The 115,343-nt window shown below is 61.0% G+C and carries 104 protein-coding genes, 1 tRNA gene, 1 pseudogene and 1 riboswitch (1 of these 107 running past the window's edge); of the genes and pseudogenes, 46 read left to right on the top strand and 60 right to left on the bottom strand.

Features of this window, described 5'->3' with window-relative positions:
- Positions 1–136: 136 nt before the first annotated feature.
- From HCK86_RS19320 to HCK86_RS19330, 3 genes are read right to left on the bottom strand one after another with little or no spacing between them, the layout of a single operon-like run.
- Positions 137–1,081 (bottom strand): NAD-dependent epimerase/dehydratase family protein, encoded by a 945-nt coding sequence (locus tag HCK86_RS19320; protein ID WP_176086127.1) that lies wholly within the window; start codon positions 1,079–1,081, stop codon positions 137–139.
- 2 nt (positions 1,082–1,083) lie between these two features.
- A complete protein-coding gene (locus HCK86_RS19325) occupies positions 1,084–1,890 on the bottom strand; it encodes an amidohydrolase family protein (RefSeq protein WP_176086128.1) in 807 nt (268 codons plus the stop codon).
- Between the two features lie 5 nt (positions 1,891–1,895).
- Entirely contained in the window at positions 1,896–3,602 is a 1,707-nt protein-coding gene (locus tag HCK86_RS19330; RefSeq protein WP_176086129.1) for an acetolactate synthase catalytic subunit, read from the bottom strand.
- Between the two features lie 187 nt (positions 3,603–3,789).
- On the opposite strand from HCK86_RS19330, the gene HCK86_RS19335 reads away from it, so the two are divergent.
- The 5 genes from HCK86_RS19335 to HCK86_RS19355 are packed head-to-tail and all read left to right on the top strand — an operon-like array spanning position 3,790 to position 9,024.
- The gene (locus HCK86_RS19335) at positions 3,790–5,334 is read left to right on the top strand and encodes a 4-hydroxyphenylacetate 3-hydroxylase N-terminal domain-containing protein (protein WP_210259972.1); all 1,545 of its coding nucleotides are present in this window, start codon (positions 3,790–3,792) and stop codon (positions 5,332–5,334) included.
- 4 nt (positions 5,335–5,338) lie between these two features.
- Positions 5,339–6,139, top strand: a complete 801-nt coding sequence (locus HCK86_RS19340; RefSeq protein WP_176086130.1) for a cupin domain-containing protein — start codon at positions 5,339–5,341, stop codon at positions 6,137–6,139.
- On the top strand, positions 6,136–7,407 hold the full coding sequence (locus HCK86_RS19345; RefSeq protein ID WP_176086131.1) for a DUF3500 domain-containing protein: 1,272 nt from the start codon (positions 6,136–6,138) through the stop codon (positions 7,405–7,407). Before HCK86_RS19340 ends, HCK86_RS19345 begins: the two co-directional genes overlap by 4 nt.
- Positions 7,408–7,417: 10 nt before the next feature.
- Positions 7,418–8,257: a fumarylacetoacetate hydrolase family protein gene (locus HCK86_RS19350; protein WP_176086132.1), complete on the top strand. Its 840-nt coding sequence runs from the start codon at positions 7,418–7,420 to the stop codon at positions 8,255–8,257.
- Positions 8,254–9,024 carry an alpha/beta hydrolase gene (locus tag HCK86_RS19355; protein ID WP_176086133.1) on the top strand — a complete coding sequence of 257 codons (771 nt, stop codon included), beginning with the start codon at positions 8,254–8,256 and terminating at the stop codon, positions 9,022–9,024. The genes HCK86_RS19350 and HCK86_RS19355 overlap by 4 nt, the downstream gene beginning before the upstream one ends.
- On the opposite strand, the gene HCK86_RS19360 is transcribed toward HCK86_RS19355, so the two are convergent.
- Complete coding sequence (locus tag HCK86_RS19360) at positions 9,021–9,635, bottom strand: glutathione S-transferase family protein (RefSeq protein ID WP_176086134.1); 615 nt, start codon at positions 9,633–9,635, stop codon at positions 9,021–9,023. The genes HCK86_RS19355 and HCK86_RS19360 overlap by 4 nt on opposite strands.
- A gap of 169 nt (positions 9,636–9,804) precedes the next feature.
- Here HCK86_RS19360 and HCK86_RS19365 point away from each other — a divergent pair, with 169 nt between their 5' ends.
- Positions 9,805–10,686, top strand: coding sequence for an MBL fold metallo-hydrolase (locus tag HCK86_RS19365; protein ID WP_176086135.1), 882 nt, complete (start codon positions 9,805–9,807; stop codon positions 10,684–10,686).
- On the top strand, positions 10,661–11,455 hold the full coding sequence (locus HCK86_RS19370; RefSeq protein WP_176086136.1) for an alpha/beta hydrolase: 795 nt from the start codon (positions 10,661–10,663) through the stop codon (positions 11,453–11,455). The genes HCK86_RS19365 and HCK86_RS19370 overlap by 26 nt, the downstream gene beginning before the upstream one ends.
- Here the strand turns inward: HCK86_RS19370 and HCK86_RS19375 are convergent.
- Positions 11,397–11,954, bottom strand: coding sequence for a carboxymuconolactone decarboxylase family protein (locus tag HCK86_RS19375; RefSeq protein ID WP_176086137.1), 558 nt, complete (start codon positions 11,952–11,954; stop codon positions 11,397–11,399). The two genes, HCK86_RS19370 and HCK86_RS19375, sit on opposite strands and share 59 nt — an antisense overlap.
- A 63-nt stretch (positions 11,955–12,017) precedes the next feature.
- Entirely contained in the window at positions 12,018–13,013 is a 996-nt protein-coding gene (dctP, locus tag HCK86_RS19380) for a TRAP transporter substrate-binding protein DctP (RefSeq protein WP_176086138.1), read from the bottom strand.
- A gap of 229 nt (positions 13,014–13,242) precedes the next feature.
- Between dctP and HCK86_RS19385 the strand changes: the two genes are divergently transcribed.
- A complete protein-coding gene (locus HCK86_RS19385) occupies positions 13,243–13,998 on the top strand; it encodes a carboxymuconolactone decarboxylase family protein (RefSeq protein ID WP_176086139.1) in 756 nt (251 codons plus the stop codon).
- A 10-nt stretch (positions 13,999–14,008) separates the two neighbouring features.
- Here the strand turns inward: HCK86_RS19385 and HCK86_RS19390 are convergent, their stop codons facing one another.
- On the bottom strand, positions 14,009–14,962 hold the full coding sequence (locus HCK86_RS19390; protein ID WP_176086140.1) for a D-2-hydroxyacid dehydrogenase family protein: 954 nt from the start codon (positions 14,960–14,962) through the stop codon (positions 14,009–14,011).
- 160 nt (positions 14,963–15,122) lie between these two features.
- On the opposite strand from HCK86_RS19390, the gene HCK86_RS19395 reads away from it, so the two are divergent.
- From HCK86_RS19395 to HCK86_RS19410, 4 genes are all read left to right on the top strand, one after another.
- The gene (locus tag HCK86_RS19395) at positions 15,123–15,875 is read left to right on the top strand and encodes an SDR family NAD(P)-dependent oxidoreductase (RefSeq protein ID WP_176086141.1); all 753 of its coding nucleotides are present in this window, start codon (positions 15,123–15,125) and stop codon (positions 15,873–15,875) included.
- A complete protein-coding gene (locus tag HCK86_RS19400; RefSeq protein ID WP_176086142.1) occupies positions 15,875–16,387 on the top strand; it encodes a nuclear transport factor 2 family protein in 513 nt (170 codons plus the stop codon). Before HCK86_RS19395 ends, HCK86_RS19400 begins: the two co-directional genes overlap by 1 nt.
- Before the next feature lie 11 nt (positions 16,388–16,398).
- Positions 16,399–17,163, top strand: coding sequence for an enoyl-CoA hydratase-related protein (locus tag HCK86_RS19405; protein WP_176086143.1), 765 nt, complete (start codon positions 16,399–16,401; stop codon positions 17,161–17,163).
- 63 nt (positions 17,164–17,226) lie between these two features.
- Complete coding sequence (locus tag HCK86_RS19410; RefSeq protein WP_176086144.1) at positions 17,227–17,784, top strand: flavin reductase family protein; 558 nt, start codon at positions 17,227–17,229, stop codon at positions 17,782–17,784.
- 76 nt (positions 17,785–17,860) lie between these two features.
- Here the strand turns inward: HCK86_RS19410 and HCK86_RS19415 are convergent, their stop codons facing one another.
- Entirely contained in the window at positions 17,861–19,801 is a 1,941-nt protein-coding gene (locus HCK86_RS19415) for a TRAP transporter large permease subunit (RefSeq protein WP_176086145.1), read from the bottom strand.
- 179 nt (positions 19,802–19,980) lie between these two features.
- On the opposite strand from HCK86_RS19415, the gene HCK86_RS19420 reads away from it, so the two are divergent.
- Both HCK86_RS19420 and HCK86_RS19425 read left to right on the top strand, forming a co-directional pair.
- Positions 19,981–21,018, top strand: a complete 1,038-nt coding sequence (locus HCK86_RS19420; protein WP_176086146.1) for a helix-turn-helix domain-containing protein — start codon at positions 19,981–19,983, stop codon at positions 21,016–21,018.
- Between the two features lie 98 nt (positions 21,019–21,116).
- Positions 21,117–22,571, top strand: coding sequence for an NAD-dependent succinate-semialdehyde dehydrogenase (locus HCK86_RS19425; RefSeq protein ID WP_176086147.1), 1,455 nt, complete (start codon positions 21,117–21,119; stop codon positions 22,569–22,571).
- A gap of 12 nt (positions 22,572–22,583) precedes the next feature.
- Here HCK86_RS19425 and HCK86_RS19430 read toward each other — a convergent pair whose 3' ends face one another.
- The 10 genes from HCK86_RS19430 to HCK86_RS19475 form a co-directional block, all read right to left on the bottom strand.
- Complete coding sequence (locus HCK86_RS19430) at positions 22,584–23,780, bottom strand: MFS transporter (protein ID WP_176086148.1); 1,197 nt, start codon at positions 23,778–23,780, stop codon at positions 22,584–22,586.
- A 181-nt stretch (positions 23,781–23,961) separates the two neighbouring features.
- Positions 23,962–25,194 carry an amidohydrolase family protein gene (locus HCK86_RS19435; RefSeq protein ID WP_176086149.1) on the bottom strand — a complete coding sequence of 411 codons (1,233 nt, stop codon included), beginning with the start codon at positions 25,192–25,194 and terminating at the stop codon, positions 23,962–23,964.
- Positions 25,195–25,212: 18 nt separating this feature from the next.
- A complete protein-coding gene (locus HCK86_RS19440; RefSeq protein ID WP_176086150.1) occupies positions 25,213–26,190 on the bottom strand; it encodes a dipeptide ABC transporter ATP-binding protein in 978 nt (325 codons plus the stop codon).
- On the bottom strand, positions 26,180–27,181 hold the full coding sequence (locus tag HCK86_RS19445; RefSeq protein ID WP_246739682.1) for an ABC transporter ATP-binding protein: 1,002 nt from the start codon (positions 27,179–27,181) through the stop codon (positions 26,180–26,182). The genes HCK86_RS19440 and HCK86_RS19445 overlap by 11 nt, the downstream gene beginning before the upstream one ends.
- A gap of 119 nt (positions 27,182–27,300) precedes the next feature.
- Positions 27,301–28,245, bottom strand: coding sequence for a succinylglutamate desuccinylase/aspartoacylase family protein (locus tag HCK86_RS19450; protein WP_176086151.1), 945 nt, complete (start codon positions 28,243–28,245; stop codon positions 27,301–27,303).
- A 26-nt stretch (positions 28,246–28,271) separates the two neighbouring features.
- Entirely contained in the window at positions 28,272–29,117 is an 846-nt protein-coding gene (locus HCK86_RS19455; RefSeq protein WP_176086152.1) for an ABC transporter permease, read from the bottom strand.
- A 5-nt stretch (positions 29,118–29,122) separates the two neighbouring features.
- Positions 29,123–30,103, bottom strand: coding sequence for an ABC transporter permease (locus tag HCK86_RS19460; protein ID WP_176086153.1), 981 nt, complete (start codon positions 30,101–30,103; stop codon positions 29,123–29,125).
- Positions 30,104–30,139: 36 nt separating this feature from the next.
- Positions 30,140–31,315: a Xaa-Pro peptidase family protein gene (locus HCK86_RS19465; protein WP_176086154.1), complete on the bottom strand. Its 1,176-nt coding sequence runs from the start codon at positions 31,313–31,315 to the stop codon at positions 30,140–30,142.
- A gap of 67 nt (positions 31,316–31,382) precedes the next feature.
- Positions 31,383–32,921: an ABC transporter substrate-binding protein gene (locus tag HCK86_RS19470; RefSeq protein ID WP_176086155.1), complete on the bottom strand. Its 1,539-nt coding sequence runs from the start codon at positions 32,919–32,921 to the stop codon at positions 31,383–31,385.
- 14 nt (positions 32,922–32,935) lie between these two features.
- Complete coding sequence (locus HCK86_RS19475) at positions 32,936–33,976, bottom strand: GntR family transcriptional regulator (RefSeq protein ID WP_176086156.1); 1,041 nt, start codon at positions 33,974–33,976, stop codon at positions 32,936–32,938.
- A gap of 214 nt (positions 33,977–34,190) precedes the next feature.
- Here HCK86_RS19475 and HCK86_RS19480 point away from each other — a divergent pair, with 214 nt between their 5' ends.
- Positions 34,191–35,156, top strand: coding sequence for an aldo/keto reductase (locus HCK86_RS19480; protein WP_176086157.1), 966 nt, complete (start codon positions 34,191–34,193; stop codon positions 35,154–35,156).
- Positions 35,149–36,345 (top strand): hypothetical protein, encoded by a 1,197-nt coding sequence (locus HCK86_RS19485; protein WP_246739683.1) that lies wholly within the window; start codon positions 35,149–35,151, stop codon positions 36,343–36,345. The genes HCK86_RS19480 and HCK86_RS19485 overlap by 8 nt, the downstream gene beginning before the upstream one ends.
- Positions 36,346–36,552: 207 nt before the next feature.
- Here HCK86_RS19485 and HCK86_RS19490 read toward each other — a convergent pair whose 3' ends face one another.
- The 7 genes from HCK86_RS19490 to HCK86_RS19520 form a co-directional block, all read right to left on the bottom strand.
- Positions 36,553–37,209, bottom strand: coding sequence for a GntR family transcriptional regulator (locus tag HCK86_RS19490; RefSeq protein WP_176086158.1), 657 nt, complete (start codon positions 37,207–37,209; stop codon positions 36,553–36,555).
- 474 nt (positions 37,210–37,683) lie between these two features.
- Positions 37,684–37,759 (bottom strand) — tRNA-Phe (locus HCK86_RS19495).
- 167 nt (positions 37,760–37,926) lie between these two features.
- Positions 37,927–38,259 carry a metalloregulator ArsR/SmtB family transcription factor gene (locus tag HCK86_RS19500; protein WP_176086159.1) on the bottom strand — a complete coding sequence of 111 codons (333 nt, stop codon included), beginning with the start codon at positions 38,257–38,259 and terminating at the stop codon, positions 37,927–37,929.
- 142 nt (positions 38,260–38,401) lie between these two features.
- On the bottom strand, positions 38,402–38,884 hold the full coding sequence (locus HCK86_RS19505; protein ID WP_246739684.1) for a glyoxalase superfamily protein: 483 nt from the start codon (positions 38,882–38,884) through the stop codon (positions 38,402–38,404).
- Positions 38,885–39,090: 206 nt separating this feature from the next.
- Entirely contained in the window at positions 39,091–39,264 is a 174-nt protein-coding gene (locus tag HCK86_RS19510) for a hypothetical protein (RefSeq protein ID WP_176086160.1), read from the bottom strand.
- Between the two features lie 22 nt (positions 39,265–39,286).
- Positions 39,287–39,949 carry an acyl-homoserine-lactone synthase gene (locus HCK86_RS19515; RefSeq protein WP_176086161.1) on the bottom strand — a complete coding sequence of 221 codons (663 nt, stop codon included), beginning with the start codon at positions 39,947–39,949 and terminating at the stop codon, positions 39,287–39,289.
- A 258-nt stretch (positions 39,950–40,207) separates the two neighbouring features.
- Positions 40,208–40,945, bottom strand: a complete 738-nt coding sequence (locus HCK86_RS19520) for an autoinducer binding domain-containing protein (protein ID WP_246739685.1) — start codon at positions 40,943–40,945, stop codon at positions 40,208–40,210.
- A gap of 469 nt (positions 40,946–41,414) precedes the next feature.
- Between HCK86_RS19520 and HCK86_RS19525 the strand changes: the two genes are divergently transcribed.
- From HCK86_RS19525 to HCK86_RS19535, 3 genes are all read left to right on the top strand, one after another.
- Positions 41,415–43,187: a sugar phosphorylase gene (locus HCK86_RS19525; protein ID WP_176086162.1), complete on the top strand. Its 1,773-nt coding sequence runs from the start codon at positions 41,415–41,417 to the stop codon at positions 43,185–43,187.
- A 229-nt stretch (positions 43,188–43,416) separates the two neighbouring features.
- Positions 43,417–44,301 carry an MBL fold metallo-hydrolase gene (locus tag HCK86_RS19530; protein ID WP_176086256.1) on the top strand — a complete coding sequence of 295 codons (885 nt, stop codon included), beginning with the start codon at positions 43,417–43,419 and terminating at the stop codon, positions 44,299–44,301.
- Positions 44,302–44,344: 43 nt separating this feature from the next.
- Complete coding sequence (locus HCK86_RS19535; RefSeq protein WP_176086163.1) at positions 44,345–44,680, top strand: TIGR01244 family sulfur transferase; 336 nt, start codon at positions 44,345–44,347, stop codon at positions 44,678–44,680.
- Here HCK86_RS19535 and HCK86_RS19540 read toward each other — a convergent pair whose 3' ends face one another.
- Positions 44,681–45,496: a molybdopterin-synthase adenylyltransferase MoeB gene (locus HCK86_RS19540; RefSeq protein ID WP_176086164.1), complete on the bottom strand. Its 816-nt coding sequence runs from the start codon at positions 45,494–45,496 to the stop codon at positions 44,681–44,683.
- 75 nt (positions 45,497–45,571) lie between these two features.
- Here HCK86_RS19540 and HCK86_RS19545 point away from each other — a divergent pair, with 75 nt between their 5' ends.
- Positions 45,572–45,781 carry a SlyX family protein gene (locus tag HCK86_RS19545; protein ID WP_176086257.1) on the top strand — a complete coding sequence of 70 codons (210 nt, stop codon included), beginning with the start codon at positions 45,572–45,574 and terminating at the stop codon, positions 45,779–45,781.
- A gap of 3 nt (positions 45,782–45,784) precedes the next feature.
- Here HCK86_RS19545 and recF read toward each other — a convergent pair whose 3' ends face one another.
- The 7 genes and pseudogenes from recF to HCK86_RS19580 form a co-directional block, all read right to left on the bottom strand.
- Complete coding sequence (gene recF / locus HCK86_RS19550) at positions 45,785–46,903, bottom strand: DNA replication/repair protein RecF (protein ID WP_176086165.1); 1,119 nt, start codon at positions 46,901–46,903, stop codon at positions 45,785–45,787.
- Positions 46,904–47,441: 538 nt separating this feature from the next.
- Complete coding sequence (locus HCK86_RS19555) at positions 47,442–48,305, bottom strand: hypothetical protein (protein ID WP_176086166.1); 864 nt, start codon at positions 48,303–48,305, stop codon at positions 47,442–47,444.
- A gap of 329 nt (positions 48,306–48,634) precedes the next feature.
- Positions 48,635–49,225 carry a hypothetical protein gene (locus HCK86_RS19560; RefSeq protein ID WP_176086167.1) on the bottom strand — a complete coding sequence of 197 codons (591 nt, stop codon included), beginning with the start codon at positions 49,223–49,225 and terminating at the stop codon, positions 48,635–48,637.
- 453 nt (positions 49,226–49,678) lie between these two features.
- A complete protein-coding gene (gene dnaJ / locus HCK86_RS19565; protein WP_176086168.1) occupies positions 49,679–50,818 on the bottom strand; it encodes a molecular chaperone DnaJ in 1,140 nt (379 codons plus the stop codon).
- Positions 50,819–50,908: 90 nt separating this feature from the next.
- Positions 50,909–52,837: pseudogene (gene dnaK, locus HCK86_RS19570) on the bottom strand (molecular chaperone DnaK); the annotation flags it as partial.
- Positions 52,838–53,030: 193 nt separating this feature from the next.
- Positions 53,031–55,199 (bottom strand): transglycosylase domain-containing protein, encoded by a 2,169-nt coding sequence (locus HCK86_RS19575; protein WP_176086170.1) that lies wholly within the window; start codon positions 55,197–55,199, stop codon positions 53,031–53,033.
- Between the two features lie 191 nt (positions 55,200–55,390).
- A complete protein-coding gene (locus HCK86_RS19580) occupies positions 55,391–56,776 on the bottom strand; it encodes a M20/M25/M40 family metallo-hydrolase (protein WP_176086171.1) in 1,386 nt (461 codons plus the stop codon).
- A 481-nt stretch (positions 56,777–57,257) separates the two neighbouring features.
- On the opposite strand from HCK86_RS19580, the gene polA reads away from it, so the two are divergent.
- Together polA and HCK86_RS19590 are read left to right on the top strand one after the other, a co-directional pair.
- Positions 57,258–60,236 (top strand): DNA polymerase I, encoded by a 2,979-nt coding sequence (gene polA, locus HCK86_RS19585; RefSeq protein ID WP_176086172.1) that lies wholly within the window; start codon positions 57,258–57,260, stop codon positions 60,234–60,236.
- A gap of 31 nt (positions 60,237–60,267) precedes the next feature.
- Positions 60,268–60,612 (top strand): multidrug efflux SMR transporter, encoded by a 345-nt coding sequence (locus HCK86_RS19590; protein WP_176086258.1) that lies wholly within the window; start codon positions 60,268–60,270, stop codon positions 60,610–60,612.
- 35 nt (positions 60,613–60,647) lie between these two features.
- On the opposite strand, the gene phnN is transcribed toward HCK86_RS19590, so the two are convergent.
- The 14 genes from phnN to phnG all read right to left on the bottom strand — a co-directional run bounded on the left by phnN (position 60,648) and on the right by phnG (position 72,939).
- Entirely contained in the window at positions 60,648–61,226 is a 579-nt protein-coding gene (gene phnN, locus HCK86_RS19595; protein ID WP_176086173.1) for a phosphonate metabolism protein/1,5-bisphosphokinase (PRPP-forming) PhnN, read from the bottom strand.
- On the bottom strand, positions 61,226–62,365 hold the full coding sequence (locus HCK86_RS19600) for an alpha-D-ribose 1-methylphosphonate 5-triphosphate diphosphatase (RefSeq protein WP_176086174.1): 1,140 nt from the start codon (positions 62,363–62,365) through the stop codon (positions 61,226–61,228). Before HCK86_RS19600 ends, phnN begins: the two co-directional genes overlap by 1 nt.
- 22 nt (positions 62,366–62,387) lie before the next feature.
- Positions 62,388–63,074 carry a DUF1045 domain-containing protein gene (locus HCK86_RS19605; protein WP_176086175.1) on the bottom strand — a complete coding sequence of 229 codons (687 nt, stop codon included), beginning with the start codon at positions 63,072–63,074 and terminating at the stop codon, positions 62,388–62,390.
- 113 nt (positions 63,075–63,187) lie between these two features.
- On the bottom strand, positions 63,188–64,705 hold the full coding sequence (phnE, locus tag HCK86_RS19610; RefSeq protein ID WP_176086176.1) for a phosphonate ABC transporter, permease protein PhnE: 1,518 nt from the start codon (positions 64,703–64,705) through the stop codon (positions 63,188–63,190).
- A gap of 14 nt (positions 64,706–64,719) precedes the next feature.
- Complete coding sequence (gene phnE / locus HCK86_RS19615) at positions 64,720–65,685, bottom strand: phosphonate ABC transporter, permease protein PhnE (protein WP_176086177.1); 966 nt, start codon at positions 65,683–65,685, stop codon at positions 64,720–64,722.
- Positions 65,686–65,766: 81 nt separating this feature from the next.
- Positions 65,767–66,672, bottom strand: coding sequence for a phosphonate ABC transporter substrate-binding protein (gene phnD / locus HCK86_RS19620; protein WP_176086178.1), 906 nt, complete (start codon positions 66,670–66,672; stop codon positions 65,767–65,769).
- A gap of 88 nt (positions 66,673–66,760) precedes the next feature.
- Positions 66,761–67,630 carry a phosphonate ABC transporter ATP-binding protein gene (gene phnC / locus HCK86_RS19625; RefSeq protein ID WP_176086179.1) on the bottom strand — a complete coding sequence of 290 codons (870 nt, stop codon included), beginning with the start codon at positions 67,628–67,630 and terminating at the stop codon, positions 66,761–66,763.
- Between the two features lie 150 nt (positions 67,631–67,780).
- Entirely contained in the window at positions 67,781–68,392 is a 612-nt protein-coding gene (locus HCK86_RS19630; protein WP_176086180.1) for a DapH/DapD/GlmU-related protein, read from the bottom strand.
- On the bottom strand, positions 68,389–69,096 hold the full coding sequence (gene phnL, locus HCK86_RS19635; RefSeq protein ID WP_176086181.1) for a phosphonate C-P lyase system protein PhnL: 708 nt from the start codon (positions 69,094–69,096) through the stop codon (positions 68,389–68,391). The genes HCK86_RS19630 and phnL overlap by 4 nt, the downstream gene beginning before the upstream one ends.
- A 3-nt stretch (positions 69,097–69,099) precedes the next feature.
- On the bottom strand, positions 69,100–69,885 hold the full coding sequence (gene phnK / locus HCK86_RS19640) for a phosphonate C-P lyase system protein PhnK (RefSeq protein ID WP_176086182.1): 786 nt from the start codon (positions 69,883–69,885) through the stop codon (positions 69,100–69,102).
- Positions 69,882–70,757, bottom strand: coding sequence for an alpha-D-ribose 1-methylphosphonate 5-phosphate C-P-lyase PhnJ (locus HCK86_RS19645; RefSeq protein WP_176086183.1), 876 nt, complete (start codon positions 70,755–70,757; stop codon positions 69,882–69,884). The genes phnK and HCK86_RS19645 overlap by 4 nt, the downstream gene beginning before the upstream one ends.
- On the bottom strand, positions 70,754–71,854 hold the full coding sequence (locus HCK86_RS19650) for a carbon-phosphorus lyase complex subunit PhnI (RefSeq protein ID WP_176086184.1): 1,101 nt from the start codon (positions 71,852–71,854) through the stop codon (positions 70,754–70,756). The genes HCK86_RS19645 and HCK86_RS19650 overlap by 4 nt, the downstream gene beginning before the upstream one ends.
- 3 nt (positions 71,855–71,857) lie before the next feature.
- Entirely contained in the window at positions 71,858–72,466 is a 609-nt protein-coding gene (phnH, locus tag HCK86_RS19655; protein WP_176086185.1) for a phosphonate C-P lyase system protein PhnH, read from the bottom strand.
- Complete coding sequence (gene phnG / locus HCK86_RS19660; RefSeq protein WP_176086186.1) at positions 72,466–72,939, bottom strand: phosphonate C-P lyase system protein PhnG; 474 nt, start codon at positions 72,937–72,939, stop codon at positions 72,466–72,468. The genes phnH and phnG overlap by 1 nt, the downstream gene beginning before the upstream one ends.
- A gap of 132 nt (positions 72,940–73,071) precedes the next feature.
- On the opposite strand from phnG, the gene phnF reads away from it, so the two are divergent.
- Positions 73,072–73,821, top strand: a complete 750-nt coding sequence (gene phnF, locus HCK86_RS19665; protein ID WP_176086259.1) for a phosphonate metabolism transcriptional regulator PhnF — start codon at positions 73,072–73,074, stop codon at positions 73,819–73,821.
- Positions 73,822–74,101: 280 nt separating this feature from the next.
- On the opposite strand, the gene HCK86_RS19670 is transcribed toward phnF, so the two are convergent.
- From HCK86_RS19670 to mepA, 7 genes are all read right to left on the bottom strand, one after another.
- A complete protein-coding gene (locus HCK86_RS19670; RefSeq protein WP_176086187.1) occupies positions 74,102–74,737 on the bottom strand; it encodes a 2,3-bisphosphoglycerate-dependent phosphoglycerate mutase in 636 nt (211 codons plus the stop codon).
- Between the two features lie 34 nt (positions 74,738–74,771).
- On the bottom strand, positions 74,772–75,596 hold the full coding sequence (gene dapB, locus HCK86_RS19675) for a 4-hydroxy-tetrahydrodipicolinate reductase (protein WP_176086188.1): 825 nt from the start codon (positions 75,594–75,596) through the stop codon (positions 74,772–74,774).
- A gap of 133 nt (positions 75,597–75,729) precedes the next feature.
- Positions 75,730–77,472: an ABC transporter ATP-binding protein gene (locus HCK86_RS19680; protein ID WP_176086260.1), complete on the bottom strand. Its 1,743-nt coding sequence runs from the start codon at positions 77,470–77,472 to the stop codon at positions 75,730–75,732.
- A 231-nt stretch (positions 77,473–77,703) separates the two neighbouring features.
- Complete coding sequence (locus HCK86_RS19685) at positions 77,704–78,579, bottom strand: SDR family NAD(P)-dependent oxidoreductase (RefSeq protein ID WP_176086189.1); 876 nt, start codon at positions 78,577–78,579, stop codon at positions 77,704–77,706.
- A 94-nt stretch (positions 78,580–78,673) separates the two neighbouring features.
- The gene (locus HCK86_RS19690) at positions 78,674–79,267 is read right to left on the bottom strand and encodes a TetR/AcrR family transcriptional regulator (protein ID WP_176086190.1); all 594 of its coding nucleotides are present in this window, start codon (positions 79,265–79,267) and stop codon (positions 78,674–78,676) included.
- Positions 79,268–79,416: 149 nt separating this feature from the next.
- Positions 79,417–80,442, bottom strand: coding sequence for a glucokinase (locus HCK86_RS19695; RefSeq protein ID WP_176086191.1), 1,026 nt, complete (start codon positions 80,440–80,442; stop codon positions 79,417–79,419).
- Positions 80,443–80,775: 333 nt separating this feature from the next.
- A complete protein-coding gene (gene mepA, locus HCK86_RS19700) occupies positions 80,776–81,786 on the bottom strand; it encodes a penicillin-insensitive murein endopeptidase (protein ID WP_176086192.1) in 1,011 nt (336 codons plus the stop codon).
- A 155-nt stretch (positions 81,787–81,941) separates the two neighbouring features.
- On the opposite strand from mepA, the gene HCK86_RS19705 reads away from it, so the two are divergent.
- Genes HCK86_RS19705 through HCK86_RS19725 form a run of 5 tightly spaced genes read left to right on the top strand, consistent with a single transcriptional unit; the run spans position 81,942 to position 88,663 of the window.
- Positions 81,942–83,774: an extracellular solute-binding protein gene (locus tag HCK86_RS19705; RefSeq protein WP_176086193.1), complete on the top strand. Its 1,833-nt coding sequence runs from the start codon at positions 81,942–81,944 to the stop codon at positions 83,772–83,774.
- 52 nt (positions 83,775–83,826) lie between these two features.
- The gene (locus HCK86_RS19710) at positions 83,827–84,924 is read left to right on the top strand and encodes a microcin C ABC transporter permease YejB (RefSeq protein WP_176086194.1); all 1,098 of its coding nucleotides are present in this window, start codon (positions 83,827–83,829) and stop codon (positions 84,922–84,924) included.
- A complete protein-coding gene (locus HCK86_RS19715) occupies positions 84,917–86,068 on the top strand; it encodes an ABC transporter permease (RefSeq protein WP_176086195.1) in 1,152 nt (383 codons plus the stop codon). Before HCK86_RS19710 ends, HCK86_RS19715 begins: the two co-directional genes overlap by 8 nt.
- On the top strand, positions 86,065–87,672 hold the full coding sequence (locus HCK86_RS19720) for an ABC transporter ATP-binding protein (protein WP_176086196.1): 1,608 nt from the start codon (positions 86,065–86,067) through the stop codon (positions 87,670–87,672). Before HCK86_RS19715 ends, HCK86_RS19720 begins: the two co-directional genes overlap by 4 nt.
- A gap of 25 nt (positions 87,673–87,697) precedes the next feature.
- Positions 87,698–88,663 carry a glyoxylate/hydroxypyruvate reductase A gene (locus tag HCK86_RS19725; protein ID WP_176086197.1) on the top strand — a complete coding sequence of 322 codons (966 nt, stop codon included), beginning with the start codon at positions 87,698–87,700 and terminating at the stop codon, positions 88,661–88,663.
- Here the strand turns inward: HCK86_RS19725 and HCK86_RS19730 are convergent.
- The gene (locus tag HCK86_RS19730; RefSeq protein WP_246739686.1) at positions 88,657–89,181 is read right to left on the bottom strand and encodes a DUF2867 domain-containing protein; all 525 of its coding nucleotides are present in this window, start codon (positions 89,179–89,181) and stop codon (positions 88,657–88,659) included. The two genes, HCK86_RS19725 and HCK86_RS19730, sit on opposite strands and share 7 nt — an antisense overlap.
- Before the next feature lie 354 nt (positions 89,182–89,535).
- On the opposite strand from HCK86_RS19730, the gene pncB reads away from it, so the two are divergent.
- The 14 genes from pncB to HCK86_RS19800 all read left to right on the top strand — a co-directional run bounded on the left by pncB (position 89,536) and on the right by HCK86_RS19800 (position 107,865).
- On the top strand, positions 89,536–90,840 hold the full coding sequence (pncB, locus tag HCK86_RS19735) for a nicotinate phosphoribosyltransferase (protein ID WP_176086198.1): 1,305 nt from the start codon (positions 89,536–89,538) through the stop codon (positions 90,838–90,840).
- 106 nt (positions 90,841–90,946) lie between these two features.
- Positions 90,947–91,149, top strand: a riboswitch (cobalamin riboswitch).
- A gap of 149 nt (positions 91,150–91,298) precedes the next feature.
- Positions 91,299–93,215, top strand: a complete 1,917-nt coding sequence (locus HCK86_RS19740) for a TonB-dependent receptor (RefSeq protein WP_176086199.1) — start codon at positions 91,299–91,301, stop codon at positions 93,213–93,215.
- The gene (locus HCK86_RS19745) at positions 93,216–94,097 is read left to right on the top strand and encodes an ABC transporter substrate-binding protein (RefSeq protein ID WP_246739687.1); all 882 of its coding nucleotides are present in this window, start codon (positions 93,216–93,218) and stop codon (positions 94,095–94,097) included.
- On the top strand, positions 94,090–95,091 hold the full coding sequence (locus tag HCK86_RS19750; RefSeq protein ID WP_176086200.1) for an iron ABC transporter permease: 1,002 nt from the start codon (positions 94,090–94,092) through the stop codon (positions 95,089–95,091). The genes HCK86_RS19745 and HCK86_RS19750 overlap by 8 nt, the downstream gene beginning before the upstream one ends.
- Positions 95,088–95,858, top strand: a complete 771-nt coding sequence (locus HCK86_RS19755; RefSeq protein WP_176086201.1) for an ABC transporter ATP-binding protein — start codon at positions 95,088–95,090, stop codon at positions 95,856–95,858. Before HCK86_RS19750 ends, HCK86_RS19755 begins: the two co-directional genes overlap by 4 nt.
- Positions 95,859–96,041: 183 nt before the next feature.
- A complete protein-coding gene (locus HCK86_RS19760) occupies positions 96,042–97,295 on the top strand; it encodes an aspartate kinase (protein ID WP_176086202.1) in 1,254 nt (417 codons plus the stop codon).
- 83 nt (positions 97,296–97,378) lie between these two features.
- Positions 97,379–99,646 (top strand): phosphoenolpyruvate--protein phosphotransferase, encoded by a 2,268-nt coding sequence (ptsP, locus tag HCK86_RS19765; RefSeq protein WP_176086203.1) that lies wholly within the window; start codon positions 97,379–97,381, stop codon positions 99,644–99,646.
- A 94-nt stretch (positions 99,647–99,740) separates the two neighbouring features.
- Entirely contained in the window at positions 99,741–100,823 is a 1,083-nt protein-coding gene (gene prfA / locus HCK86_RS19770; protein ID WP_176086204.1) for a peptide chain release factor 1, read from the top strand.
- A 4-nt stretch (positions 100,824–100,827) separates the two neighbouring features.
- On the top strand, positions 100,828–101,688 hold the full coding sequence (gene prmC, locus HCK86_RS19775) for a peptide chain release factor N(5)-glutamine methyltransferase (RefSeq protein ID WP_176086205.1): 861 nt from the start codon (positions 100,828–100,830) through the stop codon (positions 101,686–101,688).
- A 316-nt stretch (positions 101,689–102,004) separates the two neighbouring features.
- Positions 102,005–102,739 (top strand): DUF4167 domain-containing protein, encoded by a 735-nt coding sequence (locus tag HCK86_RS19780; protein ID WP_176086206.1) that lies wholly within the window; start codon positions 102,005–102,007, stop codon positions 102,737–102,739.
- A gap of 292 nt (positions 102,740–103,031) precedes the next feature.
- Positions 103,032–103,670, top strand: a complete 639-nt coding sequence (gene cmk / locus HCK86_RS19785) for a (d)CMP kinase (RefSeq protein WP_176086207.1) — start codon at positions 103,032–103,034, stop codon at positions 103,668–103,670.
- A 183-nt stretch (positions 103,671–103,853) separates the two neighbouring features.
- Positions 103,854–105,563, top strand: a complete 1,710-nt coding sequence (gene rpsA, locus HCK86_RS19790; RefSeq protein ID WP_176086208.1) for a 30S ribosomal protein S1 — start codon at positions 103,854–103,856, stop codon at positions 105,561–105,563.
- Between the two features lie 142 nt (positions 105,564–105,705).
- Positions 105,706–107,433 carry a serine protease gene (locus HCK86_RS19795; RefSeq protein ID WP_176086209.1) on the top strand — a complete coding sequence of 576 codons (1,728 nt, stop codon included), beginning with the start codon at positions 105,706–105,708 and terminating at the stop codon, positions 107,431–107,433.
- Positions 107,434–107,514: 81 nt separating this feature from the next.
- Complete coding sequence (locus HCK86_RS19800; RefSeq protein WP_210259974.1) at positions 107,515–107,865, top strand: DUF6665 family protein; 351 nt, start codon at positions 107,515–107,517, stop codon at positions 107,863–107,865.
- Between the two features lie 106 nt (positions 107,866–107,971).
- Here the strand turns inward: HCK86_RS19800 and HCK86_RS19805 are convergent, their stop codons facing one another.
- A complete protein-coding gene (locus tag HCK86_RS19805) occupies positions 107,972–108,145 on the bottom strand; it encodes a DUF465 domain-containing protein (RefSeq protein WP_176086264.1) in 174 nt (57 codons plus the stop codon).
- Between the two features lie 260 nt (positions 108,146–108,405).
- On the opposite strand from HCK86_RS19805, the gene purE reads away from it, so the two are divergent.
- The 4 genes from purE to HCK86_RS19825 all read left to right on the top strand — a co-directional run bounded on the left by purE (position 108,406) and on the right by HCK86_RS19825 (position 110,880).
- Complete coding sequence (gene purE, locus HCK86_RS19810) at positions 108,406–108,909, top strand: 5-(carboxyamino)imidazole ribonucleotide mutase (RefSeq protein ID WP_176086210.1); 504 nt, start codon at positions 108,406–108,408, stop codon at positions 108,907–108,909.
- A gap of 3 nt (positions 108,910–108,912) precedes the next feature.
- On the top strand, positions 108,913–109,977 hold the full coding sequence (locus HCK86_RS19815; protein ID WP_176086211.1) for a 5-(carboxyamino)imidazole ribonucleotide synthase: 1,065 nt from the start codon (positions 108,913–108,915) through the stop codon (positions 109,975–109,977).
- Positions 109,978–110,100: 123 nt separating this feature from the next.
- Positions 110,101–110,226: a type B 50S ribosomal protein L36 gene (gene ykgO / locus HCK86_RS19820; protein ID WP_165217824.1), complete on the top strand. Its 126-nt coding sequence runs from the start codon at positions 110,101–110,103 to the stop codon at positions 110,224–110,226.
- A gap of 57 nt (positions 110,227–110,283) precedes the next feature.
- Complete coding sequence (locus HCK86_RS19825) at positions 110,284–110,880, top strand: hypothetical protein (protein WP_176086212.1); 597 nt, start codon at positions 110,284–110,286, stop codon at positions 110,878–110,880.
- An 83-nt stretch (positions 110,881–110,963) separates the two neighbouring features.
- Here HCK86_RS19825 and cydX read toward each other — a convergent pair whose 3' ends face one another.
- From cydX to cydC, 4 genes are all read right to left on the bottom strand, one after another.
- Positions 110,964–111,074: a cytochrome bd-I oxidase subunit CydX gene (gene cydX / locus HCK86_RS19830; RefSeq protein WP_176086213.1), complete on the bottom strand. Its 111-nt coding sequence runs from the start codon at positions 111,072–111,074 to the stop codon at positions 110,964–110,966.
- Between the two features lie 60 nt (positions 111,075–111,134).
- Complete coding sequence (gene cydB, locus HCK86_RS19835; RefSeq protein ID WP_176086214.1) at positions 111,135–112,289, bottom strand: cytochrome d ubiquinol oxidase subunit II; 1,155 nt, start codon at positions 112,287–112,289, stop codon at positions 111,135–111,137.
- Between the two features lie 6 nt (positions 112,290–112,295).
- Positions 112,296–113,888 (bottom strand): cytochrome ubiquinol oxidase subunit I, encoded by a 1,593-nt coding sequence (locus tag HCK86_RS19840; RefSeq protein WP_176086215.1) that lies wholly within the window; start codon positions 113,886–113,888, stop codon positions 112,296–112,298.
- An 89-nt stretch (positions 113,889–113,977) separates the two neighbouring features.
- A protein-coding gene (cydC, locus tag HCK86_RS19845; protein WP_176086216.1) for a thiol reductant ABC exporter subunit CydC crosses the window boundary here: on the bottom strand, positions 113,978–115,343 show its 3' portion. 335 nt of this gene lie beyond the right edge of the window; 1,366 of the gene's 1,701 nt are visible here — the last part of the coding sequence; its start codon lies off the right edge, out of view — the gene reads right to left on this strand; its stop codon occupies positions 113,978–113,980.

Consider the following 115,343-nt stretch of genomic DNA (forward strand, 5'->3'; position numbering starts at 1 on the left):
GCCCAGCTGCAGGGGTTTTGGCGTTTCTCCGCCAATGACGAGCCGATCACCAGCGAGCTCAGACCCAGCTTCCGCCCGCGCGCTGAGATGCCTGCCCTCTCTCAGCAGGGTGATTCAGGGCCTGGCTGGTATTCGTTTATGATGCGGGTCTTACTGTTCGCCAAATTGCGGACTGCGCTACGAAGCGCTCAAGGATGGCCCCGAGCGTATCATAATCCGGTTTCCAGCCCCATTCGGCCCGGGCACGGCTGTCATCGATCCATCTGGTGGTCACCCGTGGCTCCGTGGTTTCCCGCCAGGTGACCGTGAAGAGCGGATAGTGCTGCTGCAGGAACGCGGCCAGGGCGTCGGCACGGGTCATCATGTTCATGCCGGCAATATTGTAATTGACCTCGTGGATCCCCTCCGCAGGGGCATTCATCAGTTCGACGGCTGCGCGTGCGGCATCGGAAATCTCGATAAACACGCCGTTGTCTTCTCTGGCGGCAAATTCTGCATGGTGAGGCATTCCACTGATCGCATCCTCGATCATTGCCGATGCCCAGTGTCCCTTTGTGCGCACGCCCGGTGCCAGGATGGTCGGATAGCGCAGTGAGCGCACGTCAACAGCGCGGTTGTTGCGGTACCAGCGGCCGATATTTTCGACATAAAGCTTGCCGCAGCCATAAAATGTATCCGGGCGCTGCAGCGTGCGGTCGTCAACCGTATCGCCGATGTGCAGACCATAGACACCGCGGGAGGAGGCAAAGAAGACACGCGGGACATCATGGGTTCTGGCTGCTTCGAACACATTCAGGCTGCCCTTGACATTGACGTCGAAACTGCGCGCCGGGCTCGCCTCTGAAACCCGGTTCAGCAATCCGCCGAGATGGTAGATGGTCTCCGGACGGGACGCCTTCACCACGTCGAGTACCTCCGGCATCATCGAGACATCGCAGGCACGGACAGGAACACGGCCCGCAAGGGCGCCGGGAGAGGCACCGGCAAGGTCGGCAATGATGACCTCGTCACCACGTGCAAGAAGGTGTTCGCAAATGGCCCGGCCGATATGGCCGCAGCCGCCGATCACGAGATTTATCATCTTCATCGCTCCTGAAAATAGAGCCTGTCCGGCGTATCGACGAGGATCAACTGCCGTGCCTCCGCCGGATAGGTTGCCAGCATGTCCACCAGGGCAAGGTCGTCGACCCTGCGAACATTGATATGCGGCCAGTCATTGCCCCAGACGAGGCGGTCGGCAGCATGATCGATCAGCCGGATGACACTGCGCGCGCCAATGGTCAGATCGTCTTCGTCAACCCGTTCAATGCCGGAAATCTTGCAATAGACCCGCGGCAGGTCGAGTGCGCGCAGGACTGAACCTGAAAGCTCCGGCGCCGGATAGGCCATATGATCGATCACCGCCGGGCAATCGAGCCGGGCAATGACGGGCAGCAGTGCCTCGAGCTCGGCCCCGTGCAGATGCAATTCGATATGCCACCCGGCATCCGCGCAAAGCCTGGACAGTCCGAGAAGCTGCTCAGGTCCGGCGGCATTCGGGATATGCCCGGCGATATGGGCCCGGATGCCGACGAAGCCTCTCCTTGCAAGAGTTGCTATTTCATATTGGTCCGTGTCGGCCGTGACGAGAGCAATACCGCGGGCATTTTGTCCGAAGGAGGCGATGGCGTCCGCAGTCACGGTGTTGTCACAGCCATGCGCCAGCGACTGGACGATCACGACGCGATCAAGCCCCAGTCGTTTTTGAAGTGCTGCCAGCGCCTCTGCCGGAGCATCGGGCGGAACTGCCGGGTGAGCAGGATCAACGGGGTATCGCGCCCGGGGACCGACCACATGGCAATGGCAGTTGCAGGCACCGGGAGGCGGTCTGAATGCGGGCGTCTGCGTCATGCCGGTCACCGGTCGAGCGTGCCGGCGAAGATCGAGAGGGCCGGGTGGGCGTCGGGGGCGGTGATGATCTCGATCAGGTGCGGCTTGCGCGCGGCAATCGCCGCCTTCAGAACCGGGGCGATGTCGCCGACGGCATCGATCCGGCTCGAGGCCATGCCGACGGCGCGGGCGATCTCGGCGTGGTTGACCGCGTGGAAATGGCAGGCCGATGTGTACTGTCCGAATTTCACCGTCTCGGCATCCTTCTGGAAACCGAGCACGCCATTGTTGAGCACGATGGTGACCAGCGGCACGGCGTGACGGACCGCGGTTTCGAGTTCGGCCCAGCTATGCGCAAAGCCGCCATCGCCGACAAGGGCGATCACCGGCGCATCGGGGCGGGCAATCGCGGCGCCGAGCCCCATCGGCATGCCCCAGCCGAGCCCGGCAAGGCCCCGGGGGGTAAGGAAGCGTGCGCCCGCCGTGCGCGTCAGCAACTGCCCGACGATCCACATCGATGAATAGGATGCATCGGCTGTCACGATGGTGTCAGGCGTCAGAAGCGGCTGCAGTTCGGCCATCACCCGCTCCGGCCGGATCGGGCTTTCGTTCGATCCGGCATATTTGGCGCGCGCCGCCTCGAAGGCGAGCCAGGCCTGTTTCAGGGTGGCTTCGAGAGCGGGGCGGGCGCGAAGGCGTTTGCCGAGATCAAGGCCCTTCAGCGCCGATACCAGCGCCTCGATGGTTTCGCGGGCATCGCCCTGCAACCGCAGCGCCTCATAGGTGCGACCAATCTCTAGCGGATCGATGTCGATATGGATGAAGCGGGCGGATTTCGGATAGATCTTCCAGTTGTCGGTGCCATTCTGGTTGGTGCGCGTGCCGATCAGCAGCACGACATCGGCGGCATCGAGCAGGCCCTGCGTCTGCCTTGCGATCGAGGCGGGGCCGTTGAGCGCGCCCTGAACGCCGCCTGCAAGCGGATGCGCCTCGCTGACCGCGCCCTTGCCCATATTGGTGGTAAACGCCGGAATATGCGCTGTGTCGATCAGCTGCATCAGGGCCTCGCAGGCGCCGGAGCTGTGAACGCCGCCGCCGGCAATGATGACCGGCGCTTTCGCCTCGCTCAGAAGCCGCGCCGCCTCGGCGATGGCGGCCTTTGCTGCTGCGGTGCGGTCAAGCGGGCAATGACCGAGCGAAAGGGTGCGGGGGAAGGGGGCTTCTGCGGCCGGATCGCGCAGCACATCGGCGGGCAGGAGAAGCGCCACCGGGCCGGGCTTGCCGGTGGTCGCCGCGGTGATCGCCATGTCGATATAATCGTCGATGCGCGACGGGTCATCGAGCTTGCGGCAGAACTTCGTCACGCCGGCAAAGAGGGCGAAATGATCGAGTTCCTGGAAGGCGTTGCGGTCGATCGTCGGCGTTTCCACCTCCTGCAGGAAGGCGATCATCGGAATGCCCGCCTGCTTTGCTTCCGCCATCGGCGCGACGAGAAGGGTTGCCGCAGGCCCGTTCTGGCCGACCACCATGGCGATGCGGCCGGTGATCCGCGCATAGGCATCGGCCATGGCGCCGCCGGTATTTTCCTGACGATAGGATATCTGGCGGATGCCGGCGGCCTCGCAGGCAAGCACCAGCTTGGAAGGAAGGCTCTGGCCGAAGAAGCATTCAATGCGGTGGCGCTTCAGCGCGCTCACGATGCGATCGGCGACGGTGTCAGTGGCTGCAGGCATGTTCGGCAACTCCATGGAACGGTTTTTTCCTGATTGCCACGGCTTGGCCGGCGGGGATTGCCTGAGAGTCGCCGATTTGAGGCTGAGACCTTCGTGAGCCACCCAAAAGCTGGCGACTCCTGATCAAGACCCGTTCGTCATTCTGTCAGAGGCTTGGAGGCAGACACATTCAAGGACGAGGAAACCCATGACCGTGACAATGCCTCAGAGCCCCGGGCACGCCCTTGCCGGCGGCACCCGCCCGCAGACAGGCGCGGAATATATCCAGTCGATTGCCGGTGACGGCCGCGAGATCTGGATGAATGGCGAGCGCATCCACGACGTGACCACCCATCCGGCCTTCCGCAATTCGGTGCGGATGATCGCCAGGCTCTATGACGCCATGCATGACGAGGCCAATGCAAGCGTGCTGCGCGCGCCGCTGCATGAGGGAACCGGCTGGACCCACCCGGCCTTCCAGGCGCCGCGCACGCTTGAGGAAAGCCTGCAGCAGAAGGATGCCTATGCCGCCTGGGCGCGGATCGGCTATGGCTGGCTCGGCCGCTCGCCCGATTTCATCGGCGCCGCCTTCGGTCCGAGCTTCGCCGTCGAATCCGATTATTTCGGCGCGTATCAGCAAAACGCCGCCGCCTTCGCGAAATATCTGCGCGAGACCGTCTCCTATATCGGTCATGCGATCGTCAACCCGCCGATCGACCGCTCGACACCGGGCACCGCCAAGGACATCATGATCCGCGTCGAGAAGGAGACGGATGCGGGGCTTTATGTTTCCGGCGCCAAGGTGGTTGCCACCGGCATGGCGATTGCCCAGCAGGTGCTGATCGCCCACCACTTCATTCCGGTGTCCGACAAGAAATACGCCCCCGTCTTCGTCATCGACATCAACACGCCGGGGGTGAAGATGTATTGCCGCCGTTCCTACGAGCAGGACGCGACGCTGACGGCGACGCCCTTCGATGCGCCGATCTCCTCGCGGCTGGACGAGAACGATTCCATCCTCGTGCTCGACAATGCCTTCGTGCCCTGGGATCGGGTGCTGATGTATGATGCCCAGAAGGCCAACACCTTCATGGCGGTGCCCGGTCAGGCCGGTCGCGGCCTGCTGCAGGCCGGCGTCCGGCTGGCGGTCAAGCTCGATTTCATCTGCGGCCTGTTCATGAAGGCGGTCGAGGTCGGTGGCACCAAGGATTTTCGCGGCGTTCAGGCCGGCGTCGGCGAGTGCATCGCCTTCCGTCATGCGATCTGGGCGATCATGGAGGCAATGACGCGCGACGGCAGGCCCTGGCGCGAGCAGTATCTGCAGCCCAATCCGGTGCATGGCCACGCCTACCGGGTGCTTGCCGGCGATCTCTATTCGAAGATGCGCACCAATATCCTCAAGCATGTCGCTTCGGGGCTGATCTATCTGCCGTCCTCGGCGAAGGATTATCTCAATCCGGAGGTCAAGCCGATGCTCGACCAGTATGCGCGGGGTTCCTTCGGCATCAGTTCGGAAGAGCGTTCGAAGATCCTGAAACTGCTCTGGGATACGGTCGGTTCGGAATTCGGTTCGCGCCACGAGCTTTACGAGCTCAATTATTCCGGCAGCCAGGAACAGGTGCGCGTCGATCAGTATGTCCGCAGCTTCGACAATGGCACGGCGGCGCAGATGCTCGGCCTCGTCGACACCTGCATGGCCGAATATGATCTCAACGGCTGGACCGCGCCGGACCTCTTCAATCCCGGAGCCTGAGGCGATGCGCAATATCGTCAGGAACCCTGAAGCGCAGTTTCCGGAGACCTTCAGGTCGCTGTTCCTCAACGGTCCGGAAGGCGGGCTCGACAGCTGCAACTGCCTGATCTCGCGCGTTCCGCCGGGGCATAAGGGGCCCCGGCTGCATACCCATCTGGTCGATCAGTTCTATTTCGTGCTCGAAGGCGAGACCACGGTGCAGATCGGCCGTGACATCTTCAAGGTCGGGCCGATGACCATGGTGTATTTTCCGGCAGGCACGCCGCATTGCAACTGGAACGAGACGGACGCCTATGAGAAGCATTTCGAGTTCATGGTGCCGCGCCCGCCGAAGGACCGGCTGCTCGATTATTTCGAGGGCGAGGCTCCGGTCGTCGAAAATGCCGGTGACCTGATCACGCCGCTCAGCGAAGACGGCTATGCCATGGGCCGGCTTTTTGCCTCACAGCATCTCGCCCGCCGGGAGACCGGTTCGCAGCACGCCCGCATCTATGCCGCGCGGGTTGCGCCGGGTTCCGGCGGGCCGGCGCTGCATTTCCACGATTTCGACCAGTTCTACTATGTGTTCGGTGGCGAACTCACCGTGCAGGTCGGTCATGAAAAGGCCGTCGCCCGTCCGGGCGATCTGGTGATGCTACCCAGGGGGGCGGTCCATACCAATTTCAACGAGGGCGCGACCGACGAATATCACCTGGCGATCCTGGTGCCCGAGCCGGAGCCGGGAGCGCAGTTCGATTTCAAGGTGGCCGTCACCTATTCCGACGAGAAGCCTTTCATCAACGAGCCGGAGGCGAAACGCCGATGACCCATAACAAGACCCTCAATCCGCTGACCGACGAGAAGCTGAAGGCAGCCTTTGGCGCAATGGCGCATCCGCGCGATTTTCGCCCCTTCGTGCCGAAGGAAAAGGCCCCGGCTTCGCTCAACACCAGTCGCAGGGACCGCACCGACGAGGTGATGGAGACGGCGCTGATCCGCGAGACCCACGATCTCTGGGGCGCGCTGATGGCCGAACCCTACAAGGGCATCACCACCGATGGCACGCTGTGCCCGCCGGGCCGCGTGCTCCAGCCGAACGGGGCGCCACGGGCGGCGATGGAAGAGGCCGCAAAGGCTCTGCTCGCCGTCCTCCGCCCGGAGATTGCGGCAAAGATCCGCTTTGCCGCCGATGCGCCGGAATGGCGGCGCTGGCACAATATGCCGGTGCAGTGGCATCGTGACGGCTTCGGCCTTGAGGAGATGAATGAAGCCGAGCGGGCGGCAACGCATGCGCTGCTCGCCGCATCGCTCTCCAGGGCCGGCTATGCCCATCTTCTGGAACTCATGGAGATCAACCGCTTCTCCGGAGCCCTGATCGGCCGGGAAAAATATCTGAACGAAAACTGCTATCAGATCGGCCTGTTCGGCGAACCCGGCGAGCGGATCTGGGGCTTCCAGATCTACGGCCATCATCTCTGCCTTGCCTGCCGGCTGATCGGGGATACCTATGTCTTGTCGCCGACCTTTCTGGCCGCCGAACCCTCGGTGGTCGATGAGGGCAGGTTTGCCGGAACCGATGCCTTTGTCGAAAACGAGGATGCAGCGCTCGCGCTCTTGCGCGGCCTTGATCCGGAGCTGCGCCGCAAGGCGGTGACGCTTAACAGCATCCTTTCCGCCGATGTGCCCGAAGGCCGGCGTCACTGGGCCGACAGCCTGCATCTCGGCGGGGCCTTTCAGGACAACCGGGTGATCCCGCTGGAAGGCGTCTCGGCGTCGCACTTTCGACCCGAGGACAAGAAACGGCTGATGGCGCTGTTCGAGACCTTCTTCCTGCTGTTGCCGGAAGGACCGAAGGCTTCGCGTCTGGCCGAGATCGAGGCGCATCTCGATGAAACCTGGCTCACCTGGATGGGCGGTTATGATGACTGGGCGCCGTTCTATTTCCGGCTTCATTCGCCGGTGGTGCTGGCGGAATTCGATCACCATCAGGCCGTCTTCCTCACCAATGCCGAGCCTGCCCGCTTTCACATCCATACCCTGACCCGCATTCCCGAGGGCGGGGATTACGGCATGGACCTTCTGTCCGCGATCTGAAGAGAGACCGATGAAATTTGCAACCGTCAGCCATCAGGGCGAAACCCGCTTCGGTCTCGTCGAGGGCGAGGTGATCCACCTCGCCGATGCGGGCCGTCCGCTCAAATCCGTGCTTGCAGGCGATCTCGCCGCCGTTGCGCAAGAGCTGCGCCGGCGTCCCGCCGTGTCGCTGTCCGAAATTACCTTTCTGCCGGTGATCCCCGATGTCGAACAGATCATCTGTGCCGGGCTGAATTACCAGAAGCACCGTGACGAGACCCGGCCGGAAGCCCGCAAGGCCTATCCGGAATTCCCGGTGCTTTTCACCCGCTTTGCCACCTCGCTCACCGGCCATGGCGCGCCGATCATCAAGCCGAAGAATTCGAAGGTCGTTGATTACGAGGGCGAACTTGCCGTGATCATCGGCAAGCCCGGACGCCATATCGACAAGGCCGATGCCATGGCCCATGTCGCGGGCCTTGCCTGTTTCAACGATGTGTCGATGCGCGACTGGCAGATGCGCGGCGAGCAATGGGGGCCGGGCAAGAATTTCCCGACATCCGGGCCTTTCGGTCCCTATCTCGTGACGCTGGAGGAGACCGGCCCGGTCGATCAGCTGGAACTGCGCACCATTCTCGATGGTGAAGTGCTGCAGCAGGCGGGGCTCGACACGCTGATCTTCGATATCCCGACGCTGATTTCCTATTGCTCCGGTTTCTGCGCGCTGTCGCCGGGCGATGTGATCGTTACCGGAACACCGGGCGGCGTCGGCTTCACCCGCAATCCGCCGGTCCTGCTCGAACCGGGCAAGACCGTGGTGGTCGAGGTCACCCGCGTCGGGCGGCTCGAAAATCCGGTCGTTGGCGAATGAATTTTGCGACCGTCAACGGCATCTCCCTGCGCTACGACCTTCGGCCGGGCGATGGCGTTCCGCTTGTGCTTCTGCATGAAATGGGCGGGGCAATCGAAAGCTTCGATCTGGTCGTGAGGGCCTTGCCGGGGCGCACCGTGCTCCGGCTCGATCTGCGCGGCTTCGGCCTTTCCGAAAAGCCGGCCGGACCGCTGTCGATGGAGAATTTCGTCGATGACGTGATCGCATTGATGGATCATCTTGATATCGCCGCAGCGCATCTTGCCGGATGCGCCGTTGGCGGTGGTGTCGCACTTGCAGCGGCGGCGCGGCTTGGCGGCCGCGCTGCGTCACTGACGGCGATGGCGCCAGCGACGGGGGTTCCGCCGGAACGCCGCGACGGCTTGCTGAAACTGGCCGACATGCTGGAAGAAAACGGGGTGCGCGGCTTTCTCGAGGCCGATACGATCCCGAAAGCCTGGCCGGGCGATCATTTCGACCGGGGCAGCGAAGGCTTTGCCATTTTTCTGGCGACCCAGCTCGGGACATCGCCGGCCACCCTTGCCAGGACCTATCGCATGCTCGCAGACCTCGATCTTGCGCCGGCTTTCGCCGCGATTACCTGTCCGACGACACTCATCGCCGGGCAATATGACATCGCCCGCCCGCCGGTGCTCATTGAAACCATTGCCCGGCAGATACCGGGAGCGCGTGCTGTCACCGTTGCGAGCGGACATTTCATGGCGCTGCAAAATCCGGACATCGTTGCCGGACTTCTCGTCCCCTAAACTGCTTTTGCCACCGCCGGAAAGGCTGTTGCCGTCATCGACGGTCGGCGCGCGGCTTCGGCGTGCCAGCGGGCGACCGCCGGTGCATCGTCGCGCCAGGAGATCGCCGGGAAGCGGAAGTCGAGATAGGCAAGCAGCACGGCAAAGCAGATATCGCCGGCATCGAAGCGGGCGTCGGCGAGACGCGGTTCCATCCACAAAATGCCGCGCCGGATCGCAGCGATAAAGCCCTCGCGGTGTTCTGCCGTGTCGGTGTTCTGGACCCGGAACTGCTCGTCGAGAATGCGCACCGCCTTGTCGGTCATGGCATTCGCCATGGCGTGGCGGGTGAGGCATTCCCGTCGTCCGGCGCCGGTCGGAATGAGCGGACGGTCCGACTGGCTCTCGAGGAATTCGAGAATGACGAAACTGTCGAAGATCATCTCGCCGTCAGCGACAAGGGCCGGTATCATCCCGACGGGATTGACCGGCAGCAGCTCCGGCGCCGGGGTCATCGGCGTGGTCACCACGTCGATGCGTGTCAGCCTGCCGGCAAGACCGAGTTCGTGGGCGGCGACCAGCACCTTGGCGACGAAGGGCGAGCGGGGGGAGGAATAAAGCTGCCAGGACATGGAGAGCCCTTGTGGATGATATCTGCGGATGTCCACCAGTTTAAGGTCAAGACCGCCCCGGCGGAAGAGCCGGAACGGCATGCCGGACGGAAGAACAAGAACCCTTCCACCTGAGGCCAAGACCGGTTCGCCCCGCCGCGTCAGTTTCATGAAAATGGAGGAAAAATTCATGATGCATCATCGCCGGATCGGCGCAGCCGACGTCTATAATATTACCGAGATCATCGGTCCGACCCATGATCCGGCGGTCATTTACCCGGCACTTCCGGCGCACGAATTTGCAGCCCTTGCCGAAAAGCTTCAGCCCGCCCATTACGCCCCCGGCAACGGACGGCTGATCATCGGCATCCAGATCTGGCTTGTCCGGCTCGGCAACGACGTGATCGTCATCGATACCGGCATCGGCAATCGCAAGCCGCGCGGCCTGCCGCGCTTCGACCGGCTCAACACGCTGGTTCTCGCCTGGATGGAGGCGGCGGGGGCGGCCCGCGACAGGGTCACCATGGTGATCAACACCCATCTCCACGGCGATCATGTCGGCTGGAACACCATGGTTGATGGTGACGGCTACGTGCCGACCTTTGCCAATGCCCGCTATCTGATGCCGCGCCTAGATTACGACTGGTGGCACCCGCGTTTCGTTGCCGCAAACGGCGTGGGCGAGACCGAGGCCTTCACCGATGCGGTGATGCCGCTGGTGGATGCCGGACGGGTGGAATTCTACGACGCGGGCATGGAATTCGCACCCGGCCTCGTCGCCCGCGCCGCCTACGGCCACACGCCGGGCCAGATGCGCATCGACCTTGAAAGCCAGGGCGCGCGTGGCGTCTTTTCCGCCGATATCTTCCATTCGCCGCTGCAGATCCTGAGGCCCGATATCAACACGGCAATCGACGTTCTGCCCGAGGTGGCGCGCGAAACCCGCGCCGCCTTCCTCGCCGAAATGGCCGACAGCGGCACGCTGGTCATGCCCTGCCATTTCGGCGCTCCCCATTGCGTACGGATAACACGCGAAGGCGATGGCTATGGCTTTGTTGCAGGCGAGGGCTGAGACCGGCGATGGCGCGCTGATCGCCTTCCGTCACAGGCCGGGGCCCGGTCCGCTTGTCGTGTTCTGTCATCCGCATACCGGGCAGATGGCATCCTTCATGCCGCTGCTCGACGTCTGGAAAGGCAATGCGCTGGTCTTCGACCGGCGCGGCTATGGCCTGTCGACACGGGGGAAAGACCCGATGATAACCCAGGACGCGGATCTGGCGCTGCTTCTCGACCGACTCGGCATCGAGGCCGCAGTGCTGATCGGCGTTGCCGCCGGCGGTGCTCAGGCGGCAGGCCTTGCGGTCACGGCGCCTGAACGGGTCCTGGCGCTTGGCCTTGTTTCATCCTTTATCGGTCTGCCGCAAAGCGTCTGGCTGGAGGCGACGGGCGAGGCGCGGCCTGAGGGCGATGCCGCCCGGCGGGAACTCACCGCAGGCTTCCGCGCCGGGCCGCATTTTGCCGACTGGGCGGGGATCGCGGCGGAAAATGTCTCGGCCGGCGCCGGGGAGCCGCCGCAGCCGGTCACGGTTGATGTCGGGGCTCTGTCAGAATTTTCGCCGCTCATGCTGGCAACCGGCGAAGATGACCGGCTCTTCACACCGGCCATGCTTACCCATGCGAGCGGGCTGCTGCCTGAGGCGGAAACCCATGTCTTCGCAGGCGTCGCCCATGCGCCGCATGTTGAAAACCCGGCGGTCTTTGCGACCTGGACGGACCGGCTCGTCAGTCGCGCGTCAGCGTATCGTCCTCGCCCTCCGGCAGGCCGACATCGGCCTCATTGAGGATCATCGCGATCATCGAATAAAGACCGCAGAAGGCGATGAGATCGACGATCTCCGCCTCGCTCATCACGGCCTTGAGGGCCTTCAGCACCGGTTCCGGCGTCGGCGTTCCGGCAGCGAGCGCGCTGACATAGGCATGCACGCGAACAAGGCGTTCATCGAGGCCTTCGGGAAGACGTTTTCCGTTGATGGCGGCAATCTGTGCGGGGGAAAATTCGCCGGCCGCCAGCGCCCGCCGGCGATGCGTCCACCAGGCATAACGGGCGCCGGATTTTCGGGCGAGGATCAGTACAGCAAGGCGGCGGGTGCGGCTGTCGAGATGCGATCCACCACCATTGAAATGGTCGAGCAGGTCCATGACCTTCGCGCCGGTCGCGGGCGATTTCAGCAGCATGTTGAAGGGACCGCCGATCCCGTCCGCCGAAACGCCAAGCGCCCGGTCGGCGAGTGCTTTCGCCGCGCCTTCCTGCGCGTCATAGGTTTCAATCTCGAAGCGCATGAAAAACCTCACTAAAAAGGCCGGGCATCACGCCCGGCCCCGGATGACCCGATCACGATAGCACTATTTGCCGCCCTCCGCCGCGATCGCCTTTTCGATCGCCGCGACATAGTCGGCGTTTTCAGGCGCACTGGCGAGGAAGGCATCGCGCCCGGCGTCGATGCCCCTGGCAAGCGCCTTCACCTCGTCGGGCGTTGCCACCTTCACCTCAACCCCCTGCATGGCGCCGATCTGATTGTTCTCCTCGTCGCGCAGATAGGCTGCCGCCCATTTCGAGGTTTCGTAGCCGGAATTGTCGTCGATCACCTTCTTCAGGTCATCGGGCAATTTGGCATAGAAATCCTTGTTCATCACGGTGATGGTGAGGCCGCCGCCAAAGGGCGCCTCGTAGACTTCCTTGACGAGCTCGTTGACGCCAAAGTCAAAGACCGAGCCCGCCGTGGTCATCAGCCCCTGGACTGCCCCCTTGGATACGGCCTGATAATATTCGGAAACCTTCAGCGCCACCGGAACGCCGCCGAGGCCTTCAACGACCTTGGCGCGGATCTGGCTGCCGAGACCGAGCTTTACGCCATCGAGATGGGTGGGATCGGCAAGCGGCTCGTGCAGGAAGAAGGAGTTGTTGTTGACCACCTGGACCCAGAGCAGCCGGACATCGTCGATCTTGCCAAGTGCGCCGCTTTCATAAGCGTTCCAGAGAGCCCCCGAGACCGGTTCCGGATCTTCGTAAAGGCCCGGAACACCGACGGCGTTCAGACCGGCAAAGCGTGCGCCATAGATGCTCGGAATATCCCAGGCGACATCGGCGATGCCCTGCTGAACCCGGTTGACTGCATCGCCTATCTTGGCGAGCGATCCATCGCAATAGAGCTTGTAATCGATCCGGCCGCCGGACTGTTCCTTGATCTTTTCCGCCCAGACATCCAGATAGTTGTTGCAGACATTGCCCGACGACGATGCGCCGGCGGCGATCTTCATCGTATAGTCTGCGGCCTGCGCCCCTGAAGACGCGAGCAGCGCAAATGCGGCACCCGCCATCCATTTCATCATTGCTTTCATGAACTCCTCCCTGATTTCCGAAAACAAAGCTTGAACCCTGGTCGCCAACAATGAGAATGCGGGCGCCTCCTGTCTTGTCATGGAGTCGCCTACCTCTGGCTTGGCGCGGGAGCAAGTGGCCAGCGATAGGGCCTGGTCGAAAACGCAAGGCTTTGTCGTCTGCGGGACCAAAAGCAGAGGCGGAGGCAGGCTAGTCTCGCCGCGACGACCCAATGGAGGAGATTTAAGCATGACCGACGAGGCTCTTTTTCACCGGCTGGAGAAAGCACTCGGCATCGCCCATCCGGCGCTTGCCGTGGTTGCCGAGATGGATCCGCCGCTGGCGGCAGAATTCACGGCCATGGCCGAGGCGATTGCCGATGCGAATGCGCTTTCGAAGAAGGATCAGGCGCTGATCCAGATCGCCATCAACGCGACGGTCGTTCATCTCAATGCCGACATGCTGCGTGCCCATATCGCCACAGCGCTTGCCGAAGGAGCGACCGCTGGCGAGATCCGCGAGGTGCTCGAACTCACCTCCGTGCTCGGCATTCACGGCACCATTCCCGGCATGCTGATCCTTTCCGAGGATGAGGGTGGCCTCGAGACGATCCGCGAGACCGCCGATCCCGCGCGCAAGGCCAGCGCAAAGGCCGCGCATGCGGCCTTCGAGGCAAAGCGCGGCCCACTCACGCCCGCCTGGCAGACGATGACCTATTTCGCTCCGGAACTCGTCACCGCCTATGCCGGCTTTTCCGGCGTGCCATGGTCGACCTCGCATCTTCCGGCGAAGATGAAGGAACTCGTCTATATCGCCATCGATCTCCTGCCCCAGCATGTCCACATGGAGGGAACGCGGGTGCATGTGCGCAAGGCGCGGGAAAAGGGCGCGAGCGATGCCGAGATCATCTCTGTGGTGCGGATGATCGCGCTGATGGGCGTCCAGACCCATATGCTGGCCCTTCCGATCCTGAAGGAGGAGCTGGAAAAGGCCGGGCGCGGGTGAGCGGCAGGCATCAGAAATCGAGGACGCGGACCGGATTTCCGTCGATGAAGGCGAGAATGTTCTCGATCGACTGGCGATAGAACATGCCCATGCATTCCTGCGTCGCGTAGCCGAGATGAGGTGTCAGCGTCACATTTTGAAGGCGGCGGAAGGGATGGTCCGCAGGAAGGGGTTCCTCCTCGAAGACATCGAGCGCGGCGCGGATGCGCCCCGCCGTAAGAGCTTCGAGCAGGGCCGGCCCGTCCACTAGCGCTGCCCGCGCCGTGTTGAGGATAAGCGCGCCCGGTTTCATCAAAGCGAGTTCGCCCCGGCCGATCATGCCGCGGGTCTGTGGCGTCAGGGGAAGGTTGAGTGACACGATATCGCTCTGCGCCATCAGTTCGTCGCGCGAAACCGCCGTTATGTCACGGGCGGCGGCCTCGGCCCGATCGAGGCTGCGCGACCAGGCAAGCACCTTCATATCGGCGGCAAGCGCCATGCGTGCCAGGCGTCCCCCGATCCGGCCAGGACCGAGGATGCCGAGTGTCCGGCCGGAAAGCCGCCGGCCAAGTCCCGTCTGCTCCATGAAGCCGCCACGGGCGATCGCCGCCGCACCATCAACGATGCCGCGTTCGGCGGCGATCATCAGGCCGAAGGCGAATTCGGCGGTTTCCTCGGGATGATAATCGCCGGACCAGCAGACGGTGACGCCGCGCTCGCGCAGTGTGGCGATATCGAAATGGCGGACCGTGGCCCCGGTCTGGGCGACAAGCTTCAGCCGGTCGAGCGACAACAGCGTTCTGCGGTCGAAGACGCTGCGCTCGCGCAGCGGCACGATGACATCGCTTTGAGAAAGTGCCGCTGCCAGCGCGTCGCCGGCAAGAGCGGTGCGATGGATGATCACGTCAGCCCGCTGTCGCAATTCGCTCCAGTCAGCGGCGCTCTCGGCAATATCCGCCCAGTCGTCGAGTACATCGATGCGCATGGCTTTTCCTCCGCCTTTCCAATTGAGTAGCGTGGGGCAGGCGGGGTCGCTTGATCGCTTGTCGCCATTCTTTTGCTCAGGACGCGAAACCTTCGCCGTGGCTCTGGACATCGCACGCTCCCGCCCGCGAGGGTCAAAAAAACAGTGAGCGAGGAGCGACATGCGATTTGAAGGAAAGACCGCCATCGTCACGGCGGCAGCATCAGGCATATGCAGGGCGACGGCGTTGCGGCTCGCGCGCGAAGGCGCGAAGGTTGCGGCCATCGACGTTTCACCGGCGGTCGAGGAGACGGTTGCGCAAATCCGGGCATCGGGCGGCAGCGCCGAGGCCTATATCCTCGATGTCACCGACCGTTCTCATCTTGCCGAAACCCTCGACAGGGCCGAGGCCAGGCTCGGGCCTTGTGATGTCCTGGTCAACGGCGTCGGCCGTTCCTCCGTCGGCAAGGGCGGCGGCGAGTTCTGCGACAGCAATCCGGAAGACTGGGCCGAGGTGCTCGATCTCTCGCTGACCTCGCAGATGCTGATCTGCCGGCGTATCGTTCCCGGCATGAGGACACGCGGCTACGGAAGGGTGGTCAATATCTCCTCGGTGAGCTGGCTGATGCCGACACCGCGCTTTGCCGATTACGCCGCCGCCAAGGCCGGCGTGGTCGGCTTCACCCGGGTCCTGGCGATCGAGGTGGCGCGTCACGGCGTCACGGTCAACGCCGTCTCGCCCGGGCCGATCGAGACCGCAGCCACGGCGAAGCATCCGCCGGAAACCCGCGCCCGCGTCGAGGCGACCATTCCGATGGGCCATTACGGCGAGCCGGAGGATGTCGCCGCGGCGATCCTGTTCCTCGCCTCGGACGAGGCCCGTTTCATCACCGCGCAGAATATTGTCGTCGGCGGCGGGCGGGGGATCGTCTGATGCGCTACATTCCTGTTCAGGCCTGGGCAAGCCGTGCCGGACTGCTCACCTTGCCACCGCGCCAGCCGGTCACTCCGGATGGTGTTGCGGTGCGTCTTGCGATCGGCGAGCTCTTCGCGCGCTACGGGATCGCCCATGACGAGGTTGACCACGCGGCGATGGTTGAGCTTTTTGCAGAAGATGCGGAGCTGAAGGTTTCCATTGCCGGGCCGCCTTTCGAAACCCATCACGGCGCGGCGGCGATTGCCGCCAATTTCGGCCGGGTTGCGGCGACCCAGAGCGATCAGCGCCGCCATGCCATCACCAATATCGAAACGGCCGTCATCGAATCCGGACGGGCGCAATGCCGCGCCTATGGCATCGTTTCGGCCGCCGATGCCGAAGGCATCCGCCTCGTCGTTTCCTGCGCCTATGAGGCCGAATGCCGGCTCGGGGGCGATGGCCTCTGGCGTTTTTCAAAGCTGTGGATCGGGATGGATACCTATCGGGGCCATGCCCCCGGAACGGACTGAGGGAGGACAATATGCGTAAGTTCAGCGACTACAAGGATGATTACGAGACCTTGCGGATGGAGCGGGATGGCGATGGCATCCTGCTCATCACCGCCCATACCGATGGCGGGCCGCTCCGCTGGGGGGCGCTGCCGCACGAGGAATGGCCGCATGCCTTCCATGACATTGCCATGGACCGGGAAAACCGGGTGGTGATCCTCACCGGCACGGGGGATGAATTCTCCGGGCCGCGCCCGCCGGCAACATCGCGCCAGGCAAGGCCGATTGCGGATATGGACCGGATCGTCTTCGACGGGCGGCACCTGCTTGCCAATCTGCTGGAGATCCAGGCGCCGATGATCTCGGCGATCAACGGACCCTGCATCCGCCATTCGGAAATCCCGCTGCTTTCCGACATCGTGCTCGCCTCGGAGAATACCGTGATCGAGGATGCCGGCCATTTCGACAGCGGTCTTGCGCCCGGCGATGGCGTCAACATCGTCTATCCGGCGCTGATGGGTTTCAACCGGGCGCGTTATTTCCTGATGACCTCGCAAAGCCTCTCGGCGCATGAGGCGCAGGCCATGGGCCTTGTCGGCGAGGTGCTGCCCCGCGATCAGCTGATGGATCGCGCCTGGTACTGGGCCCGCAAGCTTGCCCGCCATGATGACATGCATCTGCGCAATACACGTCAGATCATGACGCTCGAGCTCCGGCGCAAGCTTCAGGATCACCTCGGCTATACGCTGATGCTCGAGGCGATGGCGATGTCGGGGCGGACGAAGACCGCACTCTGACGTGCTGCGAAAGGTGTTCGCCCGGTTGGCGGGCGGCAAGGGCCGATCAGAAGGAGAAGAGCCATGACGACAGGCGACACGGTGGCGGAAGCCATCGGCATTGCTGACTTCAAGCGGGCGATGCGCTCGCTTCCGGCGCAGGTGGCGATCATTGCCAGCCGCTCGGCCGGAACCCGCATCGCCATGACTGCGACCGCGGTGACCTCGCTCTCTGCCGAGCCGCCGCAGCTTCTCGTCTGCATCCACAGGATGGCGCGTCCGGCGGCGGTGATCGAGGCGGCTGGCGCTTTCTCGGTCAACCTCGCAAGCGTCGGGCAGGCGGATGTCGCCACCCAGTGCGCATTGCCGGGCCTTGAGCCCGATGAGCGCTTCGAGCGCGGATGCTGGACCGCTTCGCCATATCTTGCCCAGCCTCTGCTCGAGGGTGCCCTCGTCGGCTTCGAGTGCGAGCTTGTTTCGAAGACAGAGCACGGCACGCATTTCGTCTTCGTCGGCCTGATCCGGCATGTGCGGTTTTCTGACGGAGAGCCGCTTCTCTATCATGACGGAAGCTACCGGGAGATCGGTCGCCGGCTCGACTGGCGCGATCACGAATGGGACAATATCGGTCTCGCTTTCTGACCGCCCGCAACGATTGAGACACGAAAACGGCCGGAGCAGCGCTCCGGCCGTTTCTTTGTGCTCAGTCGACCGAACGTTACATGGTCGACGGCAGAAAGGTGACGATCGCCGGAAACAGGATCAGCAGGATGATCTTGAGGATCGTGGAGCCGAAGAAGGGCCAGCAGCCGCGATAGACGGTTGCAAGCGGGATCGAGCGGTCAAGCGCCGAGATGACGAAGATATTGATGCCGAACGGCGGCGAGATCATGCCAGCCTCGACGCAGATGATCGTCATCAGGCCCCACCAGATCGGATCATAACCGAGATTTTCCACCAGAGGCACGAAGATCGGGATGGTGATCACCATCATCGCGAAGGCATCCATGGCGGTACCAAGAACCAGATAGCAGGCGATCAGCGCAATGATCACGCCGAGCGGCGGCAGGCCGAGCGTGTTGACGAGCGAGACAAAGGCGCCGGGCACATCGGAAATGCCGAAGAAGAAGGAGAGCATGGTGACGCCGAAGATCAGCGAATACATCATCGCCAGCGTCCGGGTCGTTTCCGCCATGGTCTGCCAGAAGCTTTCGACGTTGATCTTGCCGCGTGCAACAGCGATCACGAAGGCTCCGGCCGCCCCGACAGAACCGGCCTCGAGCTCGGTGAAAAAGCCGAAATAGATGCCGCCAAGGACGACGGCCAGCAGCAGCAGCACCGACCATGATTTCTTTGCCGCATCGGCAAGTTCTCCGAGGGGGGCACGCGGTCCGGCTTCAGCATGTTTGGGAAACAGGATCAGCCAGATCACCACAGCACCCATATAGAGGATGGTCGCGAGAATGCCGGGCAGAATGGCGCCGACGAACAGCTTACCGACGGATTCCTGCGTCATGATGGCATATAGGATCAGGGCTGATGATGGCGGGATCAGCTGTCCGAGCGTGCCGCCGGCGGCGATCGAACCGGACGATAATTCCGCCGAATAGTTGCGGGCGCGCATTTCACCAAGCGCGATGCGGCCAATCGACATCTGCGTTGCGATCGACGAGCCGGTCAGCGTGCCGAAAGCGGCGCAGGCGAGGATCGAGGCATGGGCAAGCCCGCCGCGAATATGGCCGACCATTGCATTGGCGAGGCGATAAAGGTCGGAGCCGATGCCAGCCACCGAGGCGAAGGCGCCCATCAGCAGGAACAGCGGCAATACGCTCATGCCATCCTGCAGCACGAAACTGGTGATTTCCGATCCGAGCACGTCGAGGGAGGCGCCACTGTCCAGCATTGTCGCCGTGCCGATGAGGCCGGCAATGCCCATGGCGACACCGATCGGGACCGTCAGCAGGATCAAGACCCACATGCCGATGAAGACGAGGAGCGCCAGGATGAGCGGGTTTTGAGGGGCAAGCACGGTGAATGGCCTGCCGGGCAGAATGCCCATCATCGAGAGCGCGACCCAGGACAGGATCAGGCCGAGCAGAACCGTGCCCGCAAGACCGGGAAGGCCGCCAATCGCCAGCGCTTCGCGGGCATTTCTGACGATCTGCACCGCCATGACCAGCGCGGCGAGCACCAGGGCGATCGTCATGCCATAGACGAAGGGCGCTGTTGCGACATTGGTCATGATCGTTGTCTGACCGGTTCGCTGCATTGTCTGGGCCACCTCGAACACGCGCCAGGCGACGAGCCCGAAGAACAGCATTGTCAGGCTGGCGGCGAACAGTGCCATCAGCTTCGACGCCGTGTGCGAGACCTTCCGTTCGAGAACGGTGATCACCAGAGCGGCGCCGACATGCAGCCCGTAAGGCAGGCAGGTCGCTGCGGCGATGGCGACGAGATAGGCGTTGATCTCGTTCAGCCCATAGAGCGAGCGGCCGAAGCCGTTTCTGAGAATGATGTCGAGGACATTGGCAAAGGCAATGAGCAATATGGCCGCCACGGCCACCGAGGCGACGCGACGGGCCGTACCTTCGAGCAAATGTGTGTGCGAACGGCCGGAACGCAGCTGTTCCGGCACGTCTGTGATTCTGGTGGACGTCAACCTTTCCTCCCCGGTCAATGGCACCGCCAGTTTTTGTCTGCCTCCCATGGTGCTCGGCCAGCAAAGGCCAGTCTTGTTCCAGAGTCCATCACCATTTGCCGATGAATTTATCAAAAGCCAAGTTTTCTTGCGCCGTTTTGCCGCAGGCGTATAGTCGGTTGAAAATGGGAGGAGATATCATGGGAATGGGTTTGTCGGGTGCCGTCAAGGCGCCACCGGCAGAGGCGCCGCTTTACGGCAGTTTCATGCAGCCTTCGGTGAACAGTCTGGAGGTTCCGCCAGCCAAGCGATTGAGTTACTGGAAGAGCAATGTCGATCGCCATAGCGGCATGGATATCCGTTGCAGCACCGCAAATTTCGTTGGCAGCATGGTCACCCGATCTTTCGGTCTTTGCGCCATTCACGGCGTTGAAATTTCAACGGCGCATCGGGCCGTTCGCGCCCGCTCGCGCGAGAACCTCTGCTTCGCCCATGTTCAGGTGCGCAATGACGGCGCCCGGTTCAATGGCAATCGCGAAATGGCGATCCCGCAGGGTTCGATGATCATCTATGACGCGGCGGAACCCTATGAACTGGAATTCGACGGAGCGTCGCAAAGCCTGGTGCTGACGATCCCGAAGAGCGATCTCCTGAAGCGTGTGACCGATCTGCAAATGCATATCGACGAGCAGATCCGCTACGATCCGCACAAGGTGGCGATGCTGGCCGGGCTGATGGGCGGATTGCTGGCCTCGCCGGTCGGCCAGCGGCAATCGGTGCTGGACGGGCTTGCCGAAAGCGTCATCAGTCTACTGGTGGCAACGCTTTACGACTGCGACGAAACCGTTTCGCATGGCGCTGCGACATTCGGAACCGCCGCGACGCTGCAGCGGATCAAGGCCTATATCAAAACGCATATCGACGATCCGGATCTCAACCCGGTGAAGACCGCTGATGCCATGGGCATCACCGTCAGCTACCTGCACAAGATCTTTCTGCAGAACAACACCACGCTGATGCAATATGTGCTGGCCGAACGGCTGGAGCTTTGCCGCCGCGACATCGCCAAGGCCGACAGGACCGGCGGCATCAGCCAGGTGGCCTATAATTGGGGGTTCAACGACGCCTCGCATTTCTCGCGCAGTTTCCGCAAGCGCTTCGGCATCTCGCCGCGCGAATACCGGGCCGAGGTGCTTCAGCGCAATGCGCGCATCGACCACTCGCCTCCCTCCGACTGAAGCGCTGCCATGATTTGGCGACTCTGGGAAGAGCGCGCCAATCGCCGATCGGGGAAGCTGCACGATGATGACAATCCTCAATCGGAAAGGCGATCTCCGTGCAACTGAAAGATCCTTCACTCTTCCGCCAGCAGGCATTTATTGCCGGCCGGTGGGTTGATACCGTGCCGGATACGGCCATTGCCGTCACGGATCCGGCGACCGGCACCATCATCGGTCATGTGCCGGATCTCGGCGCGGCGTCTGCCCGTGAGGCGATTGCCGCCGCCGAAGTCGCCCAGAAACGCTGGGCAGGCGAGACCGCGAAAACCCGCAGCCTTATCCTGCGCCGCTGGTTTGAACTGGTCATGGAAAACCAGAACGATCTCGCGACAATCCTGACGCTCGAACAGGGCAAGCCGTTCGCCGAGGCGAAGGGCGAGATCGCCTATGGCGCCAGCTTCATCGATTGGTTCGCCGAGGAGGCCCGCCGGGTCTATGGCGATATCATTCCCGGTCATCAGACAGACAAGCGCATCCTGGTGATGAAGCAGCCGGTCGGCGTCGTCGCGGCGATCACGCCATGGAACTTCCCCAATGCGATGATTGCCCGCAAGGCGGCGCCGGCGCTTGCCGCCGGCTGCGCCATGGTGCTGAAACCAGCCGAACAGACGCCGTTCTCCGCCCTCGCGCTCGCCGTTCTCGCCGAACGCGCCGGTCTGCCGCCCGGGCTTTTCAGCGTCATCACCGGCGCACCGCGCCCGATCGGTGCGGAGATGACCGCAAGCCCGATCGTGCGCAAACTCACCTTCACCGGTTCGACCGCGGTCGGGGCGGCGCTCTACAGCCAATGCGCGCCGACGATCAAGAAGCTCGGGCTGGAACTGGGCGGCAATGCCCCCTTCATCGTTTTCGACGATGCCGATCTCGATGCGGCCGTCGAGGGGGCGGTGATCGCCAAGTTCCGCAACAATGGCCAGACCTGCGTCTGCGCCAACCGCATCTATGTGCAGGCGGGTATTCATGATGCCTTTGCGGAAAAGCTTGCCATTGCCGTCGGCGGGCTTGCGACCGGCAATGGTTTCGATGAAGGCGTCGTGCTCGGACCGCTGATCGACGAGGACGCCCTTACCAAGGTCGAGGATCATGTCGGCGACGCGCTCGGCAATGGTGCACGGCTGATGACGGGCGGAGCGCGCCATCCGCTCGGCGGAACCTTCTACGCCGCGACCGTGCTGGCCGGGGTCACGCAGGCGATGGCGATCGCGCGGGAGGAGACCTTCGGGCCGGTCGCGCCGATCTTCCGGTTCGAGAATGAGGCCGATGTGATCGCCATGGCCAACGACACGGAATTCGGCCTCGCCTCCTATTTTTACGCCCGCGATCTTTCACGTGTCTTCCGGGTCGCCGAAGCGCTTGAATACGGCATGGTCGGCGTCAATACCGGGCTCATTTCCACCGCCGAGGCGCCGTTTGGTGGCGTCAAGTCCTCAGGTCTCGGCCGCGAGGGCTCGAAATATGGCATCGAGGAATTCATGGAGATCAAATATGTCTGCCTCGGGGGAATCGCCTGAGGGGCGTTGTTTTCAGGGTGTTTCGAGCATTGCGCGCCGGCTGAGGCCGGCGCCTGCAAGCGCGAGGGCGGCGAGCAGAAGATAAAGACCGGCAAGGATCCGGAATGTGGCAAGCCCGCCGAAGGTTTCAGCGAGCGGGAATGTGAATGCCGGGGACAGGAACTGGCCGAGGAAGATGGACGCCGTCATCGCGCCTGCGACGCGGGCCCGCATGGGCGGCGCCGCCCTGGCGACAGCGGTTGCCGACAGGTTGGGGGTGAGAAGGCCGGCACCACAGCCGGTGATCGCCATGGCAAGAATGAGCCCGCCAACGCTGGTGGCAAACGAGGTTGCCGCAAAGCCGAGCGCAATTGGCGCGAAGCCGATCGCGAACATTGTTGCAGTGGATGTGCGCGCCCTGACCCATGGATAGACCATTGAAAGAAGCGCCGAGAACAGCGTCATCGTGCCGAGGATGATACCGACGGTGGCTGTCGAGCGGATACCGAGCTGGCTGGCGCGGAATGGGATCTCGGTGAAGATGAAATAGAAGGCCAGAAAGTGAACGATGCCTGCCAGATAGAGCAGAAGATGGCGCGCATGTTCCTGCCAGATGCTACGCCCGATCCCGTCTTCGGAGGGTGCGCGTGTGCTCGCCTCCGGCTCCCTGATCAAGCGCCAGGCCATTGGCAGGAAGATCAGTGCGACCAGATAGATGGCGAAGGGCGCTCGCCAGCTGAGGCTAGCCAGCGCCCCTCCCGCCACCAGAAACACGATGCCGCCGAGACTGATCGCCGTGGAGCGATGACCCATGAAGCGGATCCGCTCAGCCCCCTCGAAATAGTCGCCGACCAGCGTTGTGGTGGCCGTCATCACGGCACCGACGCCGATACCGAGAACAGCGCGGCTGATCATCAGGGCCTTGATGGAATCGAGATAGAGGCCACCGGCGCCGGCAAGGCCATAGACAAGCAGGCTGGCGAGCAGCAGCTGACGCCGTCCGAAACGGTCTGCGATCATGCCAATAAACGGGGCCGTCACTGCGATGGTGAGCGCCGGGACGGTGAGGATCATCTGGGCGAAGAACGCCACGTCCGGTGTCTCGGAGAAGCGGTCGACAATGCCGGGAAGCGATGGCGCGATCGTCGTTCCGGCCAGAATCGTCAGCGTGCTCATTCCCATGATCAGGGCATTGCGCAGGCCGTTGTCCGATGCCAATAAAAATCCCATGCGTCATACTCCCGGTGGTCCCCTCTGCTAGGCGCTGCAACTCTAGCACCTGGCCTTGGCCGCCACTCGGCTCGGGCGGGAGGAGATTTTGACTGGGAGAGGACACAACCGGTGACAGGCAGGCGGACGCGATGAAACCTTGGTGACGCTGCAATGTGGGCAGAACGGTTGCCCGGGTTGCTCAGATGGAGCGTTTATGCATGCGGCCCCGCGCCATGATCATGTCCATGTGGGCGCCATCTCCGCCGAGAAGCGTGATATCATCGAGCGGATTGCCATCGATCACCAGGAGGTCGGCTGAAGCGCCCGCTGCGACAATGCCGATCTCACCGTCCATCTGGCACAGTTCAGCACCGACAACCGTTGCCGAGCGGATGATCTCGGCCGGTGTGAGAACCCGGGCGAGGATCTCGAACTCCATGCAGTGATATTTGCGCAATTCGCCGAGAAGATCCGAGCCGAAAGCCATTTTGAGGCCGGCGTCGCGCATAATTTCCAGCGAGGCGAGCCCGCCCTGTCTGACGGTCTCGATCTTGGCGAATTCCGAAGCGCCGAGGCCAAGGGCTTCGCCTTCCAGCGCCAGCGCCTCATAGGCGACGAGGGTGGGAATGGATATGCAGCCTCTGTCTGCGGCTTTCTGCGCGGTTTCGGCCGTGATCAGATTGCAATGTTCAAGCGAGCGGACGCCAAGTTCGACACAGCGTTCGATGGCCCGGTCGGTATAGAGATGGGCTGCAACATAAAAACCGGCATTGTCGGCTTCCTCGACCATGGCCGCGATCTCGTCGCGCGAATACTGGATCGAGTGGATCGGGTCATTGGGGGAGGAGACGCCGCCATTGGCCATGACCTTGATGAATTTCGCGCCTTCCTTGATCATGGTCCGGCAGGCGGCGCGGACATTGTCGACGCCGTCGACGATCAATCCCATGGAACCAACCCGGTCCGACAGCAGACCCGGCCGGTTGTCGCTGCGGGTTCTCAGGTCCGAATGGCCGCCGGTCACCGTCAGCCCCTTGCCACAGACGATCAGGCGTGGGCCATCGATCAGCCCATCTTCCACCGCACGGGCAAGGCCTGCATCGGCCCCGCCGAGATCGCGCAACGTGGTGAAGCCGCGTCCCAGTGCCTCTTCCATCACGCTTGCGGCGCGAAGGGCGGCCAGTGAGCCGGGCACGACCATGTTTCCCCACAGATCCAGCGACCACGCCCCGACGTGAACATGACAATCGATCAGCCCGGGCATCAATGTGCGGCCGCCAAGGGCGATCTCGCGCGCATCCGCCGGCGCTTCGACATCGGCGCCAACCGCCTTGATGCGGTCGCCCTCAACCAGCACCGAAAGACCATCAACCAGTGTAGCCGAATGCGGGTCGAGAATGCGGCCGCCTGTGAAAAGCGTGGAATTGATCATGGGAATTATCCGTTTCGTTCAGCGATGATGGCAGGCAACGCGATGTTCCGCCGCTTCCCGGCGCGTCAGTGGCGGATCATCGGTCCGGCAGAGGTCGGTCGCCAGCGGACAGCGTTTATGGAAGGCGCAGCCCGAAGGCCGGTTGGTGGCGCTTGGAATATCATCGCTGGAGGTTGAGAAGGCGTGCCGATGGCGCGGGTCGAGCGATGGCGCCGAGCGCATCAGCAGTTCGGTATAGGGATGGAGCGGCTTTTCGAACAATTGCGTTTTCTCACCGATCTCGACGATGCGGCCGAGATACATCACTGCCACACGTGTGGAGATATGCTCGACAACACCGAGATCGTGCGAAACCGAAAGATAGGAAATGCCGAGATCACGCTGCAGGTCCATCAGAAGATTGAGGATCTGTGCCTGAACCGAAACATCGAGTGCGGAGACCGGTTCATCGCAGACGATGACATCGGGTTTCAGCGCCAGAGCGCGGGCGATGCCGATGCGCTGGCGCTGGCCGCCAGAAAACTGATGGGCGTAATTATCGGCCTGATCGGGTCTGAGGCCGACGCGCTGCATCAGCTCGGCAACCGCTTGCTCGCGCTCCGCCGGCGTGCCGATATGGTGGACATCAAGCGGTGCGCGGATGATGTCGCGCACCTTGTGGCGTGGATTGAGCGATGAAAAAGGATCCTGAAAGACGATCTGCATCCGCCGGCGATACTGCTTGACGGCAGCACGCCTGAAACCCTCGATCTCCTTGCCCTCGAAGCGGACCCTGCCGCCGGTCGGCTTGACGAGGCCCATCAGCGCCAGGCCGGTGGTCGACTTGCCGCAGCCCGATTCGCCGACAAGGCTCAGCGTTTCGCCACGCTTGAGCGTGAAGGAAACGCCGTCGACTGCCTTCACTGCGCCGACCTGCCGCTTGAACACGCCAGCGCGGATGGGGAAATGCACTTCCAGGTCCTGAACCTCGAGCAGGGGGGCTTCATCATGCGGCATTGTCATGCTCCCAGCAGGCGGCCCAGTGGCCGGGGGTCTTTTCTTCAAAGGGCGGGCGTTCTTCAAGGCAGCGCTTCGAGGCACCCGGACAGCGCGGCGCAAAGGCACAGCCTTTCGGCAGATCGAAGAGCGGCGGCACGGTCCCGGGAATATCGGTGAGCCGTCCATCCTCGCGCTCAATGGTGGTGGCACGCGGCATGGCGCCGAGCAGCCCGCGCGTATAGGGGTGAAGCGGGCGGTCGAAGAGATCGTAAACGCTCGCCTCCTCGACCCGGCGGCCGGCATACATGACGATCACCTTGTCGGCGACTTCGGCGACGACGCCGAGATCATGGGTAATCAGGATCTGGGCCGTGCCGAGGCGCTTCTGCAATTCGGAGATCAGCCCGAGGATCTGGGCCTGGATGGTGACGTCAAGTGCCGTGGTCGGTTCGTCGGCGATGATGATCTTCGGGTCGCAGGCGACCGCAAGGGCGATCATGGCGCGCTGGCGCATGCCGCCGGACAGTTCGTGCGGATATTGTTTGGCCCGGCGTTCGGGATCCGGCATCTGCACCAGCTTGAGGACTTCGACAGCACGGGCAAGCGCTTGCCGGCGCGATGTCCGGCGGTGCTGCCGCACGGCTTCGACGATCTGTTCACCGATGGTCAGCACCGGGTTGAGCGCGGTGAGCGGCTCCTGGAAAATCATCGCGATCTGCTCGCCGCGCCAGTCTTCCACCTTGCGCTGCGGCAGCGACAGAAAATCGGTTCCATCGATCTCAATCCTACCGGATGTCACCCGGGCGGCTTCCGGCAGCAGCCGCATCAGCGAAAGGGCGGTCATGGATTTGCCGCAGCCACTCTCGCCGACGATGCAGAGCGTCTCGCCGGGCGCGACCGCCAGGTTCATGTCGGAGACAACCGGGAAGCTGCCGCGATCGCTGCGGATCTCGATATTGAGATCAACAACGCGGATCGCCGGTGCGGCCTCTGCTTTTGTCTGCATCATCTGCGCTCCTGTTTCTCAAAGATGGCCGGCCACCCGTTTCGGGTCTGCAGGTGGCCGGCGAACGGACCGGTTTGAGGCAGGTGAAAGGGGGAGCCTTCCTCACTGCGGTCCGAACTCTGTCAATCGGTTGATCCGTCGAGATTGCCGACCATGAACCCATAATCACCGGCCTCGACGAGGTTACGGGTCAGGTGCTGCATGATCATGATGCCGTTTTCATAAGGGCTCCGGATTTCTTCCAGCACCTCGAAGGTGAAGGGGCTGACAACGCGGCCGAGCAGATCACCGCCCTTGATGAATTCACCATTGGCCGGGCAGAGCGGCTCCAGCCAGCCGCCGCGGGTCGGGCGGATGCCGGTGAGTTCGGTCACGACCGTCTGCTTCGGCGGGGCAACCGGTTCGCCTTCAATGGCACCGAGCGTCTTCAGCATGTTCAGGAGACCGTCGACGATGCGCTTGATATAGGGGCGCTGATCGACGATGCCGCCGCCAAGCTCGATCACGGCAACCGGGATATTGCGCTCCTGGACGGTGACTGCCGTCGTCGTGCCGCCAAAGACCGTGCCGCCCTTGCCCTTGGTCGGGCGGTAAAGCACGGTGGAGCCGAAGGAACGCGACAGTTCGTCATTGTTCCAGATATAGACATAGTCGACCGTCGGGCGATCCGTGCCGGAGTGAAGGTCGATATGAACGTCGATCTTGCGCAGGAATTCATTGGCGAAGCAGTAGGCAAGCTGCTGGCTGTAGGTGCCGGTCGGCGTGCCCGGAAACTGGCGGTTCAGGTCGTTCTCATCGTTCGGCGCGTAGCGATGGTTGACGGCAAAAGCATAGGGATTGACGACCGGCGCCAGCACGATCTTTCCCTTCAGCGGCAGATCCTTGATGATCCGGTAAAGTTCGAGGATGGCCTGCGAACCGGTGTTTTCATTGCCATGAATGGCAGCCGAAATGCCGATTGTCGGCCCGTCGGTCTCGCCGGTGATTTCATGCATCAAGAGCGCGGCTTCATTGCCATTGGCATGATGGGTGAAAACCTTGCGGATCGGGGTAATGGATTTGACCATGTCTATGCAGTCCCTATTTCTAAATGTTATTTCGCCTTGCCGCCGCCGCGGGTGAGCTGGCGCGGATCAAGGATATCTCTGAGCCCGTCACCGAGCAGGTTGAAACCAAGCACGCTCACCATGATGGTGGCGCCGGCAATGATGGAAAGCCAAGGCTCATCGCGGATGAAGCGGGTGCCATAGGCAAGCGTCCAGCCCCAGGTCGGTGTCGGTGGTGGCAGGCCGAAGCCAAGGAAGCTGAGTGCGGATTCGGAGATGATCGCTGTACCGACGCCAAGCGAGGCGAGCACGATGATCGGGCCCCAGGTGTTGGGGAGCAGCTCACGGAAGATGATGCGGGCAGGGCTGGCGCCGATCGCCTTTGCGGCCTGAACATAATTCTGTTCGCGCAGCACCAGTGTCGCCGCCCGCACAACCCGGGCATATTCTGTCCAGTTCACCACGATGATGGCAAAGGCGATGTTGAGAATGCCGGGTCCCATCACGGCGACGATGGCAAGCGCCAGGATCAGCGGCGGAAAGCCGAGAAAGACATCGGTGATGCGCATCAGCACATTATCGACCCAGCCACCGAAATAGCCGGATACAAGGCCGACAACGGTGCCGATGATCGCCGAGACGAGAACCGAAATCAGCGCGATCGACATCGACACACGGGCACCGAAGACGAGGCGTGACCACAGATCCCGGCCGAAATTGTCCGTACCGAGAATATGACCGGCGCTTGGCCAGGCAAAGCGATGCATCATGTCCATCTTCGCCACATCATAGGTGGCGATATAGGGCGCGAAGATCGCGGCCAGAACGATGGCGCCGGAGATCAGCGCACCGATGACGAGTGAGGTGTTGCGGAGAGCTTTTGGAACACGCATGACCGTTACCCCAGCCTGATGCGCGGATCGACCGCGGCATAAAGAAGATCGACGATCAGATTGATCAGCGCGAACAGGATCGCGAAAGTCAGCACGATGCCCTGAATGAGCGGCAGGTCGCGTTGCGAGATCGCGGTGATGGTCAGCTGGCCAAGACCCGGCCAGGCAAAGATGCTTTCCGTCAGCACCGCGCCGCCGAGCAAGGCGCCGAAGCGCAGGCCGATGATCGACAGCACCGGCAGAAGCGCGTTTCGGAGCGCATGACGGATGACGACGCGCGGCCGGCGCAGGCCCTTGGCATAGGCGGTGCGGACGAAATCCTCGCGCATGACTTCGAGCATTGAGGCGCGCACCAGCCGCGAAATCACGGCAGCCGAATTGGCCGCCAGCGCCAGCGCCGGAAGGGCGATATGTTTCAGGGAATCGGTCAGCGGGGTCAGATTGCCGGTAAAGGCGTCACCAAGGGCCGGGACAATGCCCTCGCCACGGCCGACGGCCGGCAGCCAGCCGAGCTGTACGGCGAAGGCGAGCATCAGCAGCAGGCCGAGCCAGTAGACCGGCATCGACACGCCGAGCTGGGCAAACAGCATGGCGAAGGTATCGATCCAGGACCCCTGGCGCATGGCGGCGAGCACGCCGAGCGTCATGCCGATGGCAACAGCGATCACGAGCGAGATAAAGGCCAGTTCCAGCGTGGCGGGCAGGCGGTCGGCAATGATCTTTGCCACCGGCTCGTTCTGGAAGATCGACATGCCCATATTGCCATGCAGAAGATCGCCGAAATAGCCAAGCAGCCGCTGATACCAGGGCAGATCAAGGCCGAGTGCGGATCTGAGGCTGGCAATCGCTTCCGGGCTTGCCTCCTGACCGAGCAGAACGGCAGCCGGATCGCCGGGGATCAGGAGCAGGAGACAGAAGGTGACGATCACCGTGCCGATCGCCATCGGGATCAGCAGCAGGATGCGTCTTACGATATAGGCTAGCATGGCTGCGCACCCCGCACCGCTCTTTCTCTGACGCGATCAGGCAATGATGACCTCCTCGAATGCGCGCGGATAATGGGTCATGCTGTCGGGGCCATCCGGTGTCACCAGAACCGTGTCGGCGATGCGGTAGCCGGCAAAGCCGGGCACGAAGATGGCCGGTTCTGACGAGGTGATCATGCCGGGCTCGAGAATGGTCTCATCGCCGGCTTCCACCCATGGCGGCTCATGGAACATGACGCCCATGCCATGGCCGACCCGGTGCAGGAGATAGTCGCTCATGCCGGAGTTGCGGATATAGGCAAGCGCGCGATTGTCGGCGGAAGCGCAGGTGTGACCGGCGACAAGGCCGGCTGTGCCGAGGCGCTGCGCTTCAAAGGCGACGGCGTAATGTTCTTGCTGGGTCTTGGTCGGCTCGCCGATGAACAAAGTCCGTTCGCTTTCCGCTGCCCGACCGCCGACGCGGCAGCCGAGCGACAGGATGATGCTCTCGCCGCGTTTCACCGGATTGCCGGTCGGCATGCCGTGAGGAAAGGCCGAGCGCGCGCCGGAATAGACCAGCCCGCTGGCAAGGCCCTGCACCAGCATCACGCTTTCATGATCTTCATGCATGATCTTCATCGCATGGCGCGAAACGTGGGATTCAATTTCGATCTCGCTTGGCAGCGAGCCGCCGGAGGCCATGGCTTCGGCGATCAGGGCGACGCCGGCCTTCACCATCTCATCGGAAATGCGGGCAGCCTCGCGGTGCAGCAGGATTTCTTCGGGATATTTCTTCAGCCGCATCTTCTGGACAATGTCCGTCGCGATCACCCGGTCTGCCTGAGGGAAGGCGGCCTTGATCGGGGCGATGCGTGCCAGCGAGATGCTGGCGGAATGGGCGATCGTGCCCTTCACATCGGCAAGGGCGCGGCCGAGGACGGCGGCCCAGGGATCGACGCCGGGGAACTCGAAATAGATGATTGGCTCGGCGGCGATGTTCTGATGCGCCGCATGGGCTTCCTCAAGCTTGGGGATCAGCAGGAAGGTGCGGTCTTTCGTGATGGCGAAGACCACCGGGCGCTCGGTCGTATAATGCGAAAAGCCGGTTGTGTAGATCACATCGTCATTGGAATCGAGCAGCAGAAGATCGATCTCTGCCTCTGCCATTTTCGCCCGGATATCGGCATGCACTTTCGCATAGAAGTCCGGCCCGAGAACCTGTTTGAAGGCCATGGTCTTTCACCCTGATTGAGGAAGGGGGGAGCCGGCCGGGACATGCCCGGCCGGTTATGATGTTGTTTTACTGGCCGATGCCGATCAGACCACGGAAGGTGCCGCGCGGATTGGCGACGACCGGATAGGCGATGTCCTTGGAATAGAACAGCTGATAGCCCTGATCGGAGATGATGTAATAGGGCAGGTCCTTGGCAAGGATCGCCGCCGCCTTCTGATAGGCTTCGGTGCGGACGGATTGATCGAGGCTCGAGCGTCCCTCGTTCAGCAGCTTGTCAACCTCGGGGTTGGAATAGCCACCCCAGTTGGTCGAGCCATTGGTGGTCAGCTGCGCGTAGAGAAGGCGGTCAGGATCAACGATGTTGAGCCAGCCGAGCAATGCGATCTGGTGTTCGCCCTTCTGGACATAATTGGTCGAGAAGGTCGGCCAGTCGGAAATGTTGACCTCGGCATCAATGCCGGCAGACTGGAAGACGGCCTGCAGATATTCCACCGACTGAACGCGGTTCGGGTCTTCCGAATGGGTGGAAAGCGTGATCTTCAGCGGCTTGCCATCCTTGTCGAGAATGCCGTCGCCATTGGTGTCCTTCCAGCCGAGTTCGTTGAACTTGGCAACGGCGCCTTCAACATTAAAAGCCGGCTGCTTGATATCGGGGGAATAGGCCCAGGAGGTCGGCATCAGAACCGAGGTCGCGACCGCATCAACACCCTGATAGATCTGGTTCACGATCGTATCCTGATCGACCAGCATGGCAAAGGCCTGGCGCATTTCCGGATCCGACAGCATCGGGTCTGAAACGTTGAAGTTCAGATAGGTGACGCCAAGGCCAGGCATGATGGCATTGCCGAAACGGTCATCGCTTTCGAGCCGCTTGATATCCTGCGGTGACAGCGGCGACTGGATGGCATCAAGGTCACCGGCTTCCAGTGCCTGGGCGCGGGAGGTGTTGTCGGCAATGATCTGGATCTTGGCATCTGCGACCTTCGGCGCGGCGCCCCAGTAATTGTCGTTCTTTTCCAGTTCGATGTCACTGCCGCGGTTCCAGGCAACAAGCTTCATCGGCCCGGCGCCAAGCGGGTTTGTGGCAAGGTCACGGCCGCCTTCTGCCGCCGCCTTGGATACGATGCCCATGTCGAGATAGGACAGGAGCGGTGCATAGGGAGCCGAGAGCGTGAACTTGACCGTCTGCGGATCGACGGCCTCGACGGCGGAGATCGGCGTGTAGAGCGTGCGCTGCGGTGCATTGAAATCCGGATCAAGGATCGTCTGATAGGTATAGACGACGTCATCGGCGGTCAGCGGCGAACCGTCGGAAAATGTCAGATCGGGACGCAGGTGAAAGATGATCGTGGTCGGATCCGGGCTCTCCCAGCTTGCTGCAAGCTCGGGCTTGGGTTCAAGCGAGGAGGAAAGATCGACAAGGCCCGAATAGATCAGGTTGGCGGTGCGCTGGGCGGTGGTGTCGCGGGTGAGACGCGGATCGAGTGTACCGGCATCGACATCGGTGCCGATGACGATGGTATCGGTTCCGGCGGCAAAGGTGCCATGGGCTGCACCAAGCGCCAGCGCCACCGCGAAAGTCGTGGAAAGCAGGAGTGATTTCATCTGTGTCCCTCTGGTTAGGATCGAAGCGCCGAGGCGACCGCCTTCTCTTGCGGGCTGTGCGGCTCAGCGATTTCGGTTGACATGTGCTGGCGCCGGAGCAGGGCAAGCTGGGGCGTCAGCACACTTTCGATATGCCCCGGATCCGGCGCATGCCGGTATTCGAAGCAGAAGGCGCCAGGGGCCGCGAGTGTCGCGACCTCGTCAGCGCCGGAGGCAAAGACCACGGCATCGCAACGGGCGAGTGTTTCCTTCAGGTCCGGTGCCGAAGACCAGGTCACTGCAATGTCCGAGACATGGGGCGCGAATTCGCGCACGCTCGGCCGCATGATCGCGATATATTCCTTGAAATGCGTGACTGCGGCGATATGGGCGCGCGGATCGAGTCCGGCCAGATTCTGCCGTGTCTGTTGCGAAGGGATGAAGTGCAGTCCCAGAACATTGGCTTTTGGCGTATGGCTGCGCACTTCCGCTTCGCGATGCAGGAAGGTGAGCACGATATCGGCCTTCTCGCAGGCCTCGCGCCATTCCTGAGATTTGCCGAGCAGGTCCAGCGACACCAGACGCACATGATCCTGCGGCGCGAAGACCGGCTTCAACTCCTCGACGTAATCGCGGCCCGGGCCTTCGAAGATGCAGACGAAAATGATGTCGAGCGCGGCTTCCGCCTTTGGCAGGCGCGCCTGGGCATTGATCATCGACACCAGCGACATGGTCGACAGGCCAAAGCTTTCCGCCTTTTCGATCAGGTGGGCAATATCGTGCCTGAGCTCATCAATCGGCAGCGCGTCGCGGTTCTTGTGATGGGCGCCGAGAACGGAATAGGCGCCAAGGCCGGGGCGCATTTCCACCTGACCGGCGTCGCGAAGCTTCTTGTAAACCTCCGCCACGGTCATGGGTGCGATGCCGAGGTCGTTGGCGAGCTGGCGCACCGAGGGCAGCTTGGTGCCGTGCGGAATATTCCCGAAAGCAAGCGTATAGCTCATCAGCCCATGCAATTGCGTTCCCACCGGCACGGGGAGCGACTTGTCGATACTGGACGCTTCGATCGAGAACATGTGTTCTTTCCAATTGATACACCCTCAGCCTAGCAAGCATTTTGCAATTGGCAAGAGGGGGTGCCTATTTTTTGAATACAAATTGCATACGCGCTAATTTTGTGCATTCATGCTATCCGTACGCCCCGAATGGTGATCAAAGCTGACGGAACTCAGTTTCTGCGGTGACGAAACGCCTTTCGATACAGATTGCTGAACAGGAAGTAGTGTACTAATGGATTATATCTCTCTGGGGAAAACTGGTCTGAAAGTGTCGCGGCTGGGGCTTGGCTGCATGACATTCGGCTCACCGGACTGGGCGCCATGGGTGCTGGACGAGGCGCGCGCGCGCCCGATTGTGGAAAAGGCGCTCGATCTCGGCATCAATTTCTTCGATACGGCTGACATGTATTCGCGCGGCGCCAGCGAGACGGTGCTGGGCAATCTCCTGTCCGGGCTTCCCCGTCACAAGCTGGTGATCGCCAGCAAGCTCTATAATCCGATGAGTGATGACCCGAATGATCGCGGCTTGTCGCGCAAGCATGTGTTCGAATCCATCGACGGCAGTCTCAAGCGGCTTGGTACGGACTATCTCGATCTCTGGCAGCTGCATCGCTTCGATTATGAGACGCCGCTGGAGGAAACGCTGGACGCACTGAATGATGTCGTGCGTTCCGGCAAGGTCCGCTATCTCGGCGCGTCGTCGATGTTTGCCTGGCAGTTCATGAAGGCGCTTGGCCTGCAGCGCGCCCATGGCTGGGCGCCCTTCGTGTCGATGCAGCCGCACTACAATCTCATCTATCGTGAAGAAGAGCGCGAGATGCTGCCGATGTGCCGGGCCGAGGGAATTGGTGTCATCCCGTGGAGCCCGCTGGCCCGTGGCCGTCTGGCCGGGCGTGGCGACACGACGCGGGCAAAAACCGATGGCACGGCGGGCGCGCTTTATGACCGCACCGCCGGGCAGGACAGCCAGGTCATCGAAGCCGTGCGGGCTGTTGCCGGGCGTCACGGCCGTTCGATGGCTGAAATTGCCTATGCCTGGGTGGCGACGCGCCCCGGAATCACCGCTCCGCTGGTCGGCATCTCCAAGCTGCATCAGTTTGATGCTGCCGTGGCGGCCCTTGAGGTGGAGCTGAGCGATGAAGATGTCGCCCTGATGGAGGCGCCCTATCATCCCAAGGAGGTCGCCGGCCATGTCTGAACGCGGGCGTGTCATGATGGAGTGTGGCCGGGAACTTGCAGAGATCACCGCGGGGCTGGATCAGCTTTACCGCAGTCTGAGCAGCGCCGATGGCTTTCTGAATGCTGAAGGGCTGATCCCTGTTGCCGTCGCGCCCGTCAATGCCCGTGCCTTCACGGACTATGCCGAGGTGCGCGATGCACTTTCCGGCCTTGCAGAGAAAGTGACAGCCGCCGACATCGTGCCGCTCCGGCGTGACTACATGCTGGAGATGATCGATTCGCTTGAGGCGCTGATCGATACGTTCGAGGCGAAGCCGATCAGCTTTGCCGACCGGCTGCGACGGCAGATCCGCATCGAGCCGGGTCCGGTGTCGGACGAAATCCTTGATGAATACCGCATGGCCATGCGTCAGGCGCTCGATGAACTTGGGTTTCGCGACGGCGATCTTGCGACCGACATCTGCCGCTGGGAAGAGGCCAGACGGGTTGCGCCCGACGACGTGATCTCAGTCCTGCGCGTGATCATGGTCGAGGCGCGGCAACGCACCGTCCAGACCATGTATGATTTTTCACAGGAATGGATCGAACCTGTTGGCGTCACGGACAAGCCGTTTTCGGCCTATTGTGACTATCTCGGCCGCAAGGTCCTGCTCAATCTGGATTTCCCCTATACAACCTATGACCTGAAGCATCTGGCGAGCCACGAGGCTTTTCCGGGCCATCTCGTGCATCTTGGGTTGCGCGATGCCTATGTCAATGATGGCATCATGCCGCTGGACGGTGCGCAGGTGGTCACGTCTTCGGCGTCTAGTGCGCTGTTTGAGGGGATTGCCGATAATGGCATGGCCTTTCTCGACTGGGACGACACGCCCGACGATGCCGTTGCCATTGCCCTGCAACGCCTCAGAAGCGCCCTGCGCTGCAACGCGGCCTGGATGATGCATCACGAGGGCAAGCCGCTTGAAGCGATCGTTCCGGTTATCGCGCAGGCGAGCTTTCAGTCGGAGAAGACGGTTTCAGGCCGCCTTGCCTTCCTCGGTCACGGATTGAGGGCGCCCTTTGTCTATGCCTATTGGGCAGGTGAGCGGGCTGTGAATACAGTCTGGCAGAGCGTTGCGCGTGACGAGCGTCCAGTCTTCTGGGCGGCGCTTTACGGGCAAATGCATACGCCGTCGACCCTGAAGCGCTTCCGGGAGGCGGCGGGCTAGCGCGCCGGCTCGAAAATCGGAATCGATTTTCGAAAAGAACGATGCGTGGATTCAGTAAGATAGAGCATCCCGGTGCGTCCAAAAGGACGCACGGCGTTCCAGCGAGCTGTCAGGGCCGCGGGGCTGACATTGGCGTCCCGCGGCGCGAAGGAGAGCATGTCCAGCAAAACCGAAACCGGTTTTGGGCCGGGCCATGCAGAAACGGCCTCACCATGAGACCCATTTGGGTGCAACCTCAGTGGCAATTATATTGACGATATAGGCAATCATTTGCCTGTAGAACTCGACGGCATCCGGGCTATAGCTACGGGTCAACTCACAGATATTGATCAGGTCGGCACAGCCTTTCTGCAGCACGCCGGGGTGGCGCAGCAGGCAGGCATTGATGACGCAGAGCCTGTCGAGGAGCACCAAGGTCACCTCATATTCGTTCTTGGTGAGGAGTGCCCGGCTGATCTCATGGGAGATCTCGATATAGGCATGCTTCGCGAACGTGCCATCGGCACCATGAAGTGCACTCACGTCAATTGCGGCCAGCGTCATTCTTCGGGATTCGATATAGCGTTCGATGGCACTGGTATAGATCGCCGCAAGCGCCTTGTAGATAATGGTAGCTTCTGCAGGTTCTATCGTGGCGACGCAATAGCCTGAGCGTCCGCTCTGGGTCAGCAGGCCGCGGGCCTTCAGCCGGATCATGGCCTCGCGGACCGGGATGACGCTGAAGACCAGTTTTTCTGCAATTTCGGCAGGATTGAGCAACATGCCGGCGCTGTATTCGCCATCCAGGATTTGCCCGCGAATAAAGGCATAGGCCCTGTCGGCGCAGGTTTCCGTGGCTGTTTTGGGTGGTTCTGCGTGTATCATAGCATTCTCTTTTCGGCTTCGCCGTTCTTAAGGACAACATTCTGCCGAACAGCCACTTCAACCTTGGAGCGCGACGACAGTCTAATTCAATTATTTTTGTCTTTTTGAGATTCTTCTTGGCAACTTGATGGCAAGATGAACTATTGTTCACGCTTTAATAGATTAATTTGATTTTACACGCAAAAAATGCAGCTTGAAATGCGGTGTCGGGCACATGGCGGCCTCAATCCGGACGGCCGTTGCGCGTCAACCTGCCGCGCCGGCGTCATCATCAAACCAGATGTGGCAGGGACGGTGTCCCTGCACGCGCGGGCTGCCTCCTGCCGCAGTCGATCATCCCGGTGGGTCCTGGCGCGGGGCTTTCCAGCTATGCGCCGTGCCTGCCGCGACCGAGGATGCCGCAGCAATCATCCGTGATTGAACGGATGGTGTCGCGAAGACAAGGCGTGAAGCTTACTAACCAAGAGGTTAAAGTGGTGCCCAGACGCGGATTCGAACCACGGACACGCGGATTTTCAATCCGCTGCTCTACCAACTGAGCTATCTGGGCATGACCTGCAATATGTGTTGCCGGTCTTTCCGGAGCCGCTTGCTGCGCCCCGTGAGTGAGCGCGTTTATAGCAGCTTGTTTTTTCAAGTCCAGCGTCAAATGACGCTTTTTTTCAGAAAATTGCGTCAGGCGGTCCGGATGGTGAAACGCCGAAAAGCGGCCGGGGCTCAGTTGAGCTCCGGCACAACATCAAGCTCCGCCAGCGTGTCGAAAAACTGGCCAAAAGCTGGGTTGTTCAGGCGGTAATAGACAAAACGGCCATCGCGCTCGGTCGACACAAGACCGCTGCGCCGCAGCGTCGCCAGCTGCTGTGACAATTGTGCCTGTGCGAGCCCGGTTCTGTGGCACAGTTCCGTGACCGAACATTCTTCATTGCGCAAGGCTTCCAGGATGGCGAGCCGATGCGCATGCGCCAGCGTCTTGATCAGAACCGAAATCCGCGTGATGTCTTCAGTCGACAGAATCAGGGCTGACGGGCCCTCTATGTGATGCGCAACCATGATTTCCCCCTGCATCTTGACACTGCAAGCGCTGTCATTCGTCTGCATAATCGGTTCCAAGCTTAGCAAATGCTGCGCGCTTGCCAAGTCAGGGTAGGGATTTATGGTTCGTTTCGGTGAACTTACCAGAAAAAGTCCGTTCCTAGAGATCAACCACCAGATGCGGTGCACCATCAGAGGTGCGTGCAGCGCTTATGCCGCTCGTGCGGTCGATTGTTGCATTGATCCGGCGGCGGGGGAAAGAAAAGCTTTCAAAGGAAACGACGTCGACCGGGTTGTCAAAGACGATGGTAAGCTTAAGTGACGTGTTACCGAGCGCTTGCAGCGCGATGATCTTTCCCGAGAACGGATTGCCGAGATAGCGCCCTGTCACGCTCTCGCCGAGCGCCAGGCTGGCCCTGCTTTCGGTTGCTGTGGCGGCCCTCTCGGTCCCGTCGGCGTTCCGGGCCGCAAGGGCCCTGAGGGTGTTCCAGTCGCGATAGCCAAGCTGTGCGGCGATCAGTTCAAGCGAAAGGCTGTGGGAAATAACGTGTTCCTGGGCCTGAAGCGCCTGGCGCAGGCGCCGTGCCTGCTTCTTGAGGTCCTCACATGAGGGAAGCTGGCTCATGCCATTATCGGTGTTCATGGGTTGTCTCTCGTCAATGCGCGCTGATACTGCTTGGGCTCCGCATTACCAGCCCGTCACGCCGAGAAAGCCATGATGGGAAAATCGGAAGTCTTCACCTTGTCCTGTTGCCAGGCTGCGGAGGGCGGGCGCTTCCAGCCGTTCTCCTCATAAATCAATAGCGCGGAAAATGGAAGCGGCGCCACGCCGCCTCCAGTTGTTCTACGTCAGTGAAGGCTCGCAGGATCGGATTTCTTGTTGATCTGTTCGAGCGCCATCTTGAGGATGTAGACGAGTGCTTCGTCGTTGATCTCCTCTGCATCCCAAAGGGCAAGCCGGACCCAGCCGCGAATCGCGGCGAGCTTGTTCTGGTCGGTTGCGAGTTTTGTCGTGTCCTGCATAATGCCTCCGTCTATGGGCCGGTCAGGCGGCCGAAGCCATCAGTGCCCTGCCGGGTTGCGGCGCTGAGGCATTGGTAAAAAGGGAATGGGTGACGCCGAGCTTGGCGCGCATGCGCTCCATCACTTCGTCGGAAACTTCGAAGGCGCCGCAGCACACCGGGTGGCGACCGTAACCATCGGCACGGCCCAATTCGTCGACCTCGACGCCCGAGCGCCTGTAAACCCGCTTCATATGCGGCTCGTAATTCGAGATCATCGTATGGATGCCGTGGTCGAGGGCGCATTCGCAAAGGGCAAGGAGCAGCAGGCTGAAGGCATAGCCCGGGCTCATATCCTCATGGTCGCGCTGAACAGCTTCATCGTCGAGGCACATGCGCGTGCCTTCCCAGATGCCGGGGGCGACAAGGTCGATCGAGCCCGGGAAGGTGCTGCGGAAAACATCATAGAGCAGTGTCGGGCCGGTGGTCGGCATCAGCCGCATGCCGCCGTAAAGCGTCTTGCGGTCGTCGCTGCACCACAGAAGGTAAACCGGGTTCATCCGGTCATAGGCATCAGCTTCGCGATCGCCCGAAACCTGAACCTCCCAGCCGAGCTGGTCGGCAAAGGTCTTCTTTCGCAGGCGCAGGAACTGGTCGACGAGATCTGCGTATTGCTGCTGCTGAAACTCCTGAATCGTTACAAACATTGCCTTCTCCTAGTAAGGATTTCGTTTTGAGAATGAAGGCGCTCAATGGATTTGAAAATTGCCACAATTGAACGAGCACCCCTGTACGCGTACATTTGTACGGGGTTTTACGAGTAATTCAGATAGGCTTGCTGCGTTGCGGCGATAAAAATACGCGTTTTACGCGACTGGCCGCAACGCCTGATATACAGGCGTGTCAGCGCGATCAACCGTCCGCTGAAAGCGGACGATTGTCATGATACACGTTTAGGGGGAGGTTCAGGGATTGATCAGCCGCAGGCGGATTGCTTTGGCAACAGCCTGGGAAATGGTGGCGCAATCAAGCTTGTAACGCGCTGAGCGCATATAGGAGCGGACCGTGTGATCCGAGATGCCGATGATCTTGGCGATCTCGCGGAATTCCTTGCCCTGGGAAATCCAGTAGAGGGTTTCGATTTCGCGCGGGCTCAGTCCCGGTGCGGGATCGCTCTCACCGTAGAGCTCGCGGATCGCCTTCTTGTGAATGGCGTGGGAGACCTCCATCCAGCTCTTTTTGTTGCGGGCCACGCGCTGGGGCCAGCCGGTTTCGCCAAAACGGGCATTGAGCGACAGAAGCGCGCGCCGTCCGGCCTTGTCTGTGATCGGGATCGAGTAGCCCTCGTCGGACAGACCATGGGCGAGGAAATCCGCCATCACGGCGCGGGAACCGGCCGTTTCTTCAAGTTCGGACCAGATGAAGGGCAGAGCGCGGCGCAATCCGTCACGTACGACCGGATCATGGGTGACGTAACCGCGGATGAGATAGCGCGATACCCATTCGGCCGGATAGGTCGTTCGCACGAAAGGCGCATCGATATTCATGTCGACCGGAACGGTCTGCGCATGGTGATAGGTGACGTTGCCAAGGCTGTAGATTTCGCGCAACACACGAATGGCAGCGTCAACATCGGCTGCCTTGTCAATCGCGTCAAAGACGCTTTCGTCATCCGGTTCCGTCATCGGACTGTCGCCGGACATGCCCTGCTCCTTTGAATATGTGTGCACACCGTTGCGCAAGCAGTAGAGTGTAGAATTTTCAGTCAGCAATGGACACCTGCCTTACGGCCTTAACCCTAACCATAATGTTTGTCGGTGTTCACCGAAAACAGCTTTCTCGTACAAAACCCAATCAGTGCACCATGCCTGCCATGCTGCTGAAATTGCTGCGCAGCAACAACAACAATGGAAAGCGCTCAGTGCACGTGGAAAGCCTTGCCCTGCCGGGCAGCTCGGTTTCCCGGATCCACTATCGCGAGGCAATGTTACCGTTATCTAAACGTATTTTAGGGTAATTGCACGTAAATTTGCCGTGTTCGCCAGACCGGCGAAGACGCTGTCATCCGCCGCTATTCTTGGTTGCGATGTTGGAGCGGGCGTTGATTGTTGATTGGGAATTGCCAATCAGGCTCGACATGCTAACGTTACCCGCAAGGGGAACGAGAGCTAAATGACGACGACAGATACACCGACCAGAACCACCGTGATCCCGCGCCGCTTGCGTGAGGGCATCAGGCTCCATCTCGAAAGCATTTATCCCGACCGGGATTCCAGGGCGCTGACCCGGCAGGTGCTTGAAGCTTTCTGGGATGAAAATTCTGCACCGCGAAAACGAGGTCGCGTTGCCGGAAACAGCATGTGGAGTGCCGAAAATGCCTATGTCATTACCTACGGCAATTCGCTGATCGATGGTGAGCACAAGCCGCTGGCACTGCTGCATCATTTTCTGACGGAGAACCTCAAGGGGGTGATCCGTGGCGTTCATATCCTGCCCTATTTTCCGTATACCTCCGACGACGGCTTTGCCATTACCGATTATCGTGTTGTCGACAGTGGTCTTGGCGGCTGGGAAGACATCGAGCGGATCGGTCGCGAATTCCGGTTGATGTCGGATCTGGTGCTCAATCACTGTTCGAGCCAGAGTCCGTGGTTTTCCGAATTTCGCATGGGCCACGAGCCCTACAAGGATTTTTTCTTCACAGCCTCGCCGGATGATGACCTTTCCCAGGTGGTCAGGCCGCGCGCCCATCCGCTGCTGCGGCAGGTGGAGACGGCTGATGGCGAACGCTATGTCTGGTGCACCTTCAGCCATGATCAGGTGGATTTCGACTTTTCCAATCCTGAAGTGCTGCTGGAGTTCTTCCGGATCATGCGCTTCCACATCAATCGCGGTGTCCGCACGATAAGGCTTGATGCCTGCGCCTTCATGTGGAAGCAGGTCGGGACCTCCTGCATTCACCTGCCACAGACCCACGAGATCATCCGGCTGATGCGGCTTCTGGCCGATTTCAGTGAGGAAAGCATTGTGCTCATTACCGAGACCAATGTGCCGAATGTCGAAAACTTAAGCTATTTCGGCAATCGCAATGAAGCGCATATGATCTATAATTTCTCACTGCCGCCACTGATCGTGCATGCGCTTCTCAACGGAACATCGCAATTCCTCAATGCCTGGCAGATGGCGATGCCGCCGGCGCAGATGGGCTGCGCCTATTTCAACTTCACCGCCTCGCATGACGGGATCGGCCTTAGGCCGGCCGAGAGCCTTCTCTCCGACGAGGCGATTACCGGCATGGTGGAGACGGTCGAGCGTTTCGGCGGGCGTGTGTCCATGCGCCAGCTCTCGGATGGTTCCGTTCGGCCCTATGAGATGAATGTGTCGCTGTTTGATGCGTTGAAGGGCACGATCAAGGGCGAGGATGACTTCAACATCGAGCGCTTCCTGTGCTCGCAAACCATCGCCATGGCGCTGGAAGGCATTCCTGCCTTCTACATTCACTCGCTGCTGGCAACCAGCAACGACATTACCGGTGTTGAGAAATCCGGTCATAACCGCGCCATCAACCGGCATCGCTGGAACTACGCCGCGCTTGAACATGCACTCGCCGACGAGACAACCCAGCACGCCAAGGTCTTCAATGCGATGCGGCGGCTGATTGGGCTTCGGATCCAGCAGCCGGCGTTCCACCCCAACGCGACGCAGTTCACGCTGCATCTCGGTGAGAAGCTTTTCGGCTTCTGGCGCCAGAGTGTCGACCGGTCGCAGAGCATTTTTGCCATCAACAATGTCTCTGACGAGGAGATCGAGATTCCGGCCATGTCGCTGAACCTGATCGGCGGCGAGAACTGGGTTGATCTGATTACCGGCGAAAGCGTTGCCCAGGGCAACCAGAAGATCAGCTTTTCGCCCTATCAGTGCCGCTGGATTTCAAATCGCATCTGAAATCCGAAGCGGTACGGTCAAGTGTTGAAAAGGGGCGCTTCAGGCGGCGCCCCTTTTGCATGCGGTCCCGGCTGCACCGGTGCGTTCCAGCTTTGCGTGACGGCAGCTGATCGGATAACACGACCTGCCATTGGCAATTGACAAATTCATAAATTCGTATATACGAATTACAGTAAATATGGACGGCTTCCTGACCGACCTGTCCAGAAGGAGACCCTTCTTGCGCGAAATGCTTCCCTTTACACCGGATCTCTCCGAAACCGCTGCGGTTGAGCCCTTTTTTGATGCGGCCACCAACACGGTGACCTATGTGGTCGCCGATCCGAAGACCGGTGCCTGCGCCGTGATCGACAGCGTGCTCGACATCGACTATGCCGCCGGCCGGATTTCGAGCGACAGTGCCGACCGGGTGATCGCCTTTGTCCGGGAGAAGGGGCTTCGTGTTGAGTGGATCATCGAGACCCATGTCCATGCCGATCACCTTTCGGCGGCGCCCTATATTCAGCAACATCTGGGCGGCAAGCTCGGTATCGGCGCCCGGATTATCGAGGTGCAGGATGTTTTCGGCAAGATTTTCAACGAAGGCACGGAATTCCAGCGCGATGGCTCGCAGTTTGATCGTCTGTTCGAAGATGGAGACAGCTACACGATCGGTGGATTGACGGCTCATGTGATGCACACGCCGGGGCACACACCCGCCTGCATGACGCATGTGATCGGCGATGCCGCCTTTGTGGGTGACACGCTGTTCATGCCGGATGGCGGTTCGGCGCGGGCCGATTTTCCCGGTGGTGATGCGCGCGCGCTCTACCGCTCCATCATGCGCGTCCTGTCCCTGCCGGATGCGGTGCGGCTGTTCATCTGCCATGATTACGGCCCCAACGGACGGGCGATTGCCTGGGAAACCACGGTTGGCGAGGAACGCCGCGCCAATATCCATGTGGGTGAGGGGATGGATGAAGAGGCCTTTGTGGCGCTGCGCGAGGCGCGCGACAGAACGCTTGCCATGCCGCGCCTGATCCTGCCCTCGCTGCAGGTCAACATGCGCGCCGGCCAGGTGCCGAAAGACAAGGATGGAAGACCAATGCTCAAGGTGCCGCTCAACGCATTTTGAGCACGGGCAGAAACGCCGCCGGATGCGGCACAGGAGTGAAACGATGCATGCACGTCCCGTCACCCACAATTATCATGTCACTGGACAGCTGAAGCCAGCTGATATGGCCGAAGTCGCCAAGGCCGGCTATGAGGCCGTGATCTGCATGCGACCGGATGGCGAAGGCTTCTTTCAGCCGAAATTTGCCGATGTCGAGACTGCGGCCAAATCTCAGGGTCTGAAGGTCTTCTATCTGCCTGTTGGCGGAACGTCCTCGCCCATTACCCAGGCCCCGAAGCTGAAAGCGATCCTGAAGGAGGTTCAGGGTCCGGTTCTGGCCTATTGTGCGTCCGGCGGGCGTTGCGCCAGTCTCTATCAGCTGGCCCAGCAGGCGGGTTGATCACCTTGGCGTTTCGCGGCGGCGATAGCTGATCGTGTCAAAGCGGGCCGAGAGCGCATCATAAAGCAGCAGCCTGCCGATCAGCGGTTCGCCGGCGCCGGTGACAAGCTTGATCGCCTCCATGGCCATCAGCGTGCCGATAACCCCGGTCGCCGCCCCGAGAATGCCGGCCTCGGCACAGGATGGCACAAGGCCGGCTGGCGGTTTTTCCGGAAAAATATCGCGGTAGCCGGGCAAAAGCCCGCCATCATGCGCCTTCTCATAAGGCTTCAGCACCGTCAGGGATCCATCGAAACGGCCGACAGCTCCGCTCACAAGCGGGATCTGCGCCTGTTCTGCAGCATCGGCGGCCAGATAGCGCGTGTCGAAATTGTCCGAGCCATCGATCAGCAGGTCGAAGCCGGAGAGCATGTTCGCCGCATTGCCGGCGGAGAGCCGCGTGTGGAATTGCCGGCAGGTCACATGCGGATTGAGCCGGGCGATGGCGGCGCGGGCGCTTTCCGTTTTTTCCGCACCGATCATGTCGGAGGAATGGATCACCTGGCGCTGCAGATTGGATAGGCTGACGCGATCGTCGTCGACAATGCCGAGCGTGCCAATGCCGGCGGCGGCAAGATAAAGCAGCACCGGCGCTCCAAGCCCGCCAGCGCCGATCACCAGCACACGGGCCCGTTTCAGTGCCTGCTGGCCAGGGCCGCCGATCTCCGGCAGCACGATGTGGCGGGCATAGCGTTCAATCTCTTCGTCGGACAGGAATTCGCTCATCATGGGGCGAAGATGGCGGTTTTGCGCCGTTTTGCAAGCCCTGCTTGACATCGCCTGTTGAGGAACGGAAGAAAGAGCCTGGAACGGTTCGGACTGAAGCAGGAGCGTTCTGCGGCAAGGAGGCCACTGATGACTGAGAACGACCGGATAACCCAGCTTGAGGAAGTGGTGGCACATCAGTCGAACACGATCGAGGAACTGTCGGAACAGATTGCCGAACAGTGGCGCGTGATCGAAGGGCTGAAGCGGCAGGCCGAGGCCTTGACGGAAGGTTTCCTGGCGCTTGAGGAGCAGGCGCTGGAACGGCCATCCGTGGCACCGCCGCCGCATTACTGAGGCTCAGTCCGCCACAACGCCACCGTCATTCACCTGAAAGAATTGTCCATTGTCGCCGATGGCCGCGAACAATGCCCGGTCGGTGCCGGTCATGAAGGCCTGGCCGCCGATCTCGTCGATCATGGTAAAAAGGGCGGCCCTGCGATTGCTGTCCAGATGGGCGGCGACCTCATCAAAAAGCATGATGGGCGGATGGCCGGAAATCCGTCGCGTGAGCCGCGCATGGGCAAGCACAAGGCCGAGCAGCAGGGCTTTCTGTTCGCCGGTCGAACCAAGGGCGGCCTCGATTTCCTTCTGGGCGTGGTAAACAATCAGATCCGAGCGATGCGGACCATCAAGCGTTCGTCCGGCCGCCGCATCACGGCGTCGTCCCTCTTCCAGCATGACACTGTAGCGGTCCTCCAGATCAATGGCCGGCGCCTGGATGTCGTCGGCAAAAAAACCGGTCAGGCTGGTGCGGGGCGCGGGGAAGGGGGTATCCACCTCACTGACAAGGGCGGTCAGCAGCGACAAGAGCTCGCGCCGGGCGACCGCCATGGCAATGCCCAGGGATGCCATCTGGTGCTCCAGACCGGAAAGCCATGCCGGATCGAACCGTCCCTCCGAAAGCAGCCTGTTGCGGCTGCGCATGGCCTTTTCAAAATCCGTGACGCGCCGCCCATGGGTCGGGTCGATCGCCAGCACCATGCGGTCGAGAAACCGGCGCCGTTCGGCTGCCTGACCGGTAAAAAGCCCGTCCATGGCCGGCGTCAGCCAGATCACGCGCAAGTGTTCCAGCAGGTCCTCGGTGCTTGCAGCCGGTGCACCATTGATGCGTAATTTCCGTGCCGAGCCTTCCGCACCATCCGTACCGGTGCCGATCGAGACCGCGCCGGCCATGCCATCAAGGGTGGCGAAGACGGAAAAGCCGGCCTCGGCACCCTGCCGGCCGATCTGGGCATAGGTCGCCCGTCGCAGGCCGCGGCCCGGCGAAAGCAGGGAAACGGCTTCAAGCAGGTTGGTCTTGCCGGCACCATTATTGCCGGTGAGAACAACATGGCGGCCGTCAAGCTGCAGGCCCGCTTGCCGGTAATTGCGGAAATCGGTCAGTTTGAGACTGCTAAGGCAGATATCTGCTGGCATAAGGCGACGTGCACTTTCGGAATCGGTTCCCCCTCTTAGCGCATCGGCCCAGAAATCGGAATCGCTTTTCAAAAAGCGCAATGCGAAGGCGCAACGTCCCGGCAACCCGCCTTAACCCGCAAGAAGGCCCGATGAAGGCTCTCTCGCCGGGTCTGATCGATAGGACACAGCCTGCCTGCCTGACGTGGCACCTGTCCGGTTTGCTGGCGATTCCTGTTCCGCATCAGGCTGACAGATGCGCGGAAAAGATGGGCTTGGACCACCTCAGAAGGGTGCGAGAAGGCAAACAGGATCGCGATACAGCAATCGGCCGAGGCTGATGCGCTGGCTACTGTCGAAGCCGGGCCGGGCGCAGCGAACGGTCAAGGTCGGCGGACGAACGGTTCCAATTCCGGGGACGGTGCCGCGCTGGCACAGGCCCCCCGCATTTTCCGTAGCGTAGCTGTTAACGTCTTTCCGCCTGGGCGGCAACGTTCGATGGTCTGCCCGCGAAGGCGCCGATCCAGTTCAGGCGGCCGAGTCGCATCCCCCTTGATTTTCAGGTGGGAGATACCGAGGTTGGGACCTCTAACTCAATGGTCGGCGTTATGATCGGCGTTATGATGGGTGTTATGACGGGTGTTTCGTCGGGTGTTGCTTCGGCTGTTTGATCCTGATTCTCACTCTGAGCCTGTTGCGATGTGCCCGGCACGGTCTTGCCATCGGCTGTGTCATTGCTGCTGTTTCCTGACGAACTTTCACTACTGTCAGTTCCGCCGCTCTCAGTCGAGCCGCCGGAGGTCGAACTGCCCCCTGTTGTGCCGGAACTTGGGCCTCCCCCTTCCGGCGAACCTGCTCCGCCGACACTTCCCGCGAAGTCGTCGCCTTCATTGTTCGGTGTCAGATTTCCCCCCGTTGTTCCCAATGCGTTATCGATAGCGGCATTGAGGGCCGCATTGACAGCATCTAGGTGGGACGCCGTGATTGTCACACTGATCGCATTTGCGACTGAACCTCTCGTACCGGGAGGGGCGGCCTGAAGGGCCGCCTGGGCAACCAAGCCCCTGTTCATCGCGGGCGTGGCAGCGACGGCCGCTTTCGTGATCTGGACAGCGGCGCCCGGATAGGCCGTGATGAAGTCACGTGTAATCGCGGCCGCCGCGTTCGGGTTTGCAATGATGACGCGGGCCACCAGCACGGCAATATTGACGTTGGGGCGTCTTAGAAGCAACTGTTGCAAGGCCGTCTGACGTTGTGAATCAGGCATGTTCGCAAGTTGCACGATCAGACTTTCATCGGAGGTGAGGTCTTGTGCCGAAGCAATCCCGGTTCCAATGAATGAATAAGTATGACCTGTCAGCATCGGCATGGGTGCTGTCAGAAAAACAATAGCAACAGTACATGACAATGCGACTTTTCTCATTATGTCTCTCCAATATGTGACATTATGAAATTTTATAGTCTTTTATCACGTCGATTATTGAAAGTTAAATTACCTGTATAGAAAATATTGAATTTTTATAAAATTATATATACATGATATTGAATTTTTATACATGTATTGTATTGAGAGGAAACCATTAACACGAAAGTACAGAAAGATCTCCCACAGAGAAGGGGGGGCGGCTGTGCCTTGCAAAGGCCGGGGCGGAAGCGGGCAATAAAAAACCCGCCATTCGGCGGGTTTTTATTGCGCTATGTCAGGATATTCCAGCGCCCCCGCGAACGGGTTTCGGCGAGGAATGAAAATACTCAGCTCGGCGATGCAGCGGTGGAATCTCCGCTGTTATTGCTCGAGGACGCCGTGGAACCACTCACAGACGTTGTCGTGCTTGTGCCGTTCGCGGTGGTCGTCGTGGTCTGATTGCCCGTCGTCACCGAGGTCGCACCGGTCGTCTGATCGACAACAGTCGTCGTGCCGCCCGAAGTGGTCACGCTGACCGAGCGTGTTGCACTACCGCCGCCGCTGACCTGCGAGGCAGACTGGGTCGCAGCTGCAGCGGTCGTCGAGGTCAGGCTTGCTGCTGCCGGGGTCGAAGCTACCGAAGAGCTGGAGGCAACAGCGGCAACCGCACCAGCGACATCCGGAACGGAGAAGGTCGTGTTGGTTGCGGCTGAAATCTCAGCAACGGCTGCAGCAACAGCTGCCTGAACCTGTGCCGGTGTCGCGTTGACACCAAGCGCAGCAACCTTGGCTGCAATACGGCCAGCCAGAAGGCTCTGTGGCGTTGTTGCTGTCTGTGCGAATGCTGCAGTCGGTACGGCGACGCCCATCGCGGCCGTCGTACCAAGTGTCAGGGCAACGGCAGTTGCCGCAGCGTAGAATGACCGTGAAAGGGGCATCAGGGAACTCCTCTGTTTCTATCTTGTAAGATAGTCAAAACGCTATTTTAGTCAAAGCTCATATTTGGAAATTTCTGCTTTTATATCTATCAAGGCCTACCATCGCTTGTGAGTGTTGCGATGCAGCAACAGAAATTTGCCTTCCTCGTAAGACTTGGCCTTTAACTTACATGGCTTACCTGTATTTTCAAGTATCTGAAGTGCAATCAAATAGTGGTTTGCGCTAACAAAATCAGATTTTTCGTTCCGGGAAGGTTCTGATGCCGATTGATGACATCTGACTGATGTCATGGCGTTGCCAATACAGAGCCATAACTGCAGTGCAAGCGATGCAGCATTTGCTCATTTCGGGGGGGCAAGGATCGCGCCGGGAAAATGCCGGATTTCAGGCCAGTCGAGGTGCCAGGGGGGAGGGTGCCGCGCGCATTCGTGCATGAAACGCGCGGCATGAACTCATTCGGTGCCGAAGAAATCCTTCATCCGGGCGAAAAAGCCGTTCGACTCGGGGCTGTTTTCGCTGGAGGAGATCTCGGCGAATTCTTCCATCAGCTCACGCTGGCGCTTGGTCAACTTCTGCGGTGTTTCGACACGGACCTGAATATAGAGGTCGCCGCGCTGGGATGAGCGCAGCACCGGCATGCCCTTGCCCTTCAGGCGGAACTGCTTGCCGGTCTGGGTTCCTTCCGGCACGGCAACGCGGGACTTGGCTCCATCAAGTGTCGTGACCTCGAATTTGCCGCCAAGGGCTGCCTGGGTCATCGAAATCGGTATTACGCAGTGCAGATCGGCGCCATCGCGCTGGAAGAAGGGATGCGGCGTGACAGAGAGGAATATGTAGAGATCCCCTGAAGGGCCACCGCGCAGGCCTGCCTCACCCTCGCCTTGAAGGCGGATACGGGTTCCGTCCTCGATGCCGGCCGGAATATTGACGGACAGCGAGCGCTCCTGCATCACGCGGCCTTCGCCGCGGCATTTGGGGCAGGGGTCGGAAATGGTTTCGCCGCGGCCGTGGCAGGTCGGGCAGGTGCGTTCGACGGAGAAAAAGCCCTGGGCTGCACGCACGCGGCCCGCACCATGGCAGGTCGGGCAGGTGGTGGGCTTGGTGCCGGGCTTGGCACCGGAGCCCGAACATTCGTCGCAGACGATCGAGGTCGGAACCCGGATCTGCGCCGCTTTGCCCTCGAAGGCTTCCTCAAGGGTGATTTCCATATTGTAGCGCAGGTCCGCGCCACGTTCGCGGCCGCCGGAAGAGCGTCGGCCGCGTGCGCCACCCATCATCTCGCCGAATATATCTTCGAAAATATCAGAGAAACCGCCAGCGCCCGAGAAGCCGCCTGCACCAAAGCCCCCGGCGCCCGGGCCGCCATTTTCAAAGGCAGCATGGCCGAAACGGTCATAGGCCGCACGTTTTTGCGGGTCCTTCAGCGTTTCATAGGCTTCGTTGATTTCCTTGAACTTCTTCTCGGCGTCGGGATTATCCGGATTCTTGTCCGGGTGATACTTCATTGCAAGTTTGCGGAAAGCGCTCTTCAGCTCCTTTTCGTCGGCCGTCTTGGCGACGCCGAGCGTTTCGTAATAATCCGCTTTTGCCATAAAGGTCCCAACCTCTTTATAGGAATGTCCGGCCGCGAATGCGCGGCCGGGCTTGTAGTGATGTGATGTTATCCTGTCAGATCAGGATGCTCAGGCCGACTTCTTCTTGTCGTCGTCGTCGCTGACATCTTCGAAATCGGCATCGACAACATCGCTGTCGGCATCCTTCTGGGCGTCAGCCGAGGCCTGTGCAGTCTCATCAGCCTGCTGGGCTTCATAGATGGCCTGGCCAAGCTTCATGGACGCTTCCATCAGCGTCTGGGTCTTGGCCTGCAGGTCGTCGGCATCCGGCGTTTCGGCAGCAATGGCTTCCTTCAGTGCATCGATGGCACTCTGGATGGCATTGCGGTCGTCTTCGGAGACCTTGTCACCATGTTCTGCCAGCGATTTCTCGCTGGAGTGAACAAGGCTTTCGGCCTGGTTCTTGGCTTCAACACCGGCACGACGCTTCTTGTCTTCCTCGGCGTGCGATTCGGCATCCTTGACCATCTGGTCGATGTCGGCGTCGGAGAGGCCACCCGAAGCCTGAATGCGGATCTGCTGCTCCTTGCCCGTGCCCTTGTCCTTGGCCGAAACCTGGACAATGCCGTTGGCGTCGATATCGAAGGTCACTTCGATCTGCGGAACGCCGCGCGGCGCCGGCGGCAGGCCGACGAGGTCGAACTGGCCGAGGATCTTGTTGTCGGCAGCCATTTCACGCTCGCCCTGGAAGACGCGGATCGTCACGGCCGACTGGTTGTCCTCGGCGGTCGAGAAGACCTGGGACTTCTTGGTCGGGATCGTGGTGTTGCGGTCGATCAGGCGGGTGAACACGCCACCCAGCGTTTCAATGCCGAGCGACAGCGGGGTCACGTCGAGCAGCAGAACGTCCTTGACGTCGCCCTGCAGGACGCCGCCCTGGATCGCAGCGCCGAGCGCCACGACTTCGTCCGGGTTAACACCCTTATGCGGCTCCTTGCCGAACAGCTGCTTGACGGTTTCCTGAACCTTGGGCATGCGGCTCATGCCACCGACCAGAACCACTTCGTCGATCTCGCTGGCGGAGACGCCGGCATCCTTGAGCGCTGCCTTGCACGGATCGATGGTGCGCTTGACGAGATCCTCGACAAGGCTTTCGAACTTGGCGCGGGTCAGCTTCAGCGTCAGATGCTTCGGACCGGAAGCATCAGCCGTGATGAAGGGCAGGTTGACTTCGGTCTGCTGCGACGAGGACAGCTCGATCTTGGCCTTTTCGGCGGCTTCCTTCAGGCGCTGCAGAGCCAGCTTGTCGGATGTCAGGTCAATGCCGTTGTCCTTCTTGAACTCGGCAGCCAGATATTCGACCAGACGCATGTCGAAGTCTTCACCACCGAGGAAGGTGTCGCCGTTGGTGGACTTCACTTCGAACACGCCGTCGCCGATTTCGAGGATCGACACGTCAAAGGTACCGCCGCCAAGGTCATAGACCGCGATGGTCTTGCCGTCATTCTTGTCGAGACCGTAGGCGAGCGCTGCTGCGGTCGGCTCGTTGATGATGCGCAGCACTTCAAGGCCGGCAATCTTGCCTGCATCCTTGGTGGCCTGACGCTGGGCGTCGTTGAAGTAGGCGGGAACCGTGATGACAGCCTGCTCAACCTTCTCGCCGAGATAGGCTTCTGCGGTTTCCTTCATCTTCTGAAGGATCATCGCGGAAATCTGCGAGGGGGAGTAGGGCTTGCCGGCAGCTTCGACCCATGCATCGCCATTGTCGCCGCGCACGATCTGGTAGGGAACCAGGCCCTTGTCCTTGGTCACGGTCGGATCGTCGAAACGACGGCCGATCAGGCGCTTGACGGCAAACAGCGTGTTCGTCGGGTTGGTGACGGCCTGACGCTTTGCCGGCTGGCCGACAAGACGTTCGCCATCATCGGAAAAACCGACCATGGACGGCGTCGTGCGGGCGCCTTCTGAATTTTCGATCACCTTCGCGTCCTTGCCATCCATGATGGCGACGCAGGAGTTGGTGGTTCCGAGGTCGATACCAATTACTTTTGCCATTTTTCGCTGTCTCCTTGTAGCAGGCCATCAGAACCCGTCAGGCATTCAATGGATGGCCCCTTGAGCTATGGTCTTAAACGATTACGCGGCGAAATCACCGTTGTGAGCGCTATATAATGAGCGAAAAAACGCTCTGCAAGGCACGTTCAATGGGTGATAACGGCATTTGCATGGCTTTTCTTGCTGCAAGCCGTTCTCAGCCGCCTCCCAGAAGCTGCAACCAGCCGCCTGAACGGCGGGCAGGCTGCGGCTGGTCCTGTCCGACATCGCCCGGTGGCACCGGCATGGCCTGGCCATTTTGCGATGGCGAACCCGGCGCCGGGGCGGTTTGCTGGCTGTTGCCGGACAGCTTTCCGAGAAGATCGCTGAGCGTTGTCGTTCCGCTATTGTCGCTGCCGGCAACGGCCGGAGCGCTCGAGGGCTCGATCAGTCTGCCACCGCCATAAAGCGGTTTGGGCGTCAGGCCCTTATGGGCGGCTGCCATGAAATTATGCCAGGTTTCCGCCGGCAAGGTGCCGCCTGTCACGCCCTTCATCGGACTGTTGTCATCATTGCCAAGCCAGACGCCAGCCGTCAGATTCGACGTGAAGCCGACGAAAAGCGCATCGCGGGAGGACTGCGTCGTGCCGGTTTTGCCGGCCACCTGCCAGCCGTCGATGGCGGCCTTGCGGCCGGTGCCTTCGGTGACGACATGCATCAGCATGCCGTCCATATTCGCAGCCACTTCCGGGGCGAGGACACGCGGCGGGGCGCCGAAATCTGCCTTGTAGAGCGATTTGCCCGATGAGGTTTCAATCGAACTGACGAGATAGGGCGTCGCCTTGTAGCCGCCATTCATGAAGGCGGTATAGGCGCTGGTCAGCTCCATCAGTGTCACTTCCGAGGTGCCGAGCGCGATCGAGGCATTGGGAGCGATATCGGACTCGATGCCCAGCCGGTGGGCCAGCTTGACCACATGGTCGGGGCCGGCCTCCATCACCAGCTGCGCGGCGATCGTGTTGACGGAATGGGCCAGTGCTTCGGTCAGCGTGATCGGGCCTTCATAGGTCTTTTCATAATTTTCCGGTGTCCAGTCGCCAATCTTGATCGGCGCATCGTTGCGCACCGAATCGGGCCAGTCGCCGATTTCCAGCGCCGAGGCGTAGACAAAGGGCTTGAAGGCGGAGCCGGGCTGGCGTCTGGCGGTGGCTGCGCGGTTATACTGGCTCTTGGCATAGTCGCGTCCGCCGACGACGGCGCGCACCGCACCGGTTGCATCAACCGCCACCAGAGCGCCCTGGCTGACGCGATATTTCTGCCCCTTGCTGTCGAGCGTATTCTGGATCGCCTCTTCGCCGGCCTTTTCCAGATGCGGGTCAATGGTCGTGTGGACAATGATGTCGCCCTTCACATCGCCGATCAGGTCGGGCAGATCGGACATCACCATGTCGGCGGCATAATGCTGCGCGCCGGACCAGTAGCTCGGTGCCTTGGTCGGCTTGCGCGCCATGGCGGCCGTCATGTCCTCGTCATCAATCATGCCCTGATCATGCATGGCCGTCAGAACCACCTGGGCCCGGTCCTCGGCCGCCTTCGGGTCATGGGCCGGCGACAGGCGAGAGGGGGCCTTGACGAGACCGGCGAGAAGCGCGGCCTCGCCCAGGGTGACATCGCTTGCGGATTTGTGGAAATAACGCTGGGAGGCTGCTTCCACGCCATAGGCGCCTGAGCCGAAATAGACGCGGTTGAGATAGAGTTCGAGGATCTGGTCCTTGGTGAACTTGGTTTCGAGCCAGACGGCGAGCAGCACTTCCTGCACCTTGCGCTCCAGCGTGCGGTCCGGTGACAGGAACAGGTTTTTCGCCAGCTGCTGCGTCAGTGTCGAACCGCCCTGCACGGTATGGCCGGAAATCAGATTGGTCACCAGTGCGCGGGCGAGACCGATCGGATCGATGGCGAAGTGTGAATAGAAGCGCTTGTCTTCGATGGCGACGATGGCTTCGGGAATATAGGGCGACATGTCCGAAAGCGGCACAGCCTCGCCGCCGGTCACGCCGCGATTGGCGATCAGCGAGCCGTCGACGGCGACGATCTTGACATTGGGCGGTCGCTCCGGAATGGCCCAGGTCGAGGCCGAGGGCATCTGCGCACCGTAATAGATGACAATGCCGGCAACGGCGACCACGCACCAGACGGCGGCAATGGCACCCCAGTAGAGCACAAACCGTGCGGTACGGGTGATCGGCCCCCTGCTCGTCTTGCGGCGGGCGCTGCTCTTCTTGCTCTTGCCTTTGCCCGAACCTGTGCTGCGCCGCTGTGGCGGCGTCTTGTCATTGTCGAACAGGGAGGGCTCGTGCTTGATGCGCGTTTTTTTCTTTCCCGCCATAAGGCCTCGTATCCATCCTCGTCATTGGTCAGCTGATGCGATCATAGCTCGCGCGGCTTTAAGGCCCTGTTAAGGCGTGCTGGTGATCGGCTGTGAACAAATGATCCATTCGGGATGAATGTAAGATGAAGGGCGGCGGCACATTTCCGGTGCCGCCGCCCCTGATCTGTCCGTTCAGGCCACGTTTTGCCTCAGCTGGCCAGTGCGGCCAGAATGCGGATCCACGAACGGATGCCCTTGTGGAAGGAATTCAGCTCGTATTTCTCGTTCGGCGAATGGATGCGGTCGTCGTTGAGGCCGAAGCCGACCAGCAGCGAATCCATGCCCAGCTTCTGGAAATCCCCGACGATCGGGATTGATCCGCCCATGCCAATGACCACGGCGGGCTTCGGCCATTCGTCGCTGAGCGCCACCTGTGCCTTTTTCAGGAAAGGCGCATCGTAATCGAGATGAATGGCAGGCGAACCGCCATGCGGGTTGAATGTCACCGAGCAGTCGCCGGGGATTTTCGATTGCACATAGGCGCGGAAGCTTTCGCGGATCTTGGCCGGATCCTGACTGCCGACGAGGCGGAAGGAGACCTTGGCAGACGCCTTGGCTGCGATCACGGTCTTGAAGCCTTCGCCGGTATAGCCGCCGGTGATGCCGTTGACCTCGGCCGTCGGCCGGGTCCAGGTCAGTTCCAGCACGGAGCGGCCCTTTTCGCCGGAGGGGATCGCCAGGCCGATCTCGCCGAGGAAGCGCTGATCGGTTTCCCCGAGGCTTTCCCAGCCCTGCTTGATCTGTTCCGGGGTTTCCTCGACGCCGTCATAAAAGCCGGGCAGGGTCACGCGGCCGGTCTCATCGTGAAGGCCGGCAAGGATATCGGCGAGAATATGGATCGGATTGGCGGCCGCCCCTCCGAAAAAGCCGGAATGCAGATCGCGGTCGGCGGCGGTGATGACCACTTCGTCGCCGACGAGGCCGCGCAGCGAGGCGGCAATGGCCGGGGTTTCGCGATCCCACATGCCGGTGTCGCAGACGAGCGCAAAATCGGCCTTGATCAGATCGGCATGGTCTCTCAGGAAGGCCGGAAGCGACGGCGAGCCGGATTCTTCCTCACCTTCGAACATGATGGTGACCTTGACCGGCAGCGTTTCGCCTTCCTCGCGATAGGCCCTGAGCGCTTGCAGGAAGGTCATCAGCTGGCCCTTGTCGTCGGAGGTGCCGCGGCCGGTCAGGATCTTGTGGCCGGGCTCGACTTCCTTGACCTTCGGGTCGAAGGGATCGTCATTCCACAGATCAATCGGATCGACCGGCTGAACGTCATAGTGGCCGTAAAAAAGCACATGCGGTGCCCCCTCGGGAGGCTCGGGGCTGTTGGCAATCACCATCGGGTGGCCGGCGGTCGGAACGGTTTGTGCGGTAAAGCCCAGTGTCTTCAGTTCGCCGACAAGCCAGTCTGCTGCCTTGGCGCAATCGGCCTTGTAGGCCGGATCGGTCGAAATCGAGGGAATGCGCAGGAGCTCGAACAGCTTGTCGAGGCTGGAAGGAAGGTTGCTGTCGGCACGCGCCAGAAGCGCGGAAAGATCGGTCATGTCATGCCTCGGTCATATCCAGAAGAGACGGGATTCGTCGCGCCGACCATAGGCATTTTTATCGGCTGAGGAAACCGCTTTCACCAGCTGAAACCACATGCGGGGCCAGGCAGAGGGGTGACAGCTACAGTCAGATATCGTGATGGGAGAGAATGGAAATGCCGCCATGGCCTGGAGGGGGACGAGCCATGGCGGCGTTTTATGGGATAAAGGCCGGAGAGGGGGGATGGAGCCTTTATCCTTGTCTGAAGAGGCGGGGGACGGGCCTCGTTCAGGCATCGGCGTGATCAATCGCCGCTGGGTTCTAAATGTACTTCGAATTGTGTCGATTCAAGGGACGATTTCGCCCCGTTCGATTACAAATCAGTAATCTATGCTTATTTCTTTATCGCAAAGACCTATCATGATTGTCGGGGGGATTCCCCCTGTCTCAAGGCATTGCGGATGGACCTTTTTGAGCGGTCGGGTTATGGCTTCCAGCATGAAGAAGAACGATCACATTTTCCTGATAGACGGTTCGGGTTTCATCTTCCGGGCCTTTCATGCCTTGCCACCGCTGACGCGCAAGCCAGACGGCCTGCCGGTCGGCGCGGTATCCGGCTTCTGCAACATGCTCTGGAAGCTTTTGACGGCGGCCCGTGACACCTCGGTCGGTGTCACGCCGACCCACCTGGCGGTGATCTTCGACTTTTCTTCCCAGACCTTCCGCAAGGAGATCTATCCGGACTACAAGGCGCATCGGCCGCCGCCGCCGGAAGACCTCGTGCCGCAATTCGCGCTGATCCGCGAGGCAACCCGGGCCTTCAATCTGCCCTGCATCGAGATGGAAGGTTTCGAGGCCGACGACATCATCGCTACCTATTGTGACCTGGCCGTTGCCGCCGGCGCCGAAGCCACGATCATTTCCTCCGACAAGGATCTGATGCAGCTCGTAGGGCCGCAGGTGCACATGTATGACGGCATGAAGGACAAGCAGATCGGCGTTGCCGAGGTGATCGAGAAATGGGGCGTGCCACCGGAAAAGATGATCGACCTGCAGTCGCTGACGGGTGATGCGGTCGATAATGTTCCCGGCGTTCCCGGTATCGGACCAAAGACTGCGGCGACGCTTCTGGAAGAGTTCGGCGATCTCGATACGCTGCTTGAAAAGGCCGACACCATCAAGCAGACCAAACGCCGTGAGAACATCATCGCCAATCGTGATCTGGTGAAGATTTCCCGGCAGCTGGTGACGCTGAAGCGCGATTGCCCGGTGCCGGTCGCGCTCGACGATCTGGCGCTGGAAGCGCAGGACGGACCGAAACTGGTTGCCTTCCTCAAGGCCATGGGGTTCACCTCGCTGACCCGGCGTGTCGCCGAGGTGACCGATACCGAGGCGGCGGAGATCGAAGCCGCCAGCGTCGATGTCGAATGGGGGGCGGATGCTCACGGACCGGATCTCGATCCGGGTGTGGCTGCAAAACCCGCGGATGAGGACGAAAAGCCTGCAGGCAAGGCATCCTCCGCAGCAGCGGTGGAGGGGGCGGAAACGCCATCCGCCTTTGCCGAAGCGCGGATGAAGCGCTTTGCCAGCCTGCCGATCGATCGTGAGGGCTATGTCGCAATCCGCGATCTTGACACGCTGAAGCAATGGGTGGCTGAGGCCAGGGAGCGCGGTCTTGTCGCCTTTGATACCGAGACGACATCGCTTGATGCCATGCAGGCGGAACTCGTTGGCTTTTCGCTGGCGCTTTATGATCCTCAGGCCAAGAGCGATGCGGCGCTGATCCGTGCGGCCTATGTGCCGCTTTCGCATAAATCCGGCACGGGCGACCTGCTCGGCGGCGGGTTGGTGGACGGCCAGATCCCGTTCGATGACGCGGTCGCTGTGCTGAAGGATCTTCTGGAGGACCGTTCTGTGCTGAAGATCGCGCAGAACCTCAAATATGATTATCTCGTCATGGCACGGCTCGGCATCGGGATCGAGAATTTCGACGACACGATGCTGATCTCCTATGCGCTGGATGCCGGGGACGGCAGCCATGGCATGGACGCGCTGTCGGAGCGTTTCCTCGGTCACACGCCGATCCCCTACAAGGATGTCGCCGGTACCGGCAAGGCCATGGTGACCTTCGATATGGTCGATATCACCCGTGCCACGGCTTATGCGGCGGAAGATGCCGATGTGACGCTGAGGCTCTGGCTGGTGCTGAAACCCCGCCTGGTGGCGGAAGGCGTGACCCGGGTCTATGAGCGGCTGGAACGGCCGCTGATGCCGGTTCTGGCGCGCATGGAAGCGCGCGGCATTTCGATCGACCGGCAGATCCTGTCCCGGCTTTCCGGCGAGCTTGCCCAGCGTGCAGCCTCTTTCGAAGACGAGATTTACGCACTGGCGGGCGAGAAATTCAATGTCGGCTCGCCCAAGCAGCTTGGCGAGATCCTGTTTGGCAAGCAGGGGCTTCCCGGAGGCAAGAAGACCAAGAGCGGCCAGTGGTCGACCTCGGCCCAGGTTCTCGAAGATCTGGCGGCCGAAGGCCATGATCTGCCGCGCAAGATTGTCGACTGGCGCCAGCTTACCAAGCTGAAATCGACCTATACCGATGCGCTGCCGGGTTTCATCAACCCTGAGACAAAGCGTGTTCACACCTCCTATTCGCTGGCCGCGACCACGACCGGGCGCCTGTCCTCGTCTGATCCCAACCTGCAGAATATTCCGGTTCGCACGGCGGAGGGCCGCAAGATCCGCACCGCCTTCATCGCCACGCCGGGGCACAAGCTTCTGTCGGCTGACTATAGCCAGATCGAGTTGCGGGTGCTCGCCCATGTCGCCGACATTCCGCAACTGAAACAGGCTTTCGCCGATGGGATCGACATTCATGCGATGACCGCATCGGAAATGTTCGGTGTGCCGGTCGAGGGCATGCCATCAGATGTGCGCCGCCGCGCCAAGGCGATCAATTTCGGTATCATCTACGGCATTTCCGCCTTCGGTCTTGCCAATCAGCTGTCGATCCCGCGCGGTGAGGCTGGGGATTATATCAAGCGCTATTTCGAGCGGTTCCCCGGCATTCGCGACTATATGGAAGCGACCAAGCAGGAGGCGCGCGACAAGGGCTATGTCGAGACGATCTTTGGCCGGCGTATCCATTATCCGGAAATCAGCTCTTCCAACCACCAGGTCCGAAGCTTCAACGAACGGGCCGCCATCAATGCACCAATCCAGGGCTCGGCCGCTGATATCATCCGCCGGGCGATGATCCGCATCGAGCCGGCAGTGGAAGAGGCCGGGCTTGCCGGTGATGCCGAGATGCTGCTGCAGGTGCATGACGAACTGATCTTCGAAGTGAAGAATGACGCCGTCGACAGGACCCGCGATCTGGTCGTCTCGGTGATGGAAGATGCCGCCATGCCGGCCATCTCCATGGCGGTTCCGCTGAAGGTGGATGCCCGTGCAGCGGATAACTGGGATGAGGCGCATTGATCGCGCGAAACAGGACAGGCGGTGAAAGATGATGAATCCGGTTCTGGTGGCTTATGGCGCGCTGGCGATTGCCATTATCTCCGAGGTGATCGGCTCGACGCTGTTGCAGAAGTCGGACGGGTTTACCCGGCTCCTGCCGACACTGGGCGTTGCCGTCTTCTACATCATCGCCTTCTTCCTGCTGTCGCAGGCGCTGAAGGCAATCCCGCTCGGGGTCGCCTATGCGATTTGGGCCGGGCTCGGTATCGTGCTGACGGCGGCGATCAGCGTTGTCTATCTGCGCCAGCCGCTTGATCTTGCCGGCATGATCGGCATTGCCATGATTGTCGGCGGTGTCGTGGTGATGAACCTGTTTTCCTCCACGGCCGGGCACTGAATGCGGCGCTCGGGCTGGTCAAGCAGTGCCGGCAATCAGCCTGGCAGGTAGGCGCGGAGCGTGGTGATGAACATGGCGGCGGCGGTGTCGAGTTCACCGGAATTGTCGATGGATATCACGTCGAAATCGCCATGAACGGCCATATTGGCGCGCGACAGGCGGTTGAGGATCTCCTCCCGGCTTTCCCGTCCGCGTGCCTGAAGCCTAGCGGCGAGAATATCCGGCGTGGCCGTCACATTGATCACGGTCAGCCGCTTGAAGGCATCGCGAAACAGCGGCAGTGCCTTGCGCGATCCGTTGCAGATCGCAATGCCGCCGGCAGAAACAAAATCGCACGCATCGGCGGGAATGCCGTAATGGAGCCCGTGGGCGAACCACGACACGGCGAAGGCGCCGCGCTCTGCCATTTCGATGAAGGCGTCTGGCGTGGTGCTGTCATGATCCTCGGTTGCACCATCGCGCGGCCGTGTAATGACACGGCGCTGAAAGCGGATACCGTCATGGCCGGCAAGACTGACGGCGGCCCGGTTGATCAGACTGTCCTTGCCGGCGCCAGACGGGCCGACAACAACAATCACCCGGCCGCCTTCAGGCTTCGGTGTCACAAGGTTCATCACGCGACCCGCTTTCCGCCACGCCAGACGGCGCGCGTCACCGGCACACCTTCCGGGCGATAGACCCGGACGATATCGGCGCGAAGGCCCGGCGCGATCCGGCCGCGATCGGTAAGGCCAACGGTCTTTGCGGGCGTTGCCGTTACCATTTTCAGGGCCTGCGGCAGGGTGATGCCGTCCACCTCGTCGGCCAGCACGAAGGGCGCGTAAAGCAGGCTGAGCGGCACATAATCCGATGACAGCACGTCGAGAACAGCATTTGCTGCGAGATCGCGCGCGGCGATATTGCCGGAATGGGACTTGCCGCGCACCACATTCGGCGCGCCCATCAGCACCGAAAGGCCAGCGCCGTGGGAGGCACGGGCGGCATCGAAACTGGTCGGGAACTCCGCCAGCTTCACACCATGATCGATCGCTTCGGTGACATGGGCTTCGGTGGCATCGTCATGGCTCGCAACGGTGATCGCGCGGGCGGCGCAATGATCGGCAATGTAGCGGCGATGCTTTTCCGAATAGAGGGCGGAGGCTTCCTGGCGGCGTTTGATGAAGGCACTGAAAGCATCGTCGGACAGGCCGCGCTTGGTCTTGTAATAGAGCGTATATTGTTCGAGCTCGGTAAACTGACGCTGACCCGGGGCATGATCCATCAGTGAGGCAAGTTTCACATGCGGGTCATCTTCGAAATCCGAGAAATGCTCCAGCACGTCACCTGCCGATACCTCGCAGCGCAGATGCAGGAAGTGCTGGGCGCGCAGCCGGTCTTCTCGTTCGGCCCTGGAAATGGCATCGGCCATCTCGCGCATTTCGCCCTGCTTGAAGCCGCCATCCTCGTCGGAGCCGAGGCGCAGGCAGTCGAACACGGTGGTGATGCCGGAGGTGACGATCTGGGCATCATGGGCCTGAACGGCGGCGATCTGGTTCCAGCGCACGCCGGGGCGCGGGGAATAATGCCCTTCCAGATGGTCGGTGTGCAGCTCGACGAGGCCGGGGATCAGGTAGTCACCCTCGAAATCCTCGCCATGGGCGCTTGTTCCTTCAGAAATATCGGCAATCAGTCCGTCGCGGACGAGGACCGAGCCCTGGACGATCTCGTCCTCGAGCACGATCGCGGCATTGGTGAATATGGTTTCCTTGGTCATTTCGGTTCAAGCTTTCGTCTGTTCAGCCGGTCAGTTTCTGCCAGCGTCTTACGGTAAAGGGGTCGCCGCGATTTTCCTCGACAAAGAGTGCCAGCCCGTCAATTGCGAGCGGACGGCCGATGAAGGCCCCGAAATATGCAGCCGCGGCCGAGCGGATCACGGCGGCATCCGTGCCCTGGACCGGCCCGGTCAGCGTCATGTGGAAGCGGAATTCGTCAAAGACATAAGGATAACCCCAGCGCATCAGATTGGCACGCTCGGCATCCGACAGGCTCTCCGGCTTGCGGCGGGCAATATCCGCCTCGGAAAGCGGCGCGCGCATCGGCTCGAAATGATCGACCACGGTCGCGGCAAAGGCCTGGAGATGCGGGTAGCGCTCGGTCGGCACCAGGGCGAAGAAATTGCCGAGTTCGCCAAGCGTGATTTCCGGCAGGGTGAAGGGGGAATGTTTACGGCAGAAAACGTCGAACGCGGCCTCAAGGGCGGACGGGGTGACGGTTTCTTTCAGCGTGAAGGGGGCCTTCAGCGTGGCGTGGAAGCCGTAACGGGCGGCGGCGGCTGTTACAACCTGCATCCGGTCGGGGCTGATCGGCACAGTTTCCGGGAAGGCGACCGGCGCTGCGGAAAAGGCGCTGCGGCCAAGCCAGTTGCTGGCCGCTGTGGTCAGCGGGTCGGTTGCCTCGGGAGTGAAATAGATGGCGTAGCGCAAGAAACGAAATCCTTGAAAACATGAAACCGGCAGCAAGGTGAGGGGATTCGTTGTTTCACACAAGCAACCGATGGGCGCGGGGGCAAAAACCTGAACTTTTGCCCGCACTTCATTCAGTGGTGGTCAGTCTTCGCTGTTCCCATCAGGCGGGACCTGAGGGCATTGGAAATATTGTCGAAGATGAAGACCACAATAAGGATCAGCACCACCATATAGGCAACGTTTTCCCAGTCGGAATTGGTGCGCATCGCCTCCCACAGCTTCAGGCCGATACCGCCGGCACCAACCGCGCCGATGATGGTGGCCGAGCGGGTGTTGCTCTCCCAGAAATAGAGCGCCTGCGAGCAGAACAGCGGCAGAACCTGCGGCAGCACGCCGAAACGCTGGACGGCAATGGGCGAGGCGCCGACGGATTTGACGCCCTCGCGCTGCTTGTCATCGATGTTTTCCAGCGCTTCGGAATAGAGCTTTCCGAGCGTTCCGGTATCGGTGAAGAAAATCGCCGACATGCCGGCCAGCGGCCCGGGGCCGAAGGCGCGGGTGAAGAACAGCGCCCAGATGAACATGTCGACGGAGCGCTGGAAATCGAAGAAGCGCTTGACGATCTGGTTCACCGGCTTGTTGCGGAAGATGTTCCGCGCAGCGAGGAAGGACAGCGGAAAGGCAAGGATGCCAGCGAACAGCGTGCCGACAAAGGCCATGACGATGGTCTGGCCGAGCTTGATCCAGACATCGAGATGCTGCCAGGAGGGATTGTAGAGGAAATCATTCAGCGCCAGCGCGAAATTGCTCTTTTGCGGGTCGATGCGCGGCGCGGCAAGGATCGCCTGCGCCACCTGGCCGAAGGACATGCCCCAGAAGGCGGAATTGGTGTCGAAGAAGAAGTTTTCCCAACCGAGGAAACGGCGATGGACGAGAACCTTGTCATCGCGGATTTCAACATAGCCGGCAAAACCGAAATAGGCATAGACCTTGGCGCCCGGACGGTCCTGTTCAGCCCAGGAGGGCAGCGGATCAAGCGGATAGACACCCTGATCGTGACGAAGTTCCAGACGGAGCTGTTCCCGACCCCGGTTTAGTGTCACCAGCTTCGGCAGAATGGTGACGGATTTCCTGCCGCCAAGACGGATCGCAGCACTGGTGACCACCTCTTCGGTCACTTTTTGCGTGGCCGGTGCCGCCGCCTCTGCTTCACCCTGCTGACCGGCATTTTGCGGTGCCACGAACATGAAGGCAGAGGAAGGCGTTGTGGCCGGTGCGGCCTGCGTTGCCGCGCCGGTGTCGATGGTGCGCGTCATCTCTTCGCGTGTAGTGGAGACCCAGTCGGGATCGGGATGTTCACCGAGCGGCGAGAAGCGCGGATAGCTGACCTCCATCGCGCCATCGGCGGAAATCTCCACGGTCGGTCGCCCCTCATAGGAGATCCAGTCGGCGAGATAATTGCCGGCAATCGCCCAGTTGGCGGAACCGAGTACGGCGCCGACGGAGAAAAACCACCAGCAGAAGGCGAGATAGGCAAGGGTGCCGGCGATGATGGCAATGGCGCGGATACGCGATTTTATCGATCCCCTGAGGAGGTCGGGGTGCCGTGCGGCGACGGCTTCCATTTCGGAAACTGCGATAACGCTCATGGCTTGTCTTCCTCTCACATGGCCGGGGCAAAGGCCTGATTGCCGACAAGGCGGCGTCTCAGCCAGGCGGAGAACTGGTCAACGGCGACGATGGTGCAGAACAGAAGCAGCACGATAGCAATGGTTTTGGCGGCATGGCCGCGGCTGATCGACAGCCTGAGCTGCTCGCCGATGCCGCCGCCGCCGACGGCGCCGATAATGGTGGAGGCTCGCACGTTGATTTCCAGACGCAGCAGGAAATAGCTCATGAAATTCGGCAGAACCTGCGGCACGATACCGAACCAGACCTGCTCGACCCAGTTGGCGCCGGCGGCCCTCAGACCTTCCACGGGTTTCATGTCGGCATTTTCAACCACTTCGAAGAACAGTTTCCCAAGCGCCCCGATCGTGTGGATTGTCACCGCGATCATCGCCGGGATCGGGCCGATCGACAGAATGGCGAGGAAGAAACCGGCCAGCACGATCTCGGGAAAGGCGCGCAGCACTTCCATGAAACGCCGTACCGTGCCGCGCAGCCAGACATTGCGGGTGATGTTCTTGGCCGCAAAGAAGCACAGCATGAAGGCGAAGACAAAGCCGATAATGGTGGAAACGATGGCGATATTCAGCGTTTCGAGCATCTTCTCGAAATATTCGGGCACATAGAATTGCGAGCCGAAGAGATAGATGCGGCCATCGGGATAATCATATTGCAGCGAGCCGTCATAATAGGGGGAGGCGCGGTCGAACAGCGCTCGGAAGGGCTCCAGCGCATCGCGCGGCACAAGCTCGCCGGTGAAATCGAGAAAATGCGGCAGCCGGTCGAAGAATTTGCCGGCATTGGTGGCATTGGCAAACCAGAAGGACCCCGCCAGCGCCAGAAACAGGATAACGAGCGTCAGAACCGTGTAGAACCGCTTCTGGGCCGCGAGCTTTTGCCAGTGTTCCTCGATCAGCGCACCGCTGTCGCTCAATTGTGGCCGGTGGTCGGACGTCTTCATGAATTCTGCCTGGGACAATGTCGATCAACAAGAAGACCCGTACCGCCGGAGCGGTACGGGTTTTGATGGGGAAGGCTGAAATCAGCCGCCGATGGTGGCCTTGCGGGCATTGATGATCGGCTGGTAGAAGTCGACGTTGACATCGGCAAAACCAGTGAAGTCACCGCCTTCGACAGCGGCGAAGCAGTCCGGGTCGGTCTTCGGCAGGTTGACCATGAAATCCTTGACCTTGGTCTTCATGTCGTCGTTCAGCGATGTGCGGACAACGATCGGGCCGTTCGGGATCAGCGGGCTTTCCCAGAGCTGAACCAGATCATCCATGTTGAGGATGCCCTTGTCGACCATCTTGCGCAGATTGCCGGAGGTGTAGCCATCTTCAAAACTGCCAACGCCCGAAGCCCAGGTCGTGCCGGCATCGAACGTGCCCTTGACGACTTCGAGAACCAGGTTTTCATGACCGCCGCCGAAGCCGGTTTCGGAGAAGAACTGGTCAACCGGCATGCCAACGGCTTCCGGCAGCGTCACGGTCGGGATCAGGTAGCCGGAGGTGGAGTCCGGATCGGCAAAGCCGAGCTTCTTGCCCTTCATGTCGGCAAGCGAGGTCATGCCCGAATCCTTGCGGGCGACCATGACCGAGTGATAGCCCATCGAGCCATCGGTCTGAACCGTGGTCAGGATCGGCTCGACCGCGTTCGGGTCGGAGAGGTAAGCCTTGGCATAGCCGGATGCGCCGAGCTCGGCATAATCAAGCGTGCCGCCGAGCAGGCCCTGAATGACGCCGTCATAATCGGCGGCCGGGAACAGCTGGATGCTTTCGACGCCGATGGCGGCCGGCATTTCGTCGACCAGGCACTGGAAGTTGCGCAGGCGGTCAGATTCGTTTTCGCCACCGAGAATGCCGATGCGGAAGACCTTCAGGTCTTCGGCCATGGCCGAGGTCGAAAGAGCGGCAAGGGCTGCCGTGGCCAGAAGAATTTTCTTGAACATGACTTTCTCTCCTAGATGTCCGGCGTCCCTGCCGGATTTTTGGGGGATCGTATTTGCCCGTCACGCGGGCGATCATTGAGGCTGGCCTTCAAGGCATGGCTGCCTCGGCTTCCGTCAGCATGGGGTTGCCAACGGACGACTTCCGGGCGACAGCCGCTGCGGGGAGCTTGTCCTCGTTGATCGTTGTCGAGGTCATGCTCTCGTCGATACCGGCGCTGTTCTTGTCGGAACCGTAGATTTCCTGCACTTTCGCCGCCGTCAGCTGCTGCGGCGTGCCGTCAAAGACCACACGGCCCTGCGACATGCCGATAATGCGCTCGCAATAGGTGCGGGCAGTGTCGAGCGTGTGCAGATTGGTGATGACCGTAATGCCCTCACGCTCGTTGATATCGCGCAGCGCATCCATCACCACCTTGGCGTTGAGCGGATCCAGCGAGGCGATCGGCTCATCGGCGAGCACCATTTTCGGGTCCTGCATCAGCGCGCGGGCAATGGCGACGCGCTGCTGCTGGCCACCGGACAGGGTGCCGGCTTTCTGCAGCGCCGTCTGTTCGATGCCGAGCCGTTCCAGGGCGGCTATCGCCATGATCCGCTCCTCCCGGGTAAAGGCGTTCATCAGCGACAGCATGGTGGAGCGGTGGTTCAGCCGGCCAAGCAGGACATTGGTCAGCACGTCGAGGCGCGGAACCAGATTGAACTGCTGAAAGATCATCGCGCAATCACGCTGCCAGTCGCGCAGCGGCTTGCCCTTGAGTCTGGAGACATCATGGTCGCCGAACAGGATCTCGCCTTCAGACGGGTCGATCAGCCGGTTGATCATCCGCAAGAGCGTCGACTTTCCGGCGCCGGATCGGCCGATCACGCCCACCATCTGCCCCTGCGGGATGACGATGTTGACATTGCTGACCGCAGTCTTGGCACCAAAGCGGCGGGTGACGTTTCTGATTGCGAAGTTCATGCGACAACTTTCAACGAGATTTAAATGCCGGGCGCACCGCGTCCGGCAGGTCGGTGCGAGCGACCTGTTATGCGTTGTCTTAACGGTGCTGTTTGAAGGCCGAATGTCAGTTTTGTATCGGAAATATTACAACCTGAGGCGCGCCATCGCCTATTCGTAGGCGGCCAGGAATTCTTCCGCGCGCATCGTCCGGAAATCGGCGAGTGCGGCACGCAGCCGGTCATGCTCCCAGTCCCACCAGCAAAGCGCATCCATGCGTGCCGCGATCTCTTTGGGAAAGCGCTGCCGGATCGGCTTTGCCGCAACACCGGCAACGATCGTGTAGGCCTCGACATCTTTCGAGACGACAGCGCCGGCGCCGATCACCGCGCCATTGCCGACGCTGATGCCCGGCAGCAGCGTGGCGCCATGGCCGATCCAGACATCGTGGCCAATGACGATGCGCTTGTCGCGCCGTCTGGCAAAGAAGGCATGATCGGGCTCGGCATCATCCCAGTAGTCGTTTGAGCGATAGGTGAAGTGATGCAGCGTTGCCCGTTCGACCGGGTGATTGGTGGCGTTGATGCGCACGGCAGCGGCGATATTGGCGAATTTGCCGATCGTGGCGCACCAGACGGCGCCATCCTGCATGATGTAGGAATAATCGCCCATCTCGACATCTTCAATCCGGCAGCGCGCCTCGATCTCGCAATAGCGGCCAAGCCGGCTTTCCTTCACGCAAGCGGTGTCGTGAATGACGGGGGCAATGCCGAGCTTCGTCATGCAGCGCTCCTGCGGGGCGAGAAGGCCATGACGTCGATCACCGTGTCGGCGACCGCCTCGCGCACTTCAGAATCGTGAAAGATGCCGAGAAGCGCGACACCATCGGCCTTCTTCTCGGCGATCATGTCCATCACCACCTTGCGGTTTTCGGCATCGAGCGAGGCGGTCGGTTCATCCAGAAGCAGGATCGAATGGTTGGTGATGAAGCCGCGGGCGATATTGACCCGCTGCTGCTCGCCGCCGGAAAAGGTCGCCGGCGGCAATTGCCACAGAGCTTCCGGCAGGTTGAGCCGGGACAGCAGCGCCTTGGCCCTGTCCCGCGCCTTTTTCTGGCTGGTGCCTGCAGCCAGCAGCGGTTCGGCAACAACGTCGGTCGCCGAGACGCGCGGAACGGCGCGCAGGAACTGGCTGACATAACCGAGCGTGTCGCGCCGGACAGAGAGGATCAGGCGCGGGTCGGCACTGGCGAGGTCCACCGTCATACCCTTGTGGGCCAGCAGGATCTGCCCCTGATCGACGGCATAATTGCCATAGACCATTTTCAGGATCGAGCTCTTGCCGATGCCCGACGGGCCGCCGAGCACGGCGCAGCTGCCCGCTTCGACGGAGAAGGAGGCATTGTCGATGACGGGCAGTTTCAGCCCGCCGCGGAGATGCATGGTGAAGCTTTTGGAGACTTCGGAAACGATCAGCGGAACGGGCATGGCTTACACCTGCAGGATGGAGGAGACGAGAAGCTGGGTATAGGGCTCGCGCGGGTCATCCAGCACCCGGTCCGTCAGGCCCTGCTCGATGACGCGGCCGGATTTCATCACCATCATCCGGTGCGACAGAAGCCGTGCGACGGCGAGATCATGGGTGACGACAATCGCGGCGAGACCGAGATCATTGACGAGGCCGCGCACCAGATCGAGAAGCCGCGCCTGTACCGAGACGTCAAGGCCGCCTGTCGGCTCGTCCATGAAGACGAGGCGTGGCCCGGTGACCAGATTGCGGGCGATCTGCAGGCGCTGGCGCATGCCGCCGGAAAAGGCGCGCGGCTGGTCATCGATCCGGTCGGCGGCGATTTCGACGCGCTCCAGCCAGTCGGCGGCGGTCGCGCGGATCTGGCCGTAATGACGGTCGCCGATCGCCATCAGCCGCTCGCCGACATTGGCGCCGGCGGAAACGGTCATGCGCAGCCCGTCGGCCGGGTTCTGGTGGACAAAGCCCCAGTCCGTGCGCATCAGCACCCGCCGTTCTGCCTCGCCCATGCGGTAGAGATCGGAAAAACGGCCGTCGCGCATGCGGTATTCCACCGTGCCGGTGGTCGGCGTCAGCCGGGTGGAAATGCAGTTCAGAAGCGTTGTCTTGCCGGAGCCGCTCTCGCCGACGATCGCCAGAACCTCGCCGGGATAGAGTTCAAAGCCGACATCAAGGCAGCCGGGCCGTTTGCCATAGAATTTCGAAACGCCGGTGACCTTCATCAGCGGCTGATCGGGTCTGGCCGTCATGCTGCATCTCCTTCGCCTTTATGTCCCTCGGCGCGCCGGGTCTCGCAATGATCGGTATCGGAGCAGACAAACATGCGATTGCCTTTGTCGTCGAGCACCACCTCGTCGAGATAGACGCCATGGGCACCGCAGAGCGCACAGGGCCTTTCGAATGTCTGGACCTCGAAAGGGTAATCCTCGAAATCGAGGCTGACGACATCGGTATGGGGCGGGACGGCATAGATGCGTTTCTCCCGGCCCGCGCCGAAAAGCTGCAAGGCCCTTGAGCGGTGCATTTTCGGATTGTCGAATTTCGGCGTCGGCGAGGGGTCCATGACATAGCGTCCGTCGACCTTGACCGGATAGGCATAGGTGGTGGCGATATGGCCGTTCAGCGCAATGTCCTCGTAGAGTTTCACATGCATGAGGCCATATTCGGAAAGCGCATGCATCTTGCGGGTCTCGGTCTCGCGCGGTTCGAGAAAGCGTAACGGCTCGGGGATCGGCACCTGGAATACGATCACCTGACCGGGCTTCAGCGGCGCTTCGGGAATGCGGTGCCGGGTCTGGATGATGGTGGCGTCGGCCGTGTGGGTGGTGGTGGCAACATCGGCAACATTGCGGAAAAATGTGCGGATCGACACCGCATTGGTGGTGTCGTCGGCACCCTGATCGATCACCTTCAGGCAGTCATCGGGGCCGATGATCGCCGCCGTCACCTGCACGCCGCCGGTGCCCCAGCCATAGGGCATCGGCATTTCGCGCGAGGCGAAGGGTACCTGATAGCCGGGAATGGCAATGGCCTTCAGGATGGCGCGGCGGATCATCCGCTTGGTCTGTTCGTCGAGATAGGCGAAATTGTAACGTGCGAGATCTGCGGTATGGGCGCTCATTCGGCGGCCTCCTTGCGGTCCCTGTTGCCGGAAGTGTCAAAGGCCGAACGCATGCGGCGCACCAGATCGAGCTCGGCCTGAAAATCCACGTAATGCGGCAGTTTCAGATGCTCGACAAAGCCGGTGGCCTGGACATTGTCGCAATGGGAAATCACGAATTCCTCGTCCTGGGCCGGGTGGTTGACATCCTCGCCGAGCTCGCCGGCGCGGAGCGACCGGTCAATCAGCGACATGGCCATGGCCTTGCGCTCGGCCTGGCCAAAGACGAGGCCATAGCCGCGGGTAAACTGCGGCGGCGCCTTGGCCGAGCCCTTGAACTGGTTGACCATCTGGCATTCGGTGAGCCGGACATCGCCGATCGAAACGGAAAAGCCGAGCTCCGGCGCATCGATTTCAACCTCGACCATGCCGATGCGGATCTCACCGGCAAAGGGGTGGCTGCGGCCATAGCCGCGCTGGGTCGAATAGGCGAGCGCCAGCAGAAAACCTTCATCGCCACGCGCCAGCGCCTGCAGCCGGCTGTCGCGCGCAAGCGGGAAATCGAGCGGCTCGCGGGTGATATCGCCCGGCCGGTGGTCCTCGGGCAGAAAGCCGTCGCCTTCGATCAGGCCTTCCCCGGCAAGGATATCCGACACCCGCATGGCCCTTGCATCATCGGTGTGACGCCGCGCCGGCTCTTCAACCGGTCCGTCTTCAAGCAGGCCGGGATCGAGCAGGCGATGGGTGTAATCGAAGGTCGGTCCGAGCAGCTGGCCGCCGGGCAGATCCTTGTAGGTGGCCGAGACCCGGCGCTCGATCTGCATCGAAGCGGTGTCGAGCGGCAGCGATGCGCCAAAACGGGGCAGTGTGGTGCGATAGGCGCGTAACAGGAATATGGCCTCGATCATGTCTCCGCGCGCCTGTTTGATCGACAGCGCGGCAAGATCGCGGTCATAAAGCGAGGCCTCGCCCATGACCCGGTCAACGGCGAGCGCCATCTGTTCGATGATCTGGTCAACAGAGATGGCGGGCAGCGACCGGTCGCCGCGCCGGCGGTCTGCCAGCAGCCGGTGGGCGTTGTCGATGGCGGCTTCGCCACCCTTGACGGCAACATACATCGTTCAGCCCTCCTTGGTCATGACTGTGGTGGAGCGCGGCAGGCAGAGAATGGCATTGCGACAGGTAAAGATGATGTCGATGCCGCGCGGGAAGCTGGCGCGGTTTCCGGCCCAGCGGGCAAGAAAATGCGGCGGCAGGCCAGTGAGCATCACGTCACGGCTGCCATCAATGCCGGGGCCGGACAGGGTGAGCCGATCGCCCGCATCAAGCGATGCGAGCTCAATGATCAGCGTCGTCGAGCGGTCGGGATAGTCCTGGCTGCCGGTGGCGAAAAGCTCGAAAGAGGGCACGGCTGCGCCTTTCTCGATCACGGCGAAGGCGGCGAGAGCCTTCTCATCCGTCACCGTCGCGCCGGTGTGAAAGGAGATCCAGCTGGCGAGGACGGTGTCGGACAGGCTCTGGGTCAGCCAGCAGGGCGTGTCATTGTCGAGAAGCGTCAGCAGGGCAGCGCTCATGGCGGGCCCGACCGGCCCGGGTGCCTCCGCCGATTCGGCGATGGTCCGGATTGTTCCGGGCTCGGCCATGGCTTCCATGACGTTGCGGAACACGGACTGGGCGTTGAAAACGGGATCTGGAAACCCGCCGTGAAGGATTGCGGCTTTTCCGTCCATCAGTCTTCTCCCCGGACCATTGTGAAAAAGTCGACACGCGTCGCTGCCGTTTCCTCGGCCTGTCTGCTGCGCTCGCCGGCAAGCCGCGTATCAAGCGGGGCGAGCAGTGTCGTGTCGATCAGTGCGGCAAGTTCGGAGCGCTGCATCAGCGCATCGATGATGGCGATCATCTGCGCCTTGCGGCGATCGGCTCCCAGACAATAACCATGTCCCACCCGGCCATCGGCGAGGCGGACCGAAGCGCGGCTGGCGGTTGCCTCGCCCAGATTGAAAGCGGCACCGCCGCCGCCGATCCGTCCACGCAGCATCACAAGGCCGGTTTCGGGACCGCGCAAGGGGCTGACGGCTTCATCGGGGGCGAGGCGGTTCAGGGCGCTGCCCAGTTCTTCGGCGCTGGCGCGGGCCAGAAGACCGGCGGCCTTTTTCCGTGCCTTCTGGCCGGCATTCAGTTTTTCTGCTTCAGCGGATGTCATTGCCAAACCTCTAAATGTCTATTAATATAGACAACTATACATATGCCTATGGTTATAGAACCATGCTGTGACAGGTTTATGAAGTCGGAATATGGATCGGGGGCGGCGTCAGTGGAAAGAAGCGAAGCGGAGATTGCCGGCGTGTCCACGCTTGCACGCAGCAATGGCGTTGCGCTCTGGCGTCAGATTGCCGACCTGATCCGGCAGGAGATTGCCGCCGGCAGCTTTGATTCCACCGGCATGGTGCCGCCGGAGATGGAGCTTGCCGCCCGTTTTGCTGTCAACCGCCATACGGTGCGCGCAGCCCTTGCGGCGCTGGCGCAGGAGGGCGTCGTGCGCTCGGAACGCGGACGAGGGACCTTCATCGCAAGACAGGCCGATTTTGCTTTTCCGATTTCGCGCCGTACCCGGTTTTCCGCAGGGCTCGGCGAGCAGGCACGGGTTTTTTCCGGCAGCCTGCTGGAGGCGGCGCGCGAGCAGGCGCCGGGGCGGGTGGCGCGCGCACTCGCACTGGACGATGGTGACGAGGTGATCCGCACCGAGACCGTGCGGCGCGCCGATGGCGTGGCGCTGTCGCGGGCGACCAGCTTTTTCCCCGCCGACCGCTTCGGCGAGATTGGCGGCGTGCTTGCCGAAACCCTGTCGGTCACTGCAGCGCTGAAGCGTTTTGGCGTCGAGGATTATCTCAGGCGCGAGACAGAGGTGACGGCGCGCCATGCCAGCCCCGAAGACTGCGCAGCGCTGAACCTTTCCCCCGGCGCGATCCTGCTTGTTGCCCGTTCGGTCAATACCGATCTGGCCGGCCGGCCGATCCAGTATTCCGTAAGCCGCTTTGCCGCCGACCGGGTGCGGCTGACGATTGACGCGGCCGATCTGGACTGAAAAAGGGCGGCCCGAAGACCGCCCCCAGACTGCTGACAAAGCCATTCATATTGCATATTTGAGGTGGAGCAGCCCCTCCCTCCGTCGTCATCCCCGTGCTTGTCACGGGGATCCAGATTCATAAGGCATTGAATAGACAAGTCCTTTCGCCGCGCAGACGCGCGTCGGCTGGATGCCTGTGACAAGCACAGGCATGACGTCAGAAAAAGGAGCGAGGTTTGTCAGCAATCTGAGGGCGGCCCGAAGACCGCCCCTTTTGAAATTCCCGCTGTCTGCGGCCTCAGTGGGCGGCGGACATGTCGCCGAGAACCTTCTTGCTGGCGACGGTGGAATCGGCGTTCAGCGTGTAGACCATCGGCACGCCGGTGGCGAGGTTGAGCTTGAGGATCTCTTCCTGGCTCAGGCGGTCCAGCACCATGACGAGGGCGCGCAGCGAATTGCCGTGAGCGGCGACCAGAACCTTTTCGCCGCGGAGAACGCGCGGCAGGATCTCGGTCATGTAATAGGGCCAGACGCGGGCGCCGGTATCCTTCAGGCTTTCGCCGCCGGGCGGGGGTACGTCATAGGAGCGGCGCCAGATATGGACCTGTTCCTCGCCCCATTTCTCGCGTGCATCATCCTTGTTGAGGCCGGCAAGATCGCCATAGTCGCGTTCGTTGAGGGCCTGATCCTTGATGGTCTCAAGGTCGCTTTGGCCGATCTGTTCAAGAACCAGCCTGCAGGTGTGCTGGGCGCGGGTGAGCGCCGAGGTGTAGGCGACGTCGAATTTGATGCCGGTTTCGGCCAGCGCCTTGCCGCCGGCCGTTGCCTCCTGAACGCCGAGCTCGGTCAGATCCGGATCCTTCCAGCCGGTGAAGAGGTTTTTCAGATTCCATTCGCTTTGGCCGTGGCGCACCAGAACCAGAGTTCCGCTCATGACAATGTTCCTTCAAGACTTAGCAGTGTTACATTTAACTATCGGAAAGCCCGAGCACGTCGAGCATGGAATAGAGACCGGGTTTCTTGTCCTTGCCCCAGAGAGCGGCCTGAACGCCGCCCCGGGCGAAAATGCTGCGGTCGAGCGCGCTGTGGGACAGCGTCACAACCTCACCCTCGCCAGCCAGCAGCACCGAATGCTCGCCGACCACCGATCCGCCGCGCAGCGAGGCAAAACCGATCGCACCTTCCGGCCGCGCGCCGGTATGGCCGTCGCGGCTTCGCACGGCCTTATCGCGCAGATCCACCTTGCGGCCCTTGGCTGCCTCTTCGCCGAGCAGAAGCGCCGTTCCGGACGGTGCATCGACCTTGTGGCGATGATGCATTTCCAGAACTTCGATATCCCAGCCTTTTGCAGACAAGGCAGCGGCTGCCTGGCGCACGAGAACGCCAAGCAGATTGACCCCGAGACTCATATTTCCAGATTTGATGATACGTGCATGGCGGGCGGCCGCCTTGATCTGTGTCTCATCGGCCTGCGAAAGACCGGTCGTGCCGATCACGTGGACGATGCGGGCCTGGGCAGCAAGCCCGGCAAATTCAACGGTTGCGGCGGGCGCTGTGAAATCAAGCACGCCATCGGCATGCAGAAAGGCGTCCAGCGGCGCGTCGGTCACGGCAACGCCGAGGGCCTCGATGCCGGCCATTTCGCCGGCATCCCTGCCGATCATCGGGCTGCCTTCACGCTCGACGGCGGCATGAAGGACGGCACCCTCGGTTTCGGCGATGATGCGGATGAGCGCCTTGCCCATCCGCCCGCTGGCACCCACGACGACGAGTTTCATTGCCTTTTCGGTCATGTCTTTTCCTGGTCTGTTGGCCGGGCGGCGGCCCGGCCCTGTTTCGGGCATGGCTGCCCGGACTGCATTCTGTTTGCCTCTATAACCCGCTTTGCGTCAATGGCGAAAGGCCGACAGTGGCCATGGCCGGCCCTCAGTCATCATTCAGGGCCGTGTCGGAACCGGCATTGAACTGCAGCTCGCTCAGATGGGCATAGAGGCCACCGGGCTTCGCGATCAGCTGGCGATGCGTCCCTTCCTCGACCACCTGGCCCTCATGCATGACGATGATCTTGTCGGCGTTGACGACGGTTGAAAGACGGTGCGCGACAACGATCACCGTGCGCCCGCGCATGGCTTCATCCAGCGCCTTCTGGACAAAGGCTTCCGATTCCGCATCGAGCGCCGAGGTTGCCTCGTCGAGAAGCAGGATCGGAGCATCGCGCAAGATGGCACGGGCGATCGAGATACGCTGCTGCTGGCCGCCGGACAGCGTGCTGCCGCTTTCGCCGATCGGTGTGTCATAGCCCTGCGGCTGGGCGAGAATGAAATCATGCGCATAGGCAAGCCGGGCGGCTTCACGGACATCCTCGTCGCTGGCACCGGGGCGGCCATAGCGGATATTGTCGGCAATCGAACCTTCGAAGAGATAGGGCCGCTGGCTTACATAGGCAATCTGGCTGCGCAGCGAATGCTTGGTCACCCGATCGAGATCCGTTCCGTCAATGGTGATCCGGCCGGAGCGGATATCGTAGAACCGGGGAATGAGCGAGATGATCGTGCTCTTGCCGGCCCCTGACGGTCCCACCAGCGCCGTGGTCTTGCCGCCTTCGGCAACGAAGCTCACCGACTTCAGGATTTCCGTGCGGCCATAACCGAAGACGACATCATCCAGCCGGATTTCCGCCTTGCCGACCACAAGCGGCCCGGCATCTTCGTCATCGGGCTGATGCGGGATCGTGTCGAGCACCTCGTAGAGCATGCTGGCATTGATGGCGGCCCGCTCCAGCTGCACCTGCAGCTTGGCCAGACGTTTAGCCGGATCATAGGCCATCAGGACAGCGGTGATGAAGGCGAAAAAGGAGCCGGGCGGAACGGCGTGATAGATGGTGCGATAGCCGGCATAGGCGATGACGGCGGCAATGGCGCCACCGGCAAAGGTCTCCGTCAGCGGCACGGTGCGCTGGGAAAGCTTGGCGGCGCGGTTATTGCGGTTTTCCGAGCGGTCGATCAGCTTGCCGACCTTGTCGCGCAGCAGGTCTTCCATGGTGAAGGCCTTGACCACGGCAATGCCCTGCACGCTTTCCTGCATGGCGGCAAAGGTGCGCGAGCCGATCTCGACCGTTTCGCGCGAGACCTTGCGCATCTTGCGCGAAATGCTGCGCAGCGAAATCACCACCGGCGGGGCGGCGACGAAAACGATCAGCGTCAGCATCGGGTCCTTGGCGATCATCACACCGACGAGCGCGATCACCGACAGCGCATCGCGTGCCGCCGAGGTGATGACGAGGTTCATCATGTCGCGGATACCGCCGATATTCTGGTTCAGCTGGGCAATCAGCTTGGCCGACCGCTCCTCGCTGTAATAGGTCAGCGACAGGTTCATCAGGTGATCGAACACCTTGCGCTGGTAGCGCGCGATAATGTTGTTGCCGATCATGTTGAGCACGACCGACTGGCCATAGGTGGCAAAGCCGCGGATGGTGAAGGCGAGAAAGACCGAAAAACACACCAGCGCGACCAGGTCGCCGCGCTGATTGGCAAAGATCTCGTCGACCACCGTCTGCATGATCCAGGCGGAGAAGGCGGTGCAGCCGGCAACGGCCATCAGGCAGAGGGTCGAGAAGGTATAGCCCCAGAAATGCTCGCGCGCATTTTCCGAGAAGACACGCTTCATCACCGGGTAAAGCCCGACTGTACCTTCCGCATTGTTGAGGTTCCTGGGGTGCTTTGCCAAGGGGTGTAATCCTGTCGTGCTGCTGAGTGGATGTTCAATACAATCAATTACCTGTCGTTTCTAGGGCCTGGTGCGATGAATCGCTAGCGCCCGCTGCGTCATGGCGGTGGCCGGAGGGGTTTGGGCGCCCGATGCCGGCGGGCACGATCCGCCGGCATCGTGGCGCAGGCTTTACCCGTGCAGCTTGCCAAACCTGCCGATTGCGGAGAAATCGGCATCATCAAAATCGATCGAGCGGCTTATGGCCTCCCAGGCTGCCCCCTCCTTCAGGCGCTTTTCGTCGGCCTCCTTGAGGAAAGTGAGTGCGTCGGTGCCGAGAACCAGATGGTCGGGCAGATCATCGCGGCGGGAAAGGTCGAGGATCACGGCGGCAATGCGGTCGGGATCGCCGGTCTCATGGCCGATGACCTGCTTCAGAAGGTCAGCCATCGCGCCCATGCTCGTCTGGTAGTCGGGCAGGAAGGGCGGCACGTCACCACGTGCGACCTTGCCCCAATTGGTGCGGATACTGCCGGGTTCGACGGAAATGGTGTGAATGCCGAACGCAGCGGTTTCCTTGGCAATCACCTCAGAAAAGCCGCTGACCGCCCATTTTGCTGACTGATAGGCCGCCATGCCCGGGCTGGTGACACGTCCGCCAATCGAGGAAATGTTGATGATATGGCCGGAACGCTGGGCACGCATGACCGGCAGTGCAGCATGGGTTGTGTTGACGACGCCGAACAGATTGGTCTCGATCTGGGCGCGGAAATCAGCAAGGCTTGCCTGTTCGAAAGGCAGGAACTGGCCATAGCCCGCATTGTTGACGAGAATATCCAGCCGACCGAAACTTTCCACGGCAAAGTCCACGGCCGCCTTTGCCGCCGCCTCATCGGTTACATCCAGGGCGAAGGGGCGCAGGTTTTCGCCGAATGTCTCAAGCAGCGGCTGCAGTTCTGCAGGCCGCCGCGCTGTTGCGACAACCCGGTCACCGGCTTCAATGGCGGCGCGGGCAATGCTTTCGCCCAGTCCGTGGGCGCTTCCGGTTATGAGCCAGACTTTGGTCATGATCCGTTCCTTTTTATGAGTGAGTAATCAGGCATTTATTTGGCAACATACAGGCCGGCAGATCGGCCTTGCGATGATGCGTGGCATGAAGTCTTCAGGCTGGGACGGCTGGGACGGCTGGGCCGGTGATGCCGTTCCAGAAAATATCGAAGCCTGCTGTGCGAAAATGGCCGGCTTGCTTTGGTTCCGCGGCGATCTTCTCGAAGGTCAGTTCGGCCAGGCCATGGATGAGGGCGGTGATATAGTCCATTGTCAGGTCACTGCGGGCGACACTGCCAATCGCGGCTTCCAGCCGTCCCGATGACGCAGCGAAGCATTGGGCGCCCTGATCATGGCTTGCAGCGCTCACCTGCTCGCTGATCTTGAGTTTCTTGAGCGTGCGCCATTTCTCGCCATTGGCAGCTCCCCAGTCGATCAGTGCATTCCAGATGGCCCGGACGACATCGACGCCGTCGGCGGCCTCGCTGACCGGCGGGTTCAGGGCAGCGGCCAGCTCGCCTTCCAGTTCCAGAAACAGGGCATTGATAAGCACGTCCTTGCTGGCGAAATAGATGAACACCGTCCCCTCGGCCACACCTGCGGCACGGGCGATCTTTGCGGTCGATACGCTCGTGCCTTCCGACGCGATCAGCCGGGTTGCGGCGGCAAGAATTGCCTTTCGTTTTTCTTCGGATATCGGACGCGCCACAGTGGCCTCACTTTTATGAGTGATTGCTTGCTCATTTAAATGGATATCCGAAAGCCGGTTACAAGACTGGCGGGCCATTTTTCTCAAGGAGGGGGCTTTCGGCGCTGTGGGAACACGCCTCCGCCGGATCCGGCCGAGGCGTGGAGGCTTCAGCCGCGCCAGCGGCGGTTTTCAAGCGCCAGTCCGAAACGGCCGGGCGTGCGGGCATAGGTGGCAAGGCCTGCAAGGGCTGCCAGCGGATGGGTGACGACATAGGTCGGGATCGCCTGCATCAGCGCATCATGCGGTGCCTTGTCTTCGAAGGCGGCGCGAAATTCGGGCTTTTGCAGCGCTGGCAGGATCTTTTCCGAAATGCCGCCGGCCAGATAGACACCGCCGCGGGCCATGAAGATCATCGCCATGTCGCCGGCGATGCGGCCGAGATAGGTGGCGAAAAGCGACAGGGTTTCCACCGCCTGCTCGTTGGAGCCATCAAGACCGGCATGGCTGACATCAGAGGGTTCGACAAGACTCGGCGTGATCCCGTCCGCCATGCAGATGGCGTTGTAGAGATTGACCATGCCGCGGCCGCAGAGGATCTGCTCGGCAGCGACGCGTCCCTCAATGGTCTTGATATAGGGGAAGATTTCGAGATCGCGCTTGCTGCGCGGGCCGAGATCGACGTGGCCGCCTTCACCGGGAACAGGGATCCATTTGTGCTGGGCGTAGACGAGCCCTGCAACACCAAGGCCGGTTCCCGGACCCAGCACCACGCGTGAAGCCATCATCGTGTCCGGGCGCGGGGCGATCGCGACGCGATATTTGTCCGGCATGTTGGCGATTGCCAGCGCCTGCGCCTCGAAATCATTGATAATCAGAACATCTTCCAAGCCAAGCTCGCTGATCATTTCCTTCGGCTTGACCACCCAGTCGCAATTGGTAAGCGGGATCTCGTCGCCACGGATCGGGCCGGCAACGGCCAGAATGGCCGAGCGCGGCTGCAGCGACGACTTGTCCATCACGCCGGCCTGGATGGCCTCGCCTATGGTTGCGAATTCCTTGGTGTGGACGATCGGAAAATCGCGCGGCTCGGCATAGGGGTCCACCAGCAGCGAGAAGCGGGCATTCGTGCCGCCGATGTCGCCGATCAGAATCGGAAAGGAGAGGGGCTGATCAATATCACTGGATTTGGCCATGGTGTTTCCCATATCTGCCTTTTCGTCGAAGGCTCTGTGACGGTATCTGACGGCATTTAGACCGGGTTGGACGTCTGCTTCAACCAGTTCGACGTCAATATGGTCGCTCCGGTTGAAACTTTTAAGTCGCCAGGGCCTTTCTCATCCGGTTTCGCCCGTCCGTCCGTTTCGGCTACGAGAACAGTCTTCGAGGGCGACAGCGTCGCCGTGAAAGGTCGAGGCAATGCCCTTCCTTGCGGCTTGAGGTAATACAATCGATTTAGGTTGCTTCAATGACCTACATCAAGCCAAAGCGGTTTGGAAGGGCCAACCGAAAATCGCCTTTCGATTGTTTCAGCCGGCCGGTCTTGGGGTCGGCACGGGGCCGATCTCCGGCCAGGGCGCCAGTGGCGGCAGCGGGATTGCCGGCGTCAGTGCGGCAGCCGGCAGCGGCGAAGGGGCGGCGGCGGTCAGTACGGCGGCGCAGGCCTTCGGCAGGTCCGAGAGGATCTTGTAGGAAGGGCGGCTTGGCTTCTTTGCTGGCTTGGTCGGTTTGGCCGGTTTGACGGGTTCGGCCGGTTTCCATGGCGCGTCGGAAAGCCACCAGGCGAGGTTCTCGCCACAGCCGTCATCCTTCATGTCGACGGCATTCTGCGCCGTGCAGTCCGTCTGGCCTTTCGGGCAGAACAGGCGGATATGGATATGGTCGTCATGGCCCCAATAGGGACGTACCTTGGCGAGGTTGGAGCGGTCGCCTTTCCAGTTGTCGCAAAGGTCCTTCTTGATGCCGGGATGGACGAAAATCCGCTGCACTTCCGGGTAGCTCGCCGCCCGCATGACCAGCTTCTCGCCGGCGGGGGTGAATTTTTTCGGATCGATAAACAGCGTGCCATCATTCTTCAGCACGGATTGTGCTGACAAATCCTCGCGTTCACGCAGTGACAGCCGGTGGTCCGGCATCGGCGTCAGCCAGATATCGACATCAAGGCCGATCTGGTGGGAGGCGTGACCGGAAATCATCGGGCCGCCGCGCGGCTCTGACATGTCGCCGACCAGCAGGCCGGGCCAGCCATCATATTGCGCGGCATCGCTGGAAAGCTTCTCGATCATGTTGATGAGTTCCGGCGTACCGAATCGGCGGTTGCGCGACAGCCGCATTGCCTGCCAGGTCTGCCCGTCGATCGGCAGCGCCTGAGCGCCGGACAGGCAGCCATCGGCATAAAAGCCGATGGCCCGGGCAGGGCCGGCCGACGGGGTCGATACCGAGGCGAACAGAACCTTGGCCGAGGGCGGATCTTCGGCAAGCGCCGGCGCTAGGCTTGCGAGAAGGGCAGACAGAGCCAAAACAAGTTTTTTCAATCTCATCTCTTTCTCCAGAATGCGGTGCAGCGGCGGCTTTGTGGCGCCCTGACCGGGCCTGTCATGCGCAAATACGATAAATGGGTCTTGTGTAGTCTGACCGAATTTTGCTTATTTTCGATTATAGGAACAAAAAAGTAATCTCGGGAAAAGGCTGAATTATGTGGAAACGAGCGCTTGCCGGTACCGGCGTCCTCCTCTGTTGCCTTGTGGCGACAGGTTCTGTCCGGGCGGAGGATGAAAGCCCCTGGCGCACGGCGGTCGCGCTCGTTGGTGATCCGCTCTACCCTGATGGCTTCGATCACTTCGCCTATGTCAACGCCAAGGCGCCGAAAGGCGGCACGGTCACCCTGCCGGCGATCGGCACATTTGATTCGCTCAATCCCGTTCCCGATAGTGGCGTCAAGGCATCCGGTCTTGGCCTGGTCTTCGAAACGCTGATGACCTCGTCTCCCGATGAGATCTCGACCGAATACGGGCTTCTGGCCGAAGCGCTGCGCTATCCCGACGACTATTCGCAGGTGACCTACAGGCTCAGGCCCGAGGCCCGCTTTTCCGACGGGACACCGGTCACGCCGGAAGATGTGGTCTTTTCATTCAACGCGCTGAAGGCCGATAATGTTCAGCAGGCCAATTACTACCGTCATGTGACGAGCGCCGAAGTCACCGGAGACCATGAGGTCACCTTTCATTTCGATGAAAAGGGCAATCGCGAACTGCCGCAGATCACCGGGCAATTGCTGGTTTTCCCGAAGCATTGGTGGGAAGCGAATGGCGCTGACGGCAAGCCGCGCGACATTTCCAAGACGACGCTGTCGGTGCCGATCGGCTCCGGGCCTTACGTGATTGACAGTGTTGATCCCGGCGGGTCGATTACCTACAGGCTGCGCGATGATTACTGGGGCAAGGATCTGCCGGTCAATGTCGGCCGCAGCAATTTCGGCACGATCAAATATCTCTATTTCGCCGATCCCGACGTTGCCTTCGAGGCTTTCCGGTCCGGCGTTCTCGATTTCTGGACCGAGACCCGGTCGAAGCGCTGGGCAACGCAATATGATTTTCCGGCCGTGAGCGAAGGCAAGGTCAAGCGCGAGGAGGTGCAGAACCCGTTGCGCTCGGTCGGCATCATGCAGGCGCTGGTGCCGAACATGCGCCGCGCCCCCTTTGATGATCAGCGGGTTCGCGAGGCGCTGATCCTCGCCTTTGATTTCGAAACGATCAACCGGACGGCCCTTTCCAACGCCTATGCGCGCGACGACAGCTTCTTCTTCGGCACCGAGCTTGCCTCTTCCGGCCTGCCGGAGGGTGAGGAACTGGACATCCTGAACAGCGTCAAGGACCAGATTCCGGCTTCGGTCTTCGATACGCCCAACACGCTGCCGGTCGGCGGTTCGGAGGACAATGAGCGCAAGAACCTGATGGCGGCGCTGAAGCTCCTGAAGGAGGCCGGTTTCGAGCGCAAGGGCACGCAGATGATCAATACCAGTACGGGCAAGCCCTTTACCTTCGAAATCCTGATCTCCAATCCCGGCCTTGATGTCGTTTTGCTGCCCTACACGGAGGAGCTGCGCAAGATCGGCATTACCGCGACGATCCGGGTGGTTGATGATTCCCAGTATCAGAACCGGGTCAATGATTTTGACTATGACATGATCTGGAATGTCTGGGGCCAGTCGCTCAGCCCCGGCAATGAGCAGCTTTACTACTGGGGCTCGAAAGCAGCGGATCAGCCTGGCTCGCAGAATTATGCCGGCATTTCCGATCCCGGCATCGACCAGCTGATCAACCGGGTGATTTTCGCCAAGGATCGGGACGAGCTGGTCGCCGCCTCAAAGGCGCTGGACCGGGTTCTTCTGGCGCATGATTATGTGATACCGCTCTATTATTCGAAGAATTATCGCATCGCCTACTGGGACAGGATCACCCATCCGACCCTTCCCGAATACGGGCTCGACTTTCCGGATTCCTGGTGGTCGACGGATGTCGCCCAGTGAGGCAAGTGAGGAAAGACGTGCTGCATTTTGAGTTTGCAAGGGCCGGGGGCTGATGGGAAGCTATATCCTGCGCCGAATTCTGCTGATGATCCCGACGCTGATCGGCATCATGGCGATATCCTTTATTGTGGTGCAGTTTGCGCCCGGCGGGCCGGTCGAGCAGGTCATCGCCCAGCTCAACGGTCAGGCCGGCGGTGCCGAGGAGCGCATTTCCGGCGGCTCGGATGCCGGCATGTCGATGGATAATTTCGATGGTGGCGGGTCGTCGCAATATCGCGGCGCCCAGGGGCTGGATCCCGAGCTGATCAAGAAGCTGGAAAAGCAGTTCGGTTTCGACAAACCGCCGCTGACACGCTTCCTGCTGATGATGCGGGATTACGCGACCTTCGACTTCGGTGACAGCTTCTTTCGCAACACCTCGGTGATCGATCTGATCATCGAGAAGCTCCCCGTATCGATCTCGCTCGGCGTCTGGATCCTGATCCTGTCCTACGGTATCTCCATCCCGCTCGGCATCGCCAAGGCGGTGCGCGACGGCTCGCGCTTCGATGTCTGGACCTCGGCGGTCGTGGTGGTCGGCTATGCCGTGCCGTCGTTCCTGTTCGGCATTCTGCTGATCGTGCTGTTTGCCGGCGGCTCCTTCTTTGACCTGTTCCCCTTGCGCGGGCTTGTCTCGGATGATTTCGCCTCGCTGTCCTGGTGGCAGAAGATCCTCGATTATCTCTGGCACATCACCCTGCCGATCATTGCGCTGTCGGTGTCAGCCTTTGCGACAACGACGCTTCTGACCAAGAATTCCTTCATTGACGAGATCAAGAAGCAATATGTGGTCACGGCCCGGGCCAAGGGGCTGTCCGAGCGGCAGGTGCTTTACGGCCATGTGTTCCGCAATGCCATGCTGATCGTCATTGCAGGCTTTCCCGGCGCTTTCATCTCGGCCTTCTTCACCGGTTCGCTGCTGATCGAGAACATTTTCTCGCTCGATGGTCTCGGGCGGCTCGGCTATCTCTCGGTCGTCAACCGCGACTACCCCGTGGTCTTCGGCACACTTTACATCTTTTCCCTCATCGGCCTCATTGTCGGCCTGATTTCCGACCTGATCTACACCTGGATCGATCCGCGCATCGATTTCGAAAAGAGGGATGTGTGAGATGGCCGATATCGTGACGCCCGTTCTGCCGGAAGATGCGCCGAAGCGCCGGTTCCTGTCGCCGATGAATGCCAGGCGCTGGCAGAATTTCAAGGCCAACCGGCGCGGCTACTGGTCGCTGTGGCTCTTTCTCGTGCTTTTCATCGTCAGCCTCGGCTCGGAATTCGTCGCCAATGACAAGCCGATCGTGGTTGATTACAAGGGCGAGATCCTGTTCCCGGTTCTCGTTGATTATCCGGAGGAGAAGTTTGGCGGTTTCCTTGCGGTGACCGATTACCGCTCCTCCTATATTCAGGATGAGATCAATGCCAATGGCTGGATGATCTGGCCGCCGATCCGCTATTCCTATCGTACCGTCAATGCCAATGTGCCCTATTCGGCGCCGACCGCGCCATTCTGGACCATGAGCCGTGAGCAGCGTTGTGCCGGTTATGAGAAGGGTGTTGACGATCCGGGCTGCGTGCTTGGCAATATGAACTGGCTCGGTACCGATGATCTGGGGCGCGATGTTGCGGCGCGCGTACTCTATGGCTTTCGCATTTCGGTTCTGTTCGGGCTGATCCTCACCATTCTTTCAGCCATTGTCGGGGTCGGTGCCGGGGCCGTGCAGGGCTATTTCGGCGGCTGGGTCGATCTTCTGATGCAGCGTTTCATCGAGATCTGGTCGTCACTGCCGCTGCTCTACATCCTGCTGATCATCGCCGCGGTGCTGCCGCCGGGTTTCTTCGTGCTGCTCGGCATCATGCTGCTGTTTTCCTGGGTCAGTTTCGTCGGCGTGGTCCGGGCTGAGTTCCTGCGCGCGCGCAATTTCGAATATGTGAATGCGGCGCGTGCGCTCGGTGTCGGCAACGGCACCATCATGTTCCGGCATCTTCTGCCCAACGCGATGGTGGCGACGCTGACCTTTCTGCCCTTCATCCTGTCGGGGTCGATCACGACGCTGACATCGCTCGATTTCTTGGGCTTCGGCATGCCGCCGGGTTCGCCGTCACTGGGAGAACTGATCGCCCAGGGCAAGCGCAACCTGCAGGCGCCCTGGCTCGGGCTGACGGCCTTTTTCACCATGTCGATCATGCTGTCGCTGCTGATCTTCGTTGGCGAGGCGGTGCGTGATGCCTTTGATCCGAGGAAGACGTTCAAATGACCGACACGCCGCTTCTCTCCGTCCGTGATCTCTCCGTTGCCTTCGGGACGAGCCTCGCCGTCGATCACGTCTCCTTCGATATCCAGCCCGGCGAAGTGCTGGCGCTGGTGGGGGAATCGGGTTCGGGCAAATCCGTGACCGCCAATTCGGTGCTGAAGCTGCTGCCCTATCCTGCGGCCAGCCATCCCTCCGGCGAAATCCTGTTTGAAGGCGAAGACCTGCTGACGGTGAGCGACCGGCGGCTGCGACAGGTGCGCGGCGCGGCGATCACCATGGTGTTCCAGGAGCCGATGACCTCGCTCAATCCGCTGCAGACCATCGAAAAACAGGTCGGCGAAGTGCTGGCGCTGCATGCAGGGCTCACCGGTCCGAAAGCGCGCGAGCGGGTGCTGACGCTCATGAATGAGGTTGGTATCCGCGATGCGGAAAAGCGGCTTTCTGCCTATCCGCACGAGCTTTCCGGCGGTCAGCGCCAACGCGTGATGATTGCCATGGCACTCGCAAACCGGCCGAAGCTGCTGATTGCCGATGAACCGACCACCGCGCTGGACGTCACGGTTCAGGCGCAGATCCTGAAGCTTCTGAAAAAGCTGCAGCGTGAATATGGCATGTCGCTGCTGTTCATCACGCATGATCTCGGCATTGTCCGCAAGTTTGCCGACCGGGTCTGCGTCATGACCGGCGGAAAGATTGTCGAACGCGGGCCGGTTGCCGAGATTTTCGACAATCCGCAGCATGACTATACCAGGCACCTGCTGGCCGCCGAGCCCAAGGGCGATCCGCCGCCGCATGATCCGCAGCGCCCGGTCGTGGTGGCGGCTGATGACGTCAAGGTCTGGTTTCCGGTCAAATCCGGCTTCCTGCGCAAGGTGGTTGACCACGTGAAGGCGGTTGACGGCATTTCGCTCCAGCTACGCGCCGGGGAAACGCTCGGCATTGTCGGCGAAAGCGGCTCCGGCAAGACAACGCTCGGCCTTGCTCTGACGCGGATGATCGCGTCTGAAGGCCGGATCGCCTTCATCGGCCAGGATATTGACGGCTTTTCCTTCAAGGCGATGAAGCCCTATCGCAACCGCATGCAGATCGTGTTTCAGGATCCCTATGGCTCGCTCAGCCCGCGCATGTCGGTCGGTGAGATCATTGCCGAGGGCCTGAAAATCCATGAGACCTCGCTTTCGGCGGCGGAGCGTGATGCCCGCGTTTGCGCGGCGCTGGAAGAGGTCGGGCTTTCTGCCGCCACGCGCTGGCGCTACCCGCATGAATTTTCCGGCGGCCAGCGGCAGCGTATCGCCATTGCCCGGGCCATGGTGCTCAAACCCCGCTTCGTCATGCTGGATGAGCCGACCTCGGCGCTCGATATGAGCGTGCAGGCTCAGGTGGTCGATCTGCTCGCCGACCTGCAGAAAAAGCATGATCTCGCTTATCTCTTCATCAGTCATGACCTGAAAGTGGTGCGGGCGCTGGCAAATGAGATTGTCGTCATGCGGTTCGGCAAGGTGGTGGAACGCGGACCGGCGGCCGAGGTCTTTCAAAATCCGAAGGCCGACTATACAAAGTCGCTGCTTGCCGCGGCCTTCGACATCGAGCCGGTCGAAGCCAACTGACACAGACATTTGAAAGCCGGACTGCATGACCAAAGCTAAGGGTACCATCCTTGTCGACCTCAAGTTCACCAATCCGCAGGCCGTCGCGGATGCGCTGCCGAAGGCCTTTGCCGGGCGGGAAGTGGTTAACCTTGCCGATCCGGAACATGCCGGGCGCGATCTTTCCGATTGCCGCTATGCGCTTCTGTGGAAGCCGGATGCCGATCTCTTCACCCGTGCCCGAAATCTTGATGTGCTGTTTTCCGGTGGTGCCGGCGTCGACAGGATCATGGCGCTCGAGGGCCTGCCGGATCTGCCGCTGGTGCGCTTCGTCGACGGTACGCTGACAAGGCGGATGAGCGAATATGTGGTGCTGCAGGCGCTCACCCATCTGCGCCAGATGCCGACTTATGCGCGGCAGCAGCGGCAGGCGCAGTGGCGGCCCTCGGTGCAGCCGGAAGCCTGCGCCGTGACGGTTGGCGTCATGGGGCTTGGCGTGCTTGGCTGCGACGCGGTGGAAAAGCTGAAAATCATGGGCTTTAACGTGATCGGCTGGTCACGGCGCAAGCGCGTGATCGCAGGGCTCGAGACCTTCGATGCCGCCGGGCTGGATGCGTTTCTGGCACAGACGGACATTCTGGTCGGCCTGTTGCCGCTGACGGCGGAAACGACAGGACTGTTCAACGCATCGCTGTTTGCAAAGCTGAGACAGGGCGGCGCGCTGTCCCGTCCGGTCTTCATCAATGCCGGGCGCGGCGGCAGTCAGGTCGAGGCCGATATCGTTGCCGCACTTCAGGAGGGCGTTCTCGGCGGCGTGTCGCTGGATGTCTTCGAGAAAGAGCCGCTCGACGCTGAAAGCCCGCTCTGGGCGATGGACAGGGCGATCCTGACCCCGCATGTTGCCGCCGACAGCGACGTGGCCTCGCTTCTTGCCCATGTGGAGCGGCAGATCGCCCGCTTCGAGGCCGGCGCGGCGCTTGAGCATCTGGTCGATCACGGCGCCGGCTACTGAGCGGAAGACCCGTTCTGCCGCTGTTGCTGCTCGCGCTGAAAGCTTTTCAGCATGGTTGCCACAATCACCCTGTGGGCGGGCGCGACTGGGATCATGTAGAGGCGGCCGAAAAGATTGTGTGTCTTCACCGATGCCGTGACGGTCAGCATGTCCGCATGGGTCGAGATGCAGGTCATAACATCGAGATGGCGGTCGCGCTCGCTCAGGGCCAGAACGGTATCGCTTGCATATTCGACAAGGAAGAAATCAAGCCGGTCGCCGACTTTGGGGGTTTCGTGCCGGGTTCTGGTGAAGCCGCCGATGCGGCGAACGCCGAAGCGCGACGAGATCGCATCCCGGATGCGGAACGCCGTCGTCATGAAGGGCGGGGGATGGGCAATCAGGCGGTTCCATGCCTCGATTGCAGTCATCGGCTCGGCAAGGGCGATGGACGCAGAATGAAAAAAGTCGAGATCTTCCTTCGGCGCGAGCAGTTGCACATTCGGCGGCAAGGTCATGGCGGTTCCATTCTGTCGCAAAGATCGCCCTTCCTAGCGCATCGGCTCGAAATTCGGAATCGATATTCGAGCCGATGCGTAGATTCAATAAGCTAGAGCGCCATGCGTTCAAAAGGACACACGGCGCTCTAGCATGGCAATCGTGGGGCTGACAGGGCGCTCTGGACGACCAGCGCGCGGCATGTCCGCGCGGTGATGCCGTTCGGTACTGGACTTATGCCCCCTTTTTTCGCTAATGCTTGCGACCGGAAGATGCTGCTCGATTGCAGCACAGGGTGATCTGGCGGCATGTGATGCCGGTTCCCCGTGATAATATACTCTAATCGAGTATCCCTGGCAGGCCGCGCCGGGGATTGCCGGCAGGGACGAAACATCATGGCCAAGACCGATATCGCGACCCGCGTCTATGATCACACATGGAAGCTTGATCCGATCATCCGCAGCCTGCTGGATACGGATTTCTACAAACTGCTGATGCTGCAGATGATCTGGAAACTCTATCCGGATGTGCGCGCCACCTTTTCCGTCATCAACCGGACCACCACAGTCAGGCTTGCCGAAATCATTGATGAGCAGGAACTGCGTGACCAGCTCGATCACGCCCGCGCGGTGAAGCTTTCGAAAAAGGAAATGATCTGGCTGGCGGGCAACAGTTTCTATGGCCGTTCGCAGATCTTCGAGCCGGAATTTCTCACCTGGCTCGCCGATTTCCGTTTGCCGGAATATGAGCTGACCAAGAAGGACGGTCAGTATCAGCTGACCTTTCATGGCCGCTGGATGGAAACCACCATGTGGGAAATTCCGGCACTGTGCATCATCAACGAGCTCCGTTCCCGCGCGGCCATGCGAGAGCTCGGGGTCTTCACCATCGATGTCACCTATGCCCGGGCCAAGGCGAAGATGTGGTCGAAGGTCGAGCGGCTTTCGGCACTACCGGGGCTCAAGATTTCCGATTTCGGCACCCGTCGCCGCCATTCCTTCCTGTGGCAGCGCTGGTGCGTCGAGGCGCTGAAGGAGGGGATCGGTTCGGCCTTTACCGGGACTTCCAACGTGCTTCTGGCCATGGATACGGATCTTGAAGCCGTCGGCACCAATGCCCATGAGCTGCCGATGGTGGCCGCCGCGCTTTCCGAGACCGATGCGCAGCTTGCCGAAGCGCCCTATCGGGTGATGCGCGACTGGAACAAGCTCTATGGCGGTAATCTTCTGATCGCACTGCCGGATGCTTTCGGCACGGCGGCTTTCCTGCGCAATGCGCCGGAATGGGTCGCCGACTGGACCGGCTTCCGCCCCGACAGCGCGCCGCCGATCGAGGGCGGTGAGAAAATTCTCGCCTGGTGGAAGAAAATGGGCCGCGATCCGCGCGAGAAACTGCTGATCTTTTCCGACGGACTTGATGTCGATGCGATCATCGAAACCTACAAGCATTTCGAGGGCCGGGTGCGCATGAGCTTCGGCTGGGGCACCAACCTCACCAATGATTTCATCGGTTGCGCGCCGCATCGCGTCGGCGGGCTGAAGCCGATCTCGATCGTCTGCAAGGTAACGGACGCCAATGGCCATCCGGCGGTCAAGCTTTCCGACAATCCGGAAAAGGCGACCGGAGAACCGGCGGAAGTCGAACGCTATCTGAAGTTTTTCGGCAGCGACGACATGGTCTCTCACCCCGTTCTTGTGTGAATTCCGGTCTCTTCAAAACCGCAAAAGTGTGACGGATTAACAATAGCTTGGGACAAAGTGCACGGCCTCTCCGGGCTGGCGTTGACTTAACGATTTTGTTTAAATTATGGTCGCTCCCGGATCAGGTTCCGCCCTTGCCGGCGGATGAAAAGGGAACACGGAAAGGCATTTTGTCTCAGCCGTGGCTGCCCCCGCAACTGTAACCGCAGAGCCATTTCCGTTTAGAGCCACTGGGTTTTTAACCCGGGAAGGTGGAGAAAAGGCGATGACGCGGAAGCCAGGAGACCTGCCCGATCCGGTCACCCATGCTTGAACACGGGGATTTGTTCAGGCGCGGTCGTCCGTCGCGGTGACATTGTTGAAACTGTCGCCGTGAACGGAACCAAGTGCGAGGGGAAATTTCCAAGCCAGTTCTGTTCCCGGATTATGGGCCTGTCACGGCCCGATCGGGGATGAAGATGAGAACGACCCTTTTCGCCGGCAGCGTTGCTGCCATTGCCATTCTTGCCAGCCAGGGCGCTTTTGCCCAGGATGCCGATACCGTCAGCGATAGCGATGTGGTGCTGGCACCGATCACGGTGACGACGCCGCTGCGCCGTACCTCCACGATTGCCCAGTCCACCTCGACCGTGACGGTCATTACCGAGCAGGACATCGAAAAATCAGCGGCGCCTGACCTGCCATCGCTGCTGCGCAAATATCCGGGCGTCAACATCACCACCAATGGCGGGCAGGGCTCGACCGCCAGCGTGACGCTGCGTTCGGCAAGCGCCGATCAGACGCTGGTTCTGGTGGACGGCATGCGCGTCGCTTCGGCGACCACGGGCACAGCCTATCTTTCCAATATTCCGCTGAGCTCGATCCAGCGGGTCGAAATCGTCGAAGGCGCCCATTCGGCGCAGTGGGGTGCCGATGCGATCGGCGGTGTGATCAACATCATCACCAAGGATGGTTCGACCTGCGAGAACGGCAAGTCGGTCTGTACCACGGTCGAGACCGGCGTCACCTGGCCCTGGGGCGGTTTCGCCAATGGCACGGTGCGCGGTCGTTCTGAAAGCGGTGTCGATTTCAATATCGGTCTCGGCATTCTCGGCACGGAAGGCTATGACTTTACCGCACCGGAAAGCGGCTATCTCGAGCCCGACAAGGACGGGTTCCTGCAGGGTTCGTTCAACTATTCGCTGTCGAAAGATTTCGAATGGGGCCGGCTTTATACCAGTGGCTTCTATTCGCGCTCCAACCCGCAGTTTGACGGCCTGTATTCGTCCTACGGAACGCTCTATCCGGGCGCCAACGAATCGCTGCAGACCAATGCTGCCTTCAAGGTTGGTGCAGACATCAACCACAGCCCGGACTGGACCTCGACCTTCGAAATCTATTCGGCGCTCGATTACAGCAAGAGCTTCCTGAAGGGCGACGACGCCTATAATTCCGATTTCAATACCAGCCGCTATGGCTTCAGCGCCAGCACGAAGAAGGAATTCGTCACCGGTGACGTCGCCAATACGCTGACCTTCGGCGGCGAAGCCTATGACGAACATGTCAGCTCTTCGACGGACTACACCAAATCCAGCCGCGCGGTCGGCGCTGTCTACACGCAATATGCGCTGGAATGGGAAGCACTCGATCTCAATGCCGGTCTGCGTTACGACGGCAATGAGGATTTCGGCGGTGCTCTGACCTATAATATCGGCGTCGGCTATGAGATCGTCGACGGTCTGACGGCCCGGGCTTCATTTGCAACCGGCTTCAAGGCCCCGACCTTCAACGAACTCTATTATCCGGGCTATTACGGCTATTATCTCGGCAATCCGGATCTCAATCCCGAGCGTTCCAAGTCCTATGAAGTTGGCGTCAACTGGGCCGCGACGGATTCCAGCAGCGTCGATCTGGTCTGGTTCCAGAACTTCATCAATGACATGATCGATTACACCAGCGATTATGCGACCTATACCAATATCGATGAAGCAACGGTCTCCGGCGTACGCGCGACCTATTCGCAGTCGCTGATTGCCGATCTGCTCGACCTCGATTTCGGCCTGGAATATCGCCTGCCGAAGGATGACAGTTCGGATGAATATATCGCCAACCAGAACCGGCTGAAACTGACGGCGGGGGCGAGCTACGCCGCCACCGACAGGCTCAACCTCAATGGCGACATCGAATATGTGGCCAGCCGCTGGACGAACCAGTCCAACGCGAATCCCCAGCTCGGCGACTATACGCTGGTCAATGTCTCGGCGCTTTATGCCCTTGACGATGCATCAAACGTGAAGCTCGCCGTTGAAAACCTGTTCAACGAAGATTACCAGACGGTCTATGGTTATGATGCCCCCGGCACGACGGTCACCGTCGCCTACAAGAGGACCTTCTGATTGAGTGCGGCGCGGGCAGAACTGTCACGATATTTCAAGGTGCTTGCCCGCGCCGCTTTCGTTGCCTTTCTTTTGCTCCCGGTCGCAGGCCCGGTCCGGGCCGGCGATGATCGTCCGGTGCGTGTGGTCTCGATCAATCTTTGCACCGATGAAATGGCGATGCTGCTGGCCGCGCCCGGCCAGCTCGTTTCGGTGTCGTTCCTGGCTGCCGATCCCAAGGTTTCGGCGCTTTCGGATGTTGCCTCCGGCTACCGGCTGAACCACGGCCTGGCCGAGGAAGTCTTCCTGATGAAGCCGGATCTGGTGCTGGCGGGAAGCTACACGACCCGCGATACCGTCAATCTTCTGAAGCGTCTTGGCGTTCCGGTCGCAGAATTTGCACCGGAAAGCTCGCTCGACGATGTTCGTGCCAATCTCCGGCGCATGGGCCAGCTTCTGGGCCGAGAGCAGGCGGCAGACAAAATGGTCACATCCATCAATACCGCACTTTCGCGGATTGATGCCGAACCGGTCACGCAAATGACGGCCGCCTTCTACTTCGAAAATGGCTACACGGCCGGCGAGAATACGCTGACAAGCGAAATCGCGGCCCATGCCGGGCTGAAGAATGTCAGCGCCACGACCGGTCTTGATGGTCTCGGACGGCTGCCCCTGGAAAAGCTGATCATGCTTTCGCCGCAGGTGATCGTTACCGGTGACGACAGCTATTCCGCCCCGGCGCTGGCGGAGAAGGTTTTTGTGCATCCGGCCTTTGCCGCGCTTGCGAAAAAGAGCCAGGTGGTTGATCTTCCCGGCCGCGACACGATTTGCGGTGGCCCGTTCAACATCACGGCCATGGAAAAGCTCAGAAACGAGGTTGACCGGAGCACGGCGGATGAATGAGACCCATCGTTACCGCCTTGTGCTTGCCGGGCTTTCCCTGCTTGTGCTGCTGCTGTTTCTGGCGTCGCTGACAATCGGTCCGGCGGCGATCGGCTTTTCCGCAAGCCTCAAGGCGCTGTTTTCGCATGATGGTGGTGCGATCATGCTGATCATGCAGCAGGTTCGGCTGCCGCGGGCGATATTGGGGCTGATGATCGGTGCGACGCTCGGTCTTTCCGGTGCGGTGCTGCAGGGCTATCTGCGCAATCCGCTGGCGGAGCCCGGCCTGCTCGGTATCTCGTCCTCGGCCTCGCTTGGTGCGGTGATTGCCATTTACACCGGCCTTTCGGCCGTCTTCGCGCTGGCGCTGCCGCTGATGGCGCTTGTCTTCGCACTCGGCGCCGTCATCGTCGTGCGCGGGCTTGCCGGCGGCGGCCTGCAAAGTCTGACGGTGATTCTCGCCGGTGTCGCCGTCACCGCCTTTGCCGGTGCCATGACATCACTGGCGCTGAACCTGTCGCCCAATCCCTTCGCGGCGATGGAGATCATGTTCTGGATGCTCGGGTCGCTGGCCGATCGCTCCATGCTGCAGGTCTATGTGGCAGCCCCCTTCATGCTGGCCGGCTGGATAATCCTGTTTTCGACCGGGCGGGGGCTGAATGCCATGATGCTGGGCGGCGATGCGGCCGTAAGCCTCGGCCATGATCCGAAGCGGCTGATCAACCGGGTGATGTGGGGGACAGCGGCAAGCGTGGGCGCGGCAACGGCGGTTTCCGGCGCGATCGGCTTTGTCGGCCTGGTCGTGCCGCATCTGTTGCGTCCGCTGGTCGGCTCGGTGCCATCACGGCTCCTGCCGGCGAGCGCGCTTGGCGGTGCGGCGATGCTGCTGATGGCGGATATCGCCGTCAGGCTTGTTGCCCCCGACAGGGATCTGAAGATCGGCGTCGTCACCGCGCTGGTCGGCGCCCCCTTCTTCCTGTGGCTGATCTTCAAGACGAGGCGGTCGCTGCTATGAGTATTTTCAGTGTCAAGGATCTGACGGTCGCGCTTGGCGGAACGACGATCCTCAAGGATGTCAGTGTCGATGTCGGCCATAATGAACTGATCGGGCTGATCGGGCCGAATGGCGCCGGCAAATCGACGCTGCTCAAATCCATGCTGGGCCTGATCCCGCACAAGGGCAGCATCCGGCTGCTGGGTGATGATGTTTCGACCATGGGCTTTGACCAGCGGGCGCGATCGGTGGCCTATCTGCCGCAGGAGCATGAGATCGCCTGGCCGGTCACGGTGCGCCATGTGGTGGCGCTCGGACGGCAGCCTTTCGAAAGCGGCCATCCCTTCGGCGATTTCGAAAGCGGCCGGGTGATCAGCGATGCCATGGTGCGCATGGGCATATCGCATCTGGCCGGCCGCGTGGCGACAAGTCTTTCTGGCGGCGAGAAGGCGCGGGTTCTGATCGCCCGGGCGCTGGCGCAGACAACGCCGCTTCTGGTGGCGGATGAACCGGCGGCAGGGCTCGATCCTGCCCATCAGATCGGATTGATGAAAGTGTTTCGCGACCTGACCAGGGAAAGCCGGTCGGTGATCACGTCGATGCATGATCTCAACCTGGCGGCACGCTGGTGCACGCGGCTGATCCTCCTCAGCAAGGGACGGATCGTGGCAGATGGCCGGCCTGAGGATGTGCTGACGGCTGCGCGGCTGGCCGAGGTTTATGGTATTCGCGCCCGCATTGAGGCGGGCAAGGACGGTCTTGCCATTACCATTCTCGATCTCGCTTAGGTTTTTCTTGCCGCCTGACGGCAAATGCGAACCGAAAGCGTGAACCACGCCATTGCGCGCGTGGCCCGTTTTCGCTAATAAACCGCAGCTTTGCCGACTGTCGCCTTGGCTGACGCCGGTTCCGCGATGGTCGAGTGCCTGCCATCCGTCTCACAGGCGCTTCTTGAATGTTGGAATGATTGTATGGCCCGCATCGTCATGAAATTCGGCGGCACGTCCGTTGCCAATATCGAACGCATCCGCAATGTGGCGCGCCATGTGAAACGTGAGGTCGACGCCGGTCACGAAGTGGCGGTGGTCGTCTCCGCCATGGCCGGCAAGACCAATGAACTCGTCGCATGGACGCGTGAGGCATCGCCCATGCATGATGCGCGTGAATATGATGTCGTCGTTTCCTCCGGTGAGCAGGTGACGTCCGGCTTGCTGGCGATCGTGCTGCAATCCATGGGCGTCAATGCGCGCTCCTGGCAGGGCTGGCAGCTGCCGATCAAGACGGATAACGCCCATGGCGCGGCCCGCATTGCCGAGATTGACGGTTCCGATATCATCAAGCGCATGGGCGAAGGGCAGGTAGCCGTCTGCGCCGGTTTCCAGGGGATTGGCCCGGACAATCGGGTCGCGACGCTCGGCCGTGGCGGCTCCGATACGTCGGCCGTTGCCATTGCCGCTGCGGTGAAGGCCGACCGCTGTGATATCTATACCGACGTCGATGGCGTCTACACCACGGATCCGCGGATCGAACCCAAGGCCCGCCGGATGAAGAAGGTGGCGTTTGAGGAAATGCTGGAAATGGCGTCACTCGGCGCCAAGGTCCTGCAGGTCCGTTCGGTCGAACTGGCCATGGTTCACAAGGTTCGCACCTTTGTGCGTTCGAGTTTTGATGAGCCGGATGCTCCCGGCATGGGCGATTTTAACAACCCGCCCGGTACCCTGATTTGCGACGAGGATGAGATTGTGGAACAGGAAGTCGTAACCGGCATTGCATATGCCAAGGATGAAGCGCAGATCTCCCTGCGTCGTGTTTCGGACCGTCCGGGTGTGGCTGCTGCCATTTTCGGACCGCTTGCCGAATCGCATATCAATGTCGACATGATCGTGCAGAATATTTCCGAAGACGGGACCCACACGGACATGACCTTTACCGTGCCGGCCTCTGATGTCGAGAAGGCCAAGGCAGCGCTTGAGCAGAAACGCGGCGAAATCGATTTCGACGTGTTGCAGAGCGAGACAGAACTGGCCAAAATCTCGGTCATCGGCATCGGCATGCGTTCGCATTCCGGCGTCGCCGCTTCCGCCTTCAAGGCGCTCTCGCAGAAGGGCATCAATATCAAGGCGATCACCACGTCCGAGATCAAGATCTCCATCCTGATCGACGGCGCCTATGCAGAACTTGCTGTCCGGACTTTGCATTCCTGCTACGGTCTGGATAAGAAGTGACCGTCAACGGGCTGCCGGAAATCACCGGGTTTCGGCAGCCTTCCCGGGGCGTCCTCCGTCCCAAAGTCCGGGGATGAAAAGCCATGAGAGATCAAGCATCGGGCCCGCGCATCCTGCTCAAGCGGCTGCGAGAACTGATGGCGGAGCCGCTGGAGCCGCAGGATCGCCTTGACCGTATCGTTGGGCAGATCGCGAGCAATATGGTGGCGGCCGTGTGCTCGGTCTATGTGCTGCGTGCCGACAGCGTGCTCGAGCTCTACGCGACGCAAGGTCTGAAGAAGGACGCCGTCCATCTGGCGCAGCTGCGCATGGGACAGGGTCTGGTCGGCACGATTGCCGCATCCGCCCAGCCGCTCAATCTCTCCGATGCCCAGTCGCATCCCGCCTTCCGTTATCTGCCGGAAACGGGTGAAGAGATCTACCACTCCTTCCTTGGCGTTCCGATTCTCAGGGCAGGGCGGACGCTTGGCGTTCTCGTCGTCCAGAATACCGACGAGCGCGGCTATTCCGAAGATGAGGTCGAAGGGCTGCAGACGGCGGCGATGCTGCTGGCCGAAATGATCGTTTCGGGCGATCTGAAAAAGATCACCCGTCCCGGCATGGAGCTTGACCTGACCCGCTCGGTCTCGCTTTCGGGCGATGCCTATGGCGAAGGAATTGCGATCGGACATGTTGTGCTGCATGAGCCGCGCATCATCGTCAACAATCTCGTCAATGAAGACAGCGATGCTGAAATCAAGCGCCTGCACGAGGCGCTGGATTCGCTGCGGGTTTCGATCGACGACATGCTGAACAGGCGCGATGTTTCCAGCGAGGGCGAGCATCGCGAAGTGCTGGAAACCTACCGCATGTTCGCGCATGACCGCGGCTGGGTCCGCCGCCTCGAAGAGGCGATCCGGCTGGGGCTGACGGCAGAAGGCGCTGTGGAGAAGGTTCAGAGTGACACCAAGGCGCGGATGATCCGGCTCACCGATCCCTTCATGCGGGATCGCATGCATGATCTTGATGATCTCGCCAACCGGCTCTTGCGCCAGCTGACCGGCTTTTCCGGCGATGGCCGGGATGGTTTTCCGCCGGATGCGGTGATTGTCGCGCGCGCCATGGGCGCTGCCGAACTGCTGGACTATCCGCGTGATCATCTCAAGGGTCTGGTGCTGGAAGATGGCGCAGCGACCAGCCATGTGGTGATCGTCGCCCGGGCCATGGGGATTCCGGTCATCGGCCAGGCCGTCGGCGTGGTCGCGCAGGCTGAGAACGGCGATGAGATCATCGTTGATGGCGATGACGGGGAAGTGCATCTGCGCCCGATCGAGGCTGTCAGCACCGCCTATAATGAGAAGATCCGCCTGCGGGCACGCCGTCAGGAGCAGTTCCGGGCGCTGAAACTGGTCGAGCCGGTCTCGCGCGATGGCGTTCGCTTCAAGCTGATGATGAATGCCGGGCTTCTGGTGGACCTGCCGCAGTTTGACGACAGCGGTGCCGAAGGCATCGGCCTGTTCCGGACCGAGCTGCAGTTCATGATTGCTTCACGCATGCCGAAGGCTGCGGAACAGGAAAATTTCTACCGTCAGGTGCTCGATTTTGCCGGCAACCGTCCGGTGACCTTCCGCACGCTCGATATCGGGTCCGACAAGGTGGTGTCCTATTTCCGCTCGCAGGAAGAGGAAAACCCGGCCATGGGCTGGCGTGCGATCCGCCTGGCGCTCGACCGGCCCTATCTTTTGCGCATGCAGATGCGCGCGCTGATGAAGGCGGCGAGCGGAGACGTGCTGCGCGTCATGGTGCCGATGGTGTCCGAGGTGCAGGAGCTGCGCGAGACGCGGGCGCTGATGGCCAAGGAAATCCAGCATCTGAAGCGCTTCGGTCATGGCGTGCCGAAGAAGATCGAGCTTGGCGCGATGATCGAGGTTCCGGCGCTGCTTTACGAGATGGATGAGCTGATGGCCGAGGTGGATTTCGTGTCCGTCGGTTCCAATGATCTCTATCAGTTCATCATGGCGGTTGATCGCGGCAATGCGCGCGTTTCCGATCGCTATGACCCTGTCAGCAAGCCCTTCCTCCGGGTGCTGCGCGATATTGTGCGCGCGGGCGAACGGTCGGGTGTCCCGGTCACGCTGTGCGGTGAGCTGGCCAGCAAGCCGCTTTCCGCCATGGCCTTGTTCGGCATCGGCTTTCGGGCGATTTCCATGGCGCCGACGGCGATCGGCCCGGTCAAGGCCATGTTGCTCGGACTTGATGTCACTGCGCTGTCGGATCTCCTGAATACCGCGCTCGACAATCATTTTGCCGAGGATATGCCGCTGCGCGAAGTGCTGCAGCGCTTTGCCAGCGAGAATAATATTCCGCTTTAGTGCCGCTACTTCCGCCACGTTCTGCCGCTAGCGCGTGCGGCAGGCGTGATGGCTGAAAGACGCGTCACTCAACAGAAACGGAGAGATAAACGGCGTGGCGAGGCTACCTGTCGAAAAGATGAATGAGCTGGAGCGTCGCTTCAGCGAGGTCGAGGCCCGCATGTCGGCTGGCCCGGATGCGGAAACCTATGTCCGCCTGGCATCCGAATATGCCGAGCTCGAACCGGTGGTGAACAAGATCCGCGTCTATAGCGCAGCCGCCAGCGAACAGCGGGATCTCGAGGCGCTGCTCTCCGACAGGACGACCGAACGCGAGATGCGTGAGCTTGCCGAAATGGAACTGCCGGAGGTCGAGACACGGATCGAGGCACTTGAAGGCGAAATTCAGCTGCTCCTGTTGCCCAAGGACGCGGCGGATGAGAAAAGCGCGGTCCTGGAAATCCGCGCCGGCACGGGTGGCTCGGAGGCTGCTCTGTTCGCCGGCGATCTGTTCCGCATGTATGAGCGCTACGCGGCTGGCAAGGGCTGGAAGGTCGAGATTCTTTCGGCCAGCGACGGCGATGCCGGCGGGTTCAAGGAAATCATCGCCTCGGTCAGCGGGCGCGGGGTTTTTTCGCGGCTGAAGTTCGAATCCGGTGTTCACCGCGTGCAGCGCGTGCCGGAGACGGAGGCGAGCGGCCGTATTCACACCTCTGCGGCAACCGTGGCGGTGCTGCCGGAAGCCGAGGATATTGATGTCGAGATCCGCGCTGAGGATATTCGTATCGATACGATGCGGTCATCCGGTGCGGGCGGTCAGCACGTCAACACGACGGATTCGGCGGTGCGGATCACCCATCTGCCGACCGGCATCATCGTGACCAGTTCGGAGAAATCCCAGCATCAGAACCGCGCCAAGGCGATGCAGGTGCTGCGGGCCCGGCTGTTCGACATCGAGCGTCAGCGGGCCGACAGTGAACGTTCTGCCGACCGCAAGAGCCAGGTTGGCTCGGGCGACCGTTCCGAGCGTATCCGCACCTATAATTTTCCGCAGGGCCGGGTGACTGACCATCGTATCAATCTGACGCTCTACAAGCTCGATGCCATCATTCAGGGCGACCTTGACGAGGTGGTCGATGCCCTGATCGCCGACTATCAGGCTGGCCAGCTTGCCCAGCTGGGTGCCCAGGGGAATTGAACCAATGCTGACGCTGAGGGCGATGTTCGACGAAGCCTGTGCCGCTCTTGCCGAGGCAGGCATTGCCGAACCGCGCGAAGAGGCGCGTCACCTGATCAGCGGGCTGTTTTCTCTCTCACTTGGCGGGCTGAGCCTCGAGGGCGCCCGACTTGTGAATGATGAAGATGTTGCGCGCGCGCGCGGTGCGGTCGTGCGCCGTGCTGCCGGCGAACCCGTCTACCGCATCCTTGGCGTCCGCGAGTTTTACGGCCTCGATTTCGCCCTCGGGCCTGAAACGCTCGAGCCGCGCCCGGATACCGAAATCCTGGTTGAGGCAGCATTGGCAGAAATGCGGCAAATTGTCGCCGAACGTGGCAGCGTGCGTTTTGCTGATCTGGGGACAGGGACGGGGGCCATTGCGATAACGCTTCTGACGCAATGTATGCAGGCACACGCTGTTGTGAGCGATATTTCGCAATCTGCCCTTGAAATGGCGCAAAGGAATGCCCTACTACATAAAGTGACTGAACGGTTCGAGACCCGGTGCGGGTCGTGGTATGCACCACTTGACGGGCTGTTCGACATGATTGTGTCAAATCCACCTTATATCAGGACGGACGAGATAGAACGGCTCCAGCCGGAGGTTCGCGATCATGATCCGCGTGCTGCTCTCGACGGCGGCGACGACGGGCTTGACGCCTACCGGGCGATTGCTGCAGGTGCGTGGACATTCCTCGCTCCGGGCGGAATCGTGGCTCTGGAGATCGGCTATGACCAGAAAGTGCCGGTCGTCGCGATTTTCGAAACGGCGGGCTTTGCGCTCAAAAGAGCAATTCGGGATCTCGGCAACAATGATCGGGTCGTGATCTTCAAACCGGCGCGTTGATCGGAATGTCACGCCCGCAATGTTTTTGAAAACTTTCAGAGAAAGGGCTTGGATTTTTCGAGCAAGCGGGCTAGGTTGCAGCCACGTAAAAAGGCGACTGATAAGCGGTAACGATTCGTTCGACCCAGGCAGTCTCAGGTGTTGTGCTTGATGAATATGTTCAAGCCGTGCCGCCTTTGGCGTGATTCAGTGATTTGGATTCCATGATTGGCAAACGGGCTCGATTGGCCCAGCCAGCGGATCTATGCCGCCGGGAAGCGCTTGTACGCTGCCGTGCGGTCTAGCTCGGCCACAACAAAAATCAGGTGTATATTCCATGAGGCCAGGACAGCAGAACAAGCGCAGCCGGGGGCGCGGCAACAACAATAACAACAACTTCAACCGCAAGGGCGCCAACCCGCTGACCAGGACCTATGACAGCTCGGGTCCCGACGTGAAAATTCGCGGCACGGCTCAGCATATTGCCGAGAAGTACCTTGCTTTGGCACGGGATGCACAGGGATCCGGCGATCGCGTCATGGCGGAAAACTACCTGCAGCATGCCGAGCATTACAATCGCATCATCGCATCCGCCCAGGCACAGCTGCAGGAACGCTATCAGCGTGACGATCGCAATGATGGCGATGACAGCGACATCAATGATGATGATAGCCCGGCCGTTGCTGCGCAGCCGCAGCAGAACCGTCAGTCTGAGCGCACAGAACAGCCGAAACAGGCTGCTGCTGAAAAGCCGGTCGATGCTGATGGACCGCAGCCGGTCATCGAAGGCACGCCCGCCGAGGTGATGGCTGAAGAGGCCGACGGTCAGCCGGTCGCAGGGCGCCGCAATACGCGCCGGCGCACGCCGACCGGGGCACGCCCGCGCCGCACCAAGCGTGGCGCCGAAGGCGAGGGTGAGGGCGCAGCTTCCGCCGAGGCCGAGCCGGCCGCTGAAGCCGCAAGCCCGGAAGGTGAGCCGGAAAAGAAGCCGGCCCGTCGCCGTCGTGCCCGCAAGGATGCCGATGATGGTGACGCAGGCAAGCCGGAAATGGCGGAAGCCGCTTCGGAATAAGGTACCTTTCGGCAGAGCGTTTCATGAAACCCGGTTGCTGATGCGGCCGGGTTTTTCGTCGGGCAGTGCGCCGTGAGCCTGGCAGAGATGTGCGGCCTGGATCGCGCCCGCTTTCGGAGAGCATTGCTGCATTGCCAGAACTGACCGGCACCGGATGTCGCGGCAGCGCCAGACCGGCGCGACCTTGCCGCCACCGGTCCGGCTGTTTTTCGAAGGGCAGGGTTCGGTTGTGATTGAAAACCGCGGCCTGTTTTCCTAACTAGTTCGCAACCGCATAAAAGAAGAGAAAAGCATGGGCTTCGTGATCGCCATTGACGGGCCGGCTGCCGCCGGCAAAGGAACGCTTGCGCGCAAGCTTGCCAGTCACTACGGCTTTGCGCATCTCGATACCGGTCTGACCTATCGCGCAACCGCCCATGCCTTGCTTTCCGCCGGCCTGCCGCTTGATGACGAGGCCATTGCTGCCGACCTGGCTGGCAAGGTCGATCTGTCGCGCCTCGATCGAGATGTGCTCTCCGCGCATGAGATCGGCGAGGCCGCGTCCAGAGTGGCGGCGATGCCGGCTGTTCGGCGGGCGCTGGTGCTGGCGCAGCAGAGATTTGCAGGACGTGATCCGGGCGCCGTGCTGGACGGCCGCGATATTGGCACTGTTGTCTGCCCTGATGCGCCGGTTAAGCTCTATGTCACCGCCGATGCTGATATTCGCGCCCGCCGTCGCTTCGACGAGATCGTTGCGCGCGGCCAGACGGCCGATTTCAATGTGATCCTCGACGATGTGCGCCGCCGTGACGAGCGTGACACATCGCGTGAGGACAGCCCCTTGCGCCCGGCTGAAGATGCGTACTTGCTTGATACGTCCAAAATGGGTATAGAAGCCGCGTTTGCAGCGGCATGCGAGTATATCGAGGCTCGCCGCAAAGCATTTTTATGAGGATAGCGGGTGTTCCGCTTCCCGAAAACGGCCTTTCATTGCATCCAGGCGCCGGAATATTCTTGACCATATGGTCAAGAAATGGGTGCTGCGAAAGGCTCTGGTTCAACACCAGCCACCGGCGCATAAGTGCACGTCCGCGCACCTGAAATATGAGCGGAAACGGCACGATTAGGAGTTTTCATGACTGCACAGACCCCCACGCGGGACGATTTCGCCGCTCTGCTCGAGGAATCCTTTGCCGAGAACAATGATCTCGCAGAAGGCTATGTTGCCAAGGGCATTATCACGGCGATCGAAAAAGATGTTGCCATCATCGATGTTGGCCTCAAGGTCGAAGGCCGCGTTCCGCTTAAGGAGTTCGGCGCCCGTTCCAAGGACGGTGAGCTGAAGGTCGGCGATGAAGTCGAAGTCTATGTCGAGCGCATCGAAAACGCGCTTGGCGAAGCTGTTCTGTCGCGCGAAAAGGCTCGCCGCGAAGAAGCCTGGGTCAAGCTCGAAGCCAAGTTCGAAGCTGGCGAGCGTGTTGAAGGCCTGATCTTCAACCAGGTCAAGGGTGGCTTCACCGTCGATCTCGACGGCGCGATCGCCTTCCTGCCGCGCAGCCAGGTGGACATCCGTCCGATTCGCGACGTATCGCCGCTGATGCACACGCCGCAGCCCTTCGAAATCCTGAAGATGGACAAGCGTCGCGGCAACATCGTCGTTTCGCGCCGTACCGTTCTCGAAGAGAGCCGCGCTGAGCAGCGTTCGGAAATCGTCCAGAACCTTGAAGAAGGTCAGGTCGTCGAAGGCGTTGTCAAGAACATCACCGATTACGGTGCATTCGTCGATCTCGGCGGCATCGATGGTCTGCTGCACGTCACCGACATGGCATGGCGTCGCGTCAACCATCCGACCGAGCTTCTGTCGATCGGCCAGCAGGTCAAGGTCCAGATCATCCGCATCAACCAGGAAACGCACCGCATTTCCCTGGGCATGAAGCAGCTGGAAGCCGACCCGTGGGATGGCATCTCGGCCAAGTATCCGGAAGGCAAGAAGATTTCCGGTACCGTCACGAACATCACCGATTACGGTGCATTCGTCGAGCTGGAGCCGGGCATCGAAGGCCTGATCCACATCTCGGAAATGTCCTGGACCAAGAAGAACGTACACCCCGGCAAGATCCTGTCCACGAGCCAGGAAGTCGAAGTTGTCGTGCTCGAAGTCGATCCGGCCAAGCGCCGCATCTCGCTCGGCCTCAAGCAGACGCTCGAAAATCCGTGGGAAGCCTTCTCCTTCTCGCATCCGGCCGGCACGGTCGTTGAAGGCGAGATCAAGAACAAGACCGAATTCGGTCTGTTCATCGGTCTGGAAGGCGATGTCGACGGCATGGTTCACCTGTCGGATCTCGACTGGAACCGTCCGGGCGAGCAGGTCATCGAGGAATATGCCAAGGGCGATGTCGTCAAGGCTGTTGTTCTCGACGTCGATATCGAGAAGGAGCGTATTTCGCTCGGCATCAAGCAGCTCGGCAAGGATTCGCTGACTGAAGCTGCCGCTTCCGGCGAACTGCGCAAGGGTGCAGTGGTTTCCTGCGAAATCACCGCGATCAACGACGGCGGTGTCGAGGTCAAGCTCGTCAACCACGAAGACATCGTGTCCTTCATCCGTCGCTCGGATCTGGCCCGCGACCGCGACGAACAGCGCCCCGAGCGTTTCTCGGTCGGTCAGCTGGTCGATGCCCGCATCACCAACTTCTCCAAGAAGGACCGCAAGGTCATGCTTTCGATCAAGGCGCTGGAAATCGCTGAAGAGAAGGAAGCTGTGGCTCAGTTCGGTTCGTCTGACTCGGGCGCTTCGCTCGGCGACATTCTCGGCGCCGCTCTGAAGAACCGCGACGACGCAGAATAATCGTCATCAGCGATTGTCTGAATGATAAGGCCGCCGGAGGGAAACCTCCGGCGGCTTTTTTGTCCGGACTGGCCGATTGATCGCACTTGATTTTCTGCGTCGAAGGGCGGCAATTGAAACGCTTGGTTCAGGGGCTTTTATCGTGCGGTTTCTGGTTTTCATTCAGCTCATGACAGCGCTGCCTGCGGCGGCTGCACCGGTCAATGGCATTCCTGCAGATGACTGCGCCGTTGTGGTCGCCTCGCGGCCCAGCCTTGACGCGGTCGTCGACTATGTTCGCGACCATCCGCAATATCTGTATGATGCTGTCTATACTTCGCAAAACGGCTGGTATGCCATTTCCTCCGGCCTTCTGCCGCAGCTTCAGGCTACCGAACGGCTGCAGCAGCAAAAGGCTGCGGGTCTGGCGCCCGCCGATGCTTTCTGTTCGAGCGGCGCGCATCTGACGGGACGGATCTGGTCTGCTGACACCCCAGCGGCGGCACCGGAAGCGGGTGAGGTGTTGATGGCGGCTTTCGACGCGCGGGCGCTTAACCGCAGCGAGAAGTGCTTTCTGCAGGCCGGGCTCGCGCTCGCCGGGGATTACACGGGGCAACTCGACTGCGCCTGGGGGAGCGGGTCCCAGGCGGCGCTGGAGCGCTGGTCTGCCCGCAATTTCAGTGCCGAGCCCGCCGCCCTGCATGCGGCCGTGCTGGCCGTGCAGGCTTATGGAATTCTGGATGATGATGGCTGGACTGCGACCAGCATCGATCAATACGGCGTCTCGCTTCAGTTGCCCAACGCAAAGATCCACGTTGTCAACAATGACGAGGCTGGTGTCACGCTTGAGGATGACGCCGGCGGTCTGCGGGTCGTCCTGCAGAAGGACAGCCTTTCTGAAAGCATTGCGATGCAGGAGAAGCTGCGCAAGGCAGTTTCCGGCGGCGCAGACACACCGTACACGCTGCGCCGGGATGACCTGTGGGTCACGTCAGGCAGAGCCGGTGACACCCGGTTTTATCTCCGCAGCGATGTCGACGGTGCTCTGGCGCGAAACTTTCTGGTTATGTCGCCGGCTGAGGCTGTCCCTGACCGTGCGGCGCTGGTGATCGCGAGCTATCGTGCCGGGCCGCAATCCGATCTCATGCCGCTTGAACCGGGCGTCCTGCTTGACCTCGTATCGGCAATGAATCGTCTGCTCCCGGATGATGCTGGCGCAGGAGACGTTCCGCAAGACCGCGATGTGACCGGGCAACCGGCCGGCGCCGGCGGCGATGCGCGCGCCTCGGGCAGCGGCTTCTATGTCGATGCCGCAGGCGATGTGATGACCAATCACCATGTCGTCGGTTCGTGCAACAGCGTAACGGTCGACGGCAAGGCAGCCGATATTCGCTTTGTCGATGAAGGCTTCGATCTCGCCCTGATCCGGCCGCAGGCCGGATTGCCGACGGGCGCCGAACCACTCTCCTTTTCCGATCAGCCGGTCCGGCTCAATGCTGATGTCACGGTTGCAGGCTATCCGTTGCATGGGCTGATCGATACGCTGAATGTGACCCGCGGCTCGGTCTCTGCCCTCAAGGGGGTTGGCAATGACGCGACACGGCTGCAGATCACTGCGCCTGTCCAGGCCGGAAACTCCGGTGGACCGATCGTCGATCGCTTTGGAGCTGTTGTCGGTGTTGTGGTGTCCAAGCTTGACGGTTTTTACGTCGCCGATGCCACCGGTGATCTGCCGCAGAATATCAATTTCGGCATACGCGGCTCGATCGCGCAGATCTTTGCCAGCGCGAATGACGTCAGTCTCACCGTGTCAGCGAATGAGACCCCGATCGCGCCCGAAGACCTTGCCGACCGGCTGCGCCGGGCCACGGTGCTGATCGAGTGCTTTTGAACCTCATGCAGCCTTTGTTTTGACTGGGGCATGCTGCGGCGGTAAGCTCCTCATCTGTCATGTTTTTTGAAAGGATGTGTCATGCCGCGGCTCACATCGATGAAATCGGATCGCCCCGATGCCGTAGAACGCCAGTTCAACGCCTTTTCCGAGGAGCTCCTGAAGGAGACGGCGGAAGCACTTGGCCGGCTCGGGCGTGATCTTGAACAGGCGCTTGCGGCGCTGAAGCGGCACGACGAGACGCCCGGCTCCAATCTGGACCGCGATGCCCTGGTCCAGAATGCCGCGGACAAGGCCTTTGCGCTGTTCATCCAGCGTGACTATCTCGGGCTGAAGAGTGATCACCACCTGACGGCGACCTATGACATTCCAAATGAGGTGATGCTGCGGGTCGGCGTGATCGAGAAGAAGAAAAAGGTCGATGACATTTGACGCCATCGCGATGTCGCACCGGCGCTGGCAGCGCACAAAAAAGCCCCCCGGGCATTGACCATTGTGGCGCGCCGGGAGGCTCTTTCGGACACTTATGCCGAGAGCATCAGTTCGATGCGGTCTGCATCCGTTTCATTTCGTCTTTAAGCTGAAGTTTGCGGCGCTTGAGTTCGGAGATTTCCTCGTCGTTGCTGGAAGGGGATGTCATTACGTGACGCAATTTCTTTTCGAGATCGGCGTGCTTTTCTTCGAGAGAGGCGATGTGAGTCTGAACAGTCATCATTCACGTCCTTCCTTCGTTATTTCCATCCTTATGGATGGTCTCCTTGGTCATCAATTTGCAATATTAGTCTGACACAAGAAGAGGTCGTTGTCGAAGGCGGAATTATGATTCGGGCGGCAATTTTCGGGCATTTTGCCGCTGGCTTTCCTCATTCTTGCTTTGGTGGTATGGCGTCTTCTGGTATCGCAGGATACATAAGCTGTTCGGTACGAACCTATGGTGCCGCTATCATCAAATCTGCCTGAAGACGGAAGCCGATGACCGAGATTGATACACCGCCCGTTGCCATCATCATGGGGTCCCAGTCGGACTGGGACACGATGAAGAACGCCGCCGATATGCTGGAGATCCTCGGTATCGGCTATGAGGCCCGCATTGTCTCCGCCCATCGCACGCCTGAAAGACTTTATGCCTTTGCCCGCGGTGCGCGGGCGGAAGGCTTTCAGGTCATTATTGCCGGTGCTGGCGGCGCCGCGCATCTGCCGGGCATGGCGGCGGCGCTGACGCCGTTGCCGGTTTTCGGCGTGCCGGTTCAGTCGCGGGCACTGTCAGGCCAGGACAGCCTGTTGTCGATCGTTCAGATGCCGGCTGGTATCCCGGTCGGAACGCTGGCCATTGGCCGTGCCGGCGCCGTGAATGCGGCGCTGCTGGCTGCTGCCGTGCTGGCGCTTGCTGACCCGGAGATTGCGCTCAGGCTTGACGAATACAGGGCCCGCCAGAGCGAGGCGGTCGCCGAATATCCCATCGATGAGGACGAATAGAACATGAGAACCATTGGCATCGTCGGCGGCGGACAGCTTGGCCGCATGCTGGCCATGGCTGCTGCCCGCCTGTCGATCCGCACTGTCATTCTGGAGCCTGACCCGGACTGCCCGGCGGCCCAGGTCGCCAATCAGCATATTGTTGCTGCCTATGACGATGAGGCGGGACTCGCGGCGATGGCGGATGCATGCGACATCATCACCTATGAATTCGAGAATGTGCCGGAACGTACGGCAACCCGGCTCGCTGCCCGCCGTCCGGTCTATCCGCCGGCGCGGGCGCTGTCGGTCTCGCAGGACCGGCTGACAGAGAAGCGCTTTCTCAATGAATGCGGCATCACAACGGCCGGCTTTGTCGCCGTTGACACGCTGGATGACCTCACCGCCGCGCTCAAGACCCACGGCGGGCGGGGCGTGCTGAAAACCCGCCGCTTCGGTTATGACGGCAAGGGCCAGTGGGTTTTTGACGGCGAGAATAATGACCCCGAAGGCGCCTTTGCCGCGCTGAACGGTCAGCCTGCGATTTTCGAGCAGTGGATTGCCTTCGAGCGCGAGGTCTCGGTGATCGCCGCACGCGGTGCCGACGGCTCGGTTGTCTGTTTCGATGTGGCGGAGAATGTCCACCGTGAGGGCATCCTGAGAACCTCGACCGTGCCGGCGGCGATTGCGCCTGCCGTGGCTGAGGATGCCGTGCTGGCGGCTGAGCGCCTGCTCGGTGCGCTCGGCTATGTCGGTGTGGCCGGTATCGAATTCTTCGTCACGCCCGACCAGCAGCTGATTGCCAATGAATTTGCCCCGCGCGTGCATAATTCAGGTCACTGGACCGAGGCGGCCTGCGTCATTTCGCAGTTTGATCAGCATATCCGTGCCGTATGCGGTCTGCCGCTGATCGATCCGATGCGTCACAGTGACTGCGTCATGTATAATCTGATCGGCGACGACATGCTGGATATTGCCCGCTGGATGAACACTGCAGGTGCCTATGTCCACCTCTATGGCAAGGCAGAAAGGCGTCCGGGACGAAAAATGGGCCATGTTACTGTGCTGCAGCCGCCTCTCGGCGGTTGACTTGGGCGGAGTCTTTCGCTATTCACACCCCCACGAGCAAGCGCGCCGATCTGGCGCGCTTTTGATATGAAACGGACCGCCTTGTGAGAAGTCGAGCGCGGTTAATTTACGCGGATCGAAAAAATGAAGATCAAGAATTCGCTCAAAGCGCTGAAGGCCCGCCATCGCGAAAACCGTCTGGTTCGCCGCAAGGGTCGTGTTTACATCATCAACAAGCAGAACCCGCGCTTCAAGGCTCGTCAGGGCTGATTGTCCGGTTCCAGCATTTGCTTTGATTTTTCGCCATGACGGGATATGATTCCCGTCATGCGTTTTTCTGTGCTCCCCGTTCTGGCATTCATTCTGCTCTCCGGCACGGCAAGTTTTGCCGAGGAGATGGCGTCTGTTGCTGACCAGCAAGCGCCGCTTTCGAATGAAAGCGAGGCTGCATCGCTTGATCTTCTGTTTTCCTCGCTGAAAAAGACCCGTGATGCCGATGAAGCGGCAACGATCGCCGCGCGGATTGACGAGGATCTCGATTACTCGGACAGCGCTACGGTCCGGCTGCTGATCGCCTGGTCCGACGATGCCAGAAATCAGCAACATCCGGCGGCGGCGCTTGATTTCCTGAGCGAAGCGATCGCACTCGATCCGGGCGATCCGGCAGGGCACCGCAAACGGGCGCAGCTGCATTACGCCGATCACAATTACCACAAGAGCATGGATGATCTGCAGGCGGTGCTGGCGCTTGAACCGCGCGATATCGGCTCGCTGGCGCTGATGGCGACGATCCTTGAGCAATCCGGGCGTATGGAACAGGCGCTTGCCGTCTGGCGGCATTACCTCGAGATCTATCCGGCCGACCGCAAGGTCGCGGCCCATATTGATGCCGAAGACGAGAAGCTCGCCGGAAAGCGGATCTGAGTCGTCTTGGAGCGAATAGCAAAAAGCCGGAACGGTTTCCCGTTCCGGCTTTTCCTTGTCCGCAATGAACTGGATGGGGCAGATCAGCCCTTCTTTTCCTTCGCGGCGTCATCCATCATTTCGTACCACATGGCGTTCAGCACGGCGAACAGTGCTGCCAGCGGAAGGCCGAGGACCCAGGCGAAATACCACATAGTCAAGTCTCCTTGTTCGTTGGAGGAGGAGGGGCCGCGCGGGCGGCCCGCATCCGTCGATCAGTAGGCGTGGCCGCCTTCCTTGGTGATGTCCTTGGGCGTCACCTTGCCCCACATGATGTGGTAGACCCAGCTCGTATAGGCGATGATGATCGGAACGAAGATCACCGAGCAGACCAGCATGATGAAGAGGGTCAGGTGGCTGGAGGACGAATCCCATACCGTCAGGCTGCTGGTCGGATGTTCCGACGAGGGCAGGATGAAGGGGAACATGGCGACACCGGGCGTTGCGACAATGCCGAAGACCGAAATCGACGAGGACAGCATGCCGAAGATTTCCTTCTTCGACTTGAAGCCGATGATTGCACCCAGCGCACCGAGGAAGCCGAGCACGGGGGCCAGGATCATCCAGGGATATTTGCCGTAATTGGTGAACCAGGCACCCTTTTGCCGGACAACTTCGCTCATCAACGGGTTGGACGGGCCAGCGGGATCGACAGCGGCGGTGAAGGCATAGCCGTCAATGCCGTAATAGAGCCAGACACCGGCAAGGGCGAACAGAACGATCAGCACGATGCCGGCAATGGCGCCGTAGCCGCGTGCGCGTTCTGCAACGGCTCCATCGGACTTCAGGGTCAGCCAGGAGGCGCCGTGCATGACGAGCATGGCGACACAGACGAGACCGGTCAGAAGCGCGAAGGGGTTCAGAAGGCCGAAGAATGAGCCGTCATAGAAGACCCTGAGCGAATCGTCGAAGCGGAAGGGCACGCCCTGCAGGGTGTTGCCGAGGGCAACGCCGATGATCAGCGTCGGCACGAAACCGCCGATGAACAGCAGCCAGTCCCAGGTGTTGCGCCAGGCGGCGCTTTCGCGCTTCGAGCGATATTTGAAACCGACCGGGCGCAGGATGAGCGCGAACAGGATCGCGAACATGGCCAGATAGAAGCCGGAGAAGGAGACGGCGTAGATCAGCGGCCATGCGGCGAAGATGGCACCACCACCAAGAATAAGCCAGACCTGATTGCCTTCCCAGACCGGTCCGATGGTGTTGATGACAATGCGTCTTTCAACGTCATTGCGGCCGACGAAAGGCAGCAGCGTCGCTGTGCCAAGATCGAAGCCATCCATGATCGCATAGCCGATCAGCAGAACGCCGAGCAGCAGCCACCAGATGATGCGGAGGACTTCGTAGGAGATAAGATCGTGCAATACCATGGTTTTTTACTCCGCAGGTGCTGCGTTGCTCTTGATCTGGCCGATGCCGAGCATCGGCATTTCCGGGCCGTGATCGGGCTGCGGACCTTTACGGATGCCCGCGAGCATCAGGCCCATTTCGACGATGAAGAGGATTGTATAGATGGCGGCAAAGCCAATGATGGTGAGAAGCACCGTCGAAGCGCCAAGGCTGGAGACAGCGGCGGCGGTCGGAAGAACGCCTTCGATGATCCAGGGTTGACGTCCGAATTCCGCAACGATCCAGCCGCATTCAATGGCAATCCACGGCAGCGGAATGATCAGCACAGCCAGCTTCAGCAGCCAGGGGTAGCTATCCAGACGGCGGCGAGCCGACAGATAGAAGAAGACCAGCATGACGGCGATGAAGCCGAAGCCGCATGCAACCATGATGCGGAATGTCCAGAACAGCGTCGGCACATTCGGAACCAGGCTGTTGGCTGCCATGGTGATCTGGGCGGGTGTCGCATCGCGCGGATCGTCAACCCAGCGCTTCAGCAGATAGGCATAGCCGAGGTCGTTGCCGTATTTCTCGAGCGTGGCCTGATCGGTCGGATCTGCCGTACCGCTTGCCATGCCCGCGCGGACCTTGACCAGAGCATCATAGGCCAGAATGCCGTTTTCAACCTGGGTCTTGCCCTGTTCGACAAGCTGGTTGATACCCTCAATCGGCGTATCAAGCGAACGGGTCCCGATCAGTCCCATGACCCACGGAATGCGCACGGCAAAGTGAGTTTCACGATCCTTCATGTCGGGCACGCCGAACAAGGTAAAGGATGCCGGGGCGGGTTCGGTGTTCCACATCGATTCGATTGCAGCCAGCTTCATCTTCTGATGTTCGGTGGTGAGATAACCACTTTCGTCACCAAGAACGACGACCGACAGCGCCGCAGCCAGACCGAAGGAACAGGCAACCGTCATAGACCGCTTGGCCAGTTCGACGTTGCGCCCCTTGAGAATATACCAGGCCGAAACGCCAAGAACGAAGACCGAGGCACAGACATAGCCGGCCGAAACGGTGTGGACGAACTTGGCCTGAGCGACGGGATTGGTCAGAACCTGGAAGAAGTTCGTGACCTCCATGCGCATCGTCGCCGGGTTGAATGCGGAGCCGACCGGGTTCTGCATCCAGCCATTGGCGATCAGGATCCACAATGCCGACAGGTTGGAGCCGATGGCCACGCACCAGGCGGTGATCAAATGGGCAACCTTGGACATTCGGTCCCAGCCAAAGAAGAACAGGCCGACAAAGGTCGCTTCCAGGAAGAAGGCCATCAAGCCTTCAATCGCCAGCGGCGCACCGAAAATGTCACCGACATAGTGGCTGTAATAGCTCCAGTTCATGCCGAACTGGAATTCCATCACAATACCGGTCGACACGCCCAGCACAAAATTGATGCCAAACAGCGTCCCCCAGAATTTGGTCATCTGCCGCCAGATGGGGCGGCCCGACATGACGTAGACCGTTTCCATGATCGCCACGATCATGGAAAGGCCCAGCGTCAACGGCACAAACAAAAAGTGGTATAGTGCCGTCATAGCGAATTGAAGGCGCGATAGCGCCACGATATCCAGTTCCATTGCGTCTCTCCCGCTTTCAAACCGGGTCTGGTTTTTCAGGCTTCGCCCCCTCGAGCGGAGCCGGAGCTTATGTGATCGAAGAGACCGGACTAGTCCGGTCTCAGGGTGGCAAGGGTGGCCTGAAAGGCGTCCTCACCGCGTCTGGGGCTTGCGATAATCCGCCCCGAAGATATCAGTATCAGCCGGTCTGCCATTTCGGCTTCGCGGCGGATATGGGTGGCAATAACGACCGTGCGGTCGTTGCCGGCCCGGCTTAACAGCCGGGTCATGACGTCGCGCGCCGTCGGCCCGTCAAGGCCTTCGGTCGGCTCATCCAGGAGCCAGACCGGGGTGTCGCGCAAAATGAGACGGGCAAGCGCCAGGCGCCGGGCCTGACCGCCGGAAAGTCCGAGGCCGCTCTCGCCGAGCTCCGTGTCGAGGCCGAGCGGCAAAGCGCGGACCGTTTCGCCAAGGCCGGCGGCATCAAGGGCGTCCAGCAAGGTGGCATCGCCCGCCGTCGGAGCTGCAAGCTTGAGATTGGCGCGCAATGTGTCGCGAAACAGCTCGGTCCGCTGGGTCAGAAGGGTCGTTGGAAGGGCACAGACCAGGCCTTCTTCAGCAATGGTTTCGCCGGCAAAAAGCGCCATCAGCGAGGATTTTCCAGCACCGCTCGCACCGATCAGGGCGACCTTCTCGCCGCAGGCAATGTCAAGCGACGTGCCGGCAAGAGCGGGCTTGCGGCGGCCATCATAGTGCTGCGTCACGGCTTTAAGCGAGAGCGCCAGCCCCTCGCGCGGTGTCTGCGGGCGGCTTGCGGGTTCTCCGGCCGCATCAAAACGGGGGGCGAGCCTGCGTGCCGACAACAGCGTTCGTCCAAGCTCCAGGGCGCCGCGTCTGAGTGCGGCGAAGGGTTCCATGGCGGCAAAGGCCACCAGCAGCGCAAGGGCTGCCAGCGGCGCGGTAATGGTGCCTGCTGCTGCAAGGCTGGCGCCGGCGATCAGCACGCCGGCCAGAATGAAGGCGGTGACAATGTCAAAACCCATTCCGGTATTGGTTTCAATGGCATTGAGGGCAAGATCGCTGTCACGCTCACGCCGGTCGGCATCGGCGACCATGCGTTTCTGGTTCTGAAGGCGTCCTGCAAGGGCCAGTTCGCTTTGTCCGGCAACAAGATCGACCACGCGGGCGCGCAGTGCTTCCTGCGCATGGGCGCGGCGGCGCGCAGGTCTTTCCGCCGTTCTTGCCGCCAAAAGCGGCAGCGCGAGGCCCGGTAGGACAATGGCAGCGGCGACGCCGAAACCGAGCGGCCAGGACAGGATGCCGAGCACGATCAGTGCGACAAGTCCGGTCAAAAACGCCACCGCACCGGGCAGGAGCACGCGCAGATAAAGCGAATCAAGCGCGTCGACATCGGCCGTCAGCCGGAAGAGCAGCCGGGCAGGGCGGAAGGCGAGGGCGCGGGCAGCACCCGGCACG

This window comes from Martelella sp. HB161492 (assembly GCF_013184775.1).
In the GTDB taxonomy this organism is placed as follows: Bacteria; Pseudomonadota; Alphaproteobacteria; order Rhizobiales; family Rhizobiaceae; genus Martelella.

Coding starts and splice junctions, on each gene's coding strand:
- HCK86_RS19320 (WP_176086127.1), bottom strand. CDS start 1,081: ATGATAAATCTCGTGATCGGCGGCTGCGGCCATATCGGCCGGGCCATT.
- HCK86_RS19325 (WP_176086128.1), bottom strand. CDS start 1,890: ATGACGCAGACGCCCGCATTCAGACCGCCTCCCGGTGCCTGCAACTGC.
- HCK86_RS19330 (WP_176086129.1), bottom strand. CDS start 3,602: ATGCCTGCAGCCACTGACACCGTCGCCGATCGCATCGTGAGCGCGCTG.
- HCK86_RS19335 (WP_210259972.1), top strand. CDS start 3,790: ATGACCGTGACAATGCCTCAGAGCCCCGGGCACGCCCTTGCCGGCGGC.
- HCK86_RS19340 (WP_176086130.1), top strand. CDS start 5,339: ATGCGCAATATCGTCAGGAACCCTGAAGCGCAGTTTCCGGAGACCTTC.
- HCK86_RS19345 (WP_176086131.1), top strand. CDS start 6,136: ATGACCCATAACAAGACCCTCAATCCGCTGACCGACGAGAAGCTGAAG.
- HCK86_RS19350 (WP_176086132.1), top strand. CDS start 7,418: ATGAAATTTGCAACCGTCAGCCATCAGGGCGAAACCCGCTTCGGTCTC.
- HCK86_RS19355 (WP_176086133.1), top strand. CDS start 8,254: ATGAATTTTGCGACCGTCAACGGCATCTCCCTGCGCTACGACCTTCGG.
- HCK86_RS19360 (WP_176086134.1), bottom strand. CDS start 9,635: ATGTCCTGGCAGCTTTATTCCTCCCCCCGCTCGCCCTTCGTCGCCAAG.
- HCK86_RS19365 (WP_176086135.1), top strand. CDS start 9,805: ATGATGCATCATCGCCGGATCGGCGCAGCCGACGTCTATAATATTACC.
- HCK86_RS19370 (WP_176086136.1), top strand. CDS start 10,661: ATGGCTTTGTTGCAGGCGAGGGCTGAGACCGGCGATGGCGCGCTGATC.
- HCK86_RS19375 (WP_176086137.1), bottom strand. CDS start 11,954: ATGCGCTTCGAGATTGAAACCTATGACGCGCAGGAAGGCGCGGCGAAA.
- dctP (WP_176086138.1), bottom strand. CDS start 13,013: ATGAAAGCAATGATGAAATGGATGGCGGGTGCCGCATTTGCGCTGCTC.
- HCK86_RS19385 (WP_176086139.1), top strand. CDS start 13,243: ATGACCGACGAGGCTCTTTTTCACCGGCTGGAGAAAGCACTCGGCATC.
- HCK86_RS19390 (WP_176086140.1), bottom strand. CDS start 14,962: ATGCGCATCGATGTACTCGACGACTGGGCGGATATTGCCGAGAGCGCC.
- HCK86_RS19395 (WP_176086141.1), top strand. CDS start 15,123: ATGCGATTTGAAGGAAAGACCGCCATCGTCACGGCGGCAGCATCAGGC.
- HCK86_RS19400 (WP_176086142.1), top strand. CDS start 15,875: ATGCGCTACATTCCTGTTCAGGCCTGGGCAAGCCGTGCCGGACTGCTC.
- HCK86_RS19405 (WP_176086143.1), top strand. CDS start 16,399: ATGCGTAAGTTCAGCGACTACAAGGATGATTACGAGACCTTGCGGATG.
- HCK86_RS19410 (WP_176086144.1), top strand. CDS start 17,227: ATGACGACAGGCGACACGGTGGCGGAAGCCATCGGCATTGCTGACTTC.
- HCK86_RS19420 (WP_176086146.1), top strand. CDS start 19,981: ATGGGAATGGGTTTGTCGGGTGCCGTCAAGGCGCCACCGGCAGAGGCG.
- HCK86_RS19430 (WP_176086148.1), bottom strand. CDS start 23,780: ATGGGATTTTTATTGGCATCGGACAACGGCCTGCGCAATGCCCTGATC.
- HCK86_RS19435 (WP_176086149.1), bottom strand. CDS start 25,194: ATGATCAATTCCACGCTTTTCACAGGCGGCCGCATTCTCGACCCGCAT.
- HCK86_RS19440 (WP_176086150.1), bottom strand. CDS start 26,190: ATGCCGCATGATGAAGCCCCCCTGCTCGAGGTTCAGGACCTGGAAGTG.
- HCK86_RS19445 (WP_246739682.1), bottom strand. CDS start 27,181: ATGATGCAGACAAAAGCAGAGGCCGCACCGGCGATCCGCGTTGTTGAT.
- HCK86_RS19450 (WP_176086151.1), bottom strand. CDS start 28,245: ATGGTCAAATCCATTACCCCGATCCGCAAGGTTTTCACCCATCATGCC.
- HCK86_RS19455 (WP_176086152.1), bottom strand. CDS start 29,117: ATGCGTGTTCCAAAAGCTCTCCGCAACACCTCACTCGTCATCGGTGCG.
- HCK86_RS19460 (WP_176086153.1), bottom strand. CDS start 30,103: ATGCTAGCCTATATCGTAAGACGCATCCTGCTGCTGATCCCGATGGCG.
- HCK86_RS19465 (WP_176086154.1), bottom strand. CDS start 31,315: ATGGCCTTCAAACAGGTTCTCGGGCCGGACTTCTATGCGAAAGTGCAT.
- HCK86_RS19470 (WP_176086155.1), bottom strand. CDS start 32,921: ATGAAATCACTCCTGCTTTCCACGACTTTCGCGGTGGCGCTGGCGCTT.
- HCK86_RS19475 (WP_176086156.1), bottom strand. CDS start 33,976: ATGTTCTCGATCGAAGCGTCCAGTATCGACAAGTCGCTCCCCGTGCCG.
- HCK86_RS19480 (WP_176086157.1), top strand. CDS start 34,191: ATGGATTATATCTCTCTGGGGAAAACTGGTCTGAAAGTGTCGCGGCTG.
- HCK86_RS19485 (WP_246739683.1), top strand. CDS start 35,149: ATGTCTGAACGCGGGCGTGTCATGATGGAGTGTGGCCGGGAACTTGCA.
- HCK86_RS19490 (WP_176086158.1), bottom strand. CDS start 37,209: ATGATACACGCAGAACCACCCAAAACAGCCACGGAAACCTGCGCCGAC.
- HCK86_RS19500 (WP_176086159.1), bottom strand. CDS start 38,259: ATGGTTGCGCATCACATAGAGGGCCCGTCAGCCCTGATTCTGTCGACT.
- HCK86_RS19505 (WP_246739684.1), bottom strand. CDS start 38,884: ATGAACACCGATAATGGCATGAGCCAGCTTCCCTCATGTGAGGACCTC.
- HCK86_RS19510 (WP_176086160.1), bottom strand. CDS start 39,264: ATGCAGGACACGACAAAACTCGCAACCGACCAGAACAAGCTCGCCGCG.
- HCK86_RS19515 (WP_176086161.1), bottom strand. CDS start 39,949: ATGTTTGTAACGATTCAGGAGTTTCAGCAGCAGCAATACGCAGATCTC.
- HCK86_RS19520 (WP_246739685.1), bottom strand. CDS start 40,945: ATGTCCGGCGACAGTCCGATGACGGAACCGGATGACGAAAGCGTCTTT.
- HCK86_RS19525 (WP_176086162.1), top strand. CDS start 41,415: ATGACGACGACAGATACACCGACCAGAACCACCGTGATCCCGCGCCGC.
- HCK86_RS19530 (WP_176086256.1), top strand. CDS start 43,417: ATGCTTCCCTTTACACCGGATCTCTCCGAAACCGCTGCGGTTGAGCCC.
- HCK86_RS19535 (WP_176086163.1), top strand. CDS start 44,345: ATGCATGCACGTCCCGTCACCCACAATTATCATGTCACTGGACAGCTG.
- HCK86_RS19540 (WP_176086164.1), bottom strand. CDS start 45,496: ATGTCAAGCAGGGCTTGCAAAACGGCGCAAAACCGCCATCTTCGCCCC.
- recF (WP_176086165.1), bottom strand. CDS start 46,903: ATGCCAGCAGATATCTGCCTTAGCAGTCTCAAACTGACCGATTTCCGC.
- HCK86_RS19555 (WP_176086166.1), bottom strand. CDS start 48,305: ATGAGAAAAGTCGCATTGTCATGTACTGTTGCTATTGTTTTTCTGACA.
- HCK86_RS19560 (WP_176086167.1), bottom strand. CDS start 49,225: ATGCCCCTTTCACGGTCATTCTACGCTGCGGCAACTGCCGTTGCCCTG.
- dnaJ (WP_176086168.1), bottom strand. CDS start 50,818: ATGGCAAAAGCGGATTATTACGAAACGCTCGGCGTCGCCAAGACGGCC.
- HCK86_RS19575 (WP_176086170.1), bottom strand. CDS start 55,199: ATGGCGGGAAAGAAAAAAACGCGCATCAAGCACGAGCCCTCCCTGTTC.
- HCK86_RS19580 (WP_176086171.1), bottom strand. CDS start 56,776: ATGACCGATCTTTCCGCGCTTCTGGCGCGTGCCGACAGCAACCTTCCT.
- polA (WP_176086172.1), top strand. CDS start 57,258: ATGAAGAAGAACGATCACATTTTCCTGATAGACGGTTCGGGTTTCATC.
- HCK86_RS19590 (WP_176086258.1), top strand. CDS start 60,268: ATGAATCCGGTTCTGGTGGCTTATGGCGCGCTGGCGATTGCCATTATC.
- phnN (WP_176086173.1), bottom strand. CDS start 61,226: ATGAACCTTGTGACACCGAAGCCTGAAGGCGGCCGGGTGATTGTTGTT.
- HCK86_RS19600 (WP_176086174.1), bottom strand. CDS start 62,365: ATGACCAAGGAAACCATATTCACCAATGCCGCGATCGTGCTCGAGGAC.
- phnE (WP_176086176.1), bottom strand. CDS start 64,705: ATGAGCGTTATCGCAGTTTCCGAAATGGAAGCCGTCGCCGCACGGCAC.
- phnE (WP_176086177.1), bottom strand. CDS start 65,685: ATGAAGACGTCCGACCACCGGCCACAATTGAGCGACAGCGGTGCGCTG.
- phnD (WP_176086178.1), bottom strand. CDS start 66,672: ATGTTCAAGAAAATTCTTCTGGCCACGGCAGCCCTTGCCGCTCTTTCG.
- phnC (WP_176086179.1), bottom strand. CDS start 67,630: ATGAACTTCGCAATCAGAAACGTCACCCGCCGCTTTGGTGCCAAGACT.
- HCK86_RS19630 (WP_176086180.1), bottom strand. CDS start 68,392: ATGACGAAGCTCGGCATTGCCCCCGTCATTCACGACACCGCTTGCGTG.
- phnL (WP_176086181.1), bottom strand. CDS start 69,096: ATGCCCGTTCCGCTGATCGTTTCCGAAGTCTCCAAAAGCTTCACCATG.
- phnK (WP_176086182.1), bottom strand. CDS start 69,885: ATGACGGCCAGACCCGATCAGCCGCTGATGAAGGTCACCGGCGTTTCG.
- HCK86_RS19645 (WP_176086183.1), bottom strand. CDS start 70,757: ATGAGCGCCCATACCGCAGATCTCGCACGTTACAATTTCGCCTATCTC.
- HCK86_RS19650 (WP_176086184.1), bottom strand. CDS start 71,854: ATGTATGTTGCCGTCAAGGGTGGCGAAGCCGCCATCGACAACGCCCAC.
- phnH (WP_176086185.1), bottom strand. CDS start 72,466: ATGGACGGAAAAGCCGCAATCCTTCACGGCGGGTTTCCAGATCCCGTT.
- phnG (WP_176086186.1), bottom strand. CDS start 72,939: ATGACATCCGCTGAAGCAGAAAAACTGAATGCCGGCCAGAAGGCACGG.
- HCK86_RS19670 (WP_176086187.1), bottom strand. CDS start 74,737: ATGAGCGGAACTCTGGTTCTGGTGCGCCACGGCCAAAGCGAATGGAAT.
- dapB (WP_176086188.1), bottom strand. CDS start 75,596: ATGACCGAAAAGGCAATGAAACTCGTCGTCGTGGGTGCCAGCGGGCGG.
- HCK86_RS19680 (WP_176086260.1), bottom strand. CDS start 77,472: ATGAAGCGTGTCTTCTCGGAAAATGCGCGCGAGCATTTCTGGGGCTAT.
- HCK86_RS19685 (WP_176086189.1), bottom strand. CDS start 78,579: ATGACCAAAGTCTGGCTCATAACCGGAAGCGCCCACGGACTGGGCGAA.
- HCK86_RS19695 (WP_176086191.1), bottom strand. CDS start 80,442: ATGGCCAAATCCAGTGATATTGATCAGCCCCTCTCCTTTCCGATTCTG.
- mepA (WP_176086192.1), bottom strand. CDS start 81,786: ATGAGATTGAAAAAACTTGTTTTGGCTCTGTCTGCCCTTCTCGCAAGC.
- HCK86_RS19705 (WP_176086193.1), top strand. CDS start 81,942: ATGTGGAAACGAGCGCTTGCCGGTACCGGCGTCCTCCTCTGTTGCCTT.
- HCK86_RS19710 (WP_176086194.1), top strand. CDS start 83,827: ATGGGAAGCTATATCCTGCGCCGAATTCTGCTGATGATCCCGACGCTG.
- HCK86_RS19715 (WP_176086195.1), top strand. CDS start 84,917: ATGTGTGAGATGGCCGATATCGTGACGCCCGTTCTGCCGGAAGATGCG.
- HCK86_RS19720 (WP_176086196.1), top strand. CDS start 86,065: ATGACCGACACGCCGCTTCTCTCCGTCCGTGATCTCTCCGTTGCCTTC.
- HCK86_RS19725 (WP_176086197.1), top strand. CDS start 87,698: ATGACCAAAGCTAAGGGTACCATCCTTGTCGACCTCAAGTTCACCAAT.
- pncB (WP_176086198.1), top strand. CDS start 89,536: ATGGCCAAGACCGATATCGCGACCCGCGTCTATGATCACACATGGAAG.
- HCK86_RS19740 (WP_176086199.1), top strand. CDS start 91,299: ATGAGAACGACCCTTTTCGCCGGCAGCGTTGCTGCCATTGCCATTCTT.
- HCK86_RS19750 (WP_176086200.1), top strand. CDS start 94,090: ATGAATGAGACCCATCGTTACCGCCTTGTGCTTGCCGGGCTTTCCCTG.
- HCK86_RS19755 (WP_176086201.1), top strand. CDS start 95,088: ATGAGTATTTTCAGTGTCAAGGATCTGACGGTCGCGCTTGGCGGAACG.
- HCK86_RS19760 (WP_176086202.1), top strand. CDS start 96,042: ATGGCCCGCATCGTCATGAAATTCGGCGGCACGTCCGTTGCCAATATC.
- ptsP (WP_176086203.1), top strand. CDS start 97,379: ATGAGAGATCAAGCATCGGGCCCGCGCATCCTGCTCAAGCGGCTGCGA.
- prmC (WP_176086205.1), top strand. CDS start 100,828: ATGCTGACGCTGAGGGCGATGTTCGACGAAGCCTGTGCCGCTCTTGCC.
- HCK86_RS19780 (WP_176086206.1), top strand. CDS start 102,005: ATGAGGCCAGGACAGCAGAACAAGCGCAGCCGGGGGCGCGGCAACAAC.
- cmk (WP_176086207.1), top strand. CDS start 103,032: ATGGGCTTCGTGATCGCCATTGACGGGCCGGCTGCCGCCGGCAAAGGA.
- rpsA (WP_176086208.1), top strand. CDS start 103,854: ATGACTGCACAGACCCCCACGCGGGACGATTTCGCCGCTCTGCTCGAG.
- HCK86_RS19800 (WP_210259974.1), top strand. CDS start 107,515: ATGCCGCGGCTCACATCGATGAAATCGGATCGCCCCGATGCCGTAGAA.
- HCK86_RS19805 (WP_176086264.1), bottom strand. CDS start 108,145: ATGACTGTTCAGACTCACATCGCCTCTCTCGAAGAAAAGCACGCCGAT.
- purE (WP_176086210.1), top strand. CDS start 108,406: ATGACCGAGATTGATACACCGCCCGTTGCCATCATCATGGGGTCCCAG.
- HCK86_RS19815 (WP_176086211.1), top strand. CDS start 108,913: ATGAGAACCATTGGCATCGTCGGCGGCGGACAGCTTGGCCGCATGCTG.
- ykgO (WP_165217824.1), top strand. CDS start 110,101: ATGAAGATCAAGAATTCGCTCAAAGCGCTGAAGGCCCGCCATCGCGAA.
- HCK86_RS19825 (WP_176086212.1), top strand. CDS start 110,284: ATGCGTTTTTCTGTGCTCCCCGTTCTGGCATTCATTCTGCTCTCCGGC.
- cydX (WP_176086213.1), bottom strand. CDS start 111,074: ATGTGGTATTTCGCCTGGGTCCTCGGCCTTCCGCTGGCAGCACTGTTC.
- cydB (WP_176086214.1), bottom strand. CDS start 112,289: ATGGTATTGCACGATCTTATCTCCTACGAAGTCCTCCGCATCATCTGG.
- HCK86_RS19840 (WP_176086215.1), bottom strand. CDS start 113,888: ATGGAACTGGATATCGTGGCGCTATCGCGCCTTCAATTCGCTATGACG.